This is a genomic window from Jiangella muralis (assembly GCF_001270745.1).
Lineage (GTDB): Bacteria > Actinomycetota > Actinomycetes > Jiangellales > Jiangellaceae > Jiangella > Jiangella muralis.
This window is the reverse complement of sequence record NZ_LFXL01000010.1, coordinates 53240-168582: the sequence shown is the minus strand read 5'-3', so window position 1 is coordinate 168582 and position 115343 is coordinate 53240. Positions and strand designations below refer to the sequence as shown.

Annotated in this window: 100 protein-coding genes and 1 tRNA gene (2 of these 101 running past the window's edge); 64 read left to right on the top strand and 37 right to left on the bottom strand. The window is 70.3% G+C overall.

The genetic code is table 11. The features are described 5' to 3' along the window. On the top strand, nt 1-1865 hold the 3' portion of the coding sequence (locus ACW62_RS18910; RefSeq protein WP_083459924.1) for a BbrUII/HgiDII family restriction enzyme. It extends 142 nt beyond the left edge of the window; 1865 of the gene's 2007 nt are visible here — the last part of the coding sequence; the start codon falls outside the window, past its left edge; the stop codon is at nt 1863-1865. A gap of 14 nt (nt 1866-1879) precedes the next feature. On the opposite strand, the gene ACW62_RS18905 is transcribed toward ACW62_RS18910, so the two are convergent. Further along, nucleotides 1880-2305: an NUDIX hydrolase gene (locus ACW62_RS18905; RefSeq protein ID WP_053205662.1), complete on the bottom strand. Its 426-nt coding sequence runs from the start codon at nt 2303-2305 to the stop codon at nt 1880-1882. Beyond that, a complete protein-coding gene (locus ACW62_RS18900; RefSeq protein ID WP_053205905.1) occupies nt 2302-3066 on the bottom strand; it encodes a GntR family transcriptional regulator in 765 nt (254 codons plus the stop codon). The genes ACW62_RS18905 and ACW62_RS18900 overlap by 4 nt, the downstream gene beginning before the upstream one ends. 170 nt (nt 3067-3236) lie before the next feature. Here ACW62_RS18900 and ACW62_RS18895 point away from each other — a divergent pair, with 170 nt between their 5' ends. The 11 genes from ACW62_RS18895 to ACW62_RS18860 all read left to right on the top strand — a co-directional run bounded on the left by ACW62_RS18895 (nt 3237) and on the right by ACW62_RS18860 (nt 10240). After that, nucleotides 3237-3662, top strand: a complete 426-nt coding sequence (locus ACW62_RS18895; RefSeq protein ID WP_053205661.1) for a hypothetical protein — start codon at nt 3237-3239, stop codon at nt 3660-3662. Then, on the top strand, nt 3662-3898 hold the full coding sequence (locus ACW62_RS18890; RefSeq protein WP_053205660.1) for a hypothetical protein: 237 nt from the start codon (nt 3662-3664) through the stop codon (nt 3896-3898). The genes ACW62_RS18895 and ACW62_RS18890 overlap by 1 nt, the downstream gene beginning before the upstream one ends. 310 nt (nt 3899-4208) lie before the next feature. Beyond that, entirely contained in the window at nt 4209-4439 is a 231-nt protein-coding gene (locus ACW62_RS34150) for a hypothetical protein (protein WP_157574845.1), read from the top strand. A 6-nt stretch (nt 4440-4445) separates the two neighbouring features. After that, a complete protein-coding gene (locus ACW62_RS34145) occupies nt 4446-4619 on the top strand; it encodes a hypothetical protein (RefSeq protein ID WP_157574844.1) in 174 nt (57 codons plus the stop codon). A 15-nt stretch (nt 4620-4634) separates the two neighbouring features. Further along, nucleotides 4635-4784 carry a hypothetical protein gene (locus tag ACW62_RS34140; protein ID WP_157574843.1) on the top strand — a complete coding sequence of 50 codons (150 nt, stop codon included), beginning with the start codon at nt 4635-4637 and terminating at the stop codon, nt 4782-4784. Nucleotides 4785-4787: 3 nt separating this feature from the next. Continuing rightward, nucleotides 4788-5000, top strand: coding sequence for a hypothetical protein (locus ACW62_RS18880; RefSeq protein WP_053205658.1), 213 nt, complete (start codon nt 4788-4790; stop codon nt 4998-5000). Continuing rightward, the gene (locus ACW62_RS18875) at nt 4997-6499 is read left to right on the top strand and encodes a hypothetical protein (protein WP_053205657.1); all 1503 of its coding nucleotides are present in this window, start codon (nt 4997-4999) and stop codon (nt 6497-6499) included. Before ACW62_RS18880 ends, ACW62_RS18875 begins: the two co-directional genes overlap by 4 nt. Next, nucleotides 6496-7260 (top strand): DNA cytosine methyltransferase, encoded by a 765-nt coding sequence (locus ACW62_RS33290; RefSeq protein ID WP_083459923.1) that lies wholly within the window; start codon nt 6496-6498, stop codon nt 7258-7260. The genes ACW62_RS18875 and ACW62_RS33290 overlap by 4 nt, the downstream gene beginning before the upstream one ends. A gap of 137 nt (nt 7261-7397) precedes the next feature. Further along, the gene (locus ACW62_RS18870) at nt 7398-8828 is read left to right on the top strand and encodes a replication initiator (protein WP_053205656.1); all 1431 of its coding nucleotides are present in this window, start codon (nt 7398-7400) and stop codon (nt 8826-8828) included. A 36-nt stretch (nt 8829-8864) separates the two neighbouring features. After that, nucleotides 8865-9053: a helix-turn-helix transcriptional regulator gene (locus ACW62_RS18865; RefSeq protein ID WP_053205655.1), complete on the top strand. Its 189-nt coding sequence runs from the start codon at nt 8865-8867 to the stop codon at nt 9051-9053. Continuing rightward, the gene (locus tag ACW62_RS18860) at nt 9053-10240 is read left to right on the top strand and encodes a site-specific integrase (RefSeq protein WP_053205654.1); all 1188 of its coding nucleotides are present in this window, start codon (nt 9053-9055) and stop codon (nt 10238-10240) included. Before ACW62_RS18865 ends, ACW62_RS18860 begins: the two co-directional genes overlap by 1 nt. Nucleotides 10241-10294: 54 nt before the next feature. Here the strand turns inward: ACW62_RS18860 and ACW62_RS18855 are convergent. The 5 genes from ACW62_RS18855 to ACW62_RS18835 all read right to left on the bottom strand — a co-directional run bounded on the left by ACW62_RS18855 (nt 10295) and on the right by ACW62_RS18835 (nt 14931). Then, a tRNA-Asn gene (locus ACW62_RS18855) sits at nt 10295-10370 on the bottom strand. A 73-nt stretch (nt 10371-10443) separates the two neighbouring features. Beyond that, nucleotides 10444-11262 (bottom strand): sugar phosphate isomerase/epimerase family protein, encoded by an 819-nt coding sequence (locus ACW62_RS18850; RefSeq protein ID WP_053205653.1) that lies wholly within the window; start codon nt 11260-11262, stop codon nt 10444-10446. Next, a complete protein-coding gene (locus ACW62_RS18845) occupies nt 11262-12353 on the bottom strand; it encodes a dihydrodipicolinate synthase family protein (RefSeq protein WP_053205904.1) in 1092 nt (363 codons plus the stop codon). Before ACW62_RS18845 ends, ACW62_RS18850 begins: the two co-directional genes overlap by 1 nt. A 53-nt stretch (nt 12354-12406) precedes the next feature. Continuing rightward, nucleotides 12407-13558 carry a Gfo/Idh/MocA family protein gene (locus tag ACW62_RS18840; RefSeq protein WP_053205652.1) on the bottom strand — a complete coding sequence of 384 codons (1152 nt, stop codon included), beginning with the start codon at nt 13556-13558 and terminating at the stop codon, nt 12407-12409. Nucleotides 13559-13890: 332 nt separating this feature from the next. Beyond that, on the bottom strand, nt 13891-14931 hold the full coding sequence (locus ACW62_RS18835) for a LacI family DNA-binding transcriptional regulator (protein ID WP_053205651.1): 1041 nt from the start codon (nt 14929-14931) through the stop codon (nt 13891-13893). 126 nt (nt 14932-15057) lie between these two features. On the opposite strand from ACW62_RS18835, the gene ACW62_RS18830 reads away from it, so the two are divergent. Genes ACW62_RS18830 through ACW62_RS18805 form a run of 6 tightly spaced genes read left to right on the top strand, consistent with a single transcriptional unit; the run spans nt 15058 to nt 22146 of the window. Then, nucleotides 15058-16056, top strand: a complete 999-nt coding sequence (locus ACW62_RS18830; RefSeq protein ID WP_053205650.1) for a Gfo/Idh/MocA family protein — start codon at nt 15058-15060, stop codon at nt 16054-16056. Further along, on the top strand, nt 16053-17006 hold the full coding sequence (gene iolC, locus ACW62_RS18825) for a 5-dehydro-2-deoxygluconokinase (RefSeq protein ID WP_053205649.1): 954 nt from the start codon (nt 16053-16055) through the stop codon (nt 17004-17006). Before ACW62_RS18830 ends, iolC begins: the two co-directional genes overlap by 4 nt. Further along, a complete protein-coding gene (locus ACW62_RS18820; RefSeq protein WP_053205648.1) occupies nt 16996-17886 on the top strand; it encodes a Cgl0159 family (beta/alpha)8-fold protein in 891 nt (296 codons plus the stop codon). The genes iolC and ACW62_RS18820 overlap by 11 nt, the downstream gene beginning before the upstream one ends. Further along, complete coding sequence (iolB, locus tag ACW62_RS18815) at nt 17883-18743, top strand: 5-deoxy-glucuronate isomerase (RefSeq protein ID WP_053205647.1); 861 nt, start codon at nt 17883-17885, stop codon at nt 18741-18743. Before ACW62_RS18820 ends, iolB begins: the two co-directional genes overlap by 4 nt. Beyond that, complete coding sequence (gene iolD, locus ACW62_RS18810; protein WP_053205646.1) at nt 18743-20647, top strand: 3D-(3,5/4)-trihydroxycyclohexane-1,2-dione acylhydrolase (decyclizing); 1905 nt, start codon at nt 18743-18745, stop codon at nt 20645-20647. Before iolB ends, iolD begins: the two co-directional genes overlap by 1 nt. Next, entirely contained in the window at nt 20644-22146 is a 1503-nt protein-coding gene (locus tag ACW62_RS18805) for a CoA-acylating methylmalonate-semialdehyde dehydrogenase (RefSeq protein WP_053205645.1), read from the top strand. The genes iolD and ACW62_RS18805 overlap by 4 nt, the downstream gene beginning before the upstream one ends. A 90-nt stretch (nt 22147-22236) precedes the next feature. On the opposite strand, the gene ACW62_RS18800 is transcribed toward ACW62_RS18805, so the two are convergent. Next, nucleotides 22237-24513, bottom strand: coding sequence for an Ig-like domain-containing protein (locus tag ACW62_RS18800; protein WP_053205644.1), 2277 nt, complete (start codon nt 24511-24513; stop codon nt 22237-22239). Between the two features lie 123 nt (nt 24514-24636). On the opposite strand from ACW62_RS18800, the gene ACW62_RS18795 reads away from it, so the two are divergent. From ACW62_RS18795 to ACW62_RS18780, 4 genes are read left to right on the top strand one after another with little or no spacing between them, the layout of a single operon-like run. Then, nucleotides 24637-25419, top strand: coding sequence for a glucosamine-6-phosphate deaminase (locus ACW62_RS18795; protein WP_053205643.1), 783 nt, complete (start codon nt 24637-24639; stop codon nt 25417-25419). A gap of 34 nt (nt 25420-25453) precedes the next feature. Beyond that, complete coding sequence (locus ACW62_RS18790; protein ID WP_053205642.1) at nt 25454-26635, top strand: N-acetylglucosamine-6-phosphate deacetylase; 1182 nt, start codon at nt 25454-25456, stop codon at nt 26633-26635. Beyond that, nucleotides 26632-28140 carry a UxaA family hydrolase gene (locus tag ACW62_RS18785; RefSeq protein WP_053205641.1) on the top strand — a complete coding sequence of 503 codons (1509 nt, stop codon included), beginning with the start codon at nt 26632-26634 and terminating at the stop codon, nt 28138-28140. Before ACW62_RS18790 ends, ACW62_RS18785 begins: the two co-directional genes overlap by 4 nt. Then, nucleotides 28116-29576, top strand: a complete 1461-nt coding sequence (locus tag ACW62_RS18780) for a mannitol dehydrogenase family protein (protein WP_053205640.1) — start codon at nt 28116-28118, stop codon at nt 29574-29576. Before ACW62_RS18785 ends, ACW62_RS18780 begins: the two co-directional genes overlap by 25 nt. Here the strand turns inward: ACW62_RS18780 and ACW62_RS18775 are convergent. After that, complete coding sequence (locus tag ACW62_RS18775; RefSeq protein WP_053205639.1) at nt 29573-30562, bottom strand: LacI family DNA-binding transcriptional regulator; 990 nt, start codon at nt 30560-30562, stop codon at nt 29573-29575. The genes ACW62_RS18780 and ACW62_RS18775 overlap by 4 nt on opposite strands. Before the next feature lie 155 nt (nt 30563-30717). Here ACW62_RS18775 and ACW62_RS18770 point away from each other — a divergent pair, with 155 nt between their 5' ends. The 7 genes from ACW62_RS18770 (at nt 30718) to ACW62_RS18740 (ending at nt 39907) form a co-directional block, all read left to right on the top strand. Further along, the gene (locus ACW62_RS18770; protein WP_053205638.1) at nt 30718-31938 is read left to right on the top strand and encodes a Gfo/Idh/MocA family protein; all 1221 of its coding nucleotides are present in this window, start codon (nt 30718-30720) and stop codon (nt 31936-31938) included. Further along, nucleotides 31935-32666 carry a sugar phosphate isomerase/epimerase family protein gene (locus ACW62_RS18765; RefSeq protein ID WP_053205637.1) on the top strand — a complete coding sequence of 244 codons (732 nt, stop codon included), beginning with the start codon at nt 31935-31937 and terminating at the stop codon, nt 32664-32666. The genes ACW62_RS18770 and ACW62_RS18765 overlap by 4 nt, the downstream gene beginning before the upstream one ends. Beyond that, the gene (locus tag ACW62_RS18760; RefSeq protein WP_053205636.1) at nt 32663-33787 is read left to right on the top strand and encodes a Gfo/Idh/MocA family protein; all 1125 of its coding nucleotides are present in this window, start codon (nt 32663-32665) and stop codon (nt 33785-33787) included. The genes ACW62_RS18765 and ACW62_RS18760 overlap by 4 nt, the downstream gene beginning before the upstream one ends. Before the next feature lie 178 nt (nt 33788-33965). Next, nucleotides 33966-35936, top strand: a complete 1971-nt coding sequence (locus ACW62_RS18755) for an ABC transporter substrate-binding protein (RefSeq protein WP_053205635.1) — start codon at nt 33966-33968, stop codon at nt 35934-35936. A 19-nt stretch (nt 35937-35955) separates the two neighbouring features. Further along, complete coding sequence (locus ACW62_RS18750) at nt 35956-36948, top strand: ABC transporter permease (RefSeq protein WP_053205634.1); 993 nt, start codon at nt 35956-35958, stop codon at nt 36946-36948. A gap of 5 nt (nt 36949-36953) precedes the next feature. Beyond that, the gene (locus tag ACW62_RS18745) at nt 36954-38111 is read left to right on the top strand and encodes an ABC transporter permease (RefSeq protein WP_053205633.1); all 1158 of its coding nucleotides are present in this window, start codon (nt 36954-36956) and stop codon (nt 38109-38111) included. Between the two features lie 74 nt (nt 38112-38185). Continuing rightward, entirely contained in the window at nt 38186-39907 is a 1722-nt protein-coding gene (locus ACW62_RS18740; protein WP_053205903.1) for an ABC transporter ATP-binding protein, read from the top strand. Nucleotides 39908-39979: 72 nt separating this feature from the next. Here the strand turns inward: ACW62_RS18740 and ACW62_RS18735 are convergent, their stop codons facing one another. Beyond that, complete coding sequence (locus ACW62_RS18735) at nt 39980-40600, bottom strand: SGNH/GDSL hydrolase family protein (RefSeq protein ID WP_053205632.1); 621 nt, start codon at nt 40598-40600, stop codon at nt 39980-39982. Then, nucleotides 40597-42681, bottom strand: a complete 2085-nt coding sequence (locus tag ACW62_RS18730; protein ID WP_053205631.1) for an acetylxylan esterase — start codon at nt 42679-42681, stop codon at nt 40597-40599. Before ACW62_RS18730 ends, ACW62_RS18735 begins: the two co-directional genes overlap by 4 nt. Before the next feature lie 108 nt (nt 42682-42789). On the opposite strand from ACW62_RS18730, the gene ACW62_RS18725 reads away from it, so the two are divergent. Further along, nucleotides 42790-44130 carry a Gfo/Idh/MocA family oxidoreductase gene (locus tag ACW62_RS18725; RefSeq protein ID WP_053205630.1) on the top strand — a complete coding sequence of 447 codons (1341 nt, stop codon included), beginning with the start codon at nt 42790-42792 and terminating at the stop codon, nt 44128-44130. 84 nt (nt 44131-44214) lie between these two features. Here ACW62_RS18725 and ACW62_RS18720 read toward each other — a convergent pair whose 3' ends face one another. Next, nucleotides 44215-45195: a sigma-70 family RNA polymerase sigma factor gene (locus ACW62_RS18720; protein WP_053205629.1), complete on the bottom strand. Its 981-nt coding sequence runs from the start codon at nt 45193-45195 to the stop codon at nt 44215-44217. Between the two features lie 229 nt (nt 45196-45424). On the opposite strand from ACW62_RS18720, the gene ACW62_RS18715 reads away from it, so the two are divergent. The 3 genes from ACW62_RS18715 to ACW62_RS18705 are packed head-to-tail and all read left to right on the top strand — an operon-like array spanning nt 45425 to nt 50198. Beyond that, nucleotides 45425-46336, top strand: coding sequence for a sugar phosphate isomerase/epimerase family protein (locus tag ACW62_RS18715; RefSeq protein WP_205629459.1), 912 nt, complete (start codon nt 45425-45427; stop codon nt 46334-46336). Continuing rightward, nucleotides 46333-47493, top strand: coding sequence for a Gfo/Idh/MocA family protein (locus ACW62_RS18710; RefSeq protein WP_169792090.1), 1161 nt, complete (start codon nt 46333-46335; stop codon nt 47491-47493). The genes ACW62_RS18715 and ACW62_RS18710 overlap by 4 nt, the downstream gene beginning before the upstream one ends. Next, the gene (locus ACW62_RS18705; RefSeq protein WP_205629458.1) at nt 47490-50198 is read left to right on the top strand and encodes a glycoside hydrolase family 38 N-terminal domain-containing protein; all 2709 of its coding nucleotides are present in this window, start codon (nt 47490-47492) and stop codon (nt 50196-50198) included. The genes ACW62_RS18710 and ACW62_RS18705 overlap by 4 nt, the downstream gene beginning before the upstream one ends. Here the strand turns inward: ACW62_RS18705 and ACW62_RS18700 are convergent. Further along, on the bottom strand, nt 50185-51966 hold the full coding sequence (locus tag ACW62_RS18700; RefSeq protein ID WP_053205627.1) for an ABC transporter ATP-binding protein: 1782 nt from the start codon (nt 51964-51966) through the stop codon (nt 50185-50187). The genes ACW62_RS18705 and ACW62_RS18700 overlap by 14 nt on opposite strands. A 79-nt stretch (nt 51967-52045) precedes the next feature. Between ACW62_RS18700 and ACW62_RS18695 the strand changes: the two genes are divergently transcribed. Then, the gene (locus tag ACW62_RS18695) at nt 52046-52609 is read left to right on the top strand and encodes a TetR/AcrR family transcriptional regulator (RefSeq protein ID WP_053205626.1); all 564 of its coding nucleotides are present in this window, start codon (nt 52046-52048) and stop codon (nt 52607-52609) included. A 102-nt stretch (nt 52610-52711) separates the two neighbouring features. Beyond that, the gene (locus ACW62_RS18690; RefSeq protein WP_157574842.1) at nt 52712-53767 is read left to right on the top strand and encodes a PDDEXK family nuclease; all 1056 of its coding nucleotides are present in this window, start codon (nt 52712-52714) and stop codon (nt 53765-53767) included. On the opposite strand, the gene ACW62_RS18685 is transcribed toward ACW62_RS18690, so the two are convergent. From ACW62_RS18685 to ACW62_RS18665, 5 genes are read right to left on the bottom strand one after another with little or no spacing between them, the layout of a single operon-like run. After that, the gene (locus ACW62_RS18685; protein WP_053205624.1) at nt 53764-54975 is read right to left on the bottom strand and encodes a PHP domain-containing protein; all 1212 of its coding nucleotides are present in this window, start codon (nt 54973-54975) and stop codon (nt 53764-53766) included. The two genes, ACW62_RS18690 and ACW62_RS18685, sit on opposite strands and share 4 nt — an antisense overlap. Next, nucleotides 54972-56063: an ABC transporter ATP-binding protein gene (locus ACW62_RS18680; RefSeq protein ID WP_053205623.1), complete on the bottom strand. Its 1092-nt coding sequence runs from the start codon at nt 56061-56063 to the stop codon at nt 54972-54974. The genes ACW62_RS18685 and ACW62_RS18680 overlap by 4 nt, the downstream gene beginning before the upstream one ends. Next, nucleotides 56063-56884: a carbohydrate ABC transporter permease gene (locus ACW62_RS18675; RefSeq protein ID WP_053205622.1), complete on the bottom strand. Its 822-nt coding sequence runs from the start codon at nt 56882-56884 to the stop codon at nt 56063-56065. The genes ACW62_RS18680 and ACW62_RS18675 overlap by 1 nt, the downstream gene beginning before the upstream one ends. Next, nucleotides 56881-57840, bottom strand: a complete 960-nt coding sequence (locus ACW62_RS18670; RefSeq protein WP_083459917.1) for a carbohydrate ABC transporter permease — start codon at nt 57838-57840, stop codon at nt 56881-56883. Before ACW62_RS18670 ends, ACW62_RS18675 begins: the two co-directional genes overlap by 4 nt. Next, on the bottom strand, nt 57815-59242 hold the full coding sequence (locus tag ACW62_RS18665) for an extracellular solute-binding protein (protein ID WP_053205621.1): 1428 nt from the start codon (nt 59240-59242) through the stop codon (nt 57815-57817). Before ACW62_RS18665 ends, ACW62_RS18670 begins: the two co-directional genes overlap by 26 nt. Before the next feature lie 181 nt (nt 59243-59423). Here ACW62_RS18665 and ACW62_RS18660 point away from each other — a divergent pair, with 181 nt between their 5' ends. Continuing rightward, entirely contained in the window at nt 59424-60167 is a 744-nt protein-coding gene (locus ACW62_RS18660; protein WP_053205620.1) for a GntR family transcriptional regulator, read from the top strand. Between the two features lie 100 nt (nt 60168-60267). On the opposite strand, the gene ACW62_RS18655 is transcribed toward ACW62_RS18660, so the two are convergent. From ACW62_RS18655 to ACW62_RS18640, 4 genes are all read right to left on the bottom strand, one after another. Next, the gene (locus ACW62_RS18655) at nt 60268-61452 is read right to left on the bottom strand and encodes an integrase core domain-containing protein (protein ID WP_205629457.1); all 1185 of its coding nucleotides are present in this window, start codon (nt 61450-61452) and stop codon (nt 60268-60270) included. Between the two features lie 132 nt (nt 61453-61584). Then, the gene (locus ACW62_RS18650; protein WP_157574841.1) at nt 61585-62721 is read right to left on the bottom strand and encodes a hypothetical protein; all 1137 of its coding nucleotides are present in this window, start codon (nt 62719-62721) and stop codon (nt 61585-61587) included. Continuing rightward, on the bottom strand, nt 62718-63362 hold the full coding sequence (locus ACW62_RS18645) for a hypothetical protein (RefSeq protein ID WP_053205618.1): 645 nt from the start codon (nt 63360-63362) through the stop codon (nt 62718-62720). The genes ACW62_RS18650 and ACW62_RS18645 overlap by 4 nt, the downstream gene beginning before the upstream one ends. Next, nucleotides 63359-64714 carry a hypothetical protein gene (locus ACW62_RS18640; RefSeq protein ID WP_053205617.1) on the bottom strand — a complete coding sequence of 452 codons (1356 nt, stop codon included), beginning with the start codon at nt 64712-64714 and terminating at the stop codon, nt 63359-63361. Before ACW62_RS18640 ends, ACW62_RS18645 begins: the two co-directional genes overlap by 4 nt. A 218-nt stretch (nt 64715-64932) precedes the next feature. Between ACW62_RS18640 and ACW62_RS18635 the strand changes: the two genes are divergently transcribed. Continuing rightward, nucleotides 64933-65886: an ATP-binding cassette domain-containing protein gene (locus tag ACW62_RS18635; protein ID WP_053205616.1), complete on the top strand. Its 954-nt coding sequence runs from the start codon at nt 64933-64935 to the stop codon at nt 65884-65886. After that, nucleotides 65883-66677, top strand: coding sequence for an ABC transporter permease (locus ACW62_RS18630; protein ID WP_053205615.1), 795 nt, complete (start codon nt 65883-65885; stop codon nt 66675-66677). The genes ACW62_RS18635 and ACW62_RS18630 overlap by 4 nt, the downstream gene beginning before the upstream one ends. On the opposite strand, the gene ACW62_RS18625 is transcribed toward ACW62_RS18630, so the two are convergent. The 4 genes from ACW62_RS18625 to ACW62_RS18610 all read right to left on the bottom strand — a co-directional run bounded on the left by ACW62_RS18625 (nt 66646) and on the right by ACW62_RS18610 (nt 73677). After that, the gene (locus ACW62_RS18625; protein WP_083459967.1) at nt 66646-69873 is read right to left on the bottom strand and encodes a BTAD domain-containing putative transcriptional regulator; all 3228 of its coding nucleotides are present in this window, start codon (nt 69871-69873) and stop codon (nt 66646-66648) included. The two genes, ACW62_RS18630 and ACW62_RS18625, sit on opposite strands and share 32 nt — an antisense overlap. Nucleotides 69874-69895: 22 nt before the next feature. Beyond that, a complete protein-coding gene (locus ACW62_RS18620) occupies nt 69896-70711 on the bottom strand; it encodes a serine hydrolase domain-containing protein (RefSeq protein ID WP_053205614.1) in 816 nt (271 codons plus the stop codon). Nucleotides 70712-70741: 30 nt separating this feature from the next. Beyond that, entirely contained in the window at nt 70742-72784 is a 2043-nt protein-coding gene (locus ACW62_RS18615) for a M3 family metallopeptidase (RefSeq protein ID WP_053205613.1), read from the bottom strand. A gap of 74 nt (nt 72785-72858) precedes the next feature. Next, nucleotides 72859-73677 carry an amidohydrolase family protein gene (locus ACW62_RS18610; RefSeq protein WP_053205612.1) on the bottom strand — a complete coding sequence of 273 codons (819 nt, stop codon included), beginning with the start codon at nt 73675-73677 and terminating at the stop codon, nt 72859-72861. Between the two features lie 97 nt (nt 73678-73774). On the opposite strand from ACW62_RS18610, the gene ACW62_RS18605 reads away from it, so the two are divergent. The 3 genes from ACW62_RS18605 (at nt 73775) to ACW62_RS18595 (ending at nt 75902) form a co-directional block, all read left to right on the top strand. Next, nucleotides 73775-74674, top strand: coding sequence for an aldose epimerase family protein (locus ACW62_RS18605; protein WP_053205611.1), 900 nt, complete (start codon nt 73775-73777; stop codon nt 74672-74674). 9 nt (nt 74675-74683) lie between these two features. Beyond that, entirely contained in the window at nt 74684-75631 is a 948-nt protein-coding gene (locus ACW62_RS18600; RefSeq protein ID WP_053205610.1) for a DNA polymerase domain-containing protein, read from the top strand. A gap of 67 nt (nt 75632-75698) precedes the next feature. Then, nucleotides 75699-75902: a cold-shock protein gene (locus tag ACW62_RS18595; protein ID WP_053205609.1), complete on the top strand. Its 204-nt coding sequence runs from the start codon at nt 75699-75701 to the stop codon at nt 75900-75902. A gap of 12 nt (nt 75903-75914) precedes the next feature. Here the strand turns inward: ACW62_RS18595 and ACW62_RS18590 are convergent, their stop codons facing one another. Together ACW62_RS18590 and tsrT are read right to left on the bottom strand one after the other, a co-directional pair. Beyond that, the gene (locus tag ACW62_RS18590) at nt 75915-77408 is read right to left on the bottom strand and encodes an MFS transporter (protein WP_053205608.1); all 1494 of its coding nucleotides are present in this window, start codon (nt 77406-77408) and stop codon (nt 75915-75917) included. A gap of 122 nt (nt 77409-77530) precedes the next feature. Continuing rightward, on the bottom strand, nt 77531-79189 hold the full coding sequence (gene tsrT / locus ACW62_RS18585; RefSeq protein ID WP_053205898.1) for a tryptophan 2-C-methyltransferase: 1659 nt from the start codon (nt 79187-79189) through the stop codon (nt 77531-77533). A 185-nt stretch (nt 79190-79374) separates the two neighbouring features. Between tsrT and ACW62_RS33285 the strand changes: the two genes are divergently transcribed. Next, nucleotides 79375-79677 (top strand): helix-turn-helix domain-containing protein, encoded by a 303-nt coding sequence (locus ACW62_RS33285; protein ID WP_083459966.1) that lies wholly within the window; start codon nt 79375-79377, stop codon nt 79675-79677. Here ACW62_RS33285 and ACW62_RS18580 read toward each other — a convergent pair. Further along, complete coding sequence (locus ACW62_RS18580; RefSeq protein WP_205629455.1) at nt 79580-81013, bottom strand: tryptophanase; 1434 nt, start codon at nt 81011-81013, stop codon at nt 79580-79582. The genes ACW62_RS33285 and ACW62_RS18580 overlap by 98 nt on opposite strands. Before the next feature lie 241 nt (nt 81014-81254). On the opposite strand from ACW62_RS18580, the gene ACW62_RS18575 reads away from it, so the two are divergent. Both ACW62_RS18575 and ACW62_RS18570 read left to right on the top strand, forming a co-directional pair. Further along, nucleotides 81255-82235 (top strand): AraC family transcriptional regulator, encoded by a 981-nt coding sequence (locus tag ACW62_RS18575; protein WP_053205607.1) that lies wholly within the window; start codon nt 81255-81257, stop codon nt 82233-82235. Between the two features lie 5 nt (nt 82236-82240). Then, nucleotides 82241-82900: a cupin domain-containing protein gene (locus ACW62_RS18570; RefSeq protein ID WP_240477352.1), complete on the top strand. Its 660-nt coding sequence runs from the start codon at nt 82241-82243 to the stop codon at nt 82898-82900. Nucleotides 82901-82902: 2 nt separating this feature from the next. Here the strand turns inward: ACW62_RS18570 and ACW62_RS18565 are convergent, their stop codons facing one another. After that, nucleotides 82903-84306 (bottom strand): helix-turn-helix domain-containing protein, encoded by a 1404-nt coding sequence (locus ACW62_RS18565; protein ID WP_205629454.1) that lies wholly within the window; start codon nt 84304-84306, stop codon nt 82903-82905. A gap of 570 nt (nt 84307-84876) precedes the next feature. Between ACW62_RS18565 and ACW62_RS18560 the strand changes: the two genes are divergently transcribed. Beyond that, nucleotides 84877-85869, top strand: a complete 993-nt coding sequence (locus tag ACW62_RS18560; protein ID WP_083459915.1) for a glycosyltransferase — start codon at nt 84877-84879, stop codon at nt 85867-85869. A gap of 18 nt (nt 85870-85887) precedes the next feature. Here ACW62_RS18560 and ACW62_RS18555 read toward each other — a convergent pair whose 3' ends face one another. Further along, the gene (locus tag ACW62_RS18555) at nt 85888-87216 is read right to left on the bottom strand and encodes a trehalase family glycosidase (RefSeq protein ID WP_169792089.1); all 1329 of its coding nucleotides are present in this window, start codon (nt 87214-87216) and stop codon (nt 85888-85890) included. 319 nt (nt 87217-87535) lie between these two features. Between ACW62_RS18555 and ACW62_RS18550 the strand changes: the two genes are divergently transcribed. From ACW62_RS18550 to ACW62_RS18510, 9 genes are all read left to right on the top strand, one after another. Then, entirely contained in the window at nt 87536-89056 is a 1521-nt protein-coding gene (locus ACW62_RS18550) for an ABC transporter substrate-binding protein (protein WP_083459913.1), read from the top strand. Between the two features lie 38 nt (nt 89057-89094). Continuing rightward, complete coding sequence (locus tag ACW62_RS18545; RefSeq protein ID WP_083459912.1) at nt 89095-90066, top strand: ABC transporter permease; 972 nt, start codon at nt 89095-89097, stop codon at nt 90064-90066. A gap of 76 nt (nt 90067-90142) precedes the next feature. Continuing rightward, nucleotides 90143-90892: an ABC transporter permease gene (locus ACW62_RS18540; protein WP_240477351.1), complete on the top strand. Its 750-nt coding sequence runs from the start codon at nt 90143-90145 to the stop codon at nt 90890-90892. Next, nucleotides 90892-91881, top strand: a complete 990-nt coding sequence (locus ACW62_RS18535; RefSeq protein WP_053205600.1) for an ABC transporter ATP-binding protein — start codon at nt 90892-90894, stop codon at nt 91879-91881. The genes ACW62_RS18540 and ACW62_RS18535 overlap by 1 nt, the downstream gene beginning before the upstream one ends. Then, nucleotides 91868-92650: an ABC transporter ATP-binding protein gene (locus tag ACW62_RS18530; protein WP_053205599.1), complete on the top strand. Its 783-nt coding sequence runs from the start codon at nt 91868-91870 to the stop codon at nt 92648-92650. Before ACW62_RS18535 ends, ACW62_RS18530 begins: the two co-directional genes overlap by 14 nt. Nucleotides 92651-92806: 156 nt before the next feature. Then, the gene (locus tag ACW62_RS18525; RefSeq protein ID WP_205629452.1) at nt 92807-93733 is read left to right on the top strand and encodes an aldo/keto reductase family protein; all 927 of its coding nucleotides are present in this window, start codon (nt 92807-92809) and stop codon (nt 93731-93733) included. A gap of 203 nt (nt 93734-93936) precedes the next feature. Next, a complete protein-coding gene (locus tag ACW62_RS18520) occupies nt 93937-95028 on the top strand; it encodes an NAD-dependent epimerase/dehydratase family protein (protein WP_157574839.1) in 1092 nt (363 codons plus the stop codon). Between the two features lie 66 nt (nt 95029-95094). Then, nucleotides 95095-96201 (top strand): pyridoxal-phosphate dependent enzyme, encoded by a 1107-nt coding sequence (locus ACW62_RS18515; RefSeq protein ID WP_169792088.1) that lies wholly within the window; start codon nt 95095-95097, stop codon nt 96199-96201. 61 nt (nt 96202-96262) lie between these two features. After that, a complete protein-coding gene (locus ACW62_RS18510) occupies nt 96263-97078 on the top strand; it encodes an aminotransferase class IV (RefSeq protein WP_169792087.1) in 816 nt (271 codons plus the stop codon). Here ACW62_RS18510 and ACW62_RS18505 read toward each other — a convergent pair. Beyond that, entirely contained in the window at nt 97019-97966 is a 948-nt protein-coding gene (locus ACW62_RS18505) for a Gfo/Idh/MocA family oxidoreductase (protein WP_053205595.1), read from the bottom strand. The two genes, ACW62_RS18510 and ACW62_RS18505, sit on opposite strands and share 60 nt — an antisense overlap. Nucleotides 97967-98014: 48 nt before the next feature. After that, nucleotides 98015-98842 carry an LLM class F420-dependent oxidoreductase gene (locus ACW62_RS18500; RefSeq protein WP_053205594.1) on the bottom strand — a complete coding sequence of 276 codons (828 nt, stop codon included), beginning with the start codon at nt 98840-98842 and terminating at the stop codon, nt 98015-98017. A 119-nt stretch (nt 98843-98961) separates the two neighbouring features. Between ACW62_RS18500 and ACW62_RS18495 the strand changes: the two genes are divergently transcribed. Continuing rightward, nucleotides 98962-100233 (top strand): glycosyltransferase, encoded by a 1272-nt coding sequence (locus ACW62_RS18495; protein WP_053205593.1) that lies wholly within the window; start codon nt 98962-98964, stop codon nt 100231-100233. Nucleotides 100234-100241: 8 nt separating this feature from the next. On the opposite strand, the gene ACW62_RS18490 is transcribed toward ACW62_RS18495, so the two are convergent. Beyond that, a complete protein-coding gene (locus tag ACW62_RS18490) occupies nt 100242-102917 on the bottom strand; it encodes an alpha-L-rhamnosidase (RefSeq protein ID WP_083459907.1) in 2676 nt (891 codons plus the stop codon). A gap of 212 nt (nt 102918-103129) precedes the next feature. On the opposite strand from ACW62_RS18490, the gene ACW62_RS18485 reads away from it, so the two are divergent. Genes ACW62_RS18485 through neuC form a run of 5 tightly spaced genes read left to right on the top strand, consistent with a single transcriptional unit; the run spans nt 103130 to nt 108373 of the window. After that, the gene (locus ACW62_RS18485; RefSeq protein ID WP_053205894.1) at nt 103130-104122 is read left to right on the top strand and encodes an SDR family NAD(P)-dependent oxidoreductase; all 993 of its coding nucleotides are present in this window, start codon (nt 103130-103132) and stop codon (nt 104120-104122) included. Between the two features lie 20 nt (nt 104123-104142). Further along, nucleotides 104143-105240, top strand: coding sequence for a DegT/DnrJ/EryC1/StrS family aminotransferase (locus ACW62_RS18480; RefSeq protein ID WP_205629451.1), 1098 nt, complete (start codon nt 104143-104145; stop codon nt 105238-105240). Continuing rightward, complete coding sequence (locus tag ACW62_RS18475; RefSeq protein ID WP_083459906.1) at nt 105233-106057, top strand: SDR family NAD(P)-dependent oxidoreductase; 825 nt, start codon at nt 105233-105235, stop codon at nt 106055-106057. The genes ACW62_RS18480 and ACW62_RS18475 overlap by 8 nt, the downstream gene beginning before the upstream one ends. Nucleotides 106058-106115: 58 nt before the next feature. Next, nucleotides 106116-107159, top strand: coding sequence for an NAD-dependent epimerase/dehydratase family protein (locus tag ACW62_RS18470; protein ID WP_083459905.1), 1044 nt, complete (start codon nt 106116-106118; stop codon nt 107157-107159). 20 nt (nt 107160-107179) lie between these two features. Continuing rightward, on the top strand, nt 107180-108373 hold the full coding sequence (gene neuC / locus ACW62_RS18465; RefSeq protein ID WP_169792085.1) for a UDP-N-acetylglucosamine 2-epimerase: 1194 nt from the start codon (nt 107180-107182) through the stop codon (nt 108371-108373). On the opposite strand, the gene ACW62_RS18460 is transcribed toward neuC, so the two are convergent. After that, nucleotides 108346-108984 carry a metallophosphoesterase family protein gene (locus ACW62_RS18460; protein WP_053205588.1) on the bottom strand — a complete coding sequence of 213 codons (639 nt, stop codon included), beginning with the start codon at nt 108982-108984 and terminating at the stop codon, nt 108346-108348. The genes neuC and ACW62_RS18460 overlap by 28 nt on opposite strands. A gap of 3 nt (nt 108985-108987) precedes the next feature. Further along, nucleotides 108988-110004 (bottom strand): ATP-grasp domain-containing protein, encoded by a 1017-nt coding sequence (locus tag ACW62_RS18455; protein ID WP_053205587.1) that lies wholly within the window; start codon nt 110002-110004, stop codon nt 108988-108990. A 233-nt stretch (nt 110005-110237) separates the two neighbouring features. Here ACW62_RS18455 and ACW62_RS18450 point away from each other — a divergent pair, with 233 nt between their 5' ends. Then, nucleotides 110238-111296 carry a sugar phosphate nucleotidyltransferase gene (locus ACW62_RS18450; RefSeq protein WP_053205586.1) on the top strand — a complete coding sequence of 353 codons (1059 nt, stop codon included), beginning with the start codon at nt 110238-110240 and terminating at the stop codon, nt 111294-111296. A gap of 378 nt (nt 111297-111674) precedes the next feature. On the opposite strand, the gene ACW62_RS18445 is transcribed toward ACW62_RS18450, so the two are convergent. After that, entirely contained in the window at nt 111675-112757 is a 1083-nt protein-coding gene (locus ACW62_RS18445) for an NAD-dependent epimerase/dehydratase family protein (protein WP_083459902.1), read from the bottom strand. Between the two features lie 176 nt (nt 112758-112933). On the opposite strand from ACW62_RS18445, the gene ACW62_RS18440 reads away from it, so the two are divergent. The 3 genes in view from ACW62_RS18440 to ACW62_RS18430 are tightly spaced (each overlapping or abutting the next) and all read left to right on the top strand, a layout consistent with a single transcriptional unit that may run on beyond the window. Then, nucleotides 112934-113818 (top strand): succinylglutamate desuccinylase/aspartoacylase family protein, encoded by an 885-nt coding sequence (locus ACW62_RS18440; protein ID WP_240477350.1) that lies wholly within the window; start codon nt 112934-112936, stop codon nt 113816-113818. Further along, nucleotides 113815-114924, top strand: coding sequence for a pyridoxal-phosphate dependent enzyme (locus tag ACW62_RS18435; RefSeq protein WP_053205583.1), 1110 nt, complete (start codon nt 113815-113817; stop codon nt 114922-114924). The genes ACW62_RS18440 and ACW62_RS18435 overlap by 4 nt, the downstream gene beginning before the upstream one ends. Further along, nucleotides 114921-115343 carry the 5' portion of an SDR family NAD(P)-dependent oxidoreductase gene (locus tag ACW62_RS18430; RefSeq protein ID WP_083459900.1) on the top strand. 360 nt of this gene lie beyond the right edge of the window, so only the first 423 of its 783 coding nucleotides appear in the window; it begins with the start codon at nt 114921-114923; its stop codon lies beyond the right edge, outside the window. The genes ACW62_RS18435 and ACW62_RS18430 overlap by 4 nt, the downstream gene beginning before the upstream one ends.

Genomic DNA, 115343 nt, shown 5'->3' with positions numbered 1-115343 from the left:
CAATTCGATGGAACGCCGCAGGCGATGAAATCACCATCGAAGATGACGGTGCCGGTATGACCCGCGAGGAGCTAAACAGACGGTACCTCACTGTTGCGTACAAGAAGCGCGATGAAGAAGGTGACAGGTCGCCGAAGTTCGAGCGCCCATTTATGGGCCGGAAGGGGATAGGTAAGCTGTCGGTATTCTCGCTCGCCGGAGAGGTGTCGCTCTATTCAGTAAAGGACGGCGAAGCCAACGCGTTCCGCGTTCGGGTCTCAGAGCTTCGTGAGCACATTGCGAAGAAGAAGACCTATCACCCTGTGGTTATCCCTGTGCCGGACAGCTTGCCGCCCACGGGGACTCGAATCGTCCTCAGGGATCTGAATCGCAAGCGAACAGGAGTCTCCGTCACCGCATTACGGCGGCGGCTAGCGAGACGCTTCGATACCCTCGGTTTCGAGGATACGGATCCTGACCGTTTCATAATCGAGATCGACGGTGTTCCTGTGACGTACGAGGACCGCGAAGATCTCAAAAGGCTTGAATATGTCTGGTATCTCGGCATGCCGGATCTCAAGGATTTCCCCAAGCCGAATGTCAAGCGGGTCTGGTTGATTAAGGACAATGTTGTCGACGCCGCTCGGGGTTGGAAGCTTGAAGGTTGGTTCGGTACGGTCAGAACCCCGGATGAACTTAATGATCCTGAGGACACGCAAGAGTCCCTGCGAAATATTATCATTATCGCTCGAAAGCGCCCCATTCAAGAAGGGATTCTCGACCAACTCGACTTCAATAAGCTGTTCGGGAGTTATGTAACCGGCCAAATCCGAGCTGAGTTTCTTGATATCGATGGCGCCGACGACATCGCTACGAGCGATCGTCAGAGATTGATCGAAGACGATGAGCGGGTCAATCTCTTGATCAGTAAGCTTCGCGACGCCTTCAACACTGCCGCAGAGGACTGGTCGGCTGAACGGCCAAAGCAGCGGTTCAAAGATCTTACCGTCAAGTATCCGATCGTAGGTGATTGGGTCGAGAACAGGCCCGAGAGCCAACGTGACGCTGCGCGCAAGGTGATTGGGACCGTCGCAGCGCTGCGGCTCGATAACGAGGCGCACAGGCCAGCACTTTACAAGGCGAGCATTCTTGCCTTTGAGCGCATCGCTATTGAGTCCACAACCAAGGAGCTTCAAAAGTTCGCCGACGGACTCTTTGCGACAGATGTGCTGCCGTTGCTGGCGAACGCGAGGTCCTACGAGGATGCGCTCTATGTCCAGATCTTGCGGTCACGGTTGGAGGCGATCGAACGCCTTGAGAATATGATCAACCGCGATGAACTGGAAAAGGTGTTGCAGAAACACCTCTTCGAGAACATGTGGTTGCTCGATCCCTCCTGGGAGGGGGCCACCGGCGATGCGGACATGGAGATCAGTTTGACGCGTGTCCGTAGGGGGACCTTATTCAACAAGAGCGAGGCGGAGAATCAGAAGCAGGGTCGCATCGATATTCAGTACCGAACGGCTGCTGGCGTTCACATGATCGTGGAACTCAAGAAGTACGGTCGGGTAACTACGATTGACGAGCTACGTAAGCAAGGCGAGAAGTACCATGAGGCGCTCTCGGAAGTGCTGCGCAAGCGGAACGAACGCGTGCAGGACATTTCGGTTGTGTACGTGCTTGGTCAGGATCCCAAGGTCGAATATCTGGGCGAAGCCGACCTTGAGGATCTTGTAAGGCGGCAGCTTTCACACATTGACGGTCGCATCCTTTACTATGACAAGCTGCTGGATACGGCGCAGAAACGATACAAGGATTATCGTGACCGGAAGATCGACGTGACTGCGCTGGATAAGGTCCTAGCGGCGCTGGACGGTGAGGGTTGAGGAGCGAACCTCAGTCACAGGAGGTCGGAACCGTCGTGCTCACGTACAAACGGACCGTGCGAGCGCATGGCGTCGGCGACGCGTATGAACCGTGCCTCAGGCATTCTCTCCCGAGCGGCGTCGACACTTAGCCACTCGACGCGGCGTGCCTCGGGAGTCGTGTGCTCGTGGCCGGCGATCACGTGGCACCGGAAAGCTAGCGAGACCACCCCGAGCCGCATGTTCTTGTAGACACCAACCAGAACCTCGGGCTTGACGAGCATTCCCGTCTCTTCAAGCACCTCGCGTATCACGCCTTGTTCTGGGGTCTCGTCCAGCTCCAGTACGCCGCCGGGTGGGACCCATCGGTCGTCGTCGCGGCGCTGGATGGCGAGGACCCGGTCGTTGTCGTCGAAGACGACTCCGGTGACGCTGACGGAGTGGCGGGGGAGCTTGGTCATGCCTGCTCGTCTCCCGGCGCGGGCCACTCATATGCGAGGCGCCATTGCTGGCTGGGGAAGACATTGATGACTGTCTCCACGGCGCGATCTCCCGCATAGGCCACTCGCGCAACTTCCAAGACCTGTTGCGCTTCGGTGAGGTTCAGGAACGCAGCTTCGTCGTCGTCGGGTCGACGTGCTTCGATCTCTTCCAGGAACCGGGTGACCTTGAAGCCGCGCGCCGCGAGCCGCTTGTAGAGGCCGGTTGGGCCGACGTCAGGGTGGGCGATGTCTTCGCCGCCGGCGACGGCGATGGGGATGTAGGACGTGGCGAGTTGGACCGGTCGCTCGGAGGCGAACATGTGTCGAGTCCTCGTGACAACCGGGTCGTCTTCCCCGATGCTGAGTCGTTCCGCTACGGCCGGGGGAGCGGGCCGCGTGTCAACAGACACAAGCTGTGTGCGGGGGGTGAGTCCGGCATTGCGCATCTCCTCGGCGAAGCTGCTCCCGCCACCGCCGGGCCGAGGCACGCGACGAGTGCGCTTGACGGTTGGCACGACCTGGACGAACGCGCCGACGCCGTGTTCTACGCGCACGAGGCCTTCCGCGCGGAGAAGTGCGATCGACCGGTTGATCGACGTCTGGTTGAGGCCGTAGCGGCGCGCGAGGTCAGGCTGGCTCGGCAGCATGTCGCCCGGCCGGTACTCACCTCGTCTGATCGCCTCTCGTAGCTCATCGGCGACCTGGCGGTACCGTGCGCGTGGGGCATCGACCACGGTCATCACGGCTTTCACCTCGGCTTATGACGTCACCTAGGACGTTACCCCATACGCCATGGTTGACAATCATCCGACAGGCGGAGCCTGCCTATTGCAGGTTATGACATATGTGTTAACCTCTGATCATGAGCCCGCACCAGCCTGGGCGGGCGACGAGCACAGGAGGTGCAGTGATGGCACTGCAGGGACGTATCCCGGTCACCCACGAAATGGTGTTCCCGCACGGCGCGATGGTCCGTGGTGAGGCCACCCAGGTCGACAACTTCGACCAGTCGACCAAGGACAACCGGGTTCAGGAGATCGACAAGGTCACCGGCCTGCGGGTGTGGCAGGTCCGGGTGGAGGACATGGATCCGGAGGTGCGGAAGGGTCAGGAGACGATCACGGTCAAAATCCTGGCCGATGTGTGCCCGACGCTGCCGGACACCATCCACGGTCTGCCGTTCCGGCCGGTCGAGTTCACCGGCATGACGGTGACCCCGTACGTGGAGGAGGGTCGCGGTCGGCCCCGGATGGCCTACAGCTACCGCGCCACCGGCGTCCAGGCCCCGACCAAGGCCCGCCGTCAGTCCGGTGAGCAGCAGGACAAGGCCGCGTGATGGCCGGGTCGCTCGCTCCGTCCGGCGGCGTGCTGTACGTCGATGAGTCGGTGACGGTCGACCCGCTGGACTGTGGCGTGTTCCTCGACGGCCTGAACACCGGCCCGGTTCAGCTCGTCACGCTCGATCCGGGCGTGCTGTACCGGCTGGCCGCGTGCGCGATGGTCGCAGCCGACGCGCTGACGACGAAGCTCGCCACTCAGGCGGGCACCCCGGGGGCTGCTGCCCCTCGATGAGCACCGCCGGGGACCGGACTGGCTCCTACACCTTCGGTCCCCGGCGGCTTCCATCTCCAACCCCCTGATGAGGAGGGGAGAGGCATGTTCAACCGTACCGCCCGCGCTACGTCGTGGGCGCTCCCGCTCGTGGTCCTGGCGCTGCTGTTCCTGAGCGGTGTCGTCGGCACGACCGCTACTGCTCTTGGGCTGTGGTCCCGGTGAACGGCGACCCGGTCCTGTTCGCCGCTCAGCAGGTCGCTGCTGGCCCGGTCTACGGGTTCGCCTGCACCGACTGTGGCCGGCACCAGGCCGACCAACCGGACATCGCGTGCGCTTCGTGTGCGAAGGCCGGCAAGCCCGCGAAGTCGCCTCGCCGGCGGGCCGTCAAGGGTGGTGGTCGTCGGTGAAGCGCTGTGCGCTCTGGAACGAGTGCGGTGCCGCCGCGTTCGTGGTGATCGCCGATGCCTCCGGTGACGAGTTGGAGGTCTGCCGCGATCACTGGCAAGAAGCGCTGCGGCGCTCCGGCGGCCTGATCCGCGCGACCCGGTTCGCCAGGTGACCCGCCATGTACCGGATCTTGTGCTGCGACTCCTGCCGCGCGACCACGCTCGACTCCGGCGAGTCCGGCGGCTGGTTCGTCTTCAACGACGCCGGGTCCGTGGCGGGTAACGCCCGCTGCCCGGAGTGTCTGCCCGACCCCGACGCCGAGTGGCGTCTGCCCGACCCGTCCCGGCTCTGACCCCGGAGGCACCTGATGCCGACTCCCAACGCTCGCCGTGACGGTGGCTGCTCGTTCTGCCGCCAGGTCACGGACCCGATGTGGATCTCCAAGGTCACGGCGTTCCTGTACTGCGACACCTGCCGCCGCATGATCCCGCGCCAGACCATCGACCGGGTGGTGTGACCCATGCCCACCCTGCTTCGCAGGACGCGCCGCCCGCGTCTGCACACCCGGCACTGCAACCGCTGCGGTACCCGCCTCAACGGCGCGGGGATGCCGCTGTACCGGGCCGGGACGCTCTGCCCGGACTGCTGGTGCACCACCCGCGTGGAGCGCTTCGAGGCCAACATGCGCGCCGCTGTGGCCGCCCAGCTCGACGACGAAGGACTGCCCCGATGAACCCCAACACCGCTCTCACCCTCGCCAAGACGATCCCGCTCGCCTGGATCGGCCGCCGCGTCCGTGGTGCCTGGCACCGTGGCTGGGCCACTTTCCGGTGGCCGTTCCGGCACCTGATCCTGACCCTCACCGTGGTCCTGGTCGCCGTCCTCGTGACGGTCGCTGACGGGCCGCTCCTGCTCGCCGCCGCCGTCGCTCCGGTCGCCCTCGGTGTCGTGTGGCACCACGTGCACCCGCGCTCGTTCGCGCCGATCCGGTCCCGGCTGCTCGGCTCGATCCGTGGGCCGCTGCTCTACCGGTGGCGCTGGCGGCGGCTCTGCCAGGCGTGCGGGCTGACCAAGAAACCCAACCCGAAGGGCGACGACGAGGCACCGATCCTGGTCCGGGTGCGTGCCGTCCCGGCCGGTGACCAACTCCACGTCCGGCTGCGGGCCGGGCAGATCCCCGACGACTTCACCCGCCGCGCCGAAGACCTCGCCCACGCCCTGTCCGCCCGGGAAGTCCGCGTCACCTCCCCGAAACCGGGGTGGGTGCGGCTGCTCGTCTCCCGCCGCGACGTGCTCGCAGACGGCCTCACCCTGACGAACGTTGCGCCGTCGCTGGACCTCGCGCGTGTGCCGTTCGCGGTCGGGGAGGACGGCATGTGGCGGCACCGCTCGTATGCCAACGTGTCCGGCGAGGTCGGCGGGGGACTTCCCGGTTCCGGCAAGACGGCCGGCGAAACCTCGCTCGTGGCGGGGCTGATGCAGAACCCCGCCGTGCAGTTCGTCGTCATCGACGGCAAGGGCGGTCAGGACTGGGCCTGGATCGAACCCCGCGCCTCGATCTACATCGCCGATGACGAGGACTTCACCGTCGTCCGTGACGCCCTCGCCACCGTGGTGCGGGTCGCTCAACACCGGGTCAGGACGCAGCGCGAACGGCGGGGGAACTCCAACTACTGGAACCTGCCCATCGTGCCCGAACACCCGTGGCTGGTCGTCATCGTCGATGAGGTCCAGACCTGGACCGAGGCCCGCGCCATCACCGACAAGGCACAACGCGAGCTGGCCAACGAGATCACCGCACTCATGGGCCGCCTGGTCAAGAAGTACCGATCCGCCGGGGTCGTGACCCGGCTGCTCACGCAGAAGCCGACCGGCGACACCCTCCCGACCCACATCCGCGACAACACCTCGATCCGTACCGCGTGGCGGGTCAAATCCCGCGCCGCCGCCGTCTCCATCCTCGGAGACGACGCCCTCGACGGCACCACCATCACCCCCACCGGCATCAGCGAACTCACACCCGGCGTGGCCGTGGTCGCCGACGACAAAGGCAACCTCGAACGCGTCCGCTTCCCCTACGTCCCCGAAGACCTCGCCGAACGCATCGCCACCGACACCGCCCACCACCGCCGCGACCTCCGGACCCTGCTGCCGCTCGTCACACCCGGCCTCACCCCGGCCGACAGCGACCACCAGGAAGACCGGGACGAGGACGGGGAGGCGGCGGCATGAGTGCCCTGACCGTGCTGTCGCTGTTCTCCGGGATCGGCGGCATCGACCTCGGCCTCCAACGCGCCGGCATGCGCATCGTGGGTCAGGTCGAGATCGACACCTACTGCCGGCGCGTGCTGGCCCGACACTGGCCGGAGGTACCCCGCCATGACGACGTCCGCACCGCCGCGAACTGGTGGCACTCGGTCCCGGACAGGCCGCGGGTCGATGTCGTCGCCGGCGGATTCCCCTGCCAACCGTCCTCGAACGCCGGACGACGCCTCGGACCGAAAGACGAACGCTGGTTGTGGCCCGCGATGGCCGACGTCATCGCCGCCGTCCGACCTACCTGGGTGCTGTGGGAGAACGTGCCCGGTCTGCGCACCCGAGGACTGGACCTCGTCCACGCCGACCTTGTTCGACTTGGATACCGCCACCGCGTGGGGTGGGCCTCCGCTTGTGCAGTGGGTGCCCCACACGCACGCCGCCGGCTGCTCGGTCTGGCCCACACCGATGGCCTCCGACGGAGCTCGCGGCTGCATCAGCCCCGCCACCCTGGTGAAGAGGGCCGGCAAACACGGCGGACCCCGGCTGGTCGACGTCCTGCGTGGCCCGCTGAACCCGACCTGGATCGAGTGGCTTATGGGGTTCCCCGCGGGATGGACCGACGCACCGCCCTCGGCAACGCCGTCGTCCCCGCCGTCATCGAACACCTCGGCCACCTGATCACCGCTACCGCGTTCCCGAGGACCACCGTCACGGACGTGAGGGCCGCCGCATGACCACCGTCTACCGCTGCAATGTCTGTGCCGACAGGCGATGTGAGGAGTGCCCGAACCCGCACGGCACTCGCCTGAGCGCTGATGACCGCCGTCTGCCGACCTGCTGCTGCGGTCGCTGGTTCTTGGAGCCCTGACCCGTGACGTCGACCGCCGCCCTGGCCACGCTCGACGTGGACCAGCTCGCCGCCCGGCTCTCGGTGTCGGACGCCGAGCGGTCCACGCGGGGGTGTACCAACCCGATCCGACTGCAGGGCAGCTCCGTGCACGTCGACGCGGCCACGGGTGAGGTCGTCGGCAACTACTCGTCTGATGATGAGCACGACGGCTACACCTACGTGCGCTGCGGCAACCGCCGGGAAGCGGTCTGCCCGTCCTGCTCGCGGGAGTACAAGGGCGACGCGTGGCATGTGCTGGCCTGCGGGCTGATGGGCGGCAAGGACGTCCCCGACACCGTCCGGGATCACCCGGCCACGTTCGTCACGCTGACCGCGCCGTCGTTCGGGGCCGTGCACCGCGCCACCGACCCGGCCAAGAACGGTCGCCGCCCGCCGTGTCGTCCCCGCCGGGACAAGCCGGTCTGCCCACATGGCCGCCCGCTGTACTGCTTCGCCCGCCACGACCGTGACGACACTGTCGCCGGGCAAGCGCTCTGCTTCGAGTGTTACGACTACACAGGGCACGCCATCTGGCAGTGGCACGCCCCGGAGCTGTGGCGCTACTTCACCCAGTCGTTGCGCCGCCACCTGGCCAAGGCCGCGGGCCTGACGCAGAAGGATTTCGCCCAGCGGTGCCGGATCGCCTACGGCAAGGTCACCGAGCTGCAAGCCCGCGGGCTGGCGCACATGCACGCCGCGTTCCGCCTCGACGGACCCGCAGGCCCGGCCACCCCGCCGGACCTGGCCATCACCGTCGCTCAGCTCGAACAGGCCGTCCATGACGCCGCCGCCCACATCTGGGTTGATGCGCCCGCACCCGGTGGCGACACGTTGCGGTTGCGGTGGGGCACCGAACTCGACACCCGCACCATCACCGCCGGCGCAGGCCGCGACAACAGTTCTGGGCCGGCGCACCCGGAACAGGTCGCCGCGTACCTGTCCAAGTACCTGACCAAGGGCGTGGAGGCGTTCGGGCTGCCCGTCGACACCCGCATCCGCTCCGCGATGGACGCCCGCCACGCCGGGGCCACCGAACACGCGATCCGGATCATCGCCGCCGCGCACGCCCTGTCCGCTGTGCATGAGGACTACCGGCTCATCGGCCGCCACCTCGGCACACTCGGCTACCGGGGCCACCCCATCACCAAGTCGCGCCGCTACTCGGTCACGTTCGGGGAGCTGCGCTCGGCCCGCCGCACCTGGCGCCGCCGCCGCGCCCGCCTCAACCCCGACGCCACCGTCCGTGACGTCCTCGACACCGACCCCGACCAGGCGGACACCGACGACACGATCGTCACGCTCGGGTCCTGGACGTATGCCGGGCGCGGCTACCTCACCGACCACGACGCCGCCCAGGCCGTCCGCACCCACACCCTCACTCGCATTCGACGAGCGGACGCTGCTCGCACCTGAACCCCGGAACCAGGAAGACCTACTTGGAGGAACACGATGACTGTGCAGGCAGAACCGTTGTGGACCCCGCGGGACGTGTCCGACTACCTCGGTGTCCCCGTGGCCACGCTGTATCAGTGGCGGTGGAAGAAGTACGGCCCGCCCGCAGCTCGCGTCGGCCGCAACCTGCGGTACCGGCCCGCTGCTGTCGAAGCGTGGCTGGACTCGGTGACCGAGGCCGCGTGATGGCCCGCGCACCCATGCCCCTCGGCACCTGGGGCAAGATCCGCGTCTACGTCGCGAAGGTCGACGACGCCGGCAAGCCGATCCGTCACATGGCCAGGACGCTCTATCGGGACTTCGACGGTCGGACTCGGCCGGTTGAGGCGCACGGCAAGACCAAGACAGCCGCGACGAACGCGCTGCGGACGAAGCTGACCGAGCGTGCCAGGGGAGGCCGCGGGGGAGAGCTGACGGCCACGCATCGCTTCTCCGAGGCGGCGGATCTGTGGTTGGAACGGTTCCGCAAGCAGGTGGAGGCCGACAAGCGCTCGCCGGGCTCGCTCGACACCTACCGCAAGCACTTGAGGAACCATGTCCTCCCGGCGCTGGCTGAGGTCCGCCTCGGAGAGGTCACGACGCCGCTGCTGGACCGTGTCATCGGCAAGATCGCGACGGATGCGGGCGGACCGACAGCCAAGACCTGCCGGAGCGTCATCTCCGGGATCATGGGCCTGGCCGTGCGGCGCGGTGCGGTCTTCGCGAATCCGGTCCGCGAGGTCGAGCAGATCGAGACGCGGTCGAAGCAGGCGCGGGCGCTGAACGATGGCGAGGCTGCCGCCTGGCTGGCTGCGCTGCGAGCTGACGAGCTGGCGGTTCGGCGTGATCTCCCCGACCTGACGGTGTTCATGCTGTCGACCGGCTGCCGGATCGGTGAAGCGCTGGCGCTTCTGTGGAGTCAGGTCGACCTGGTGTCGGGGACGGTCGAGATCACGCACACGATCATCCGCGTGAACGGTGAGGGTCTGCTGCGCAAGTGGACGAAGAATCGCAACGAGCGGCTATTGCTGCTCCCGCCGCTCGGTGTCGCCATGCTGCGCCGTCGCTTCGTGCCCGGAACTCAGCTCGACAGACCGGTGTTCCCGGACAGCATCGGCGGGTTCCGCGATCCGTCCAACGCGAGCCGGGCGATCCGCGACGCCAGGGGAGAGGAGGCCATGTCGTGGATCACATCGCACGCCTACCGCAAGACGACGGCGACCGTCCTGGACGACGCGGGGCACTCGGCGCGTCAGGTCGCGGATCAGCTCGGGCACGCTCGGCCGTCGATGACTCAGGACGTCTACATGGGCCGGCGGGTGCTCAACCCTGCCGCCGCCGAGGCGTTGGAGCGTGCGCTCGGCGAGGCCGCCCAGGGGGAAAACTGTGGGTAAGGTGTGGCCTCGCGGGTGGAGCCAAACAGCCCTCTGGCCTGTGACCTTGGTGTTTGGCTCCCGCACCTGGACTCGAACCAGGAACCCTCTGATTAACAGTCAGATGCTCTGCCAATTGAGCTATGCGGGATCGGCGAACCGAACGTTCCGGCCGACGCTGAACTTTAGCAGGCGAGGGGGCCCGGTTCCCAATCGGTTCAGGGTCAGCCGAGGACGTGTTCCTCGTAGCGCTTGCGCATGAGGGCGACCACCTCGTCGGGGTCGGCGGCCCAGAGGTCGGCGTTGAAGATCTCGACCTCGATCGGGCCGTCGTACCCGGCCGCTTCGACCAGTCGGCGGAGGTGCCGGAAGTCGATGTGGCCGTCGCCCATCATGCCGCGCGACAGCAGGGCGTCGGCGGGGAAGGGGGTGATCCAGTCGCACACCTGGAAGCTCGAGATGCGCCCCGCCGACCGGGCGATGGCCGCCTCGATCACCGGGTCCCACCAGACGTGGAAGGTGTCGACGACCACGCCGACGGACGACGGGGTGAAGGGGGCGGCCAGGTCCAGGGCCTGGTCGAGCGTCGACAGCACGCCGCGGTCGGCGCAGTAGAGCGGGTGCATGGGTTCCAGTGCCAGCTGGACGCCCGCGGCCTCGGCGTCGGGGATCAGTGCGGCGATGCCGTCGGCGACGCGGGCCCGCGCCCCGGCCAGGTCCCGCGACCCGGACGGCAGCCCGCCGACCACCATGATGAGGCAGTCCGCGCCCAGCATGGCGGCCTCCTCGATCGCCCGCCGATTGTCGTCCAGCGCGGCGTCGCGGCCGGGCCCGGGGAACGCGGTGATGAATCCGCCCCGGCACAGCGACGACACCCGCAGGCCGGCGTCCGCGACCATGCGGGCCGCCGCCGCGACGCCGCACGACTGGACCGGCTCGCGCCACAGCCCTATCGACCCGATGCCGGCCCGGACGCATCCGTCGACGGCTTCGGCGACCGACCACCGCTCGGTGGTCCGCTGGTTCAGCGACAGCCGGTCCATCACACCACCCCGTAGGCCGACAGCAGCGACGTGAACCGGGCGGCCGCCAGCGGTGGATCCGGGAACAGCCGGGCCGCGTCGGCAAGCTCGAACGTGCGCACCAGGTGGGGGAGCGACCGCGCGCTCTGCAGCCCGCCGACCATGACGAACCCCGGCTGCAGGCCGGACAGCCAGGCGAGGAACGCGATGCCGGCCTTGTAGTAATAGGTCGGCTCGCCGAACACCTGCCGGGCCAGCGGGACGGTCGGGGCGAACGCGTCGTCGTACGCGGAGAGGTCGCCGCGGTCGAGTGCCTGCAGCGCCGCCGACGCCGCCGGCGCGATGGCCGCGAAGATCCCGAGCAGCGCGTCGGACGAGCCGCGGATCAGGGCCGGGTAGTTGTAGTCGTCGCCGGTGTACAGCCGGACCCCGGCGGGCAGCCGCGACCGCAGCGCCTCCTCGAACGCGGCGTCCAGCAGCGACACCTTGATGCCGTCGACCTTCGCCGCGTGGTCCTCGATCAGCGCGACCACCTGGTCCGAAGCGGCGGCGACGTCCGACGCGCCCCAGTAGCCGGCCAGCGTGGGGTCGAACATCGGCCCCAGCCAGTGCAGGATCACCGGCGCCGACGCCTGCGCGAGCAGCCGGTCGTAGACCTTGCGGTAGTCGTCCGGGCCGGTCGCGACGGCGGCCAGCTGGCGGCTGGCCATGAGGATGACCTGCGCGCCGGCGTCCTCGACGACGGCGAGCTGCTCTTCGTAGGCGGCCACCACGGCATCGAGGGACGCGGGACCGGTCAGCTGGTCGGTCCCCGCCCCGGCCGCGATGCGCCCGCCCACGGCCCGCGCCTCGGCCGCGCCGCGCCGGATCAGCTCCTGCGTCGCCGCCCAGTCCAGGCCCATGCCGCGCTGCGCGGTGTCCATCGCCTCGGCGACGCCCAGCCCGTACGACCACAGGTGCCGCCGGAACGCCAGCGTGTGCTCCCAGTCGATGACGGCGGGCGCGCCGGGCCGGTTCTCGCCCAGCGGGTCGGCGACGACGTGCGCGGCGGCGAACGCGACCCGCGACGTGAACGGTGCCGCCGGCCGCTCCCACGAGCCCGGCGTGTTCATGGTGTACGCGCGCAGCGCGCCGTCCGCCCCCGGCAGCCGCAGCTCGAGGCCGGTCACAGCGTCAACTCCGGCAACTCCACCCGGCAGCCGCCGTCGGACGACTGCAGCCCGGCCTGCGCGAGCCGCACCCCGCGGGCCCCAGCGAGGAAGTCGTACGGGTGCGGGCCGTCCTCCACGACGTGCCGCACGAACTGCTCCCACTGCGCCTTGAAGCCGTTCTGCGGCGGCGCGTTGTCGGGCACGTCCTGCCACTGCTCGCGGTAACGCTGCTCGTCGGCGAGGTCGGGGTTCCACGTGGGCCGCGGCGTCGCGGTGCGTGGCTGGATGACGCAGTGGTGCAGCCCGGCGACGGCGCTGCCGAGCGTGCCGTCGACCTGCAACTCCAGCAGTTCGTCGCGGTGCACGCGGACCGCCCACGACGAGTTGAACTGGGCGACCACGCCGCCCGTGAGCTCGAAGATCCCGTACGCGGCGTCGTCGGCGGTGACGTCGTAGCGCCGGCCGCGCTCGTCCCACCGCTCCGGGATGTGCGTGACGGCGCGCGCGGTGACCGCCTCGACCCGGCCGAACAGGTTCGTCAGCACGTAGTCCCAGTGGCAGAACATGTCGACGACGATGCCGCCGCCGTCCTCGCTGCGGTAGTTCCAGCTGGGCCGCTGCGCCTGCTGCCAGTCGCCCTCGAACACCCAGTAGCCGAACTCGCCGCGCACCGACAGGATGCGGCCGAAGAACCCGCTGTCGATCAGCCGGCGCAGCTTGAGCAGCCCGGGCAGGAACAGCTTGTCGTGGACGACGCCGTTCTTCACTCCGGCCGTCTTGGCCCGCTTGGCCAGCGTCAGCGCGCCCTCGACGGTCTCGGACACCGGCTTCTCGGTGTAGACGTGCTTGCCGGCGTCGATCGCCTTGACGATCGCCTCCTCGCGCACGGAGGTCAGCTGGGCGTCGAAGTAGACGACGTTCGCGGCGTCGCCGAGTGCGGTGTCGAGGTCGGTGGTCCAGCGTTCCAGGCCGTGCCGTGTCGCGAGGTCGCGCAGCTTCTCCTCGTTGCGGCCCACCAGGACCGGGTCGAGCGTGACGCGGGAGCCGTCGGACAGCTCGACCCCGCCCTGCTCGTTGATCGCGAGGATCGACCGGACCAGATGCTGCCGGTATCCCATGCGGCCGGTGACGCCGTTCATCACGACACCGAGCGACTTGACTGCCATGCCACCTCCTGTGGAAAGCGCTTGCCCACACACCGTACGGCGTCGCGGCGCGGGCGCGCAACCTCTGGTGCGGCGGGGATGTCTCCTGGTGGCGGGCGGTTCGGGGCGAATTAGTCGTGCCACCTGCCCAAATAGGGAAGGCGCTTACCCGCGGACGCAACACGCCGGAGGCCGACGATCAGGTGACGTATCGCTCAGATTTGCCGCGTCTTCGTCACCTGATCGTTTTGTGTCCGCATCGTGGAGATGATCAGGTGACACAACGCGCGAACGCCGGGCGTTTCCGTCACCTGATCATCTTCGGCGAAACGATCAGGTGACGAAGTCGCGGGTCAGGGTGCGGTGGTGCGGGTGCTCTGGCGGAGGACGACCTCGCCCTTGATGCGCCGGGTACGTGGCTTGGTGCGGTCGGCGGCGCTCATCACCAGCTCGAACGCCGACGCGCCGACCTTCTCCAACGGTAGCCGGACCGTCGTCAGGGCCGGGTTGACGTCGCGCAGGGTGCTGATGTCGTCGAAGCCGGCGAGGCCGAGGTCGCGGGGGATCTCCAGGCCGTGCTCGCGCGCGGCCACCATGGCGCCGACGGCCATGACGTCGTTGACGGCGAAGACGCAGTCGAGCTCGCCGATGCGGCCGAGCAGGGCGCTCATGGCCTGGTGGCCGCCGTCGCGGGTGAACGCGCCGTGCACGACGAACGCGGGGTCGAGGTCGATGCCGGAGCGGCCGAGACCCTCGCGGAATCCGTGGACGCGGTCGCGCGCCGTCAGAACGGCGTCGGGCCCGGCCAGCACGCCGAAGCGGCGGTAGCCCAGCCCGACCAGCGACGTGGCGAGGTCGCGGGCGCCGAGGCGGTTCTCGATGACGACGGTGTCGACGGGCAGCTGCTTCTGCGAGATCGCGACGACGTTGCCGCCGTCGTTCTCGAAGATGTCGATCTCGCGGCGCAGCGCGTCGGCGACCGGGCTGTCGTCCATGCGGCTGCCGGCGAGGATGACGGCGCGGCTGCGCTGCCCGCGCAGGGCGACGAGGTAGTCGACCTCGCGCTCGGGGCGGCGCAGCGTGCTGCCGAGCGTGACGAGGACGCGCTGCCCCTCGGCGGCCTCCATGACACCGGCGGCGATGGAGGAGAAGTAGGGGTCGGCGATGTCGTGCACCACCAGGCCGACGACGTTGGTGCGCCCCCGCGCCATGGCCTGGGCCTGCGCGTTCGCGGCATAATTGAGGCTGCGGGCGGCGGCGAGGACGCGCTCGCGCAGGTCGTCGCCGACCTTGCGGGTGCTGCCGTTCAACGCGCGCGACGCGGTGGCCAGCGAGACGCCGGCCCGGGCCGCGACGTCCATCAGCGTGACCGAACCGCGCGGTTGCTCGGCCATGAGTCTCCCGTCGTCCGAAGGAATGCGCTTCCACGATAGACCTCGGGGCCTGGCGCGGTTCGCAGGACGGCACGAGCAGAGTTCGTCAGCATGTTAGTTTGTCTAGACAAAGTCGAAGGAGTGCGCATGCGTGTGGGGTTCGTCGGAGTCGGCCGCATCGGGGCGGCGCATGCCCAGGTGGTGCGCGACCACCCGGCGGTGACGGCGGTCCGGGTGGCCGACGCCGATCCGGTCCGGGCCGGCAAGGTCGCCGCCGAACTGGGCGTCGAGGCCGTGGCGACACCGGCGGACGCCTTCACGGACGTCGACGCGGTCGTCATCGCGGCCGCCACGTCGGCGCACGCCGAGCTGATGATCGCCGCCGCCGCGGCCGGGCTGCCGGTGTTCTGCGAGAAGCCGGTCGCCTCCCACGTCGCCGGGACGCGCGCCGTCCTGGCCGCGGTCGAGGCGGCGGGCGTCGCGACGCAGATCGGCTTCCAGCGCCGGTTCGACGCCGGCTACGTCGCCGCCCGCGAGGCGGTCCGCGCGGGCACGCTCGGCGAGGTCCGCCGGCTGCACCTGATCACCGCCGACGCCGAGCCGCCGCACCCGTCGTACGTTCCGACCTCCGGCGGCATCTACCGCGACTGCCACATCCACGACTTCGACATCCTGCGCTGGGTCACCGGCCGCGAGGTCGCGACGGTGTACGCCACGGGCGCGAACCGCGGCGCCGAGGTCTTCGCCGCCAGCGGCGACGTCGACGAGTCGGCGGCCGTGCTGACGCTCGACGACGGCACGCTGGCGACGCTGCAGGGGTCGCGCTACAACGGCGCCGGCTACGACGTGCGCATGGAGGTCGCGGGCACCGCCGGCACGTACGTCGTCGGGCTGGACGAGCACGCCGCGCTGACCTCCGCCGAACCCGGCGTCACGTTCCCCGGCGGCACGCCGTTCCGCGAGTTCTGGTCCCGGTTCCGGCCCGCCTACGAGGCCGAGATCGCCGCGTTCGTCGACGTCGCCCGGGGCGAGCGGGATAGCCCGTGCACCGTCGCCGACGCGCTGGAGAGCTTCTACGTCGCCGAGGCCGCCACGCTGTCCCGCAACGAAGGCCGCATGGTCACCATCGAGGAGATCAGGGCATGAGCCACGACGTCCTGACCATCGGCCGCGTCGGCGTCGACATCTATCCGAATCAGGCAGGGGTGGGCCTGGAAGACGTCACGACGTTCACCAAGTACTTGGGCGGCTCGGCCACCAACGTCGCCGTGGCCGCCGCCCGGCACGGCCGCCGGTCCGCCGTCATCACCCGCACCGGCGCCGACCCGCTCGGCCGCTTCGTGCACAAGGCGCTGACGGGGTACGGCGTCGACGACCGGTTCGTGACGGCCGTCGACGACCTCGCGACGCCGGTGACGCTGTGCGAGATCTTCCCGCCGGACGACTTCCCGATCTACTTCTACGGCCGCACGCCGACCGCGCCGGACCTGCAGATCCACACCGATGAGCTGGACCTCGACGCGGTCCGGGACGCCGGCATCTTCTGGGCGACGGTCACCGGGCTGTGCCAGGAGCCGAGCCGGTCGGCGACGATGGCCGCGCTGGAGGCGCGCGGCCGGAACGGCATCACCGTCCTCGACCTCGACTGGCGGCCGATGTTCTGGGAGTCGCGCGAGGCCGCCCGGCCGATCATCCAGCAGGCCCTCCAACACGTCACGCACGCCGTCGGCAACGTCGACGAGGCCGAGACCGCCGTCGGCACCCGCGATCCCCACGCGGCGGCGAGAGCCCTGCGCGAGGAGCACGGCGTCGCCGTCGCCGTCGTCAAGCAGGGCCCGAAGGGCGTCCTCGCCGTCGACGACACCGGCGAGTACGAGGTCGCGCCGATCCTCGTCGACGTGCTCAACGGGCTGGGCGCCGGCGACGCGTTCGGCGGCGCGCTGTGCCATCAGCTGCTGGACGGACGCCCCCTCGGCGATGCCGTGCGATTCGCCAACGCCGCCGGCGCGATCGTCGCGACCCGGCTGGCCTGCTCTGACGCCATGCCGACGACGGCCGAGGTGGCCGCGTTCCTGGAGGGGCCAGATGTCCGCTGATCACGTGCGCACCATCGTCGAGACGCGCATCCACCGGCCCGAGGCGATCGCCGCGGCCGCCGCCGCCCGCAAGCGGCCCGGCTCGCTGCTCGGCCCGACCGGCAAGCTCATGGTCATCGCGGCCGACCACCCGGCGCGCGGCGCGCTGCGGGCCGGTCGCGACGCGCTGGCGATGGCCGACCGCGGCGAGCTGCTGGACCGCCTGGTGGTCGCGCTGAGCCGGCCCGGCGTCAACGGCGTGCTGGCCACGGCGGACGTGCTCGAGGACCTGCTGCTGCTCGGCGCGCTGGACGACAAGGTCGTGGTCGGCTCGATGAACCGCGGCGGCCTGGCCGGCACGGTCTTCGAGGTCGACGACCGGTTCACCGGCTACGACGCCGGCGGCATCGAGGCCATGGGCTTCGAGATGGGCAAGATGCTGCTGCGCATCGACCCCGGCGACCCGGCGACGGCGCCGACGCTGCAGGCCTGCGGGCAGGCCGTCGACGACCTCGCCGAACGCCGGAAGATCGCGCTGGTCGAGCCGTTCATCTCCTACCGCGACGACGACGGCCGGCTGCGCAACGACCTGTCCACCGAGGCGGTCATCCGGTCGGTGACGGTCGCGGCCGGGCTGGGCAACACGTCCGCCTACACCTGGCTGAAGCTGCCCGTCGTCGACGACGACCCGGCCGGCATGGAGCGGGTGCTGGCGGCGTCGACGCTGCCGGCGGTGCTGCTCGGCGGCGAGGTGCCGGACGACCCGGACGCCGCGTTCCGGCAGTGGGAGAAGGTGCTGCGGCTGCCGACGGCGCTCGGCCTGGTGGTCGGCCGGACGCTGCTGTACCCGCCGGACGGTGACGTCGCGGCGGCGGTCGACACGGCGGTGAGCCTGCTATGAGCTGGTACCGCCCGGCCGGGTCCGCCGCGCGCGGCCCGTACGCCGTCGAACTGACCCCGTCGACCGTCGAGGGCTGGCGGTGGACGTCGCTGCGGGTGCTGGAGCTGGGGCCGGGGGAGTCGCACGCGTTCGGGTCCGGTGCCGAGGAGCTGTTCGTGCTGCCGCTCAACGGCGGCGGCACGGTCGAGGTCGACAGCGAGCGGTTCGAGCTGATCGGCCGTCCCGATGTGTTCAGCGGCCCGTCCGACACCGTCTATGTGCCGCGGGACGCGACGGTGACTGTCACCGCCGCCGACGGCGCCCGGTTCGCGCTGCCGGCCGCGCCCTGCGCGAACCGGCTGGCCGCCCGCTACCTGCCCGCGAGCGACGTCGCCGTCGAGCTCCGTGGCGCCGGCAGCTCCACCCGCCAGGTGCACAACTTCGGGTCGGCCGGCACGTTCGACGCGGACCGGCTGATCGCCGTCGAGGTCATCACGCCGGCCGGCAACTGGTCGTCGTACCCGCCGCACAAGCACGACGTGGACCAGCCCGGCGTCGAGTCGGAGCTGGAGGAGATCTACTACTTCGAGGTCAGCGACCCGGCCGGGTTCGGCTTCCACCGGGTCTACGGCACCGACGACCGGCCGATCGACCTGCTGGCCGAGGTGCGCGGCGGTGACGTCGTGCTGGTGCCGCACGGCTGGCACGGCCCGTCCGTCGCCGCGCCCGGGTACCACCTGTACTACCTGAACGTCATGGCCGGGCCGGGCGCTACCCGCGAGTGGCTGATCAGCGACGACCCGGCGCACGCCTGGGTCCGCGACGAGTGGGCGGCGCAGGCGCCCGACCCGCGTCTGCCCATGGGGAAGGAACGATGATGAGGCTGACGGTCGCGCAGGCCACGGTCCGGTTCCTGGCCGCGCAGTTCACCGAGCGCGACGGCGTCGAACACCGGCTGATCGAGGGCTGCTTCGGCATCTTCGGGCACGGCAACGTGGCCGGCCTCGGCCAAGCGCTGCTGGAGGCCGAGCTGGCCGACCCGGACGCGCTGCCGTACCACCAGGCCCGCAACGAGCAGGGCATGGTGCACGCGGCGGTCGGCTACGCCCGCATGCGCAACCGGCTGTCGACGCTGGCCTGCACGTCGTCGATCGGGCCGGGCGCGACGAACATGGTCACCGGCGCCGCGCTGGCGACGATCAACCGGCTGCCGGTGCTGCTGCTGCCCGGCGACGTGTTCGCCACCCGGGTCGCCGACCCCGTCCTGCAACAGCTGGAGCAGCCGCACGCGCCGGACGTCACCGTCAACGACACGTTCCGGCCGGTGTCGCGGTACTTCGACCGGGTCTGGCGGCCCGAGCAGCTGCCGGGCGCCCTCCTCGGCGCGATGCGGGTGCTCACCGACCCGGCCGAGACCGGCGCCGTCACGGTGGCGATGCCGCAGGACGTGCAGGCCGAGGCGTTCGACTGGCCGTCCCCGCTGTTCGCGAAGCGCGTGTGGCACGTGCCGCGGCCCGTCCCCGAGCCGGCCGCGCTGGCCCGCGCCGTCGCGCTGCTGCGCACCGCCCAGCGCCCGCTGATCGTCGCCGGCGGCGGCGTGATCTACAGCGAGGCGACGGACGCGCTGCGGGTGTTCGCCGATGCCACCGGCATCCCGGTCGCGGAGACCCAGGCCGGCAAGGGCAGCCTGCCGTACGACCACCCGCTCGCGCTCGGCGCGGTCGGCGCGACGGGCACGCCGGGCGCGAACCGGTTCGCCCGCGAGGCAGACGTCGTGATCGGCATCGGCACTCGGTACGGCGACTTCACGACGGCGTCGCGGACGGCGTTCCAGCACCCCGGCGTGCGGTTCGTCAACGTCAACGTCGCCGCGTTCGACGGCGCCAAGCACGCCGGCCTGCCGCTGGTGGCCGACGCCCGGGCCGCGCTCGAGGCGCTGACGTCCGAGCTGGCCGGCTGGATGGCGCCGCCGTCGCACCGGGCCGCGGCGACCGGCGCGAACCGCGAGTGGGACGCCGTCGTCACCGCCGCCTACACCGCCGGGCACCAGCCGCTGCCCGCGCAGACCGAGGTCATCGGCGCCGTCAACGAGATCAGCGGGCCGCGCGACGTCGTCGTCAACGCGGCCGGGTCGATGCCCGGCGAGCTGCACAAGCTGTGGCGCACCCGCGACCCGAAGGGCTACCACGTCGAGTACGGCTACTCGACCATGGGCTACGAGATCGCCGCGGGCGTCGGCGTCCGCATGGCCGCGCCCGACCGCGACGTGTTCGTCATGGTCGGCGACGGCTCCTACCTGATGATGGCGCAGGAGCTGGTGACCGCCGTCCAGGAGCGCGTCAAGGTCGTCGTGGTGCTGGTGCAGAACCACGGGTTCGCCTCGATCGGCTCGCTGTCCGAGTCACTCGGGTCGCAGCGGTTCGGCACCGCCTACCGGTACCGGTCCGGCGAGACCGGCCGGCTGGACGGCGGCACACTCCCGGTCGACCTCGCCGCCAACGCCGCCAGCCTGGGCGTCACCGTCGTCCGGGTGGGGACGGTGGACGAGCTGCACGCGGCGCTGCGCGACGCGAAGGCCGCACCGGCCGACGGCGGCCCGATCCTGATCCACGTCGAGACCGACCCGCTGGCCGGCGCGCCGGACAGCGACTCCTGGTGGGACGTCCCCGTCAGCGAGACGGCGGCACTCGACACCACCCGCGCCGCGCGCGCGGAGTACGAGCGGCAGAAGAAGGCGCAACGGCCGCTACTGGGGCCGGACACGGAGGAGAACGACGCATGAGGACCATCGAGCACTGGATCGGCGGCGGCGCCACGCGGGCCGGGTCGACCCGCACCGCGCCGGTGTGGAACCCGGCCACCGGGCAGCAGCAGGCCGAGGTGCTGCTGGCCGAGCCGTCCGACGTCGACCTGGCCGTCTCCGCCGCCGCGAAGGCGTTCGAGAGCTGGTCGCAGACGTCGCTCACCAAGCGCACCAAGGTGCTGTTCGCGTTCCGCGAGTTGGTGACCCGGCACGCACGGGAGCTGGCCGAGATCATCGCCGACGAGCACGGCAAGGTCGTCTCCGACGCGCTCGGCGAGGTGCATCGCGGCATCGAGGTCATCGAGTTCGCCTGCGGCATCCCGCACCTGCTCAAGGGCGACTACTCCGACCAGGTCTCCACCGGCGTGGACGTGTACGGCTTCCGCGAGCCGCTCGGCGTCGTCGCCGGCATCACCCCGTTCAACTTCCCGGTGATGGTGCCGATGTGGATGCACCCGGTCGCCATCGCCTGCGGCAACGCGTTCGTGCTCAAGCCGAGCGAGCGCGACCCGTCGGCGTCGCAGCTGGTGGCTCGCCTGTGGGCCGAAGCCGGGCTGCCGGACGGCGTGTTCAGCGTCGTCAACGGCGACAAGGCCGCCGTCGACGCGCTGCTGGACCACCCCGACGTCGCCGCCGTCTCGTTCGTCGGCTCCACCCCGATCGCGAAGTACATCCACGAGCGGGCCGGCGCGAACGGCAAGCGCGTGCAGGCCCTCGGCGGCGCCAAGAACCACGCGGTCGTGCTGCCCGACGCCGACCTCGACTTCGCCTCGGACCACCTGATCGCGGCGGCCATGGGCTCGGCGGGGGAGCGGTGCATGGCCATCTCGGCGGCGGTCGCGGTCGGCGCGAGCGCCGACGCGGACCGGCTCGTCGAGGCGGTGGCGGCGAAGGCGGCCGCGGTCCGGGTCGGCCCCGGGCGCGACGAGGCCAGCGAGATGGGCCCCGTCGTCACCGCCGCCGCCCGCGACCGGATCACCGGCTACATCGACGGCGGCGAGCGCCAGGGCGCGACGCTGGCCGTCGACGGCCGCGGGTTGGTCGTGCCCGGCCACGAGGACGGCTTCTTCGTCGGCCCGACCGTGCTCGACCACGTCACCCCGTCGATGGACGTCTACCGCGACGAGATCTTCGGCCCGGTGCTGTCCGTCGTCCGCGCCGCCGACGTGGACGAGGCGATCGCGCTGATCAACGCCAACCCGTACGGCAACGGCACCGCCATCTTCACCGGCTCCGGCGAGGCGGCGCGGCGGTTCCAGCGCGGCGTGCGCGTGGGGATGATCGGGATCAACGTGCCGATCCCGGTGCCGATGGCCTACTACTCCTTCGGCGGCTGGAAGGACTCGCTGTTCGGCCAGTCGCACATGCACGGCCCGGAAGGGATCGCCTTCTACACCCGCGCCAAGGTCGTGACGTCGCGCTGGCCGCGGGTCGACCACCCCATCGCGGCCAGCTACTCCTTCCCGACGACCACCTGACGGCTCGTTGCGCCCGGCTGGGAGCGACGAGGTGGCGGATTGTGGTCGCCGGGACGACCACAATCCGCCACCGCGTGCCGGGGTAGCGCCTCAGCTAAGGGTGACCGCGCCGAACGTGGCCGTCGTGTAGCGGGCGTTGGACGTGTTCTCCTGGTGGCCGTCGACGGCGAGCCCGAGGAAGGCGGACGGCGGCAGGGCGAGGTCAGCGGCGCCGACCTCGTGCCACGTCACGCCGTCGGGGGAGACGGCGCCGGCGACGGTGCCGCCGCGGCGGGTGAGGCGGACCCAGTAGGGGGTGTCGATCGGCACCTCCTCGGGCACCTCCGGGTACTGGGTGACGGCGGCCTCGGCGCCGCGCGCGGACCGGATCGAGAAGCGCGACACCTTGCCGCTGCCCAGGTAGGTCAGCTCCATCATCGCGAACGGGGCCGACGGCGCGAGGTCGGCGCGGATCATCACCGCGGCGGCCACCTCCGGGTACACCTTGCTGATCGCGTCGACCCGGGCGACGATCTCGCAGTCGCCGCCGCGGCGCTGGAACGCGAACCGGAAGCTGTCCGCCGTCCCGCCGATCGAGCCCGATCCCTTCACCGTGACCGCGTCGCCGGCCACGGAGGTGGCGCCGCGCACCGGCACCGAGCCGATGTCGGCGCCGACCCAGGGCGCGGTGCGGGTGATCCGATTGACGTGCACCGGGGTCGACGTCGTGGAGGTGGCGTTGCCGGACGTGTCGACGGCGCGGGCGGTGACGAAGTAGCTGCCGTCGGCGACACCGGTCCACTCGACCCGGTAGGGGGCGCTGGTGGCGGTGCCGATCAGCTCGTCGCCGGCGTAGAACTCGACCCGGTCGATGTCGGCGCCGTGGCCGGTCGCGTTCGCGTTCAGCACCACCCGCGCGTCCGTCCGCGCGGCCGCCACCAGCGCGTTCGTCCCCGGCTGCAGCAGCGTGACGGACGGGTTGGCCGCCGCCGGGCCGGCGATCGAGTTCAGGTAGCGCTCCAGGTTCGTGTAGCCGTCGGCGCCGACGGTGTTGCGGTCCGCCGGGTCGTTCGGGTTCAGGCCGTTGGCCTGCTCCCACGCGTCCGGGATGCCGTCGTGGTCGCTGTCGACCGGCGCCGGGGCCGACGCCAGCGACGGCCAGCCGCCCACCTCGGTCTGCGAGTTGATCAGCCGGCCCGTGCGCCGCCGCACGTCCTCGACCAGCCGGGCGTCGACGGAGTCGCGGCGCGGCAGGATCGCACCGACCTCGTTCAGCACCCGCTCGAACGCGACGGTCGCCGCCTCGGCCGGCAGCGGCTGCGGGAACGGCACCGGGGCGGTGCGCAGCGTGATCGGCACGGTGCCGTCGATGCCGAGCGTGTTGTCGGCGGTGACCTCGGGCGACCCGTCGACGTAGTTGTCCGCGACGTACCAGGTGCCCGGCCCGCCGAGCGTGCTCACTGTCGGCTCGACGATGCGGTCGCGGACCTCGGCCAGCGTGTCCGGCCCGGGCCGGTAGTAGTTGCCGATCATGTTGATGCCGGCGGAGTCCTCGCCGCCGTACGCGGAGTTGAAGCCCCAGTTGTAGATGACGTTGTTCTGGTGGTCGACGCTCAGCGCGTAGTCCGGCCCGGTGGCGTTGACCGGCGCGAACCGCGGGTTGCGGCTGGAGTTGTGGATGATCAGGTTGTGGTGGAACGACACGTTCTCGCCGCCCCAGATGCCGCCGTAGCCGTGCCGTCCCTCCGGGTTCACCGACATCGTCAGGCTCTCGCCGACGATGCACCACTGCACCGACACCCGGGTGTTCTCGTACGGCGACAGCGCCTCGTCCGTGCTCCACGTCAGCGAGCAGTGGTCCAGCACGACGTCGGCGGTGCGGCGGAACCACATCGCGTCCTCGGTGACGCCGGCGATGTCGCCCATGCGGCAGCGCAGGTACCGGACGACGACGTTCTGCCCGGCGATGCGGGTGGGGTAGCCGGCGATGCAGATGCCGTCGCCGGGCGCGGTCTGGCCGGCGACGGTGAGGTTCGAGCCGGTCAGGTCCAGGCGCGAGTTGAGGTAGATGGTGCCGGAGACGCGGAAGACGACGGTGCGGTTGCTGCCCTTCACGCCCTCCCGCAGCGACCCGGCGCCGGAGTCGTTGAGATTGGTCACCTCGTAGACGTCGCCGCCGCGGCCGCCGGTCGTGTACATGCCGCAGCCCAGCGCGCCGGGGAACGCGGGGACCAGGGCATCGGCGGTGCCGCGGCGGACGGCGGCGAAGGCGGGTGAGCCGGCGACGAACGCGCCGACGCCGGCGAGGGCGCCGGCCGCGGTGAAGGCGCGGCGGGTGAGGGTGTGGTTCTCCGTGCGGTCGGGGCGGGCATCCGGAATGGAGCTCATCGATCCTCCAAGACCTGGGAGCGGGGTAGGTGCGGTCGATACTGCAAGCGGTTGTGCATTTGTGTCAATACTTGCAGTAGGGTTGCAGCGACGTCGTCCAGCGATGCCCACAGGAGGGTTTCTGTGTCCGAACCGATCACCCAGTTCCAGGCCGGCGAGCTCGCGGTCGAGGTGCACTCCGGCACCGCCGAGATGGGCCAGGCGGCAGCGGAACGCGCGGCCGCCGTCCTCCGCGACGCCGTCGCCCGCACCGGCCGCGCCCGCGCCGTCTTCGCCACCGGCAACTCGCAGTTCGCGTTCGTCCAGGCGCTGCGGTCGCAGGACGTCCCGTGGGACCGCGTGACCGCGTTCCACCTGGACGAATACGTCGGCATCGACGCGAACCACCCGGCCAGCTTCCGGCGCTGGATCCGCGAGCGCATCGAGGAGCCGTTCCGGCCCGAGCAGGTGCACTACATCGACGGCGACGCGCCCGACGCCGAGGCCGAGTGCCGCCGCTACGAGGACCTGCTGCGGGCCGCGCCGCTGGACCTCATCTGCATGGGCATCGGCGAGAACGGCCACATCGCGTTCAACGAGCCGAACGAGGCCGACTTCGCCGACCAGCGGCTGGCCCGGGTCATCACGCTGACGCCGGAGTCGCGCGCGCAGCAGGTCGGGGAGGGGCACTTCCCGGACGACGCCACCGTTCCGGCCACCGCGATCTCGCTCACCGTGCCGGCGCTGCTGTCGGGCGCCCGGGTGCTGGTCTGCACGCCGGACCAGCGGAAGGCGGCGGCCGTCGCGGCCGCGCTGCGCGACGAGATCAGCCCGGCCTGCCCCGCGACCATCCTGCGGACGGCCGGGCACGCGACACTGTTCCTCGACCCCGAGTCGGCCGGACAGCTGGAGGTCCCGGTCGGCTGAGCCCGATCCAAACGGTTGCTGAAAGGTGGCAGCGATGCTGGCGCTGACGCACGCGACGGTGGTGAGCGACGGCCGGGTCGAGCCTGACCGGACGGTGCTGGCCGACGGCGGCCGGATCGTCGCCGTCGGCGCCGGCCCTGTGCCGGCGGACGCCCAGGTCGTCGACGTCGGCGGCCGGGTCGTCACGCCGGGGCTGATCGACCTGCACGTGCACGGCGCCGCCGGCCACGCCTTCGACGACGCCGGCGACGCGGGGGTGACGGCGGTGCTGCGCCACCTCGCCGCGGCCGGCGTCACCAGCGTGCAGCTGAGCCTGGTGTCGGCGCCGGTGGACGTGCTGGCGGCGCGCATCGCGGCGCTGTCCGGCCTCGTCGCCGGAACTCCCGCCGACGCCGCCCGGGTGCTCGGCGTCCACCTGGAGGGCCCGTTCCTCGCGGCCGCCCAGTGCGGCGCGCACGATCCCGCCGTCCTGGTCCCGCCGGCACCGCGCGACGTGGACGTGCTGCTGGAGCAGGCCGCGACGCTGCGGATGATCACGCTCGCGCCGGAGCTGCCCGGCGCCGTCGACGCCACCCGGCGGCTGGCCGCCGCGGGCGTCGTTGTCGCGGCCGGGCACAGCGACGCGACGGCGCGGCAGCTGGCCGAAGCGGCCGGCGCCGGGCTGACGCACGTCACCCACCTGTGGAGCGGCCAGTCCACCACCCGCCGCGAGGGGCCCTGGCGCGTCCCCGGCCTGCTCGAGGGCGCGCTGGCCGCGGCGGACCTCACCGCGGAGGTGATCGCCGACGGCCGGCACCTCCCGCCCGAGCTGCTGGAGATCGCCCGGCGCTGCACCGGCGACCGCCTCGTCGTGGTCTCCGACGGCACCCCGGGTACCGGCATGCCCGCCGGGTACCGCTACCGGCTGGCCACCGTCGAGTGCGTCGTCGGCGACGGCGTCGGCATGGTGGCCGGCGCCGACGCGTTCGGCGGCAGCACCAGCACGCTGCCCGGCATGCTCGCCCACCTGCACGACGACCTCGGCTGGCCGCTTGCCGAGGTGGTCGCCCTGGCCACCAGCCGGCCCGCCGCCGTCGCCGGGCTGTCCGCGCGCCGCGGCACCGTCGCCGCCGGCATGGACGCGGACCTGGCGATCTTCGACCCCGGCTTCCGGCCCTGGGCCACCGTGCTGCGTGGCCGCTGGCTGCCGGCACCACCCTCTGGAGGACCCCTGTGACACCCGAACCCACCCGGCTGGTGCGGCTGCGCGCCGACGACTCCGTGGCGGTGACGCTCGACCCGCTGCCGGCCGGCACGCCGGTGCCCGGCACCGGGCTGGTCAGCCGCCAGCTCGTCCCAGCCGGTCACAAGGTCGCGCTGAGCGCCGTCGGCGCCGGGGCCCCGGTGCTCAAGTACGGCCAGGTCATCGGGCACGCGACGACGCCGATCGAGCCCGGCGACCACGTGCATCTGCACAACCTCGGCTACCACGACACCGTCGACCAGGACGTCGCGATCGGCGGCGGCGTCGTCCCCGAGCCGGTGCCCGCCGCGACCTTCCAGGGCATCGTCCGCGCCGACGGACGGGTCGCCACCCGCAACTATGTCGGCATCATCACGTCGGTGAACTGCTCGGCCACCGTCGCCAAGCTGATCGCCGACCAGGTACGGATGTCCGGACGGCTGGCGGCGCACCCGAGCGTCGACGGCATCGTCGCGATCACGCACGGGAGCGGCTGCGGGCTGGCGTCGGACGGCGAGGGCCTGGACCTGCTCAAGCGGACGCTGTCCGGGTACGCCGACCACCCGAACTTCGGCGCGCTGATCGTGCTCGGGCTGGGCTGTGAGGTCAACCAGATCGCCGAGCTGGAGCTGCCGGAGCACACCCCGGTCGTCGGCATGACGATCCAGGAGGCCGGCGGCACCGCGGCCGCCGTCCGGGCCGGGGTCCAGGCCGTCGCCGACGTGCTGGACCGGCTGGACGTCCAGCGGCAGCCGGTGCCGGTGTCCGAGCTGGTGCTGGGCCTGAAGTGCGGCGGCTCCGACGGCTACTCCGGCATCACCGCGAACCCGGCGCTGGGCGTCGCCGCCGACCTGCTGATCGCGCAGGGCGGCACCGCGGTGCTGTGCGAGACGCCGGAGATCTACGGCGCCGAGCACCTGCTGGCCGCCCGGGCCGAGTCGCGCGAGGTGGCCGACGCGCTGCTGGCGCGCATCGCCTGGTGGCGCGAGTACACCGCCAAGCACGGTGGCAGCCTGGACAACAACCCGTCGCCGGGCAACAAGGAGGGCGGCATCACCACCATCCTGGAGAAGTCGCTCGGCGCGGTCGCGAAGTCCGGCTCGACGCCGCTGCGCGCGGTCCGCCGATTCGCCGAGCGCATCGACAGTCGCGGCCTGGTCTTCATGGACACCCCCGGCTACGACCCGGTCTCCGTCACCGGCATGGTGGCCGGCGGCGCGAACGTCGTCTGCTTCACCACCGGCCGCGGCTCGGTGTACGGCTGCAAGCCGGTGCCCAGCCTCAAGCTGGCCACCAACACCGCCGTCTACCAGCGGATGACCGAGGACATGGACCTCAACTGCGGCGTCGTCGCCGACGGCGAGATGAGCCTGGACGAGCTGGGCCGGCGCATCCTCGACATCGTCGTCGCCACCGCGTCCGGACAACAGACCGCCAGCGAGGCGCTCGGCTTCGGCGACGAGGAGTTCGCACCGTGGCAGCTCGGCGCGGTGATGTGACGGTGACCGCGCTGTCGCGGGTGCCGGGCGAGCCGGCGCCGCGGCCCGGCGTCGTCCACCTCGGCGTCGGGGCGTTCCACCGCGCGCACCAGGCCGTCTACACCGACCGCGCGATGGCCGCGACCGGCGACCCGCGCTGGGGCATCGTCGAGGTGGCGCCGCGATCGGCGGACGTCGTCGCGGCGCTGCGCCGGCAGGACGGGCTGTACACGGTGCTGGAGCGCTCCGGCGGCCGGGTGACGGCGAACGTCGTCGGGTCCGTCGCCGAGGCGTGGCACGCGCCGTCGGACTGGGCCGCGGTGGCCGCCCGGTTCGCCGACCCCGCGGTCACGGTCGTCACGCTGACGATCACCGAGAAGGGCTACCTGGCCGACCCCGTCACCGGCGCGCTGCTCGACGACGACGCGGTGCGGGCCGACGTCGCGGCGGTCGCGGCGGGGGAGCGGCCACGGACCGGGCTCGGGCTGCTGGTCGGCGGGCTGCGCCGGCGCATGGCGGCCGGCGCTGGCGCGGTGACGGTCTTGTCCTGCGACAACCTGGTCGGCAACGGCGCTCGGCTGGGCGCGCTGGTGGGGGAGTTCGCGGCCCGGCTGCCCGGCGCCCTGGGCCCGGAGCTGACGGCGTGGCTCGCGGCGTCGGCCCGGTTCCCGTCCGCGATGGTCGACCGCATCGTCCCGGCCAGCACGCCGGCAGACCGCGCCGACGCGCTCCGGCTGACCGGCGCCGCCGACGACGCGGTGGTCGCGGCCGAGCCGTTCACCCAGTGGGTGATCGAGGACGACTTCGCCGGCGAGCGTCCCGCCTGGGAGCTGGCCGGCGCGGAGCTGGTCGCCGACGTCGGGCCGCATGAGACGGCCAAGCTGCGGGTGCTGAACGCCGCGCACTCGATGATCGCCTACCTCGGCGCGCTGGCCGGGCACGAGACGATCGCCGCCGCCGTCGCCGACCCGCCGATCCGGGCCGCGGTGGCGGCGCTGCATCGCGACGTGCTGGCCACCATCGAGGCGCCGCCCGGCTGGGACCTCCCGTCCTACGCGGCGTCGGTGCTGGAGCGGTTCGCCAACCCGGCGCTCGGGCACCGCTGCGACCAGGTGGCGGCGGACGGCTCGCAGAAGCTGCCGGTCCGGGTGCTGCCGACGATCCTCGCCGCCCGCGCCGCCGGCCGTCCGTCCGCCGCCGCGACGCTGGTGGTGGCGGCCTGGCTGCGCTTCGTCCTGGCCGGCCGCTCCGACGACGGCCGGCCGCTGACCGTCAACGACCCGGCCCGCGACGCGCTGCGCGGCGTGCTCCCGTCAGACGTCGCGCGGGTGCTGCGCGCCGCCGCCGTTGCCCCAGAGGAGCTGGCCGCCGACGCCGCCTGGGTGGCCGACGTCGCCCGCTACCTGGACGAACTGGCCCGGCACGGCGCCGCCGCGACGGCGGGGGAGCTCTCCTAACGCTCGCGGACCGGGCTGGTGGAGCTGCGCACGATCAGCCGGGTCTCCAGCTGGACGACGAACGGCTCGGTGTCGCCCGCGGCGTCGGCGAGGTCGAGGACGATGTCGACGGCGCGGGCGCCGGCCTCGGAGCCGGGCACGTGGATCGAGGTGAGCGTCGGGTAGGCCATGCCGGACATCGGGCTGTCGTCGATGCCGATGACGCTGATGTCCGGGCCGACCCGCACGCCGCGCTCGTTCAGCCGCGCCATCAGGCCGAGCGCGATCATGTCGTCGTAGGCGATGACCGCGGTGACGTCGGAGGCGTGGACGAGGTCGGCGGCGCGCACGCCGGCCTGGATCTGCGGTTCGAACGGGCCGAACTCGACCAGCTCGACACCGTGCGCCGCGCACGCCTCGCGCACGGCGTTCTGCCGCTGGGTGTTCGACCACGAGCGGCGCGGGCCGTTGAGGTAGCCGACTCGGCGGTGCCCGAGCGCGGTGAGGTGCTCGACCGCCTCGCGCATGCCCTCCGAGTCCTCGATGATGACGCTCGCCGCGCCCTTGACCTCGCGGTTCACGAACACGATGGGGCTCAGCTCGGCCAGCTGGTCGAGGCGGTCGTCGGGGGTGCGCGGCGACACGACGACCAGGCCGTCGACCCGCTTGCGCATGACCCGGGCCCGCTGGATCTCGTCGGACGGGTGCTCGTCGACGTCGGCGATCAGCACCGTCTTGCCCTTGGCGCTGGCCCGCGCCTGCACCGCCTTGATGATGGGCGGGAAGAACGGGTTCGCGATGTCCGGCACGATCAGCCCGATGAGGTCGTTGCGCCCGGACGTGAGCGAGCGCGCCACCTGGTTCGGCACGTAGCCCATGTCCTGGGCGATCTTGCGCACGCGGTCGCGGGTGCGCGGGTTCACCTTGTCGGGGTCGGACAGCGCACGCGAGACCGTGGAGGCGGACAGGCCGGTGGCCCGCGCGATGTCGGCGAGCGTGACGCTCATCGGTGTCTCCTCCTGCGTGGTCGCGGGTGCATCATGCTGCAAACACGCCGAGCGTAGCGTACCTATGCGAAGTTGCGACACGTTCACACTGCATGTCGCCATGATCGTCGATGGTTCCTTGCGGCAACCGTTTGCGTCACGTAGCGTCCCTGGGCATGGCTGCTCCGTCAACCACTCCGAACCGTCCCGCCCCCGGCCCGGACGCCCCGCTGCGGCTCGGCGTCGTCGGCAACGGCAACCGCGGGATCATCGCGAAGACCGCCGCCGACCTGGACCCGTCGTCGCAGGTCGTCGCCGCCTGCGACCCGCTGCCGCGGGCCCGTGACCGCGCCGCCGAGCGGTTCGGCCCCGGCGTCGTGGCCACCGCGACCGTCGACGAGCTGATCGGCGTCGGCGTCGACGCCGCGTTCGTCACCTCGCCGGACCACCTGCACGCCGAGCACGCGTGCGCGCTGCTCGAGGCCGGGGTCGCGGTGTTCGTCGACAAGCCGCTGGCGATCACCGTCGAGCAGGCCGACCAGATCCTCGCCACCGCGCGGCGCACCGGCAGCCGCCTGTACGTCGGCCACAACATGCGGCACATGCCGGTCATCAAGCTGCTGCGCGAGCTGATCGCGTCCGGCCGGATCGGCGAGGTCAAGGCGATCTGGTGCCGCTACTTCGTCGGCGACGGCGGCGACCGGTTCTTCAAGGACTGGCACGCCGAGCGGTCCAAGGTGAACTCGCTGCTGCTGCAGAAGGGCGCGCACGACATCGACGTCATCCACTGGCTGGCCGGCGGGCACGCCAGCCGGGTCAGCGCGATGGGCGGGCTGACGGTGTACGGCCAGGTCACCGACCGGACGGACCGGACCGGGCAGGTCGTCACCGAGTGGCTGGACCGCGAGCGCAACTGGCCGCCGCTGGCGCAGACCGGGCTGAACCCGGTGATCGACGTCGAGGACCTCTCGATGATGACGATGGCGCTGGACAACGGCGTGTACGCCACCTACTCCGAGTGCCACTACACGCCGGACTACTGGCGCAACTACACGGTCATCGGCACCGAGGGCCGGCTGGAGAACTTCGGCCTCGGCCCGGGCGGCGTCGTGCGGCTGTGGAACCGGCGCACCGAGTTCGCGCCCGACGGCGACGAGACGTTCCCGATCCCGGACGCGCCCGGCGGGCACCACGGCGCCGACCCGGCACTGCTGAGCGAGTTCCTCCGGTTCGTCCGTGAGGGCGGGGCGACGCAGACCTCGCCGGTGGACGCACGGGCCGCGGTCGCCGCGGCGGCGACGGCCACGACGTCGCTGCGCTCGGGCGGCGGCGCGCTGGACGTGCCGCCGCTGGACGCCGAGGTGCGGGCCTGGTTCGACGCCGGGCAGCCGGCATGAGCGCCCAGGTCGGCGCGCAGCTGTACTCGCTGCGCGACGCCGGCGACCGGGCCGGCGCGTTCGCCGCGCTGGCCGCGGCCGGCATCGACGCCGTCGAGCCGTACGACCTGAGCGACGTGCCCGGCCTGCGCGCCGACGCCGACCGGCACGGCCTCGCGATCCCGAGCGTCCACGCCCGCGACACGGATCCCGCCACGCTGGACCGGGTGGCCGCGCTGGGCGCGCACACGCTGGTGATCCCGCGCTCGGAGCCGGAGGACTGGGCCGACGCCGACGGCATCCGCCGCGTCGGGGCCCGGCTGGCCGCGTGGCAGCAGCAGGCCGCCCGCGCCGGGCTCGCGCTGGCCTACCACAACCACTACTGGGAGCTGGCCACGCTGCCGGACGGGCAGCACGGCCTCGACCTGCTGGCCGCGTCGACGCCGCCGGAGGTCGGCTTCCAGGTGGACCTCTACTGGGCGCACGTCGGCGGCGCGGACGTCGCGGCGCTGCTCGGGCGGCTCGGCGACCGCGTCCGCTCCCTGCACGTGAAGGACGGGCCGGGCGACGTCGCCGCCGACCAGGTCGAGCTGGGCCACGGCACGCTGCCGGTGGCCGCCGTCCTGGCCGCCGCCCCACCCGGTGCCGCGCGGATCCTGGAGATCGACCGTTGCGCCGGCCCGGTGCTGGACCTGCTGGCCCGCAACCGGGCGGCGCTGGCCCGGCTCGACGAGGCGGTGGCGGCGTGAGCGCGCGCGTCGGCATCGGCGTCGTCGGCTGCGGCACCATCAGCCGGACCTATCTCGAGAACCTGCCCCGCATTCCCGGCTTCGACGTCGTGGCCTGCGGCGACCTGGACGTCGAGCGGGCACGGGCGGCGGCGGACGCGGCCGGCGTGCCGCACGCGGGTGGCCCGGAGGACGTCATCGGCCGCCCGGACGTCGACATCGTCGTCAACCTGACAGTCCCCGCCGCGCACGCCGAGATCGGCGTCGCGGCGCTCCGGGCCGGGCAGCACGTCTACGGCGAGAAGCCGCTGGCGCGGTCGCGGGCCGAGGCGGACCTCCTGCTCAGCGCCGCGCGGCAGGCCGGGCGGCGCGTCGGCAGCGCGCCCGACACCTTCCTCGGCGCCGGGGTGCAGACCGCGCTGCGGCTGGTGCGCTCCGGCGCGATCGGCCGGCCGGTGTCGGCCATCGCCTGCTTCCAGGACCCCGGGCCGGACCGCTGGCACCCGGCGCCGGAGTTCCTGTTCGCGTCCGGCGCCGGTGCGCTGCTGGACATGGGCCCGTACTACCTGACGGCCCTGACGGTGCTGCTCGGGCCGGTGCGGCGGGTCGCCGCCATGGAGCGCGAGGGCCCGGCCGAACGGGTCGTCGTCAGCGGCCCGCGGGCCGGCACGCGGTTCGCCGCCGAGGTGCCGACGCACACCACGGCCGTGCTGGAGCTGGCCTCCGGCGCCGTCGCTACGACCGTCTTCAGTTTCGACTCGCCGCGCAAACGGCACGGTTTCCTGGAGATCGGCGGCACCGAGGCCACGTTGCGGCTGCCCGACCCCAACCGCTTCGACGGCCCGCTGCGGCTCTGTCCGGCCGGTACCGACGACTGGCGGGAGGTGCCCACCGAAGGCGCCCGCCTGGGCCGCGGGCTGGGTGTCGCGGAGCTGGCCGAGGCCATCGCGGCGGACCGCCCGCACCGGGCGAACGCCGAGGTCGCGGCGCATGTGCTGGACGTCGCGGCGGCCGTGACGGAGTCCGGGGCGCAGCGCCGCTTCGTCGACGTCACGTCGGACTTCGCGACGCAGGAGCCGCTCGATCCGGCCTGGGCGCCGGGGGAGGGTGACGCGGCCCCGAACCGGCCGCTGTTGCAATGAAACAGCAAGCTGTTGCTATTGCGGCAACCGCTTGCGGTCGGTAGGTTCTCCCCAACGCTTCCGCGACCGGCGTTCCTGATCTGAGTGAACGCCCAACTCGCCGCGGCGCCGCGAACGGCGTCAACGCCCTGGTGGGCGACCGACCTGCTGAATGCACCGGACATGTGAGGAGTTGCCGATGTCGGCAGAACAGATCGTGGTCTCGCGCAGGATGTTGCTGAAGGCCGGTGGCGGCTTTGCGGCCGCCTTCGCGGTCTTCGGCACCGCCGCGTGCTCGGGTGGTGACGACGAGTCGCCCAACCCGTTCGGGTCGGCCGGCGGCGACCCGGACGTGCTGGAGTCGCCGATGCTGACCGAGCGGGTCGACGCCGGCGAGCTGCCCGCGCTGGCCGAGCGGCTGCCGTCCACCCCGATGGTGGTGGAGCCGTGGGACAGCGTCGGCCGGTTCGGCGGCAACCTGCGCCGCGCGCAGACCACGCCGACGCACGACGGCGCGCTGCAGTCCTTCGCCAGCGTCGGACTGATCGAGTGGAACAAGGACGCCGACGGCTCGCAGCCCAGCCTGGCGGAGAGCTTCGAGAAGTCGCCTGACAACCGCACCTACACGTTCGTGCTGCGCGAGGGCCTCAAGTGGTCCGACGGCGCGCCGTTCACGTCCGCGGACCTCAAGTTCACCGTCGACCACGTGCTCAACCACGACGTGCTGTTCCCGTCGCCGGCGTTCTGGTTCTCCGACGCCGGCCAGACCCGGCCGACCATCGAGACGCCGGACGAGCTGACCGTGATCATCAACTTCACCCAGCCGTTCGCGCTGTTCGAGAAGTTCCTGTGTCATCCCGGCGTGAGCTTCCAGTTCATCAAGCCCAAGCACTACATGGAGCAGTTCCACGCCGACCTCGCCGACCCCGCCACCGTCGCGGCAGCGGCCAGCGCGGCCGGGTTCGACACCTGGGACCAGTACTTCTTCGACCGGGACAACTGGTGGACCAACGTCGAGCGGCCGGTCATGGGCGCGTTCCTGGTCACCAGCCCGGCCAACGCGCAGAGCGGCACCGCGGCGCTGGAGCGCAACCCGTTCTACTACAAGACCGACCCCGACGGCCGGCAGCTGCCCTACATCGACACCATGCAGATCCAGGTGCTCGACCAGGACGCGCTGGACCTGCGCGCGGCCAACGGCGACCTCGACTTCCAGGGCTTCTACCTCGGCTACAACTCCACCCAGGTGTACCTGCAGAACGCCGAGCAGAAGGCGTTCGAGGTGCTGCGCTGGCAGCCGTCGGCCGGCCTGATGGCGATCTGCCCGAACCTCTCGCACGCCGACCCGGTGCTGCGCGAGCTGTTCGGCGACGTCCGGTTCCGGGCCGCGCTCTCGCACGCCGTCAACCGCGAGGAGATGAACGAGACCCTGCTCGGCGGGCTCGGCGTCATCCGGCACCCGATCGCCACCGAGTCCTCCGACTACTACGTCGAGGGCAGCGGCGAGCGGTTCATCGAGTACGACGTCGACGAGGCGAACCGGCTGCTCGACGAGATCGGGCTGACCCAGCGCAACGGTGACGGCACCCGGCTGCGCGCCGACGGCGTCGCGCTGGAGTTCGTCATCACCTACCTCGACTTCGACGCCGGGCTGGCCCCGACCGACGTGTTCGAGATGGTCCGCAAGCACTGGGCCGAGGTCGGCATCAAGGTCGTCAGCCGGCCGGTCGACCAGACCTTGTACACCGAGATCCGGATGGCCAACGACTTCGACTTCGACGGCGTCGCGCACCCGTCCGACGACTTCGACCTCGAGCCGGTCTGGTTCGTCCCGACCGCCGACAACAGCCACACCGCGCCGGCCTTCGGCAAGTGGTACTCGACCTCCGGCGCCGAGGGCGCCCAGCCGTCCCCGGAGTTCCAGCAGCTGATGGACACCTGGGACGCGATGCGCACCGCCGACTCCGACGACGGCCGGATCGAGGCCGGTCGGGCGATCATGCAGCAGCATGACGAGAACGTCTACGCGATCGGGTTGGTCGGGCTGCCGTTCCAGCCGGTCATCGTGAAGACCGCGCTGAAGAACGTGCGCGGCGACGAGCCGAAGCTGTCCTTCTACTACGGCCGTGAGGGGATCTCCAAGCCGGAGCAGCTCTACTTCGCCGAGTGACGAAAGGACTCTCGCCCTGATGTGGCGCTTCATAGCGATGCGGGTCCTGCATGTGATCCCGACTCTGATCGCGATCTCGATGATCGCGTTCTTCATCATCCAGTTGCCTCCCGGCGACTTCCTCAGCACCCAGGTGGCCCGGCTCGAGGCCGCCGGGCAGAGCGTCGACCCGGCGCAGATGGAGGCGTTGCGGGATCGCTACGGGATCGGTGACCCGTTCTGGGTGCAGTACGTCAAGTGGATCAGCAACATCGTGCTGCACGGCGACTTCGGGTTGTCGTTCCAGTTCCAGCAGCCGGTGTCGACGCTGATCGCGGACCGGCTGCCGCTCACCCTGGCGCTGGGCATCGCCACACTGATGTTCACCTGGGCGATCGCGCTGCCGGCCGGCATCTACTCGGCGATCAAGCAGCACACCTGGGGCGACTACACCATCTCCGGCATCGGGTTCGTGGCGCTGGCGGTGCCGCAGTTCCTCGCGGCGCTGGTGCTGGCGTACCTCGGGTTCGCGCTGTTCGACCAGAGCGTGGGCGGGATGTTCTCACCGGAGTACGTGAACGCGCCGTGGGGCGTCGGGAAGTTCGTCGACCTGCTCGGCCACCTGTGGATCCCGGTGGTGGTGATCGGCCTCGCCGGCACCGCCGGGATCATCCGGGTGACCCGGGCGAACATGCTGGACGAGCTGAACAAGCCGTACGTCATCACGGCGCGGGCGAAGGGGCTGTCCGAGGGCAGGCTGGTGACGAAGTACCCGGTGCGCATCGCGATGAACCCGTTCATCTCCACCGCCGGCTGGCACCTGCCGTCACTGTTCGACGGCGAGATCATCGTGGCGCAGGTGCTGGCCCTGGGCACCATCGGGCCGCTGCTGCTGGAGGCGCTGAAGTCGCAGGACATGTACCTCGCCGGCGGCATCATCCTCATCATCGCGGTGTTGACGGTCATCGGCACGCTGATCTCGGACCTGCTGCTGGCCGCCATCGACCCGCGCGTGCGATTCGGGAAGGCGTGAGGCCGATGAGCACCGACCAACTGCCCAGCCAGGACGTCGAGACGCCCGGCACCCCGGAGGCCGAGACCGGCCGCGACACCGCCGACGTCAGCGTCGCGTCGCAACGCCAGCTGATCTGGTGGCGGTTCCGCCGGCACAAGCTGGCCATGGCCGGCCTGTGGGTGATGATCGCGATGTACGTCGTGACGGTCTTCGCCGGGTTCTTCGCCCCGTTCTCGAAGGACACCACCAGCGCCGACCACGCCTACCAGCCGCCGCAGCTGCCCAGCTTCTCCTTCTCCGAGGGGTTCTACGTCCACCCGACCACCGGGTCGACCGACCCGGAGACGCTGGCCCGGGTGTTCGAGGAGGACACCAGCCGGGTGGTCAACCTCGGCTTCTTCGTCCGCGGCGACGAGTACTCGCTGCTCGGCGTGATCGACACCAACATCCACCTGTTCGGGCCGACCGAGGCGGGGGAGCGGTTCTACCTGCTCGGCGCCGACCGCACCGGCGGCGACCTGCTGTCGAAGATCATCTACGGCGCGCAGATCTCGCTCTCGCTCGGCCTCGCCGGGGTGGCGATATCCCTGGTGCTGGGGTTGGTGCTGGGCGGCATCTCCGGCTACTTCGGCGGCTGGATCGACTCGGTCATCCAGCGCATCATCGAGCTGATCATGTCGATCCCGACACTGCCGCTGTGGCTCGGCCTCGCCGCCGCCATCCCGCCGCAGTGGGGCCCCACCCGCACCTACTTCATGATCACCATCATCCTGTCGCTGCTCGGCTGGACCAGCCTGGCCCGGGTCATCCGCGGCCGGCTGCTGCAGACCCGCACCGAGGACTACGTGCTGGCGGCGAAGCTGGACGGCGTGCACACGCGGCGGATCATCTCGCGGCACATGCTGCCGTCGTTCCTGTCGCACATCATCGCGACGGTCAGCCTCGCGGTGCCGGCGATGATCCTCGCCGAGACGTCGCTGTCGTTCCTCGGCCTCGGGCTGCGGGCGCCGGCGGTCTCGTGGGGCGTGCTGCTGCAGGACGCGCAGAGCGTGCAGGTGGTGGCGACGGCGCCGTGGCTGCTGCTGCCCGGTCTCGCGGTCGTGGTGGCGGTGGTGGCGTTCAACTTCGTCGGCGACGGGTTGCGTGACTCCGCCGATCCGTACGGAAGGAAGACGACGTGAGCTGGCGACGCCGGAACCTGGAGCGGGATGCCGCTCGCGAGATCGCCGCGGCCACCGTCGACGACGACCGGCCGATGGACCCGGGCGCGCTCCTGGAGCTGCAGAACCTGTGCACGACGTTCCACACCGACGAGGGCGCCGTGCACGCCGTCGACGACGTGTCGCTGCGGATCCGCCGCGGCTCCACCACGTGCATCGTCGGCGAGTCCGGCTCGGGCAAGTCGGCCACCGCGCGGTCGATCATCCAGGTGGTCGACCACCCGGGCCGGGTCGACTCCGGCCGGGTGCTGTATCGCCCGTCGCCCGACGGCGCCGTCGTCGACCTCGCCGCACTGGACGCCACCGGCCCGGGCATCCGGTCGATCCGCGGCCGCGACATCGGCCTGGTGTTCCAGGAGCCGATGTCGTCGCTGAGCCCGGTGCACACCATCGGCGACCAGATCGGCGAGCTGCTCGAACTGCACGAGCGGCTGTCGCCGTCGGCCGCCCGCGAGCGGGTGATCGACGACCTGCGCCGGGTCGGCATCCCGCGGCCGGAGGAGCGGTTCGGCGCGTACACGTTCCAGCTCTCCGGCGGCATGCGGCAACGGGCGATGATCGCGATGGCGCTGGTCTGCCGTCCGTCGCTGCTGATCGCGGACGAGCCGACCACCGCGCTCGACGTCACCACCCAGGCGCAGATCCTCGACCTGCTGGCCGAGCTGAAGCAGTCGCTGGGGATGACGCTGATGTTCATCACCCACGACCTCGGTGTGGTCGCCGAGATCGCCGACGACGTCGTCGTCATGCGGCACGGCAAGGTGGTCGAGCAGGGCCCGGTCGACCAGATCTTCCACGACCCGCAGCACGAGTACACCCAGGAGCTGCTGGCCGCGCTGCCGCAGCGCGGCGCCGTCACGGTGACCGAGCCGGAGCCGGCCGCCGCCGAGCCCGAGCGGCCGCTGCTGCGGATCGAGGACCTGGAGATGACGTTCGAGGCCGCGGCCGGCACGCTGTTCGGCCGCCGCCGCACCGAGCGGGTCAACGCCGTCGACAAGGTCACGCTGGACATCCCGGAGGGCAGCACCGTCGGGTTGGTCGGCGAGTCCGGCTGCGGCAAGACGACGCTGGGCCGGTGCGTGCTGCGCGCGTACCGCCCGACGGCGGGCAAGCTGCTGTACTCCGGCGCCGACGGCCGCGTCACCGACCTCGCCCGGCTGAGCGAGAAGGAGCTGCTGCCGTACCGCCGGCAGGTCCGGATGGTCTTCCAGGACCCGTACGGCTCGCTCAACCCGCGCATGACGGTCCGCCAGGTCATCGGCGAGCCGCTGCGCGTCGCGGGGCTGGCGTCCGGGTCGGAGCTGGACGGCCGGGTCGAGGCCATGCTGGAGCGGGTCGGGCTGAAGCGCGCGATGGCCGGCCGGTATCCGCACGCGTTCTCCGGCGGCGAGCGGCAGCGCATCGGCATCGCCCGTGCGCTGATCACCGAGCCGCGGCTGGTCGTCGCCGACGAGGCGGTGTCGGCGCTGGACGTGTCGGTGCGCACGCAGATCCTGGAGCTGCTGGCCGAGCTGCAGGGCGACCTCGGCCTCACCTACCTGTTCATCTCGCACGACCTGTCGGTGGTGGAGCGGATCTGCGATCAGGTCGCGGTGATGTACTTCGGCGTCATGGTCGAACAGGGGCCGGCCGAGCAGGTGTTCGCCGACCCGCAGCACGGGTACACGCGGGCGCTGCTGTCGGCGGTGCCGGTGGCCGACCCGCGGGAGCGCGGCACTCGCTCGCGCGTCGCCTACGAACCAGAACCCGTGGCCTGACCCCCGTTGATCTTGGAGTTATCGCGCCGCCTACCGGACATTTCGCCCGGTGACTGCGCGATAACTCCAAGATCAACTCCAGGAGGGGTGGGCGTCGCCGAGCGCGATGAGCAGGTCGCGGGCCAGCTTCTGGTGCCCCTCGGGGCCCGGGTGCAGCCCGTCCACCAGTAGCGCGAGCGCGTCGTCGCCGTCCGCCGTCCACGTCTTGTGGTGGTCGACGAGGTAGCTGCCGGTCGCGGCGGCCACCTCGCGGACGGCGTCGGCGTAGGCGTCGAGGTGCGGGGCCTGCTCCTGCGTCGGCGCCACCGCCGGCGGCGTCTGCAGGACGACGGCCGCGCCGGCCGCCTGGATGCGCCGCACGACGTCGGTGTACTCGCGGCTGAAGGCCGCCCGCCCGCCCGGCCCGTCGTTGGCGTCGTTGCTGCCCAGCCCGATGATCACGACGTGCGGCGCGTGCCGCAGCACCGACGTCTCCAGCGCGTCGCGCAGCCTCGGCACCCGCCAGCCGCTGACCGCCGTGTTCAGCACGGTGTCGTCGCGGCGGCCTAGCCAGTAGCGGACCCGCTCGGCGAACAGGTCGGCGTAGCCGCGGTGCACGCCGGTCCACTTCGCCGCGGCGACGATGCTGTCGCCGGTGAACAGCCAGTCCACCGGGGTGCCGCCGGCCAGCGCGGTGCGGGCGTCGAGCGTCATGGAACCTCCTTGAGCCGGGTGCCGAGCAGGTCGTGCAGCCGCCGCCCGGGGGCCCGCGCGGCCAGCCCGGGCAGCACCCCCTGCCACGCGCCGCTGCCGTCGTCGTGCAGCCGGGTGGTCAGGATGCGGTCGAGGTCGACCACCGGCCCGGATACCGTCACGTCGGCGATGCGCGGATCGGCGGCCGCGGCCAGCATCGCATGGTGCGCTCCGAGCCCGGCGGCGTGGAGGTGCACCGGCCGGTCCGGGCCGATCCCCGGGAACTCGGCGCGCACCCGCGGGTCGCCCAGCACGACGTCGATGGCCCGCGTGACGTCGAACGCGCGGGCCGCGGCCAGGCTGTCGTCCAGCCAGAGCAGGTCGCTGAGCAGCTTGTACATGGTGCTGTCGTGGCTACGCGGGGACCGGCCGGAGCGGTCGCGAGGGAGCAGTGCGCCCTGCCCGCGCACGTCGAGCACCAGCAGCGGCCCGCCGACGCGGTCGTCGCGGGCCGCTCTGGTCAGCACCGGATGGTCGGTGGTGAGCTCGGTGGTGCCGTCGTGCAACAGGACGAGGCGCAGGCCCGGGCGGGCGTTGGTCGTGCCGGGCAGCAGGACGCCGGCGCCCCACAGGTCGGACTCGGCGCGCCAGAACCCGTGCCAGCTGCCGGCCGGTCCGGGCAGCCAGCGGACGCCGGGAGCGGCAGGCACGTCACGGCCGAGGGTGACGCGCTCGCGCAGCCAGGCCTCCAGATCGTCGTCGCCGCCGGCCCGGTAGTCCGCGGCGGTGAGGTCGTGCAGGTAGGCGGAGTCGCCGCCCAACTGTCCCGTGGGCGTGCAGGCGAGGGCGGACGGCGCCAGCGTGGCGGGTTCCGACTCGTCGTCAGGCTCCGGCAGGCCGAAGGCGGCGCAGAAGAACCGGGTGGCCGCCGCTGCCAGCTCCGGCGCGTATCGATGTGTGGTCGGCGTGGTGACCAGGGTGAGCGCGTCGGGTGCGCCGCTGAGTTCGTAGCTGCGGCGGGCTCGCGCCACGGTTTCCCTGGTGCCCTCGATCGGGAAGAAGTCGTACTCCGCCGCCAGCACCGTCACCGGCCGCGGCGCGGCGGCGGCCAGCAGGTCGGCGTGGTCGACGCCGTGCTCGGTGCCGCCGAGCAGGATCTGCTCCGCGTCCTGGTGCTGCCCGCCGTCGAGGTACCGTCCGCGCGAGGTGACGAACGTGGCCGGCGCGGCCGCGGCGATCCGTCGTTCCACAGCGGTGGCCACGGTGGTCAGCCAGCCGCCGCCGCTGTTGCCGGTCAGGCCGATGCGCTGCCCGTCCACGCCGGGCAGGGTCTCGAGCAGGTCGATCGCCCGGCGCACCTCGTGCACGAACCAGCGCGCGGGGGACTGGCCCAGCCACCACGACTGCAGGCCGGCGTACGTGTGCTCGGCGGTGCCGGCGTTGACGACCGGCCGGCCGTCGGCGTCGAGGTAGCCGAGCCGTTCCCCCTGGCCGAACGGGTCGAGCGCCAGCACGACGAGACCGGCCCGGGCCAGCCGGGCGCACACCGCCTGGTACTGCGGATACGCCTTCGCCTCGTCGGCGTGGCCACACACGAACACGACGGCCGGAGTGTCACCCCGCCCGGCCGGGAGGGCCCCCACCCTACGGGCGGGCGCCGACAACGTCGCGTCGTCGCTGGGTGCTGCCAACGTCGCATCGTCGGGGGTTGCCGGCAGCGTCGCGTCTTCGGGGGTTGCCGGCAGCGTCGCGTCGTGGGCGGGACGGTAGAGGTTGGCGGTCGCGTGGACGCCGGGCGCGGTCTCGATGATCAGCCGCTCGATGCTGTACCCCGCATCGTCCGGCACGCCGGGGACCACGCCGCACCAGCGCACCGGCGGCGCCGTCCGGTCCGACGGCGGCAGGCCGCCGAGGCCACGCAGCACCGCCGCCCGCACCCGCTCGGTCTCGCGCCGCACCTCGTCCACCGAGGCCACCTCGCCGGCCGCCTCCCACTCGGCCAGCCGGCGGCGCGTGCGCCGCTCGACGTGGCGCTGGAGGTCCAGCGCGGCGTCCACGTAGCCGTCCAGGTTGGGTGCGAAGCCGAGTGGTGTGGAAGTCACCGCAGCACACTATCGCAATCGGTTGTCTCGCTGTGAACTGCCCTTTTGCTTCCCAGACTGCAAGATTGCCTTGACACTTGCAGTCGAACCTTGCAAGGCTCGGGGACCATGACCCGCTATGCCATCGCCGGACTGTCCAACCGCGGGGTCGCGAGCTTCGTGCGGCCCATCCTCGGCTCGCTGGGCGGCGCGGACACCGCGCTCGGCTACGGCGAGAACACCGAGAACTACTCCGAGCACGCCGACGTCGTCGCGGTGGTCGACCCGGACGAGGCGCGGGTGACGGCGTTCAACGAGTCGCTGCTGCCGCCGGGGCACGTGCCGCTGGCGTGGTACGCGCCGGATGACTTCGACCGCATGGTCGACGAGGCGCGGCCGGACGTCGTCGTGGTGGCGTCGCCGGACCACACGCACGCCGCCTACGTGCTGGCCGCGCTGCGCCGCGACGTCGACGTCATCGTGGAGAAGCCGATGGTCACGACGGCCGCCGACGCCGCCGCCGTGCTGGCCGCGGAGCAGGCGTCGAAGGCGACGGTGCGGGTCACCCACAACCTGCGCTACACGCTGCGCCACCGCACCATCAAGCGGCTCATCCTCGACGGCGCCATCGGCCGGCCGACGCACGTCAGCCTCGACTACCACGTCGACATCCGGCACGGCGCCAGCTTCTTCTTGCGCTGGAACCGGCGCCGCGAGCTGTCCGGTGGCCTGTCGGTGCACAAGAGCACGCATCACCTGGACCTCGTGTCGTGGTGGCTCGACGACGTGCCGGAGCGGGTGTTCGCGGTCGGCGGCCGGCACTACTACGGCCCGGACAGCCCGCACCGTCCGCGTGACGAGAACGGCCGGCCGCTCACCGGCGCCGCGTTGCGCGACAACGACCCGTACTACCAGGCCCAGCTGGGCAGCAACACCTTCCCCGACGGCGCCGCCGCCGACCGCGTCGGCCTGTTCGGGCTGTCCTACGGCCACCAGTACCCGGCCGGCCAGGACATGTACCTGTACGACGACGAGATCGACGTCGAGGACACCTACAACGCGCTGGTCGCGTACCGCGGCGGCATCGCGCTGTCCTACACGATCGACTTCTCGTCGCCGTGGGAGGGCTACCGGGTCGCGATCAACGGCACCCACGGGCAGATCGAGACCCTGCACAGCCGGCTGCCCGGCGGCGGCGCGCTGCCCGGGTCGGACGACATCACCTACCGGCCGCTGTTCGGCGAGGCGCAGACGATCGAGGTCGCCACCGTCGCCGGCGGCCACGAGGGCGCCGACCCGATGCTGCGGCACGACCTGTTCGCCGGGCCGAGCCGGGAGTCGCTGGAGCTGGCGCTGCCGGCCGACTCCGCCGACGGCGCTCGCGCGGTGGCGACCGGCGAGGCGATCTGGCGCTCCATCGCCACCCGGGACATCGTCGACGTCGACGCGCTGCTCACGCCGCCGGCGTAGCGGACATGGATCAGGTGACCAACTCGCGCCGCTGAGGGCTGGTTGGTCACCTGATCGGGGGACGATCGTCGGTCGCGGCGAAGGTCAGCTGGCCCAGGCCATCAGCGACTCGTTGCGCCGAGGGTCGCGCAGCAGCATGAGCGCGTGCTTCTCCAGCTGGCGCACCCGCTCGCGGGACACGCCGACCTCGTCGGCGACGTCCTGCAGGGTGTGCTCGTGGCCGTCGACCAGGCCGTAGCGCATGCCGATGATCTTGGCCTCGCGCGTGGGCAGCGAGTCGAGGACGCTGCGCAGCTGCTCGCTCAGCGCCCGCCGCTCGACGATGTCGGACGCCTGGACGGCGTCGTCGTCCTCGATCAGCTCGCCGATGCTGGACTCGCCGTCGTCGCCGATGGGGGTGTCGAGGCTGAGCGGGTCGCGGGAGACGCGGCGCAGCTCGACGACCTTCTGGACCGGGATGCCGGCCTCTTCGGCGACCTCGTCGACCGTGGGGTCGCGGCCGAGCAGCCGCTGGAGGTCGCGGTCGATGCGGTGCAGCTTGGCCACCGTCTCGGACACGTGTACCGGCAGCCGCACGGTGCGGGTCTGCTCGGCCAGCCCGCGCTGGATGGCCTGGCGGATCCACCACGTGGCGTAGGTGGAGAACTTGAAGCCCTTGGCGTAGTCGAACTTCTCGACCGCGCGGATGAGGCCGAGGTTGCCCTCCTGGATGACGTCGAGGAAGGGCAGCCCGCGTCCGGACAGCTTGCGCGCGACCGACACGACCAGCCGCAGGTTGGCGCGGATCATGTGGTCGCGGGCGGCCTCGCCGTCGCGGACCAGCACCTCGAGCCGGGTCTTGTAGGACGGGGTCAGCTTGCGCTTGGAGGGCACGGCACCGGCCAGCAACCGCTCGGCGTACACACCGGTCTCGATGCGCTTGGCCAGGTCGACCTCTTCGGCCGCGGTGAGCAGCGGCGTCGAGCCCAGTTGCGCGAGGTAGCGGCCGACGAGGTCGGGCTCGCCCTCGGAACGCGCCTGACGACGCCGCGGCGTCGCGCTGGTGGCCTTCGGTGCAGCTGCCATGGGTCCCCCTCGAGGTCGACTCGTCCGGACCGTACCCGCACGATCAGCGAACATACGTTCAGAACGCACGAGACCGCACAAAGATTCCGGGACCCTCTGGGCAGGAGAGAAATCTCATGATAAGGGCAGGGCGTGTCGCCCGCCGCGCCCGAATCGCGGACCCGGCCGGACATGGCAGGCTGACTGTACGTACTGTTGTCAGGACAAAGCCAGCGCCGACGATAGGGGAATGGTGGCGATGAAGGGCATTGCCGGGGCACCGGTGAGCTTCGGCGTCTTCGAGCTGACGGCGGACCAGCCGCTGCCCGACCCGGCGGAGATCCTCGGCCCGCTGCGCGACCTGGGGTACGACGGCGTCGACCTCGGCCCGGTCGGCTGGCTCGGGCGCGGCGAGGAGCTGCGCCGCCGGCTGCGCGAGTACGAGCTGGTGCTGGTGGGCGGCTGGGTCGACCTGCCGTTCACCGATGACACAGCGTTCCGGGCGGCGCTGCCCGGCCTCGACGACGCGCTGGAGATCTTCGTGGCGGCCGCCGAACTGGACCCGGCCCGCAAGCCGCTGCCGACCTTGGCCGACATGGGCAGCGACCTGCGCCGCGCCAACCCGGGCGGCGCCGCGCCCGGACTCGCGCTCGACGACGCCGGCTGGGGACGGCTCGCGCGCAACGTCGAGACCGCCGCCGCACGGGTGCGCGCCGCCGGCCTGGAGCCCACGTTCCACCACCACGCCTGCACGTACGTCGAAACGCCTGCCGAGATCGACGAGTTCCTGGCCCGCACCGACGTCGGCCTGACCTTCGACAGCGGCCACCTGCTCATCGGCGGCGGCGACCCGGTCGAGGGCTGGCGGCGCTGGGGCTCGCGGATCAACCACCTGCACCTCAAGGACGCCCGCACCGCCGTGCTCGACCAGGTGCTGCGCGAGAAGGGCGGCATGCGCGACGTCTGGGAGCGGCGTGCGTTCGTCGAGCTGGGCGCCGGTGACCTCGACCTCGACGGCTTCATGGACGCGGTGTTCGAGAGCGAGTTCGACGGCTGGCTGGTGGTCGAGCAGGACGTCGTGCCGTCGCCGTCCGACCCGCCGGAGCGGGTCATCGACGACCAGCGCGCCAACCGCGAGGCGCTGCGCCGGTGGCTGCCGTGAGCGACCGCGTCCGGCTGGCCATCGCCGGCCTCGGCGCCGTCGCGCAATCCGTCCACCTGCCGCTGATCACCCGTCGCTGGGATCTGTTCGACCTGGTCGCGGTCTGCGACCTCGCGCCGTCGCTGCGCACCGCCGTCGGCGAGCAGTACGGCGTCCCCGAGGAGCGCCGCTACGCCGACGCCGGCACGATGATCGAGCAGAGCGGCGCCGAGGGCGTCGTCCTGCTGACCTCCGGCTCGCACGGCGACGTCGCGCTGAAGGCGCTGCGGGCCGGCGTCGCCGTCTTCTGCGAGAAGCCGCTGACCTATACCGCCGCCGGGGCCGACGCGCTCGCCGCCGCCGAACGCGACCTGGGCCGGCCGGCGCTGCTGCTGGCCTACATGAAGGAGCACGACGAGGCGGTCTGGCAGCTGAGCGAGCGGCTGGCCGGCATCGACGACGTCCGCGCCGTCGAGGTCGAGGTGCTGCATCCGTCCGGTGAGTCGCAGCTGGCCTTCGCCAACCTGCGCCCGGCGCCGCTCGGCGACGTCGACCCCGACGCCGTCAGCCGGCTGGCCGCGGAGTCCGGGCGGCTGCTGGACGCCGCGATCGGCGCCGGCACGTCCGACCGGCTGCGGCACCTGTACGCCAACGTCGTCCTCGGCAGCCTGGTACACGACACGTCGCTGCTGCGGGCGGTGTTCGGCGGGCTGGTCACCGTCGACGGCGCACGGCAGTGGCCGGCCGGCGCGGAGCCGGGCCGCGGCCCCGGGTCGGTCGAGGTCACCGGCGAGCTGCCGGGCGCCGTCCGGGCCCGGATGAGCTGGCACTACCTGCCCGGGTACCCGGCGTACACCGAGACGCTGACGGTGCACCACGGCCACGGTTCGCTGCGGGTGACGTTCGGGACGCCGTACGTGCTGAACAACCCGACCCGGCTCGAGGTGGTCGAGGCGCCGCCGGCCGGGACGGCGGCCGGCGGCGAGGTCCGCTCCGTGTTCACCTCCACCGGCGAGTCGTTCGAGAACGAGCTGGCAGACTTCCACCGCATGGTGACGGCGGGCGAGCGGCCGCGGGCCGGTGTCGCCGAGGGCCGCGCCGACATCCTGACCAGTCAGCGGATCATCCGGTTGCTGGCCGGCGACGAGCCGGTCGGCGGGGAGGCGGCGCGCGCGTGACCGAGCCCGAGATCGTCCTGGTGCCGCACACCCACTGGGATCGCGAGTGGTACGAGCCGTTCCAGGTGTTCCGGCTGAAGCTGGCCGACGTCCTCGACGACGTCATCGCGCGGGCCGAGGCCGATCCGGACTTCCGGTTCACCCTCGACGGCCAGTTCGCCGCCGTCGACGACTACCTGGAGCTGCGCCCGGAGAACCGGCACCGCGTCGCCGAGCTGGTCCGGCAGGGCCGCCTGTCCGTCGGGCCCTGGTACATCCTGCTGGACGAGTTCCTGTGCTCCGGCGAGACGATCGTGCGCAACCTGGAGCTGGGCTGGCACGGCGCCGAGGCGCTGGGCGGGGCGATGCCGGTGGGCTACCTGCCGGACATGTTCGGCCACACGGCGCAGGTGCCGCAGATCCTGGCCCGGGCCGGCATCGAGCACGCCGCCCTGTGGCGCGGAGCTCCCGGCGCCGTGACGGGTCATGGGTTCCGCTGGGAGGCGCCCGACGGCAGCTCGGTGCGGGTGGAGTACCTGTTCGACGGCTACGGCAACGCGCTGGACCTGTTCGCGATCCCGGCCCGGCTGGGTTCGGCGGTGGACGACTACCGCGCCGAGACCCGGTCCTGGTACGGCGACGAGCCCGTGCTCGGCATGCTCGGCACCGACCACTCCGCGCCGCGGCCGGACCTGATGGAGCTGGTCCGCGGACCCGGCGGTTCCGGGCTGACGGTGGCCTCGCTGGCGGAGTACGTCACCCGGTTCCGGCCCGACGACCCGCGGCTGCCGGTCGTGGTGGGCGAGCTGCGCAGCCACGCGCGCGGCAACATCCTGCCCGGCGTCATCTCGATCCGGGTCGGGCTCAAGCAGGCCATGGCCCGCGCCGAGCGCGTCGTCGGGGAGGCTGAGGCGCTGGCGGCGCAGTTCCAGCCGTCCGCCGACTACCGCGAGGCGTTCCTGCTGGCCTGGCGGAAGATCGTCGAGTCCACGGCGCACGACTCCGTCACCGGCTGCGGTGTCGACGAGACCGCCGCCCAGGTCGCGGCCCGGCTGGCCGAGGCCGAGCAGGCCGGGCGCGCGGTCCGTTCCGCGGTGCTCCGCTCGGTCGCGGCGCGGGTGCCGGCCGACGCGCACGCCGTCGTCAACACCGTCCCGTGGCCGCGCACCGTGCTGGCCGAGCTGGACGTCCCCGCGCCGTCGGCCGATGCTGAGGTGACGGTGCAGCTGCCGGACGGGACGGCGCTGCCGGTGCAGGAGCTGAGCCGCTCCGAGACCCTCCTCGGCGACGAGAAGCTGGCCGCCGCCGACCTCGACAAGGTGATCCGGCGCATCCACGGCCGCGAGCTGTTCGGCCAGCAGATCGAGTCGTACGCTGTCACGCCGGGGGCACTGGACTTCGAGGTCGCGCGGGTGCCGTCGACGCCGGAGTTCGACCTCGCGGCGCTGCGCGCCGAGCTGGCCGCGGCCGCCGTCGAGGCACCGGGGGAGTGGCGGGTCCGGACGGTCGCGCAGCAGCGCCGCCGGGTGCTGGCCGCCGTCCCGCTGGACGCGTCCGGGCAGGTCGCGGTGCGCTCTTCCCAGGGTTCCGGGGTCGACGGCGGGCCGGGTGTTGAGGTCGAGGAGCGGTCGCTGACCTCGGCGGACGTGCGCGTCGTCGTGGCCGGCGACGGCACGCTGACGGTGCGCGGCGCCGACGGGACCGAGCTGAGCGGCGTCGGCCGGCTGGTGTCCGGCGGCGACCGCGGCGACAGCTACAACTACGGCCCGCCGAGCGCTGACGTGCTGGTCGACACGCCGTCCTCGGTGAGCGTCTCCGTCGAGGAGGGTGGCCCGCTGCGCGGCGTGCTGCGGGTGGTCCGCCGCTACGACTGGCCGGTGTCGCTGTCCGCGGACCTCGACGTGCGCGCCGCCGAGACCGTGCCGGTCGAGGTGACGACGTCGGTCGAGCTGCGGGCCGGCGAGCCGTTCGTGCGGCTGGACGTATCGTTCGTCAACCCGGCCCGCGACCACCGGGTCCGGCTGCACGTGCCGCTGCCGGCGCCGGTCACCGAGTCCGCGGCCGACGGGCAGTTCGCGGTGACGGTGCGCGGGCTGACGTCGGAGGGCGGCTGGGGCGAGTACCCGCTGCCGACCTTCCCGGCGTCGGCGTTCGTGTCCGCCGGCCCTGCGACCGTGCTGCTCGACCACGTCACCGAATACGAGCTGGCCTCTGACGGTGCGGAGCTGGCGCTGACGCTGCTGCGCGCGGTCGGCTGGATGAGCGTCAACCTGCATCCGCTGCGCGACGAGCCGGCCGGGTCGGAGTTCCCGGTGCCCGGCGCCCAGTACGCCGGCGTGCCGGTGCGGGCCCGGCTGGCGGTCGTGCCGCGAGCCGGCGGCTGGGGACCGGCGTCGGCGCCCCGGCTGGCCGAGGAGTTCCGGCACGACGCGCAGGTGGTGCCGGGCCTGGCCGCCGCGGGCGCCGAGCTGCCGCCGTCGTCGTCCGGGCTGGGCGTGAGCGGGCCGGGCGTCGTCGCCTCGTCGATCCGGTCCCGCGGCGACGAGACCGAGCTGCGCCTGGTCGCCATGTCCGCCGCGCCGACGACGGCCACCGTCACCGGGGCGTTCGTCACGGCCTGGCGCACCGACCTGCTGGGCCGGGCGCTGGAGCCGCTCCCCGTGGACGGCGACCGCGTCGACGTCGAGCTCGGGCCGTGGGAGATCGCGACGATCAGGGTGTCGTGACCGGCTGCGGCGCCGTGGAGATGCGCAGCGCGGCGACCAGCTCGCCGTAGAGCTCGTCGGCCTGGAGCAGCTCCTGGTGGGTGCCGACGGCGCGGACCCGGCCCGCCTCCAGCAGCACGATCTGGTCGGCGTCGATGACGGTCGACAGCCGGTGCGCGATCGTCACGACGGCGCCGGTGGCGGCCTGGCGGCGGATGCCCTCCGCGACGGCCGCCTCGCTGAGGCCGTCCAGCTGCGCCGTCGCCTCGTCGAGCAGCAGCAGTTCGGCGTCGGTCACCAGGGCCCGGGCCAGCGCGACCCGCTGCCGCTCGCCGCCTGACATCGTCGTCGGCGACAGCACGGTGTCCAGGCCGTGCTCCAGCTCGCGGACCCGCTGGTCCAGCCGGACCGTCGCAAGCGCCGCCCACAGCTCGTCCTCGGTGGCCTCGGGCGCGGCGTACCCCAGGTTCTCGCGCAGCGTGCCGGGGACGAGCGGGGTGTCCTGCTCGACGTAGGCGATGCGGCTGCGCAGGTCGGACAGCCGCCACTCGGGGAACGGACGGCCGTCGAGCACGATCTCGCCGCGCTGCGGCTGCAGGAACTTCAGCAGCAGCGAGAAGACCGTCGTCTTGCCGGCGCCGGACGGCCCGATGATCGCGGTGTGCCCATGCCGCGGGATCGTCAGGCTGACGCCGTCGAGCGCCGGCGCGGACTCGGGGGAGTAGCGGTACTCGACGTCGCGCAGCTCCAGCGCGGCGTCGGCCGCCGCCGTCGTTGTCGCTGCCGGGGCCGCCGCCGGCTCGTCGGACTCCGTCGCCATCGCGTCGATCTCGCCGATGCGGGCGGCCGCCGCGAGGCCGGACTGCACCGACGTCAGGCTCATCGTCAGCAGCATCACCGGCATCATCAGCTGGAACGCGTAGAGCAGGAACGCGACCAAGGTCGTCACCGTTATGTCGCCGGCCGCGACCCGGTAGGCGCCGACGCCGAGGATCAGCATGACGGCGAGGTTGATGCCGCCGCCGGTGATCGTCCACGCCCATGCCTCGAGCCGGACCGCGCGGATGCTCTTCTCCGCCGACCGCTCGGCGTGCAGGGCGATCCGGCCGGTCTCGCGGGCCTCCGCCCGGGCCGCCTTGACGGTGCGCAGCGCGCGCAGGACGCCCTCGAGCCGTCCGCCCAGCGCGCCCATCTCCTCCTGGGCCTCCTGCTGCGCCTTCGCCAGCTTCGGCATCAGCAGCCCGGCCAGGATCGCGACCACGACGATGACACCCAGCGTCGTGCCCAGCAGCACGAGGTCGAGGTAGGCCATCAGCGCCAGCGCGCCGACCAGCCCCACCAGCCCGTTGACCCCGTTCACGATGCTCGACGTCGTCGCCTCGCGGATCAGGATCGTGTCGGACGTGACGCGGGTGACCATCTCGCCCGCGCTGCGCGACCCCAGCTCCGTCACCTTCGTTCTCAGCAGGTGCCGCACCATGCCCGTGCGTGCGGCCAGGATGATCCGCTCGGCCAGCGTGCCCAGCAGGATCGTCTGGATCAGTTCGACCGTCGCGCCGGCGACCAGCAGCACCGCCAGCAGCGTCACCGGCCCTCGCAGCGACTCGTCCATCTCCAGGCCGTCGAGGACGGACTTGGTGACCAGCGGGGTGACCAGCTCGGCGCCGGTGGCGACCAGCCCCAGCAGCAGGCCGATGATCAGGATGCGCTTGTGCGGGCGGGCATAGGCCCAGAGCAGCCGGATCTTGGCGCGGGCCGGCAGGTCTGGGGTCGGTCGTTCCTCCGTCATGAGGGAAGAATGACACATCAGTGTCCCATTTTCAATGTCGCATGTTCTATTATGGCGGAGCTGTGTAATATAAGGGAGCGTGACGACGATCGACTCCGGCGTACGCCAACGCACCCGGCGGGCCATCCTCGAGGCAGCGGCCACCCTGTGGGCGCGCGACTTCTCCGCGTCCCTCGGCGACATCGCCGACCGCGCCGAGGTCAGCCGCAGCACCCTGCACCGCTACTTCCCGGAGCGCCAGGCCCTCGTCGACGCCCTCCTGCTGGACTCGCAGGCCCAGGTCGAGACCGCCTGGGACGCCGCCGTCGCCGCGTCCAGCACCCCCATCGAGACGGTCGAGAACATCATGACCGCCATCGTCGACCTCGCCGATCAGATCCTGTTCCTGTTCAGCGACCCCGCCCGCTTCGCCGGCAATCCGAACTGGCGCGACGACGAGGACGAAGCCCTGCCCGACCTCATCCGCGCCGCCCAACGCGACGGCGACCTCGACCCGGCCATCGACCCCGCCTTCGTCATCGGCGTCATGTACTCCCTCATCTACGTCACGGCCGAGTCCGTGTCCACCGGCGCCCTGCCCCGCCACAAAGCCACCGAGACCCTCGTCCGCGTCTTCCGCCACGGCCTCTCGCCCCGGGCCTGATCCCAGGGGGTGTTCGCTGTTCGGTATTGACCGAACAGCCTGCGAGTTCCGACTCGACCACACGCTGACCGATCTGTCCGGCGGCCTCGATACGGTGGCGCCATGCCGGGTATCTGGGCCCAGAACGATGGCCGGTGGGTGGCACTGGCACCGGCTGGGTTCGCCCTCGAACAGGAGTTGCACGACCTCATCGAGGCCGAGCCCGGCATGCTGCCGCTGGCCGGGGCCCCGCAGTTGACCGTCCTCGGCCGCGAGGTCCGGTGCGGCTCTGGCTACGCCGACCTCGTCGCGGTCGAGACGGCGACCGGACGGCCAGTGGTCGTGGAGATCAAGCTGGCGTCGAACACCGACCGGAGGGCCGTCCTCACGCAGGTGCTCGGCTACGCGGCCCACCTGCGCCGCCTCGACACGGCGGGGTTCGAGGCGCTGCTCGCGTCGCACCTCGCCGAGCGGCGTCTCGACTCGATCGGCGCCGGAGTGGAGGCCGTCACGGCGAACCCCGCGTTCGACAGTGCCGCGTTCCGCGCGGCGCTCTCGGCGGCACTGGACGAGGGCCGGCTGCGCTGCGTCGTCGTCATCGACGAGGCGCCGGCCGACCTGATCGAGCTGGTCGGCTACCTGCAGGACGTCAGCAACGAGCGGCTCGACCTCGACCTCGTCACGGTGACGGCGTACGACGTCGGTGGGCGGCGGGTGCTGGTCCCACAGCTGATCGAGCCGGAGCGGGCGCTCACCCAGCCGCTGCCGGCGCGCGTCCCGGCGCCGGAGCCGACGGTGACCGACGGGCCGGGCGTGTTCGAGGCCGCCATCGACACCGTCGTGCCGGAACGCCGGCCGCTGCTCCACCAGCTGCTGGCCTGGGCGATGGAGCTGGAGACGAGCGGGCTCGCCACCCTCCACACGGCGGCGGGCCGAGATCGCTGGACCCTCCGGGTGCACCTCAGCGGCCAGCGACGGGGACTGGTCACCCTGTGGAACGAGAACGGCGGGCACGTCTCGCCCTTCCGCTCGGTGTTCCTCCAGGAGGCGCCGGACACACTGCGTGAGCTGGACGAGCGGTACCCGGGCGAGATCGGCACCGGCAACTACGTCCGGACCGACGACGTCGCCGGGCTGCTGGCGCTGCTGACCGCCGCGTACCGTGAGGCGGCGAGTTAGGGCGTCACGGCGACGACGGCGGCGGTGTGGGCGGTCTCGAGGCGATGCGGTCCCTCGGCGCCGGGGAAGCGGGCCAGCTCGCCCCGGACCACCTGGCGCCGCCCCCACACGTCCGCGAGCAACAGTCCGTCCCCACCCACCGCGACCAGTTCGCCGTCCACCCGCACCAGGACCGGCTCAGCGACGCCCCATGACAACGCCGTCCGCCCGGCCCGCAGCGCGTCCAGGACGTCCGGAACGGCAGGCGAGGCAGCCGCGACCCAGGTCACCGGACGACCCAGCGGGCGCCCGTCCGCCGGCGAGTGGAAGTCCGACCCGCCGATCGGCACCGTCGACAGTCCCCACGCCGTCCACCACGCCAGCGGACCGGTCCACTCGTGCGCCATCCAGGAGTGGTGGAAGATCTCGGCCAGCGGCGGCCGCACGTCCAGCGGATGGTGCCACGCACAGTCCCCGGACAGCGGATGGTTGATCGACAGCAACCCGCCGGAGGCGGCGACTGCCGAGACCCACGACGACGGCGGCTCGCGGAAGTCGACCCAGGGGATGGGGCCGAACGCGTTCGCGTGGCCGCGGTCGGTCGTCACCTCCTGGCCGGGCAGCAACGTCACCCCGTACCGCGACCCCACCGACGGCAGCGAGGCGTGGTGCGACACGGTGTTGTGGTCGGTGACGGCGAGAACGTCGAGGCCCGCCTCGACGGCCAGTGCCGCCAGCCCAGCGATCGGCAGCGAGCCGTCGGAGTGCAGCGTGTGGGCGTGGAAGTCGCAGGCCAGCCAGGTCAGCCCGGCGTCGGCGGGCAGCGCGCGCCGCGGCGGGCGGGCGGACGGCACCGGCGGCCCCGCAGGCTCCGGGTCCAGCGGCGCCGACGGATCGTCCAGCACCACCGACACGGTGACGGGCACACCGGACGATGGCACCCGGTACAGCCCGAGCACCACCGACCACTCGCCCGGCTCCAGCTCACCGGCCAGATAGCCGGGCGTCGCGGCGTCGGGTGTGACGGTGAACCGCCGCCGCGCGCCGCCGGACCAGCCACGCCAGCCCGCGGCGCCGGAGCAGCCGAGGTCGATCACCGCGCCCTCACCGGAGTACGACAGCTCGACGTGCACCGACGACGTCCCCGCCGGCACCTCGAACGGCACGGACAGGTACGGCGACGCGACCCGGTCGGCCGGGAACAGCCGCCGCGACAGCACCATCGTCATACGGAGGCCGCCACCGGCTCCAGCCGCTGCTCCGTCTCCGCGTCGAACAGCAGCGTCCGGTCCGGCCGGACGGCGACCCAGCCCGGCGTGCCGGGCGTCGGCTCCTCGTCCTCGTCGACGACGACCTGCACCAGCACGCCGTCCGCGGCCTCGACGGTGACCAGCACCGACGCGCCGAGGTTCTCGACGACGGTGACGGTGCCGCCGATGGCGTCCGGCACGGCCGACGCCGACCAGCGCAGGTACTCCGGCCGCCCGCCCCAGATCACGGCGGCGCCGTCGGCCAGCCCGGACACCCCGGGCGGCAGCGGCAGCACGGCGCCGGCCACCCGCACGGAGGAGCCCTCGACGACCCCCGGGTGCAGGTTCATCGGCGTCGACCCGACGAACCCGGCGACGAACGTGTTGGCCGGACGGCGGAACACGTCGCGCGGCGACCCGACCTGCTGGATCTTCCCCGACCGCATGATCGCGATCCGGTCCGCCAGCGCCAGCGCCTCCGCCTGGTCGTGCGTGACGAAGACGGTGGTGACGCCGAGGTCGCTCTGCAGCCGCTTGAGGAACGTCCGCGCCTCCAGCCGTAGCCGCGCGTCGAGGTTGGACAGCGGCTCGTCGAACAGGAACACGTCGGGCTTACTGGCGACGGCGCGCGCGAGGGCCACTCGCTGCTGCTGCCCGCCGGACAGCTGCCCGGGCCGCCGCGCCGTCAGCCCGGCCAGCGACAACCCCTCGGCGACGTCTTCGGCGGTGGCCAGCCGGGACGACCGGTCCACCTTCTGGATCTTCAGCGGGTAGGCGATGTTGTCCGCGACGGTCATGTGCGGGAACAGCGCGTAGTCCTGGAACACCATCGCGACGCGGCGCTCGCCGGGCGGCAGCGTCGTCACGTCCCGCGACCCGATGGACAGGCCGCCGGCCGTCGCCGTCTCCAGGCCGGCGATCGTGCGCAGCAGCGTCGTCTTGCCGCAGCCGGACGGGCCGAGCAGTGCGAAGAACTCGCCGTCCTCGATGGTGAGGTCGAGCCCGTCGACGGCGCGGACGCCGCCCGGGTACTCCTTGACCAACTCGTACGTGGTGATCGCCGCCATCAGCGCTTGATCCCTCCGTGGAAGCGGAAGCCGTACCGGCGGTTCACGAACAGGTACATGAGCACCACCGGTATGGAGAAGAGCAGGGAGAACGTGGAGATCAGGGCGAGGTTGGGCTGCCCGCCCTCGGTGTAGAAGGTGAACATGACGACGGCGGCCGGCTGCCGGTCGGGGGAGCGGAGCAGGATGAACGGCACCAGGAAGTTGCCCCACACCTGCACCACGGCCCAGACGGCGATCGTGGCCAGCCCGGGCCGCGCGATCGGGATGACGACGTGCCGCAGGATCTGCAGCGACGACGCGCCGAACACCCGCGCCGACTCCTCGTAGGAGCGCGGCGTCGAGTCCATGAAGTCCTTCAGGATGAAGATCGCCGTCGGCAGCAGCCCGCCGGTCAGCACCAGTACGACGCCGAGCTGCCGGTCGATCAGCCCCAGCTCCGTCATCAGCAGGAACGTCGGCACCATGGCCGCCGTCCCGGTGACGATCGACGACAGCAGGAGCAGCAGGTAGAGCAGCGTGTCGCGGCCGGGGATGCGGACCCGGGACAGCGCGTACGACGCCAGCGCGGCCAGCACCAGCGTGATCGCCATCGTCCCGGCGGCGATGATCACCGAGTTGCCCAGCGACCGCATCGCGTACGGGTTGTCCCACAGCGTGCGGAAGTTCTGCAGCGTGAAGTCCGGCAGCGACACCTGCACCGACGGAGCGGCGTCGAACGGCGCCGTGAGCAGCCACAGCAGCGGCAGCGCGAAGAACACGAACACGAAGCCGACGAAGACGTAGCGGCCGACGGCGCCCAGGGACTCGCGGACGGTCATGCGCGGCGCTCCCTCAAGAGTCGCAGGTACACCGACGCCACGATCAGGTTGATGATGATCATGATCAGCGAGAGCGCGGCGCCCTGGCCGAGCGCGCCGTCGCGCAGCGCCACCCGGTAGATGTAGATGCCGAGGATCTCGGTGCGCCCCTGCGGCCCGCCGGCGGTGATCAGGTACGGCGCGAACACGTTGAACGTCCACAACGTGATCAGCAGCGTGTTGGTGAGGATGTGGCCGCGGATGTTCGGCAGCACGACGTCGCGCAGGGTGGCGAAGGTGCCGGCACCGGCCATCTTGGCGGTCTCGAACTGCGACGGCGGCACCGACGCCAGCGCCGAGCTGAACAGCAGCATCGAGAACGCGGTGCCGTTCCAGATGTTGAAGACGATGATCGACTGCATCGGGTACTCGAGCAGCCACGCCGTGCCGTCGGTGCCGAGCAGCGCGTTCAGCGTGCCCTCGCGCCGGTCCAGCAGCGCCAGCCACAGGAACGCGACGACCGACGCCGGGATGATCCACGCCAGCAGGACCACCGTCTCCAGCACCGACCGCACGGCGGGCCGCAGGCGGCGCGCCGTCCACGCCAGCGCGAACCCGAGGATCGACTGGCCGATGATCGCGGAGAAGAACACGAACACCAGCGTCAGCATCAGCGAGTTGCGGAACGCGGGGTCGCTCAGCGCGTCGGTGTAGTTCTCGGTGCCGACGAACTCCGGCTCGGCCGCGGCCAACCCGGTCAGCCGCCAGTTGGTCAGCCCCAGATAGAGCGTCCAGATCGCCGGGAAGACCAGGAAGACCGCGACGACCAGCAGCGCGGGCGCGACGAACCCGGTGGCCCGCCAGCGCCCGAGGCCCGCGGCGTCACCGTCGTCGACCGCGCGGGCCCGGCGGGAGCCGCCCTCCGGAGAGGGAGCGCCCGCCGGGTCGACCTCAGTCGGCGATGGAACCGTCGTCACCGACGATGCCCTCCAGTTCGCTCTGGTAGTCCGTCGCCGCGTCGTCGGCCGACGTGCCCGACGACACCGCCGCGGTCGCGTTCTGCAACGCCACCGACACCTGCGGGTAGATCGCCAGCGCCGGCCGGTACGCCGTGATCGGCAGCACCTCGGCGGCGATGAACTCCATCAGCGGGTCGCCGGCCAGGGCCTGGGCGTTGACGTCGTCGCGCGGGGTGATCCGCGCGCCGGCGATCTCGATCTGCGCCTCGAACGCCTCGGGAGAGTTCATGAACATCATCAGCTCCCACGCCTGCTGTGGGAACTCGGTGTTCGGGTTGATGACGCGGCCGGTGCCGCCGGACATGCTGACGAAGTCCTGCCCGTTCAGGCCGGCGCCGGGCTCGCGGGCCGGGATCTTCGCCCAGCCGACGACCTCGTCGCGGTTGGCCATCGGCGCGATGCCGCCGTCGGGGTTGACGACCGAGCGCCACAGGTAGTCGCTCTCGATCAGCATGCCCAGCTGGCCGGACGCGAACAGCTGGAACGAGGTGTCCCGGCCCTGGGCCTCCTGCTGCAGCAGCGGGTCGCCGAGCGCCTCGTCGCCGTACACCTGGCCGTAGAAGTCGAGCACCTCGGTGACGCCCTCGGACGCGCCGGTCCAGGCGTCGTCGGCCCAGATCTGCTCGCCGGTGCCGGCCAGCAGCGGCAGGAAGCCCTGCATCGTCGTCGCCTCGCCCATCGGGACGCCGGCGTTGACCTGCAGTGGCGTGACGCCGTCGAGCTGCTTGAGCGCCCGCGCGGCCTCCAGGATCTCGTCCCAGCTGGTGGGCTGCCAGTCCTCCGGCAACCCGGCCTGCGCGAACAGGTCCTTGTTGAAGTAGATGACGCGGCCGTCGGTGCCGACGGGGATGCCGTAGGCCTGGCCGTCGAACGACATCGCCTGCTGGACGGCCTCGGGGATCTGCTCCCAGCCGTCCCAGTCGTCGACGGCGTCGCCCGCGACGTCCGTGAGCGGGGTGATGTAGCCGGCCTCGGCGAACTCGCCGGTCCAGATGCCGTCGATGCTGATGATGTCGCCGCCACCGCCGGACTGCAGGTCGAGGGCGATCTTGGTCTTGTAGTCCTCGTCGTCGACGCCGTTCTCCTCGAACTCGACGGTGACGTCGACGCCCTTCGCCTCCTGCATGGCGGTGAACTCGGGGATCACGTACTCGGTGATCCACGCCGCGCCCTCGGAGTTCTTGCCGCCGGCGATGGCGTTGTCGGTGATGGTCAGCGTGACCTCGGTGGCCTCGGCGTTCTGCGAGGGGTCGCCGCTCGCGGAGCCTCCGCCGCCGTCGTCGTCGCCACCGCACGCCGCCAGGACGAGCGTCGCTGCGAGCAGGCCGGCCATGCCGCCGAGCCCGGTGTTGATCCTCATCGATCCCTCCAGAGCAGCCGAACCTCGATGTCCGGCTGTCAGATTGTCATGACTTTCTGATGAGGTCTAGACCTTCCGTGCGCTGTGACCTCACTGGGACCTCAGCTGGCCTGTCACACGAGCCGCCGCGCAAATGTCCTAACATACTGACGTACGCAGCAGCCAGGTGAGGGGGTTCGGCGTGACCGAGGGGATCCCGGCGCTCGTGGTCGACCGCACCAGTCCGGTGCCGCTGTACTTCCAGGTGGCGCAGCACCTGGAGCAGCTGATCGAGTCCGGCGCGTATCCGCCCGGCACCCGGCTGGACAACGAGATCCAGCTGGCCGACCAACTCGGCCTGTCCCGCCCGACCATGCGCCGCGCCATCGAGTACCTCGTCGACCGCGGTCTGCTGGTGCGCAAGCGCGGCGTCGGCACCCAGGTCGTGCAGCCCAAGGTGCGCCGCCCGGTCGAGCTGTCCAGCCTGTACGACGACCTCACCGCGGCCGGCAAGCAGCCGCGCACCGAGATCCTGTCGTTCGAGCTGCAGGAGCCGAGCGAGGTGGTGGCCGAGGCGCTCGGCCTGGCCGCGGGCGACACCGTCTACGCCGTCCGGCGGCTCCGCTTCACCGGCGACGAACCGCTGTCGATCATGAGCAACTACGTGCCCGCCGACATCGTCCGGCTGGACGCGGAGTCGCTGCAGCGGACCGGCCTGTACGCCGTCATCCGCGCGGCCGGCGTCAACCTGAAGATCGCCACCCAGACCATCGGCGGACGGGCGGCGCGGGCGGCCGAGGCGCGGCTGCTCGGCGAGCACTCCGGCGCGCCGCTGCTCACCATGACCCGCATCGCCTACGACGAGACCGGCCGCGCCGTCGAGTACGGCTCGCACCTCTACCGGGCGTCGATGTACACCTTCGAGCTGACCCTGACGACGACCTGAGCCGCACCCACCCCCATGATCATGTTCCCTGACGGCGTGTCAGCGACCTGTGGTGTCTCGGGACATCGCTGACGGTGGTGTCTCGGGACATCGCTGACAGTCAGGGTGTCATGGGTCGGGGTTCTCGGTGTCCGCGTAGGTCGTAGCGGGCGGTGGTGGCGGGTTGGTATTTGCGGGTGGGGTCGGCGTTGAGTTCGCGGATGAGGCGGGTGCCGGAGAAGATCGAGATGTGGGTGCCGTCGGTGATGACGGTGGCGTGGTGGCCGGCCCAGCGGCGTCCCACGGCGACGAGGTAGCCGTGGGCGGCGGTGACTCCGTGTTCGGTGATCGTGGTGGTGGTGACGGTGACCGGGGTGGGTAGCGGGAAGGGTGCGGGGCGCGCTTTGACGGTGGCGGCGAACGCCTGTGCGGGGGTCTGGGGTGGGTGCAGCGCTCGATGTGGTCGTTCGGTGTTGTAGTAGTGGCGGAAGGTCTCGGTGAGGGCGGCGAGTTCGTCGAGGCTGGTGGCGGGGTCGCGGGCGTGTAGCCAGCGTTTGAGGGTCTGCCAGAGCCGTTCGATCTTGCCGCAGGTCTGTGGGTGGTAGGGGCTGGAGCAGATCGGCCGGACGCCCAGGGCGCGCAGGTTGGTCTCGAATGCGACGGTCTTCCCGCGCCGGTATCCGGAGTAGACCAGGCCGTTGTCGGTCAACGACATCGCGGGCACGCCGCACTCGGCGATCGCGGCTGTCATGGTGGACCAGACCAACTGCGCGTCGGCCTCGCCGAGTCCCACCCGCAGGGCCGCCAGGTAGCGAGAGTGGTCATCGAGTGTGCCGGCGATCGCCACCGGTGTGCCGTCGGCAAGCGTCCACCCGGTCCAGTCCGATTGCCAGCACTCGTTCGGGCGGGCGTGCACGAACCGGCGCAGCGAGGACTTCGGTCGCTTCGCTGGCTCGGCCACGATCAGCCCGTGACGGGCCAGGATCCGCCAGATCGTGGCCCGGCTGGGCACTACGGCTGGATCATGAACAGTCAACAGCTGCCAGCGGATCGAGTCCGGACCATGGTCGGCGCCGTCCTCCTGCAGCTGCTTGCGCAGCCGGAGGATCTCTTCTTGCACCCACATTGGGATCGCCCCCGGTGAGCTGGCCGGGCGGCGGGACCGTTCGGTCAGCCCGGCCACCCCCTCTGCGGCGAACCGCCGGCGCCACTTATAGAACGTCTGCCGGCTGATCTGCTGCTCGGCGCAGAACGCCGACACGTTGCGCACCGCCCCGGCCAGCGCCGCCGCCATCCGAACATCCATCGCTGTCACCGTTCCGGCCATGAACCCCACGGTCCAAGACCTGCCTCGAGGTGTCAGCGATGTCCCGAGACATCAACTGTCAGCGATGTCCTGAAACAGAACAGGCGTGTCAGCGACCGCAAGGGGACATGATCATGGGAGTGAGCGGAGCCGGTCCAGCAGGTCGGGGGCGAGCGCGCCGAACCCCGTCGACGCCCAGGGCTCGGCGCCGGCGTCCATGTAGTGCACCACGGTGTCGCCGGTGGGGAGGTCGAGGATCTCCGGCTCGCGCCGCTTCCCGAGGTCGCGACGGCACGCGCCGCAGCAGGGCACGTTGCGGGTTCCGGCCGCCGTCTTCCACGGGGCCTTCGTCGTCGCCGGGCCGTGCAGCGGGTTGAAGAAGCAGGCCGCCGTGGGCGTCCAGGACCGGCCGTCGGCGGCGTGGCTGAGCGCGTCGTCGCCGCGGCGGGCCAGCACCAGCGCGCCGATCGAGTCGGCCGCCGCCTCGGAGCGGTCCAGGATCGCCGTCGCCGCCTGGTAGTGGTCCAGCGCGGCCGCCCAGGTGGCGCCGTCGTCGCCGTGCTCGATCTCCAGCGCCTGGATGCGCTCGCCCAGCGCCGCGGTCTCGGTCTCGGCCCGGCGCCGCCAGTCGCTGGTCTGCGCCGACGAGATGCGGCGCAGCGCCCGCCGCTTCAGCGTGACCTCGCCGCGCGGCCGGCGCCGCCGCAGCAGGACGGCGACGACGACGGCCAGCGCGATGCCGGCGCCGATCGCGACCGGCGGGTCCATCCCCAGGACCTGCGACGAGCCGTCGTCGCCGGTGCTGGTGACGGTCTCCTGCCGGTCCGGGAAGTGCTCCTCGTACTGCTGCTCGGCGTTGCCGCTGGCGAAGATGCCGACGGTCTCGTTCACCTGGAGCACGAGGTCGCTCGGGTACTTGTCACCGGCGACGTAGGTGGCCAGCGCGTCCTCGTTGTTCGTCACCGCGTTGTAGGTCGTCGACTGGACCCGCCAGCCATCGCCGGACCGGTTCGTCACGAAATAGACGCCGTCCGCGGGGGCCTCCTTGTGCACCAGCGACACCAGCTGGTTGGCGGACACCTCGGAGTCGTAGCTCAGCGGCACCACCAGCACGAACACCGGCTGGTCGGCGTCGTCGACCGCTGCGGCCAGGGTGGTGACCTGCTCCGCGGCGAACTCCCCGGCGAGGGACGGGTCGACGTGCACGCCGTCGTCGGCGAGGTCGGCCGCGATGGCCGCGGGATCGGGCTGGTAGACGACGTCGCTCATGCCGCCGCCCTCCGCCGCCGGGCCAGCGCCCACACGCCCAGCCCGAGCAGCCCTGCGCCGAAGCCGCTGAAGGCGCCGATGGTCAGGCCGGCGGCGATGGTGCCGCCGGTGCCGCCCCAGTAGTGGCTGCCGGTGTCCTCGCCCACCTCGTACTCCCGCCCGTCGTTCTCGTCGATGGCCTGCAGCACCGCCGCCGCCTCGGTCTGCGTCGCGTCGTCTACCGCGGAGTAGATGGAGTAGTGCTCGCCCTCGATGCCGACGTCGCTGGTGTAGAGGTCCACGCCGGGGTCGACCTGGATGTACAGCCCGGGCCGTCCGGTGAGGTCGCCGATGCTGTGCAGCACGTCGGACGGCGAGCCGTAGCCCGCCTCGCGGCTGGCCGGCCACACGACGACGAAGACCTGCGGGTCGGACGCGGCGGCCGCCGCCTCCAGCCGGGCGAGGTCGGCGTCGGCGTACGTGCCCGCGGCGCTCGGGTCGACGTAGACGTGCGCGTCGCCGAGCACGTCCGCCGCGGCCCGCGCCCGCTCCGGCACCGGCCGCTCCGGCACGACGTCGGGCGTCGCCAGCCACCACGCGAGGGCGCCGCCGCCCGCCGCGACGACCAGCGTGATCAGCAGTCCCGCCAGCCACCGTCTCATCGGCGTGCGCTCCGATCGTCGAGGACCTGGGCGGCGAGGTCGCCGACCAGCGCGCCGAACCCGGTCCGCGCCCAGACGGTGGACGTCTCGACGTACGGCGCCCAGCCGCGCAGCCGCCGCCGGACGGCCAGGAACCGGTCCTGGCTGCGGGCGCAGTCGCGGCACACCGGCGCGTCGATGGACGAGCCGTCGATGCGGACGGTGGCGCCGGCCTCGCCGTGCAGCGGGTTGATGAAGCACGGCCGGTACGGCTCCCGCTTCGGTGACGTGGCCCGCTCGGCCTCCCGGACGGCGACCGCCGCCAGCACCGTCGCCCCGACGGCGTCGAGTGGGTCGCCGGTGCCGAGGACGAGGTCGCCGGCCTCGACGGCGTCCGCCGCGGCCGTGCCGGCGGGGGAGGTCAGCTGCTCCGGCGACAGGCCGGCCAGGCGCCGCCGTGCGTCGTCGAGCCGCCGCGTGGCCGTGTCGGCGATGTCGTCGGGCACCGCTGAGGTGGTAGGCATGACCCGCCCGGCCCGGGTGGGGCCCACCCTATGGGCGGGCGCCGACAAACTCGCGGACTCGGACGACGACGCGGACGACGACGTGGACTCGGACGACTGCCCGGACCCGGACGACTGCCCGGACCGCTGCCCCTCCGCGCCGCGGCCGGTCGCCTTCCCCCGGCCCGCCGCGCCGCGGCCGGTCGCCTTCGCCCGAGCCGCTTTCGCCCGAGCCGCCTTCGCCCGGGCCGCCGCCGTCGCCCCCGCCGCGCCCCGAGCGGTCGCCGGCTTCGCCCGGAGCACCACCGGCGTGATGATCGCCCCGGCGACGAGCAGGCCGAACGTCGTCGCGAGCAACGCCACCCAGCGGCCGGCCGCCTTGTCGGCGCGGTCGTAGTCGGACTCGGCGACGAACGCCCACGGCTGCGCCGCGTACTCGTCGACGACGTCGTCGGGCAGTTCCTCCAGGGGCGCGGCCGCCCAGCGCACCGTCAATACCGCCTCGAACAGCGCCGACGCGCGCGGGTACTCGCCCGCCGCATTCGACTCGGCCCGCTCGATCGCGAACGTGACCGGCGCGGTGTAGGCCTCGTCCAACTCGCCGCCGCCCCACGACCGGGTGTAGGCGATGCCGTCGCGGAACTCGACGTAGTAGAGCCCGTCGCCCAGTTCGGCGCGGAACAGCGCGGCCGCCTGTTCCGACACCGCGCCGGTGCCGGCGAGGTCGGTGGGGGTATCGGCCAACACGACGTACACCGACAGGCCGGCGTCCGCGGCGGCCTCGGCGAGCAGGTCGTGTGCCGCGGCGGAGTCGCCCATGGCCATCGACGGCTGCACCAGGATCGGGTCGTCGCGCAACTGCTCGATCATCGCGTCGATGGTGCCGGCAGGCGGCTCGGCGGGTGCCCCCAGGAGCAAGGCAGCGGCAGCCAGGGAAGGGAGAAGTGGCACCCGCACAGCCTACTGACCTCGGCACACGTCCGTGTCAGCGGCCGTATCAGCGCCGTGTCAGCGCGGTCTCACGCCCGCATCAGGGGCCCGGCGCAGTGTGGTCGCATCAGCACCGTGACATCACGAAACGAGGAGCCATGACTCTCGACCGCCCGACGGCCATCGCCGCGACCGGCCTGCGCAAGTCGTACGGCGAGCTGACCGTCCTCGACGGGATCGACATCACCGTCCCCGAGGCGACGGTCTTCTCGCTGCTCGGCCCGAACGGCGCCGGCAAGACCACCACCGTGCAGATCCTCTCCACGCTGATCCAGGGCGACGGCGGCAGCGTCCGCGTCGCCGGCCACGACCTCGGCACCGACGCCGACGGCGTCCGCGGCGCGATCGGCGTCACCGGCCAGTTCTCCGCCGTCGACAATCTGCTCACCGGCGAGGAGAACCTGCTCCTGATGGCCGACCTGCACCACCTGGACCGGCGCGAGGGCCGCCTCCGCACGGCCGAACTGCTGGAGCGGTTCGACCTGGTGGACGCCGCGAAGAAGCCGCCGTCGCTGTACTCCGGCGGCATGCGCCGCAAGCTGGACCTGGCGATGACGCTGGTCGGCGACCCGAAGGTGATCTTCCTGGACGAGCCGACGACCGGCCTGGACCCGCGCACCCGGCGCACCATGTGGGCGGCGATCCGCGAGCTGGTCGCCGGCGGCGTCACGATCTTCCTCACCACGCAGTACCTGGAGGAGGCCGACGAGCTGGCCGACCGCATCGCGCTGCTCGACCACGGCAAGCTCGTCGCCGAGGGCACGTCCGACGAGCTCAAGCGGCTGATCCCGGGCGGGCACCTGCGGCTGCAGTTCACCGACCCGGCCGAATTGGACCACGCCGCCCGCGCGTTCGCCGGCTCCACCCGCGACGACGCCGCGCTCGCCCTGCAGATCCCCAGCGACGGCGACGTGCACTCGCTGCGCGCCGTCCTCGACCACCTCGACGTCGCCTCGATCGAGGTCGCGTCGCTCACCGTCCACACCCCTGACCTCGATGACGTGTTCCTGGCTCTGACGGGTCGTCCCGCTGAGAAGGAGATTGTCCGATGAGCACGCCACTCACCCTTGCCGCCCGCGACTCCCGCACGATGCTGCGGCGGAACATGCGCCGCTGGGTCCGCTACCCGGCGATGACCGTGCAGCTGATCGGCATCCCGGTGATCTTCCTGCTGATGTTCGCCTACGTGTTCGGCGAGACGCTCGGCGCCGGCCTCGGCGGCCCGGCCGGCGACCGCGACGACTACATCAACTACCTGGTGCCCGGCATCATCCTCATGACGGTGTCGGCGTCGGTGCAGGGGACCGCGATCTCGGTCGCCATGGACATGTACGAGGGCATCATCGCCCGGTTCCGCACCATGGCCATCTCGCGCGGCGCGGTGCTCACCGGGCACGTGATCGGCAGTTTCCTGCAGACGCTGGCCGGCCTGGCCATCGTCATCGGCGTGTCCCTGCTGATCGGGTTCCGGACGAACGGCAACGTGGCCGAGTGGGCCGCCGCCATCGGCCTGATCTGCCTGTTCTCCATCGCGCTGACCTGGCTGGCCGTGGCCTTCGGCCTCAAGGCGAAGAGCGTCGAGACCGCCAGCAACCTGCCCACGCTGCTCGTGCTGTTGCCGTTCCTGGGCAGCGGGTTCGTCCCGACCGACTCGATGCCGGCCGGCCTGCGCTGGTTCGCCGAGTACCAGCCGTTCAGCCCGGTGATCGAGACGGTGCGCGGCCTGCTGCTGGGCACCGCGATCGGCAACGACGCCGTCATCGCGCTGGCCTGGACCGCGGCGATCGGGATCGTCAGCTACTTCTGGGCGCTCAAGCTGTTCCGCCGGCCTCCGGTCCGCTGACCGGCCGGCCCAGAATCGACACGGCCAGCTCGCGCACCCGCGAGATGGCCGTCGTCGCGTCCAGGCCCGCGAGCTCGCGCTCGGCCGCCGCGGTCAGCTCGGCGGCGGTCTCGTCGCCGAGCGCGGCGCGAACGGCCGCCTCGGCGGCGTCGGGCTCGGCGCGAGACCGGTCCAGGCCGCCGGTCAGCACCGCCGTGGCCGCCAGCAGCCAGGCGGCGTCGGTCGGCCGGCCCAGCCGGACCGCGTGGTCGGCGAGGCCGGCCAGCACCCGGCCGAGCACCTCCTCGTCGCCGATGCTCAGCGCCACCTCGATCGCCTGGGCCCGTTCGGCGGCTGCGGCCTCCAGATCACCGCCGGCGGCGGCCAGGTAGCCGCGCGAGTCGTGGATCATCGCCCAGAACAGCGGGTGGATGGAGATCGTCGTCAGCAGCGACTCGGCCTGGGCCATCGCCTCGCGCGCGGCGTCGAGATCGCCGGCCCAGCGGGCCAGGTCGCTCGCGTACAGCGCGAGGCCGGTGACGGAGTCCGGCCAGGCCAGGCCGGCCGCCTCCCGCTGGGCCCGGTCCAGTGCCGCGGCGCTGCCCTCGGTGTCGCCGAGCAGCCAGCGCAGCTGCGCCTCCTTGCCACGCATGAACACGACGTCCTCGGCGGTGCCGACCTCGCCGGCGGCGATGATCGCCTCCTCGTAGTGGCGCAGCGCCGTCGCCAGGTCGCCCTGCCGGGCCAGCAGGTCGCCCAGGGTCGTCAGCCCGAACGAGATGCCCCACCGTTCGCCGGTGTCGCGGAACTCGGCCAGCGCCAGCTCCGACGGCGTGCGTCGGTCGGTGAACGGCAGCAGCCGCGCGTGGTTGAGCCGCCCCAGCGCCCGGACCCACACGTCCTCGTCGTCGAGCAGCTTCGACATGGACGCGGCGAACAGGTCGTCGCCGTACCGCATGAAGTCGCCGAGACCGCCGACCATGCGCAGCAGCACGTTGCTCCGCTCGCCGCCGGAGAGCCGCTCGGCCTCCTCGACCCAGTCTCTGACCTCCTGCTCGTCGCCGAGACCGGCGGTGGCGATCATCGCCAGGCCCGCGTAGGCGGTGGCCCGGACGACGTTGTCGACCTCACCGGGCGCCGAGAGCGCCTCGGTCGTCAGCTCGGCGCCCTCGCTCCGGTGGCCGGACAGCCACCAGTACCACATGGCCGCGGTGGCCAGCCGGAGCGCGCCCGGGCCGTCCCCGGCGGCGACGGCGCCGCGCACGGCGACGGCGAGGTCGTCGTGCAGCACGCGCAGCCGGCGCAGCCACTCCAACTGCTCGGCCCGGCGCAGGTGCGGCTCGGCCCGCTCGACCAGGTCGGTGACGTAGGCCAGGTGCGCCCGGCGGACGGCGTCCAGCTCACCCGCGTCGTCGAGCCGCTCCAGGCCGTACGCCTTGATCGTCTCCAGCAGCCGGTACCGCGGCGTGTCGCCGTCGTCGTCGACCACCAGCAGCGACTTGTCGCTCAGCGCGACGAGGTCGTCCAGCACGTCGGCGCCGTCGCCGCACACGTGGGCCGCCGCCTCCGCCGTCGCGCCGTGCGCGAAGACCGCGAGCCGGCGCAGCACGAGCCGCTCTCGCTCGGGCAGCAGGCCCCAGCTCCAGTCGACGACGGCGCGCAGCGTCTGGTGGCGAGGTAGCGCGGTGCGGCTGCCGCCGGTGAGCAGCCGGAACCGGTCGTCCAGGCGGGCCGCCAGTTGGTCGACCGTCATCGTGCGCAGCCGGGCCGCGGCCAGCTCGATCGCCAGCGGCATGCCGTCGAGTGCGCGGCAGATGCGGGCGACGGTGGGCGCGTCGGCGTCGGTGACGGTGAAGCCGGGACGCGCGGCGCGGGCGCGGTCGGCCAGCAGCCGGACGGCGTCGAAGGCCAGCAGGTCGCCGGCGGCGGCGCCGTGCTCGGGCGGCAGCGCCAGCGGCTCCACCGGCCAGACCGCCTCGCCGATGAGGCCCAGCGGCTCGCGGCTGGTGGCGACGATGCGCAGGCCGGGGCACTCGCCGAGTAGCCGCTCGGCCAGTTCGGCGGCGGCGTCGACGACGTGCTCGCAGTTGTCCAGCACCAGCAGCGCGGTGCGCGAGCGCAGCACCCCGATCAGGCGGCTGATCGGGTTCTCGTCGGGGGCCGCGGCGAACAGCTGGCCGCGCAGGTCGAGGGCGCTGAGCACCGCGACGGGCAGGTCGGCGCCGGACCCGACCGGCGCCAGCTCGACCAGCCACACGCCGTCGGACATCCCCTCGACGAGGCCGCGCGACGCCTCGCCCGCCAGCCGGGTCTTGCCCGACCCGCCCGGCCCCGTCAGCGTCGTCAGGCGGTACTCGTCGACCAGGGCGCGCACCTGCGCGACGTCGGCGTCGCGGCCGACGAAGCTGGTCAGCCCGGCCCGCAGGTTGGTCCGTGGCGCAGGACGTTCGGCGGGTACGGGCGTCGGCGCCGGCTCCGCGGCGGATGCCGGCGGCAGCTCGCCGCGCAGGATGCTGGTGTGCAGCGCGGTCAGCTCGGCCGACGGGTCGGTGCCCAGCTCGTCGGCCAGCGCCTCGCGGGTCCGTTCGTACGCCGCCAGCGCCGCCGCCGGGCGCCCGGCCGCGACCAGCGCCCGCAGCAGTTGGCCCACCAGCCGTTCCCGCAGTGGGTACTCGGCGACCAGCGTCGTCAGCTCGGTGGTCAGCCCGGCGCCGCGACCCAGTCGCAGCGCCGCCTCGACGCGGTCCTCCGTCGCCGTCAGCCGCAGTTCCTCCAGCCGGGTCCGCGCCGCTTCGAAGTACGCCGACCCGGCGACGTCGAGCAGCGCCGGCCCGCGCCACAGCGCCAGCGCCGTCCGCAGCCCGTCCTCCGTGGCCGCGTCGTCGCCCGCCGACCGGGCCGCCGCGGCCGCTCGCTCGAACCGTGCCGCGTCGACGGCGTCCGGGTCCAGCGACAGCCGGTAGCCGGCCGGGTGCGACTCGATCGCCAGCCCCGGCAGCGCCCGCCGCAGCCGCGACACCAGCGCCTGCAGCGCGTTCGCGGCGCCGGCCGGCGGCTCGTCGCTCCAGATGCCGTCGATCAGCTGGGCGATCGGCACCAGCCGGCCCGGCGCGAGCGCCAGCATGATCAGCAGCGTGCGCAGCCGCGCGCCGGCCACGTACACCGGCGCGTCGTCGTCGGCACGGACCTCCAGCGGTCCCAGCATCCCGATGCGCACCGGACGCATTCTGCCGCAGTAACTACCTTCGCAGCTCGGCGATGACGGCGTCGCTGTACGGCGGCCACGCCTCGGCCGCCCAGGTGCCGAAGTCGCGGTCGGCCAGCGCGACGCAGGCGGCGCCGAGGTCGGGGTCGACCCAGAAGAACGTGCCGGCCTGGCCGAAGTGGCCGAACGTGCGCGGCGAGTTCGTGGCGCCGGTCCAGTGCGGCGACTTGCCGTCGCGGATGTCGAAGCCCAGGCCCCAGTCGTTCGGCCGCTGCATGCCGAACCCGGGCAGCACCCCGGCCAGCCCGGGGAAGTGCACCGTCGTGGCCTGCTCGACGGTGGACAGGTCGAGCAGCGCCGGCGCCATGAGTTCGGCGACGAACCACGCGAGGTCGGCCACCGTCGAGCGTGCCCCCGACGCCGGCGACCCCTCGAACACCGTGCCGGTCATGCCGAGCGGCCCCAGCAGGCCGTCGCGGACGTAGTCGGCGAACGGGATGCCGGAGCGCTTGGCGACGTGGTCGGCCAGCTGCTCGAACCCGGCGTTGGAGTAGAGCCGGCGGCGGCCGGGCGCCCAGGCGGCCTTGTGCTCGTCGAAGGCCAGCCCGGACGTGTGCGCCAGCAGGTGGGCGACGGTGGAGCCCTCGGGCCCGGCGGGGTCGTCGAGGTGCACCGCGCCCTCCTCGACGGCGATCAGCGCGGCGTACGCGGTGAGCGGCTTCGTCACCGACGCCAGCCGGTACTGCCGCTGCTGGTCGCCGTGCGCGCCGGCCAGGGTGCCGTCGGCGCGCACGACCGCGGTCGCCGCGTGGTCGACCGGCCACTGCTCCACGATGCGCACGCTGTCCATGTCCCGACCCTACGTGTCGTGGCCGGCCGCCTAGCCGGCCAGGCCGCGGCGGACGAGCAGCGGCTCGATCTGCGGGTCGCGGCCGCGGAAGTCGCGGAAGGCCTGCATGGCGTCGATGCTGCCGCCGCGGGAGAGCAGCGTGCGCCGGAAGTGGTCGCCGTTGTCGCGCAGCAGGCCGCCGTTGTCCTTGAACCACTCGACGGTGTCGGCGTCGAGGACCTCGCTCCAGATGTAGGAGTAGTAGCCCGCGCTGTAGCCGCCGGAGAAGATGTGCGCGAAGTACGACGTGCGGTAGCGCGGCGGCACCGCCGGTAGCGCGACGCCGGCCCGCTCCAGCGCCGCCGCCTCGAACGCCAGCGGGTCGTCGACGACGGTCCCGGCCGGGATCTCGTGCCACGCGAGGTCGAGCAGCGTCGCCGCCAGGTACTCCGTCGTCGCGAAGCCTTCGCCCCAGATCTGCGAGTCGAGCAGCCGCTGCACGAGGTCCTGCGGCAGCGGCGCGCCGGTCTCGTGGTGCACGGCATAGTTGGCCAGCACCTCCGGCCAGACCGCCCACATCTCGTTGACCTGCGACGGGAACTCGACGAAGTCGCGCAGCACGTGAGTGCCGGAGAACGTCGGGTACGCGACGTCGGAGAACAGGCCGTGCAGGGCGTGGCCGAACTCGTGGAACATGGTGATGACCTCGTCGAACGTCAGCAGCGCGGGCTCACCGGCCGGCGGCTTGACGATGTTGAGGTTGTTGACGACGACCGCCTGCGTGCCCTGCAGCGCGGACTGGTCGACGAACGAGTTCATCCAGGCGCCGCCGCGCTTGGAGTCGCGGGTGAAGAAGTCGCCGATGAACAGGCCCAGCCCGCTGCCGTCGGCGTTGGACACCTCGAAGACGCGGGCGTCGGGGTGGTAGGCGACGAGGTCGTCGCGCTCGGTGAACGTCAGCCCGTACAGCTCCCCGGCGGCGAAGAAGACGCCGTCGCGCAGCACCCGGTCCAGCTCGAAGTACGGCCGCAGCTCGGCGGCGTCGATGTCGTACGTCGCGCGCCGCACCTGGTCGGAGTAGTGCGCCCAGTCCCACGCTCGCAGCTCGAACTCGTCGCCGATGGACTCCTGCAGCCGGGCCGCCTCGGCGTGCGCGTTGGCGACGGCGGCCGGGGTCAGCTTGCCGAGCATGTCGTGGACGGCGGCCGGGGTCTTCGCGGTGCGGTCCTCGAGCACGTACGTCGCGTGGTCGGGGTGGCCGAACAAGGCGGCCCGCTCCGCCCGCAGCGTCGCGATGCGCACGGTCGTCTCGCGGGTGTCGTGCTCGTTGCCGTTGGCGCCGCGGCCGACGGACGCGCGATGGATACGCTCGCGCAGCCCGCGGTCGGTGAGCGACGTCAGTACCGGCTGGCCGCTGGGCAGCCCGAGCGTGAGGACGTGCTTGCCGTCCAGGCCGCGCTCGCGGGCGGTCTCGGCGGCGGCCGTGACGGCGTCGGCGGACAGCCCGGCCAGCTCGGCGGCGTCATCGACCACGACGGCGGCCGCGTTGGTGTCGTTGAGCAGCTTGTTCTGGAACGACGTCTGCAGCGCCGACAGCTCTTCGTTGATAGCGCGCAGCCGGTCCTGCTGCTCGTCGCTCAGCCCGGCGCCGGCGCGGACGTAGTCGAGGTGGTAGCGCTCGAGCAGCCGCCGCGACTCGGGGTCGAGCTCCGCGTCGGACGAGAGCAGCGCGTCGATGCGGGCGAACAGCCGCCGGTCGAGGTGGATGGTGTCGGAGTGCGCCGCCAGCTTCGGCGACACCTCGCCCTGGATCTGCTGGATCTCCTCGTCGGCGTCGGACGAGGCCTGGTTGAAGAACACCGCGGCCACCCGCTGCAGCAGCTGCCCGGAGCGTTCGAGCGCCAGGACGGTGTTCTCGAACGTCGGCGGCGCCGGGTCGGTGGCGATGGCCTCGACCTCGGCCCGCTGCTCGGACATGCCGCGCTCGAACGCCGGACGGTAGTGGGCGTTCTCGATGCGGGCGAACGGCGGCAGCCGGTAGGGCAGCTCGCTGATCGTGTCGAACGGATTCTGCTCCTCCGCGGCATTCTGCATGCAGGCAAAACTACCCGAGCAGCGACGAACCGCCGCGGCCCGGCCGGCCCGTCAGCGCGCGCCTCACCTGGCGCCTAGCCGAGCCGGTAGAACCGCCGCGCCGTCACCGACCGCAGCGGCGCCGCGACCTCCGGCCCGTACCCGTCGACGACGTCGACCAGCGCCGACCACACCGGGTCGAACCCGCCGGCCCGCTCGGCGATCGGCCAGTCGCTGCCCAGCATCAGCCGGTCCGGGCCGAACAGCTCGACCGCGGTGTCGATCCACGGCCGCAGGTCGGTGCCGGGCGCCGGGTACAGGCCGGACACCTTCGCGTGCACCCGCGGGTTCGCCGCGACGGCGGCCAGCAGTTCGCGCCACGGCCCGGGGTCGCCGCCGAACGGCGGCGCGGCCAGGTGGTCGACGACGACGCGCAGCTCCGGCAGCCGCTCGCTCAGCTCCAGCAGCACCTCCAGGTGCCGGGGGAGTACCGCGACGAGGTCGAACGGCACGTCGGCCCGCTCCAGCAGCCGCAGCCCGTCGATCACCTCGGGTCGCAGCAGCCAGTCGGGGTCCGGCCGGTCGTGGATGAGGTTGCGGATGCCCGCGAAGCCGGGCCGCGCCGCCAGCTCGGTGAGCCGGTCCGCGGCCCGCGCCGGGTCGTCCAGCGGCACGTACCCGACGACGCCGAGCACGGCCGGGAACCCCGCGGCGACGGCGAACATCGCGTCGGTGTCCTCGTCGCTGTCGGCCGATTGCACCAGCACCGTCCCGGCGATGCCGTGCCGCTCCAGGTGCGGCGCCAGGTGCTCCGGGCCGTAGTGCCGGTGGATGACCGCGTCGGCCGGATCCATCCACGGATACGCGACCGTCGCCGGGTTCCAGAAGTGCTGGTGCGCGTCGATCAGCGGCATGTGGCCCCCTCCGTGCGTCGATGGCGTCGCGGGCAGGCTACCGGGCGCCCGGTTACAGTGACCGCGGCCGGCACCGTCACCTGAGCGAGGAGAGCCCGTGGACTGCACCCATGCGATCCAGCTCGGCGACACCCGGGCGGTCGTGTCCGAATTCGCGGCGGCGCTGCGCTCGCTGACGGTCGGCGGCACCGAGCTGATCGAGCCGCACACCGCCTTCGGCCCGCCGCCACTGGCCGCCGGCGCCGTCCTCGTGCCCTGGCCCAACCGGGTCGACGGCGGCCGCTGGAACCACGCCGGGGTCGAGCAGCAACTCAACATCACCGAGGCCGCCGGGCACGCCGTCCACGGCCTGCTGCTGACCACCCGCTACGCCCACGCCGGCGGCGGCGCCGCGGCCGTCACGCTGGCCGCCCCCATCACGCCGCAGGCGGGCTACCCGTTCACGCTGGACACCTCCGTCGAGTACGAGCTGACGCCCGACGGCGTCGTCGTCCGGCACCGCATCCGCAACGCCGGCGCCGGGCCCGCCCCCGTCGCCGTCGGCGCCCACCCGTACCTGCGCATCGGCGACGTGCCCGCGCGCGACCTCACCCTCACGCTGCCCGCCGGCCGGGCCTTCCACCTGGACGAGCGGAGCATCCCGACCGGCACCTTCGACGTCACCGGCACCGGCCACGACCTGCGCGGCGGGGTCCCGACCGGTGCGGGGACGGCGCACGGCTGCTTCACCGACCTCGACGTCGACGGCGGCGTCGTCACCACGTCGCTGCGGGCGCCCGACGGCCGCACGCTCGAGCTGTGGCAGGAGCCCGCATTCGGCTACGTCCAGCTGTGGGTCACCGACTACTTCCCCGGCCCCGACGGCCCCGTCGACGCCGTCGCCGTCGAGCCGATGACGGCGCCGCCGAACGCGCTGCGCACCGGTGAGGCGCTGCGCTGGCTGCTGCCCGACGAGACGTGGACGCTGACCTGGGGCCTGCGCCTCAGCGGGGGATAGGTTGGCTTCATGAGCGCCGACGAGGAACGCGACGGTGTCCCGCTGACCCACCTCGACCAGGCGCTGTCCGACGACGGCGACGCCACCAAGCGCGACCTCGTCGACTACCTCGACGCCGTGCACGAGCGCATGCTGCCGGGGCTGGCCGGCCGGCCGCTGTCGGTGGTCCGGGTCCGGCCCGGACAGCCCGGCTTCATGCAGAAGAACGTGCCCAAGTACGCGCCGTCCTGGATCCCCACCGTCAAGCTGTGGGCGCAGGCGTCCAAGCGTGAGGTGTCGTATGCCCTGTGCAACGACCGCCGCACGCTGCTGTGGTTCGCCAACCAGCGCGCCGTCGAGTACCACCCGACGCTGGTGCTGGCCGAGCGGTGGGACGTCCCGACGCACCTCATCATGGACATCGACCCGCCCGAGGGCGAGTCGTTCGCCGTCGCCGCGGCCGCCGCCCACCTCGTCCGCCGGGCCCTCGAGAACGACGGCCTGGCCGGCGCGGTGAAGACCAGCGGTTCGAAGGGCGTGCACATCTTCGTGCCGCTGGAGCCGCACTCGCACGAGGACGTCGCCGCCGCCACCCGGGCGCTGGCCGCCCGCGCCGAGCGGCTCGACCCGGCGCTGGCCACCACGGCGTACATCAAGGACGACCGTGACGGGAAGGTGTTCCTCGACTCCACCCGGGCCGGCGGCGCCACCGTCGTCGCGGCGTACAGCCCGCGGCTGCGGCCGGGCCTGCCGGTGTCGTTCCCCGTGGAGTGGGACCGCCTCGACTCCGTCACCCCGCTCGACTTCACCGTCCACACGGCTCCCGCCCTCCTCGGGGGCGCCGATCCCTGGGCTGAGGCCATGCCTGCGCCGCAGCGTCTGCCCCCCGACCTCGTCGACGAAGGCCACACCATTCCGGTCGCGCGGGTCGCCGCCATGCACGAAGGCAAGCGACGCGCCAGGGAGCGCCAGCAATAGCCCCCGGTCAGCTACGTGCTAAGGTCTGCGGCGGTTGATACCAACCCACGAAGAGGAGCAACACAGCATGGCGCAGGGCACTGTCAAATGGTTCAACGGTGAGAAGGGCTTCGGCTTCATCGAGCAGGACGGTGGCGGCGCGGACGTCTTCGTGCACTACAGCGCGATCGCTTCCAGCGGCTTCCGCACGCTCGAGGACAACGCCCGGGTCGAGTTCGACATCACCCAGGGCCAGAAGGGCCCGCAGGCGGAGAACGTCCGCACCATCTGAAGCGTGGTCACGTCAGGCCCCGCCGGTCCCGGCGGGGCCTTGTCGTCGTACCGACTCGGCGTCCACCTCCGGACCGTCCACGGTCGTCCGGAGAGGCGTGTCGCGCAGCAGGAGGACCGCTGCGAGGGCGACCAGCGCGCTGACCGCCGCAATCCGGAAGATCAACGCGGTGGCATCGCCGTAGGCTGCTGCGGCATCCTGGACGGGCACTTCGGCGACTCGCGACGCGAGGATGGAGCCGAGGATCGCGAGGCCGATGGCCCCGCCCAGCGACTGGAACGAGAGCACGACGGACGTGCCTGCCCCGAGTTCGTGGTAGGCGAGCTCGTTCTGCACGGCGATGACGAGGTTCTGCAGGCTGGAACCGACGCCCAGGCCGAGGATGACCATGTACCCGGCGATGACCTCGAGGGGAGTCGTCCGGTCGATCGTGCCCAGCAGGGCGAGGCCGGTGGAGGCCAGGGCCGCTCCGATCACGAGGTAGCGCTTGCAACGCCCCAGGCGGCTCACGAGCTGGCCCGACAGGATCGTCCCCGACACGATGCCGGCCACCATGGGCAGTAGCAGGAGGCCGGACGCGGTGGGGCTCTGGCCCCTGGAGACCTGGAAGTACTGGGCGAGGTACACCGACGTCGCCATCGAGATACCGCCTATGACCACGCTCGCGACCAGCGCCAGCAGCATCGTGCGCTGGCGGAGCAGCCACGGGGGCAGGAACGGGTTCGGCGCGCGCTGTTCCACGGTGACCCCCACGATGATCAGCAGACCGGTCGTGACAACGAACGCGGCGCTCGCCCAGGACAGCCAGCCGAACTCCCGGCCGGCCAGTGTCACCCAGGCCAGGAAGACACCGATCGTGGAGGGTATGACGAGGGCGCCGATCCAGTCGACCCGCGCCCTGTCAGACGATGCTGGCAACCGCAACGTTCGCTGCAGCAGAACCACGGCGGCGATGGCCAGCGGCACTGGTGCCCAGAAGCACCAACGCCAGCCGAGCATCGGCGCTTCGATGATGACTCCGCCCAGAAGGGGCCCGCAGACGGTCCCGGTCGCGGCGACCGCCGTAACGAAGCTCGCATACCGTCCTCGTTCACGAGGACTGATCAGCGCGGCCAGGACGACATAGACCAGCGCCCCCAAACCACCCATTCCGATCCCTTCGATCGCCCTGAAGACGAGGAGGATCTCTGTGGTCGGCGCGACGCCGCACAGAACAGAACCGAAGGCGAAGAATGCCAACGCGGCCTGGAAGAGCAACCGCTTGCTCGTCCGGTCGGCCAGCCGGCTCCAGATCGGCGCGGTCGCGGTGGCCGTGAGCAATGACGAGGTCACCACCCACGGGTACTGGCTCTGGCTGCCGCCGAGGTCGGCGAGGATGCGGGGCAGCGCGTTGGACACGATCGTCCCGGACAGTGTGACGATGAAGGACGCAAGGCACAGTCCCGACATCGCGCGCAGGATCTGACCGCGCGAGCCGCCCGGCGCTGGCGCTACGGACAGCTCCACGGCCGAGGCGCTGGGAGCACGGGTCATCGGATGGGCTCGGTCAGGATCCCGACTCGCATGAGGCGACGCTAGGCGGGACGTCATCGCCGACCCCAGGGGCCGGGTTTCGCCCTCGGGACGGTTCAGGCCGGGACGGTGCCACCCATGATCTCCGCGCGCAGCGGCCAGTGTGACCAGAAGGCGCCCTTGTAGCCCAACGCGGTGAGCCGCAGCAGGAACGGGTTGTCGGCGTAGTTGTTGTCCTCCGGCGTCAGTCCCGGCGCCGTCGGCAGCATGACCCGCGGGCGGTCATGCAGCGGCACCCACTCCCACAGCAGCTCCAGGCTGGTCAGCCAGCGGTCGCCGGGCCGGGTGTTTCGTGCACCCTCGGGCAGCGCGGGGGAGAAGTAGTAGACCGGCCGGAACCCGCCCATCGGGTCGAACATGAACTGCCGCTCGTATTCCACCCGGCTGTGGCACTGGTCCAGCGTCGACAGCAGGATCGGCGCCGTCGCCGTGTTGGACTGCAGGCCGGGGACGGCACGGGTGCCGCCGCTGCGGGCGGCGAGGTCGCGGCCCAGCGGCGAGTACGGGAACGCGCGGAGGCCCAGCGTGAAACCGACCACCGTCGCGTCCAGCGCGAGCAGGCCGTCGACACAGTCGTGCATGGTCTCGGCGGTCTCGCCCGGCATGCCGAGCAGCGCCTCCACCATCGTCAGCATCTCGTACTGCGTCGCCAGGTCGCACAGCCGCTGCACGTCGGCGTAGCCGTAGAACCGGGTGCCGCGGCCGGTCACCTTCCAGCCGTTCAGGACGTCGTCGCGGACGTGGTCCGGCGCCACGTTGATGCCCGCGCAGCCGGCCTCGGCCAGCAGCGCCGCGTACTCCTCGTCGAACGGCGCCGGCTGCACGTAGATCCACAGCCGCAGCTCGTGCAGCGGCGAGTACCGGTCGATGCGCTTGCGCCGGACGATCTCGCGCAGCACCGCCTTGCTGTGCGCGATGTTGAGGTTGAACTCGCTGTCCGTCGTGTGCAGGTCGTGCACGCCCTGCGCCGTCAGCAGCTCCATCTCGTCGACGACGGCGGATTCGGCGCGGCGGGCGAACCGGTTGCCCTTGGCATCCGGCTCGACGCAGTGCGCGCAGGCGAACGTGCAGCCGTTCTTCGTCAGGATGTTGCCTAGCCCGCCGCGCTCGTAGTACGCGAGGTTGTCGACCTTGTCCGGCACGCCGGAACGCCGCGTGTACGGGGTCACCCGGTTCACCAGCTCGACTCGGCCGTCCGCGATCAGCTGCGTGCGGTGCGGGATCTGCCGGACGTCGCCCCGGCCGAGGTTGATGATCAGACCCGGCACCTTCGCCGGCGAGTCGTCGTTCGCCAGCATCGTCGCCAGCTCGACCATCGTCACCTCGCCCGGTCCCTTGACGCCGTAGTCGAGGCCGAACCAGTCCACCAGCGCGAACGGCATGGACGAGAACCCCACCCCGCCGCCCACGATCGGCGCCGTCGTCCACCGCCGCACCTCACGCACGATGTCGCGGTGCGAGTCGAGGAAGACGCGCTGCTCCTGGGGGTAGATCGTGTCCGTGTTCCGGAACGTCATGCCCACCAGAACCGGCCGGTGCTCGCCGAAATACGTCGCGACGGTGTGCCGCCACCGGTCGCGCACCAGCGTCAGGTCGACCACGTCCACCTCGAAACCGGCGGCTTCCAACGACGTGGCGAGGATGTCCAGCGCATACGGCGTGATGGGTGGGTGCACCAGGTTCGGGTTCACCAGCGTGACGAGCGGGCGGTTCACGTACGCCTCCCCGGGGATGGAGTCGATCGTCCAGCGTGGCACCCGGGCGGTGCCCTGGGGAGGGGGCCGGTTTCCGTTGTTCGCGAGACAGGCCGCTGACCTGCGGCTTTTCGCGAACTGGCCAGGACTCTTCGTGTTCTGTCCTGGCGTGCCCGTGCACGATTGATCAGGCTCGATGTGTGAAGATGATCGTCCGCACCGCAGGCGTGACGTCCCCCGATGAGGCCGTCGGCACCGTGATCCGCCAGGCCCGGTCCCGGCTCGGCTACAGCCAGTACGGCGTCGCCGACGAACTCGTTCGCATCTCCGGCAACGGCTCGCTCACCCGCGACGAGGTTGCCCGCTGGGAGCGCGGCAAACGCATCCCCGGTCCGTACTGGCGGCAGTGGATCAGCCAGGTTCTGGACGTGGGCTCGTCGGACCTGGAGCGGGCTGCCCGGGCCGCCCGGGTGGCCCGGCGGACTCGCCGGGCGCGAGCACGGCCGTGAAGTGCCGCAGCGGCCCGGTCTGTTCGACGATCCGGTAGCCCGGGATCTCCGCCACCTTTGCCACGACGGTCGCCGCGCTCTCGGCGACGTACTCGAGGTGGCTCCTGGTGTAGACCCGCCGGGGCAGCGCGAACCGGACCAGCTCGCGTGGCGCCGGAAGGTCGTTGCCGCCGTCCGGTGCGGGCCGGCCGAACACCAGCGTCCCCAGCTCGGAGACCCGCACCGCGCCGGCCAGGTACAGCTCGTTGGCCAGCGCCGTCGCCGGGAGCCGATGCGGCGGCACCTGCGGCAACAGGGCCGCGGCGTCGACGTACACGGCGTGGCAGCCGGTGGGCTGCAGCACGGGCAGGCCGGCCTCGGCCAGCTGCTCGCCGAACCACCGGGCCGTCTGCGCGCGATACCGCAGGTAGTCCGGGTCGGTCACCTCGAGCAGGCCCTGGGCCAGCGCCTCCAGGTCGCGTCCGGCCAGCCCGCCGTACGTCGGGAAGCCCTCGACGGCGATCAGCTGGTCGCGGCAGCGGCGGGCCAGCTCGGCGTCGCGCAGCGCGATCAGCCCGCCGATGTTCGCCACGCCGTCCTTCTTCAGGCTTGCCCAGCAGCCGTCGGCGAGCGCGAACACCTCGCGGGCAACGTCGCGGGGCGCGCGGCCGGCGTGTGCCGGGTCGCGCTCGGTGATGAGGTATGCGTTCTCCGCGAACCGCGACGCGTCCAGCAGCAGCGTCACACCGTGCCGGTCGCACAGCTCGCGGACCGCGGCGACGTTGGCCAGCGACACCGGCTGCCCGCCGCCGGCGTTGTTCGTCACCGTCAGCACCACACACCGCACCCGGGAGCCGCCGGGGCCGGACAGCAGGTCGCGCAGCGCGGGAACGGATATGTCGCCGCCGAACGGCGCTGGGCCGGTCTGCTCGGACGGGAGGTCGACGGCCTCGGCGCCGGCCGCCTCCACGCTGGCCCGTGTCGTGTCGAAGTGGGTGTTCGCCACCGAGACGTCGCCCGGCCGCAACAACCGGCCGAGCAGGATGCGCTCCGCCGCACGGCCCTGGTGCGCCGGGATCACTTCGGGATAGCCGGTCAATTCGCGCACCACTGTCTCGAACCGCTCGTACGACCGCGCGCCGGCATACGACTCGTCGCCGACCATGAGGGCCGCCCACTGTGCGGCTGACATCGCGCTGGTCCCCGAGTCGGTGAGTAAGTCGATGGTGATGGCGCGAGCCGGCACCCGGAACAGGTTGAACCCGGCCTCGTGCAGCGCGCGACGACGTTCCGGCAGGCTGGGGAAGGGAATCGGCTCGACGGCCTTGATGCGGAACGGCTCCATGAACGCGGGCACGGATAGTCCCTTCGCGCGGCGCGACTCGACGTCATCAAGTCTGTGCGACGTGAGCCGTCGCCGGTAGGGGCCAATCCGAGGACACCGACGATCTTGTGACAATTGGCCTGCATCTGTGACACGCTGCAGTCGTGACGACTCGCTCCGAACGGGGCTATCGTGACGGAGTCTCGCCCGACTAGGGCTGTTTTCGGAAGCGCCGAACGCCACAAGGCCGGGAAGATCCGTAGAGGGACCCGCCATGAGCGCACCGCCACTGCAGCTGTTCGAGTTGTTCTACACCGAGGACCTGGACGACGCCCGTGACCTCGTGGGTCAGGTGTTCGTGCCGCATCGGCTGGATCTGGTCGGTGGGTCCACGCAGGTACGCGCCCGCATGCACACGAAGCGCATCGATCGCCTCGCAGCGAACTACGTCGCCTACGGCGGCGAAGTACTGATCGAACCCGGTGAGCTGGGCTCGTTCTTCGTGGTCCAGGTGCCGTTGACAGGCAGGAGCACGGTCCACTGCGGAGGCGACGAACTACTGTCGACGCCGGAGACGGCGTCGGTGGTGTCGCCTACGATCCCGCTCACTCAACGTTGGTCGGCGGATTGCGCTCAGCTCATTCTCCGGCTGGAACGACCCGCGCTCGAGGCGCACCTGCGGGACCTGGTCGATGTGCCGCTTCCGATGCCGGTCCGGTTCGACCTCGGTATGGACATCAGCACCGGATTCGGCCGGACCTGGGCGGCGTACTTCCGCATCCTGGTCGACGAACTGGATCACGCCGAAGGCAGCATGGTGACCAACCGCCTGGTGGTCTCGGAGCTCGAGGACATGCTCATGACGTCGCTCCTCGTCGCGCAGCCGAGCAACTATTCGCACCTGCTCCACGAGTCCAAGCATTCGGTGATTCCGAACCGTGCCGTCTCACAGGTCCGCGAAATGATCGAGAACCATCCCGAGTGGGAGCACACGGTAGCGAGCCTCGCCAAGATGGCCCAGGTCAGTGTGCGGGCGCTACAGGTGGCCTTCAAGCAGCACGTGGGAGTCACACCGCGCGAGTACCTGGTGTCGGTACGCATGCGGCGGGCGCGTGAGGAGTTGCGGGCCGCTGATCGCGATACGACCACCGTCGCACGGGTGGCTGCCAGGTGGGGTTTCGGCCACTCCGGCCGATTCGCCGTCAGATACCGCCGACGGTTCGGGGAATCGCCGTCGGAGACGCTGACGCGGTGAACCGCATGGGCACGTTGCCGCTCGATCGGTTCCCCGTCCTTCGCACGAAGGAACCAGCCGAGTTCCGCGCGGCCGTCAGTACGTACATGGGGGAGCACCCGATAGAGGTTGTCGAGGTGACGCCCGGACTTGACGTGACGATCAACGGCCGCCTGATCGATCGAGCGGCCGTCAGCTACGTGGCACTCGGTGCCGAGGCTCGGACCGAGCCGTACGAACTCGGCTGCTACCTCGTCCAGACCGTGGTCACGGGTGCATGTCTGGTCCAGCAGGATGACCAGCAGACGGCTGCGAGGGCCGGCGACACGGTGGTGTTGTCACCCCAACGGTCGGTGCGTTCGCAATGGACGGCCGATTGCGGGGTTGTCGCCTATGTCCTGCGCGAGTCGCAGGTCACGAGCCACCTGAGCAGGCTGCTCGGTCGCCCGGTGACTCGGCCATTGCGCTTCGACCTGGTCACGGACCGAGGTAGCGCGATCGTCCGTGCGTTCGTCCAAGGACTGTTGCGCCCGCTGACACGGCAGCTGAACCGCGACCGGAGCCTGTTCGATCAGCCCGTTGTCGCGCGCCGGGTCGAGGACACGCTTATCACCGGACTGCTGCGTGCGCAGCCGAACTCCTACTCGGACGCGCTCGAGCAGGAGCTCGGCCGCCTGCGCACGTGACCTCAACCGAACAGATCCAGCTCCAGTGACAGGTCCCGCGCGGTCTTCAACAGCGCCTCCAGTGCCGGAATAGCGGCGGCGACGTCGTCGGCGATGATCCTGTTGTCACGCCCGACGGGGTGGTTCAAGGTGAGCTGCCGCTGGCGGAGTAGCTCGACGTGTCCGAACTGTGCTCCGAACTGCGCGACGACACAGGTGCTGACGACGTCGCCGTTGCTTCCTGCTGCCGGTCGCAGGCCCTGCGCCGCGAGAAGGCTGCAGCCGATCATGTGTGCGGCGTGGCTGAGCAAGACGAACGCCGACCCGGCCGCCTGCGACGCAACATCGCGAGCCGACGCGAGGTGGTGGTTTGCCGCGTCGAGGTATGGCCGGCTGTCCGCTGTGGGGCCATTGAACAGCTCGAGCTGGCCACTGGCGACCAGACGTGTGACGACGTCGGCGCCGGGTCGCCACGGCGTGCCGATGGGCGCGGTCGGTTCCTCGAGCGGCGTGATGCGTACGACGGGCCGGCCATTGCGTTGATGGGGGATGTCCACCCGTGTGCCGTCAATCCGAGGATGCGGATCATCTGGAGCCGCGGCGACCGTGACGTGTACCGGGCGGTGCAGCCGACGTCGTGCCCGTGCCGTGGCTGCGGACAGAGCGTCCTGATCGGGCTGTGCGTTCGCAGGCGGGGTGACCCGCACATGGATGGCTTCGGGCTCCGGGCCGATCACTCCGGCGAACCGTTCGGCCCAGGTGCCCATCAGCGCAATGCGCGCGACATGGGCGACGCGGCTGAATTCCTCGCCGATGATCTGAGGCACGCCGTAGGTGACTCGGATGAGCTCGGTGAGTGGCCCCAGCGTGGGCTTGTCGGTGGCCGCCCGCATCAGGCGGATTGCACCTTCGCTCCGTGTGACCAGAAATCCGGCGTCCTCGAGCAGCTTGGCCTCCTTGGAGACCGAAGCCAGAGACCCGCCTGCGTGGTCGGCGAGCTCGGTAAGGCTGAACGCGCGGTGGGGGTTCAACAACGTGGCCGCGAGAATCCCGGCCTGTATCCGGGAACGAAATACTGGCAGGAGAGCTGGAGTGCCCTGTTGCCGGCGAGACGCTTCGGGCCTGCCGCCGCGCGCGGTGCTGACAGCGCGGCCGAGACGGTTCTGTTGGCGGGCCGCGATGGCGCCCGCATCCAGCCGCTCGGACGGTACCTCGAGGACAACGGACAGCCATTGCCGCCACTCACGGCGAGGGACTTGGCGGCCACGCTCCCATCGAGCGACCCTGTCGCGACCCATCGTGCGCTTTCCGGAGATCGTTGCCAGACGGCCCGCTAGCGTGTACTGGCTCATGTGCAGTTGCTGGCGGGCGGTGCGGATGATCTGTCCGATGGGCAGGTCGATGTTGTCGTGAAATTCACGATTCACCTTTTGACACCTCGTTTCGAGCACGCCGCTGCCGGGGTTATTTGCGGCGTACAGTCCGACCGTACGGCGGAATGAGTCACGCTGTTGGTGCACTTTGCGACGGGATCTGTCCACTTCGCGAACCCTTCCGCTCGTGTTGCTGGTGTCGTCGATGGATGGACGGTAATCCAACTCGATGACGTGCCGTCGACCCGCCTATCGCCGACGCGTTGGAAGGGCTTGGAAAGGCCGATTCGCTCAGCGAAATAGACGACGAGTTGGCGAATGTCCGGTGGATGGAACGACCACGCATCTGCCGCTCCCCGTCGATCCGGTGCGGCCACGACGCCGTGCGGCCGGCCCGCCTGACGCGAGGCTTTCAGTACGGCCGCAAGGACGGGACGTCCGCGTGACCTGGAGCTTCTGTGCCTGAGGCTGCTGCGCCGGACTCCAGAGGCGCGGTGCGGTCGGCCGCTGCCAGATGGAGGGCGTAACGCGCCTCCTTTCGCGCCCACTCGAATCGCTCTTGAATTTACTTGTGTCCTCGTGCGGGGCTCAGGCTTGAGCTACAAGTGGCCGAATGGGGTGGCAATGGCAGGTCGAATCATTTATGTTGCGCCGGACGTCATCGTTCCAGCGGGCGGTATTCGTGTTCTCTATCGTCACGTGGAGCTACTGATCGAGTCTGGCTATGACGCCTGTATCTGGCACTATTCGAATGGTACGCAGGTGGAGTGGTTCACTAGTTCTGCGCCGGTGGTGTTCGGGTCGACGATGGAACTCGATAAAGCTGATCTGCTGGTCGTGCCGGAGCCACTGGTGTTCGCGGGAGCCGATCCGGCTCCTGGCTGCCGGAAGGTCATCTACAACCAGAACCACTTCACCACCTTCGAGAACACGTCGTGGGCGGATTACCCGGTCTGGAGCCCACGTCCGCTGATGTGGGTGTCGTCGAGGGCAAGCTATGACATCGCAGCAAGGCTGACGTCGGTGATCCCGATCGACGGAGTCATGCACATCCCGTTGGCGGTCGACACGGATCTGTTCCGCCCCTCCAAGGAGCGCGAGGACATGGTGGCCTGGATGCCGCGGAAACGGCCGTACGAGGCGGAGTTGTTGCATGCGCTGCTCGCCGGGGACGAACGGGTACCCAAGGTCCGCCTACGAGCGATCCAGGGCATGCGCGAAGAGCAGGCTGCTGAGGCGCTGGGCCGTGCTTCGGTCTTCATCGCGCTAGGGCGGGACGAGGGCTTCGGCCTCCCCGTCGCAGAGGCACTTGCCGCTGGATGCGCGGTCGTGGGCTACCCGGCGGGGGGCGGCGCCGAGCTGTTCGAGGCTCCGGGGAGTCATGCCGTCGTCGATTCGGACGTCCTGGGAATCGTGGAGAAGGTCGTGACCCTCCTGCTGAGCGACAGCATGGACCACACACGACTGGCCTCTCGCGCATGGGTCGAACGAATGTACCCGCAGAGAGCCCAGGTGGAGGCGCTGACCCGGGCGGCCGGCGCCACACTGGAAGCGCCGGCTTCGGGTGGCAAGGCGAGGCACCCATGGGCGCAGGCGGTGGCCGGTCAGTCGATCTGACGAGCGACAGGGGCGGCACTAGGGGTGATCGTTCGCGCCGGTCGTGAACAGGCGCCTCCCGAGAATCACCGCTGCAGCGGCGCTCCACCCGTGCATCGGCAGGTTCCCATAGCGGGAGTTCGGTACGACGAGGCCACCGTCGAGGACGTTGTACTTCTCCCACAGCTCGCCCGTCTCGTGGTACTGCTCGACGAGCACGGTCAGAAAGGCCCTGGCGACCTGCTCTGCTTGATCGCCGTAGCCGTATGAGTCGAGCCCTTCGACCGCGATGATCTGCTCAGGCGCCCATCCGGCGGGGTACATCCATTGGAGGTTGCCACCGCCTCCGGAGTGGTGGGGAACCTCGGCGCTGGTCTCGGGGTCGGGTGCATACGACGAGTCGGGGCGCGCGTCGGCGTACTCCTGGTCGGTGCTGGCCAGGCCATAGCGCTGGACCAGCGAAGGAAGGTTGCGTGCCAAGCGTTTCGCCTGGTCCTCTGTCGCTACGCCCGCCCAGAGCGCCCAGTAGGCGCACGCTGACACATACGGCAGCATTCGCTGCGCTTGGTAGTCGTACTCGTGGAAGAAACCGGTCTCTTCGCTCCAGCAGTACTTCCGGATGAGCGATGCACGAGTGTCGGCTTGGCGGGCGAAATCGGCAGCCTCACCGCGGCGTCCTAGGCGCGCGCCGATCATGGCGATCAACCGCGCGTAGCGCACCAGCGCGCAGTTGGTGATCAGCGGCACGCATCGGCGAACGTCGCCGGCGAAGATCGGCGTCCAGTCGAGGCCAGTCTCCGCCTCGGCGGCCAGCTCGGCGGTGAGGTACTCGTCGCCGACGTCCCGGTTGGTGGCGAGCCCGGTTGGCGTTCGATGGTGCGGAGCATTCCAGTAATCCTCGTACTCGCGTTTCAAGAGCGGGTACGCGCGATGTAGGAGGTCGTCGTCGCCGGTGGCGAGGTAGTACTTCCAAATGCTGATGGGCAGGACAGGGGTCTGAGATCGCGTTTGTGTGGCGCGGTCATTGGAGTTCGGCATGTAGCCGAAACGTTCGATCATGAAAAGGTAGTTGAGGATGTGATTCCTCACCAGATCCAGCCGCCCGTGCGCCAGGAGCGCCTCGTTGATGAAGAACGTGTCCCAGCAGTACATCGCCGCAAAGGCACCCTGTGCGCCTCCGGGCCTCACATACGGAAAGGGAAGGAACAGCAGGGGCTCGCTGCCCTGTGGCGTCGCGCGGATGTCGGCCTCTGCCGCCGAGGCGATGTCCAGATCCCACCACGAGCGGATCTGCGTATCCAAGGGGCGCCACCCTTGCTCCAGTGACTCCCGCAGGTCTTTGCTGCGCTCGATGGATGTGTGCTTCATGGATCCCCTCGTGGCGATGCGTTTCATTAAACGATCTAAGGGTTTCGTTCGATCACCCTGTTCCATCGCCCTAGCGGGTGTCAAGGCGGGCCTGTCACCTAGAACGATCGGCTGATGAGTACGCCGCGCTGGGCGTCTGGCGTGCGACGCCCGGCGCGGAGGCTGGGTGTTTGGCGGGTCCGGCCGAGGTGGCGGCGACCGGATGTTTGACAGCCTTGATCCCGCGCCCTAAGTTTGAAACAAAGGTTGCGCTCAATGAACCGCTCGCTCGCGGACTGATGTCGGAGACTCAGATCCGACGGTGAAGGAGCGTGGCAACATGAGACGTCGAATCCGTATGTCCGCGGTGCTGGTCGTCAGCCTGGGTCTTGGGCTGGCTGGATGCAGCGGAAACGGTGATGGCAACAGCGGCTCTGGCGAACAGGCCCAGTCCGTCCCGGACCGATCCACCAGTCTGGTGGTCGGCCCGATTGACACCGAACCGCCCACTTACGACTACACGCAAGCGAACCAGCTCGCGCCCCTGATCCTGCTGACCTACAACGTCGTCGAGCCGCTGCTCGAGCGGATGGAGGACGGAACACTCGAACCGCTGCTTGCTGAGTCGTACGAGGTCAGTGAGGACGGGCTTGAGTATGTCTTCAAGCTCCGCGAGGCCACCTTCCACGACGGGACCGATCTCACAGCGGACGACGTGATCTACTCGCTGGAGCTGAACCGCGCAGCGTTGAACGCGTCGGTCTCTGGTCCGTTGCAGTCGGTGGAATCGATCGAGAAGGTCGACGACCGGACTGTTCGAGTCACGCTCTCGGTGGCCAGCCAGCGATTCATTCAGGCCATGGCACGCGAGAGCGGGATGATCATTCCGGATGGAGACGCCGAGCAGCTGGCAGAGGCGCCGGTGGGCACCGGTCCGTTCATGTTCGAGGCCTGGGAACACGGCGTCAACGTCACACTGGCCAGGTTCGAGGAGTACTGGGGGGAACTCCCGTACTTCGAGGACATCACCTGGCGCTTCATCCCCGACCCGACGGCCGGCGTGAACGCGCTCCTGGCCGGCGAGGTCTCGCTGATCGAAACCACTCGGTCGACCGTTGAGGGCATGGGGATCGACCCTGACGCCGCGGAGGGCCTCGAGCCGCTCGAACAGCCGGCACAGGCGATCTTCTTCGCCTTCCTGAACGCCAAGGATCCGGCCTTCGCCGACGAACGCGTGAGGCAGGCGATCGCGCATGCGATCAACCGGGACGACCTCGGTACCCAGGCCGGAGGTACGGGGCAGGGGACGTGCATGTTCGTCAACCCGCCGACGGAGCCTTGGAACAGTGATGAGTGCCCGTATCCGTACGATCCGGACCGGTCGAAGGAATTGCTGGCCGAGGCGGGCGCCGAGGACCTGAGCATCGGCCTCAAGTATCCCGCCGGCTGGACCGACGCGGAGATCCTCGCCGCCCAGCTCACGGACGCGGGTATCACCGTCGAGCAGCAGGGGATCAGCGACTTCCCGAGGTTCATCGAGGAGACCGAGTCGGGCGACTACCAGATGGGACTCATCGGGGGCTCGCAGCAGGCCGACGCCTTCATGTGCCCGGCGGCGTGGCTCACTGCCGACTGCATGCCGGAGGTCGACGAGTTGCTGGCGCAGGCGGATCGTTCGACGGACCTCGATGAATGGGCCGATCTGCGTCGGCAGGCCGTCGAGGCGCAGGCCGAGCGCGCCTACGTGATCCCGCTGTTCAACGTGCAGATCTTCCACATGATGAGCGACGAGCTCGAAGGAGTGAAGCCCTATCGGTCGTACGTCGAGTTCGATCTCCGGGGACTCCATTGGGCGAGCTGAACCCGGCCAGCCGACCGACCTTGCGGAGGTGAGCGTCGATGGGACGACTGATTCTCCGTAAGGCGGTCGTGCTCGTCGTTTCGGCACTGGCGGGATCGATTGTCGTGTTCTTGCTGCTGAGGCTTCTCGGCGGCGACGTCGCGACCGTCATCCTCGGGCCTGGCGCGTCGCCAGAGGCGCGGGCCGAGCTACGAAGCGAACTGGGCCTGGACCGCTCGTTGATCGAACAGTACCTGTCGTGGATGGGCGGCTTGGTGCGCGGTGATCTCGGACGCTCGTACGCCGCGGGCTATGACATCTTCTCCGAGATCGTGGCTCGCCTCAGCCTCACAGTGAGCCTTGCCGCGACGGCGCTGATCCTGTCCTGGATCGTGGGCCTCGCCCTGGGGACGTATTCCGCTCTCCATCTCGAAGAGAAGCGAGGAGGCGCGATCGACCTGATCGCGCAGCTCGGCATCTCGATCCCGACCTTCTGGGCGGGGCTGTTGCTGATCACGTTCGTGTCGGTGCAGCTGGGATGGCTGCCGACCGGGGGATACGTCCCATGGAGCGAGAGCGTGACCGGAGCGATCCGGAGCTTGATCCTTCCGGTGCTGGCCATCTCGGTGACCGTTCTCGCTCCGGTATTCAGCCGGTATGTCCGATCGTCGATGGTCGAGGTCCTGCGGGAGGACTACATCCGCACGGCGATGGCGAAGGGCCGGACGCTACGCCAGGCCGCAGTCACGCACGGGATTCGCAACGCCTCGATCGCGCTCGTGACGGTTGCGACGCTGCAGCTCGGAAGCATCGTGACTGGTGTCGTCGTGGTGGAGATGGTGTTCACGCTGCCCGGGCTGGGTCGGATGATGATCACAGCCGTGACCAGCCGAGAGGTTGTCGTGGTCCAGTCGCTCGCGTTCCTGACGATCCTCTTCGTCCTGGTCCTGCACTTCCTGATGGACATCGCGTACGGCCTTCTCGACCCGAGGGTCCGTGACGCGGAGAAGGCGGGCTCGCATGGCCGCTAGACGAAGCAGGTCGCCGCAGCTGATCGTCGGGGCAGCGCTCGTCGCGCTCCTCGTCCTTGCGGGGTTGCTCTCATTGGTGTGGACGCCCTATGACCCGGCTGCACTGGACGTGACGAACAAGATGGCGCCGCCTTGGACCGACGGACACCTGCTCGGCACCGATCAGCTGGGCAGGGACGTCGTGGCGCAGTTGATGGCCGGGGCCCTGAACTCGCTCCTGGTTGCGGTCCTCTCCACGGCTGGAGCAGTCGTCCTCGGCGTTGCGCTCGGACTCACCGCGGCAGGCGGTGGGCGGTTCTGGTCCGACACACTCACCCGAGCCACGGACGTCGCCATCGCGTTGCCCGGCATCCTCGTCGCTCTCGTCCTGGCGACGTTCTTCGGGCCGAGCAACACGACCGCGATCGTGGCGATCGTCGTCTGGTTCGTGCCCGGAGCCGCGCGGATCGTGATCGGGCCCGCGCGTCAGGTGCTCGCTCGCGAGTTCGTCGAGGCTGCGATGGCGTACGGGCGTAGTCGGTCGTTCGTGTTGTTCCGGCACGTCCTTCCGAATCTCGGCCCCCTCATCATTGTCATGGCTTCGATGATGTTCGCCGGCGCGATCCTCACCGAGGCGGCTCTGTCGTACCTCGGACTCGGTGCGCAGCGGCCGACGCCGTCATGGGGACGCCTGTTGTTCGAGTCACAGTCCGTCATCGGGCAGGCTCCGTCGCTGGTCGTGTTCCCGGGCGTGTGCATCATGCTCGCCGTGCTGGGATTCAATCTCCTCGGTGACGGGCTTCGGTCGAGGCTCGACCCGCGGCACGCTCGCGAGGTGGTGGTCTGATGCTGACGATTCGTGACCTGACAATCCACGTGGGCAACAACCAGATCGTCGGGATCGACGAACTCGACATCGAGCGGGGCGCCAGGTTGGGCCTGGTCGGCGAATCCGGGTCAGGTAAGACGATGACGGCCATGAGCCTCGTGGGGCTGCAGCATCGTGACTGCCGAGTGACCGGGTCGGTGCAGTTCGACGGCCGCGAGCTGATCGGATGCGGTGAGAAGGATCTCGCCAGGATCCGTGGCTCCGATGTGGGCATGATCTTCCAGGACCCGCTGCGTGCGCTCAACCCGACCATGCGCGTGGGCCGGCAGATCGGCGAAGCGATCCGGCTGCATGCCCGAACGTCTCGCGCACAGTTGCGTGCGCGGGTGCATGACCTGATGACACAGGTTCGGCTCCCAGACCCCGACCGGCTCGCACGTTGCTACCCCCATCAACTGTCTGGTGGTCAGCAACAGCGAGTGTTGATCGCGATGGCGATCGCATGCGACCCGAAGCTGCTCATCGCCGACGAACCGACCACGGCTCTGGACGTCACCGTCCAGAAGGAGATCCTGGACCTCCTGGTCCGGCTGAGCAGCGAGAAGCAGATGGCGATGCTCTTCGTCAGCCACGATCTGGGTGTCGTCAGGGCTGTGAGCGAGCAGGTCGCCGTGTTGTACAGCGGGCGGCTGGTCGAGGTCGGCCCGAGCGACGCGGTCATCGGCGATCCGCGCCATCGGTATACAGAGGCCCTGGTGGCGGCCAACCCGGGGCTGATCTCCTCCGACGAGACCGATGTGTTGATCGGCCAGCCATTGCCGACCATCACGGGATCCGTGCCGGCACCGGGCGCGGCGCCCAGCGGATGCGCCTTTCGTAACCGTTGCGCATACGCCACCGATGCTTGCGAAGCCGTCCCCCCGATGAAGAACGTGGATTCCGAACGTCGTTTCACCTGCTGGAATCCCTCAGTGGACGTGAAGGCGGGCTCACATGGCACTCGTTGAGATCAACGCGCTCTCGTTCAGCTACGGGCGTGCTCCCGTACTGAAGGACCTCAGCTTCTCGATCGAGCAGGACTCGACACTGGGAATCGTCGGCGAGTCAGGCTCAGGCAAGTCGACCCTGATCCGCGTGCTGTGCGGCCTCATGCCGGTGCAGTCGGGGATCGCGCGTTATGACGGGCGGGACATCTCCGAATGGCTCGATCGTGAGCCACGCGGTTTCCGGCGACGGAACCAGATCGTGTTCCAGAGCCCTGCCAGCTCCCTCGATCCGCGTATGCGGGTCGGGCAGTCCTTGGCGGAGCCGACGAAGTCACTGGAACGGCGCACGCCGTCCGATGAGGAGCTCGGGCAGTGGCTGACAGTCGTCGGGCTCGGTCCGGAGGCGTTGCAGCGTTACCCCCACCAGCTCTCCGGCGGCCAGCTCCAACGTGTGGCCATTGCGCGGGCGCTCACCGTGAATCCCACGATGCTCTACGCCGACGAGCCGACCAGCGCTTTGGACGTGTCGATCCAGGCGCAGGTACTCAACCTGCTTATCGAGATACGTCGCCGGCTGGGTCTGACCATGGTCATCGTGTCCCATGACCTTGCCGTCGTGGGCCGGGTCTGTGAACAGGTCATCGTCATGCGAAACGGTGAGATCGTCGAGTCTGGACCAACGGCCAGCGTTCTGAGGTACCCCGAGCACGAATACACGAAGAGCCTGGTCAATGCGGCGCGGGCGGTCAGTCTCGGCGCGTCGCATGATGCCGCCGACGCCATCATCTGATCGCCTTCGGGGTCACGCGTTGATCCACTAGGCGGAGGCCGACTCCTGTCATCGCCACCAGCGTCGCTGATATCACGACGCGGGGGCGACATGACGAAGGAGGACGACGACGTGAGGTATCGACGACTGGGTCGGTGCGGGCTCGAGGTGTCCGAGGTGGCGCTGGGCACCTGGCTGACTCATGGTGGAGACGCTCCAGCGGACGTGGCGATCGATGTGACGCGCCGAGCGCATGAGCTCGGCGTCAACCTGTTCGACACAGCCAATGTGTATCCCCACGGCGACGAAGGCGATGCGGAACGGGTGCTCGGGCGCGCGCTGGCGCCTCTGGCTCGCGAGACGTACATCGTGGCGACGAAGGTGTGCGCGCCGATGGGACCGACACCGCTGGAGCGTGGCCTGTCACGTAAGCACATCGTCGGCCAAGTGGATGGATCGCTGCGACGCCTGGGCATGGACTACATCGACCTCTACCAGTGTCATCGCTTCGACCCGGACACGCCTGTGGAGGAGACGGCGAGCACCATGACCGATCTTGTCCGGAGCGGGAAGATTCTCTACTGGGGTGTGTCCGAATGGGACCCTGCGCAGCTTCACCACCTCGTCAAGCTGTGCCGTGAGGTGGGCTTGGCGATTCCCGTCAGTAACCAATTGCGGTACTCGGCACTGTGGCGCGCTCCCGAACAGCGGGCATTGGCCTCGTGCGCGGACCTGGGAGTCGGGGTGCTCGCGTACTCGCCGCTGGCGGACGGCGTGCTCACCGGGAAGTATCGTCCGGCCACGGAGCCACAGCCGGGCACCCGTGCCGCTGGCCCCAATTGGCAATGGATGGCGAAGCAGTACTTCAAGTCCGGGGTTCTCGAGGCCGCACAGGACTTCCGGGACGTCGCGGAGACGGCGGGTGTGTCGCCGGCCAGACTGGCCCTGGCGTGGTGCCTGCGCAGGCAGGCGGTGTCGGGTGTCGTGGTCGGCGCCTCGAGGCTGACGCAGCTCGAGGACAACGTGCTGGCGTCGGGCACTCGCCTTGACTCCGATGTCATCGGCAAGATCGACGACGCCCTTCGGCCGGTGCAGATGGCCTGACGACCTTCTCTCAGCACCTGGGGCTTCGCCATGCTGCCCAGATCGGGTTGACATGCGCATGCTGACGCACAAGACTGAAACAGCCGTTCCGTTGCATAGAATGTCTGGTGATCGTCGCGCCGATCGAAGATCGGACTAGCCGTGATCGCTGGCGTTCTGGCCGGCATTTGTTGCGAGGCGTTCCATGGTGTGGCCGAGTCGGCGTGGGTGAGATCGATCTTAGGGCGGCTGAAATGAAGGTTCTCGTTACTGGAGCGACGGGTCGAGTCGGCGCCAACATGGTGAAGCGGCTGGTCAACACCCAGATCCCGGTCAGGGCGATGGTCGCGCCCGGCGATCCGCAACGGAAGAAGCTGGATGGGTTCGCCGACATCGAGATCGTCGAGGCCGATCTGAAGGATCAGGCTCGAATCGTCGATGCGTGCAGGGGTGTCAGTCATGTCGTACACCTCGCGGCGCAACTGGTGCGCGGGGACACCCCCGTGGACGAGTTCTATGACACGAACGCCTTCGGGACGTTGCGGCTCCTGGAAGGAGTCCTCCGTTCGGGCGCAGACATCGAGCGGTTCGTGCTGGCGAGCACGGAGGGAACGTATCGGCCGGGTGCACCGCCGGCGACCCCGCTGACCGAGGATGTCGTGCAGGAACCTGCTGACTACTACGGCACGAGCAAGTTGCTGGGTGAGATCATTCTCCGAAATCATGCAGCCCAGTTCGACATCCCGTTCTCGATCGCGCGGCTCGTCACAGTTGTCAGTCCGGAAGAAGCGCCGAAGCTGTTCCAGCTGCCCTTCATGCGGGCGTTTCTCTCCTGGCAGGCGCAGGGTAAGAACAATCACCTGTGGCCGCTCTTCCACGGACAGCCGAACCTGCGCGACATCCTCGACGCCGCCGCGGTCGGGTGCCCCGACGCCACGGCAGTTGGCCTGGTCGGTCCAGGCGGTGTTCCCTGGGCGATGCATCTGCTCGATGTGCGCGACGCGGTCGACGGTATCTACCTGGCTCTGACGGAGCCTGCCGCCGTTGGACGGGCGTTCAATGTCGCTGCGGCTGCCTCGACAACGCACGACGAGGGTGCAACCGTCGTGTCGGAGCTGTTGGAACTGCCGAAACTCGTCGTGGAGATGCCCCTCACCTGGCGCCTCGAAGACAGCATCGAGGCGGCCCGGACCACGCTCGGCTACCGGCCGCGCCATGACTACCGCAGCATGGTCCAGACCGCCGTTGACGTGGAGCCGCCAGCGCAGACATACGTGCCGGCCGATTCGAAGACCGGGGTCGGGTCCCTCGCCTAGGCCGTGTCACCGGGACCCACCGATGGCCACGGCGTACCCATTCGAGTCGAGGCCGGGAGGCGTACATTGACCGAGAACGGTGCCGGGCTCAGCCGATTCGCCAGGGATCTGCCGCCTGTCGATCGATTCGTCAGCCTGGGCGAGGGAAGCACTCCGCTGGTGTCCCTCGAGCGGCTGGCTGCGAGGCTTGGCCTACGGCGGCTGGCAGCGAAGATGGAGACACTGAACCCCACGGGCTCGTACAAGGACCGGGTGGCAGCGATGTCGGTGTCGCTCGCCTTGCAGCGAGGGAATCCTGGCTGGATCACGACGTCGTCAGGAAATGCCGGATTGGCAATGGCGGCGTACGGAACGCGGGCGGGGCTGCCTGGGCAGATCTTCATAGGCGGCTCGGCTCCCAGAGAGAAGCGACTTGCTCTCGCGCCTTATGACGTCGAGGTCGTCCCGGTCGACGGCATCGATCGGGAGTCGACCAGCACGGCGCTCAGCGAGCTCTTGCAGGAGGTGTCTCTTGCGGCTGCGAGGCACGACCTTTTCGTGGGCGTCACGCTGCACGCCTTCAATCCGGATGGCATGAGGGGAGTGGATACGCTCGGTTTCGAGCTGGCCGAGCAGGATCCCGAGGCGACCCACGTCTACCTTCCGGCCGGCGGCGGCGGTCTGCTGACGGCCACGGCAAGAGGCCTGCGGATCCGAAGCGTGCCCTCCAGGGTCATCGCGTCCCAGCCCGTCGGCTGTGCGCCGATCGTCCGCTTCCTGGCGGGGGAGATCCCGGTCCCCGAGATCCGGCGCGGCGAGAGCAGCATTCTGTCCTTGCAGTTGCCGAACCCACCTGACGGACTGCTCGCAGCCAAGGCTGTCGTCGAATCCGGGGGCTGGGGAACTGTGGTCACCGATGACGCTGTCGGCCAGGCACAACGGCTCCTGGCCACGACCGAGGGGGTGCTCGTCGAGCCGGCCGCCGCTGTGGCGCTGGCGGCATTGATCAGCGATGCCGCGTCTGGCCGGCTGACAGCAGCGGACAACCCTGTGGTCGTTCTCTCCGGCGCCGGCTGGAAGGACCTGTCGGCTTTTGCGAACGACGCCGACGCCGACCGTCCCATCGAGGTCGGACAGCTGCCCGGGCGCGTGGACGCGTGGGCCAGAACGATCAGGAGGCCCCATGAGCGGTGATACATCTGGGCCCCAGCGGGGCCATGAGCTGGCAGCCATGGTCAATGGAGTGTGTCTCACGGTGGCGGATGTCACCGTTCCCGTGCTGGACGAGGGATTCACTCGCGGAGATGGCGTGTTCGAGGTCGTGCGCCTTTACGGCGATGCCCCCTTCGCTCTCGAGGCGCACCTCAACCGACTCGCTGCGTCGGCTGACGCGCTCCATCTCACCTACGATGCGCCGTCGTTGTTCGACGAGTGCGCTCGGATGTGTGCTCTGATCGCGCCAGGGCACCTCATACGGATCATCGTCACTCGCGCCGGTACACGGATAGTGCTCGAGGAGGAGCGCCTTCTCTTCCCAGCGGCCTTCTCGCTTCTCATGGTGCCCCATCTGGTGACGCCCCTGCTCGCCGGGGTCAAGTCGCTCTCGTATGCCGCGAACATGCACGCGAATCGCTTGGCACGGGAGGCAGGTCTCGACGCGGCGCTCTTCTTCGACCAGCGCACCAGTCGCGTCCTCGAGGGCCCGGTGCTGTCGTTCGCTTGGGCCTCCGGAGGTCGGATATTCACGCCCCCGCTGTCGGAGGGCATCCTCGACGGCATCACCCGCCGAGTGCTGATGGAACTCGGCGAATGCGAGGAACGGGCATGCACGTTCCAGGACTTGGAGCAGTGCGACGGCGCGGCGGTGTTGGGCACAGGTTTCGAGATGCGTCCAGCCAGCCGAATCCGCGGCCCTGTGAACCGAGATCTCCCTGTCGACTGTGCAGCCATCACCTCGGCCGCTCTCGGTGTCTCCGAAGCGATTTGTGCTGCGGTGGCCGGTGGCGGTCGATCAGGCCATCGATCGAGTTTGGCGCCTGTTGGCGGCGAGTTCGTCGAGGATTCGAGCTGACGTCGTAAAGGAGGCGAGACATTCGTCCACGTCGACAGGTGCTCTTCCGGTTCGCGTGAAGTCCGCGAACGATCGGAGAAAGCGTGCGTTCATCAAGCCGAAGTCTTGGGCCTTCCAGAGGTGATCGCTCATCCGGGTCTGAATGACGGCGACGTAGCTCATTCTGTCCACCAGGCCATTGTTCGCCAGCGTCACGGTTCTGTTGCCATCGAGCTCGAGTATGACGACCTCGGTCAGCTCCGTTGACAGTGCGTGGATGTTCTGCACCGACGCGTCCTTCACCAAGGTCCGGAAGAGTTCGACGCCATGGATGCCGTAGAGCTGTGCGCGCAGCGGGCACTGGATGTAGAGGCTTCGGACACCGCCGTGGTCTACGTGCAGCGCTTCTCGGAGCGCGTCGATGCCTGGCTGGAACCGCAAGGTCGAGCAGCTGTACCACGGGGTCCCACTGGCCTCAGCACGTGTGGCGATCGCGGTCGCCTGCTCGATGTCACGAGCAAGTGGCTTGTCCACGAATGTGGGTAGGCGGGCGTCGAGGCTATAGGCACTATGTGGTACGTGGAGGTGCGGATCCTCGGTGAGGACCATGACCGCATCGACGTCCTGGGTGGCGTCGGCGGGTTCATCGACGATCTGCACCCCGCACGCCGCCGCTATCAGCTCGCCTTCGCCTGCGTTTTCGGGCCACAGCCGGGTGACGGTGACATCGTCGAAGGAGATGCTCTCCGGCCACAGTCGAGCGGCATCGCGCAGGTAAGTGCCGAAGGCCTCATGCATGATGCCGGTAGGCAGTCCCGTACTGAGCCGTTCCGGCAGAGGCACTCCGTCGCGCCAGCCGTTGATGATGCCGATGAACTCGTACGCATGAGTGTTCGCGGTGCCGATCACGCCGATCCGTCGGGGTCTCATGGTGTTCGCTGCTCCTTCACGATCGGGTCAGAGTGCGGCGTCGATCAGCTCGGCGAGTTGATCGAGGCGGTTGAACGTCGCTCCTTCAGGAGCGGGGTCGAGGTGGAGAAGGATGCGCTCGACCTTGGCATCGACGTATCCGGCGACCACGTCGACGTCGTCGTCCAGCACACAGACAGTCACCGGTACGTCTGATCCAGTGCCGTCTCGGACCAGGTCGAGCTGACTGGTGATCTTGGCCGGTTCGTCAACGGCTATCGGCATCCATCCGCAGTCAAGTCGCCGGGCGCGGTCCGCCGCTGCCCGGCTGCTTCCGCCGACATATATCGGGGGGTGCGGGTGCTGTATCGGCTTTGGCCAGGTGAGCACGGGATCGAAGTCGACGTACTCACCGTGGTATTCGCCCCGATCTTGCGTCCAGAGCGCACGCAAGGCCGGGATCTGCTCGTCCAGTAGCGCACCGCGTGTGTGCGGGTCGATGCCATGGTTGCGCATCTCGTCTAAATTCCATCCCACCCCGACTCCGAGGATCAGCCGCCCGTTCGACAGATAGTCCAGGGTTGCGGCCTCCTTCGCTGTGTACAGAAGGTCGCGTTGGACGAGGATGGCTACGCCGGTACCCACGAGCAACGTCGATGTTGCCTCTGTGGCGACTGTCATCGCGATGAACGGATCGAGTGATCGGCAATACGAGCGCGGAAGTTCTTGTCCGGGCAGCGGGTATTTCGTCGATACCGGGATGTGGGAGTGCTCGGAGAAGAAGAGAGACTCGAATCCGCGCCGCTCGGCTTCCTCGGCGATCTTGTCCGGTCTGACTCCCTCATCGGTTGCCAGCGTTGAGATGCCGAATCGCATGAATACGGTGATATCAGTCTCTCTGTCGCGGTTCCTCGGGGGCGGCTTCCGTCTGCGGCGGGGCCCCGCGTGTAATCCGTCCCCTCCCTGGAGGGCTGCTCAGCGGAGAGCATCCCCTCATGAAGGTCCTGGTCATGACGCTCGGTACACGTGGCGACGTTCAACCCTTCGTGGCCCTGTCTCGTGCGCTGCGAGATGCTGGCCACCAGGTGGCGTTGGGGGCGCCATCGAGGTCAGCGGTGCTTGCGTCGCCGTTCAGTGTGCCGTTTCTCGGCGTCCATGATCGATGGGATGAGGTCATGAGCGATGCTGTCGTTAGCGCGGCGTTCGAGACCAATTTCGGCGGTCTCGGCGGTCTAGCACGTGGTGGGCGGGCGATGCGGCGGTTCAGGCCGATGATGAGGCGATCCTTGGACGACCTCGGCGCTGCTGCCCTCGAGTACCGCCCGGACCTGGTGGTGTTCCACGCGCTCACCTTGGGCCACGAGATCGCCGAACGGTTGTCGGTGCCGGGTGTCCCTGTGTGCGTCGAGCCGGTGTCCGTGTCGACGAGGTCGTTCGCCAATCCGATGGTGCCGTTCCGCATCCCGAGTGTGCTCAACCGCCTGTCCTATCGGGCGACCAACGTGTGGATCCGAGGCATCGTCGGCGACCGAAACAGCGCCCGGTGGCGCCGTGAGGTCCTACGCCTACCTCGTCGTCGCGGTCACCGGAACGTTCTACGGCGCCCTGGCGGCGACGCGGCCACCGTCCTGCAAGCCTTCAGCCCGATGCTCCTGCCTCAGCCGATGGACTATCCATCGTGGTCGCACACCACAGGCTTCTGGTTCCTGCCGCCCGCGGCGGACTGGTCGCCGCCGCGGGAGCTGCTGGACTTCCTGGATTGCGGGGCACCGCCCGTCTACGTCGGGTTCGGCAGCTTGGTCGGAACCGACCCCGTGCGAACGGGACGAGTGGTGGGAGAGGCGATCAGGCTCTCCGGCGCACGCGCCATTGTCGATGCCGCTCGTGGCGGCATCGTGCCCGGCACGCGTGATGATCAAGTTCTGCACATCAGCCAGGTGCCGTTCGACTGGTTGTTCCCGAGGATGGCCGCGATCGTTCACCATGGTGGTATCGGTACGACGGCCGTAGCCATGGCATCCGGTCGTCCACAGGTCGTGTGTCCCTTCATGACCGGGCAGCACTTCTACGCCGCCCGTATGCACGCCAGCGGCGTGTCGCCGTCCCCACAACCCCAAGCAGATTTGAGTCCGGAACGGCTTGCCGAGGCGATTCGCCTCGCCGCCACAGATCAGGGCATGGCCAGCCGTGCGCGCTCGCTTGGCCAGTCGATCCGCACCGAGGATGGAGTGGGCAGCGCGGTGAAGATTCTCGAGACCTTGGCATGAGGGATCGCTCAACAACGGACGAGGCACGTGTAGCTCGATCTCCCGGGCTCGGTTTCGACATTCCGGCCGTCCGGAAGGCGAACCAGCGCGCTGGTGCCCGGCGGCACATCGAGGTCGAGCCTGAACCTGTGTGCGTCCGTCTGCCAGGACGCTTCTATGCGGCCGTAGGGGGATTCGTGTACGGCTCGTGCCCAGGTGAGGTTACCGCCAGGCATGGGCGCGATCTCGAACCGCTGGTACGCCGGACCGGTATCGAGCAGGCGGATGCCCGCGACGTGGCGGTGCAGGAACGAGATGACCGCACCCTTGCTGTAATGGTTGAGTGACGCCCGGGCCGTGCCGTTCTCGTCGAGCCCTCCCCAGAGTTCCCAGACGGTCGTCGCGCCTCGGTCGATCATCGTCAACCACGACGGCGGGGTGTCCTGGAGCAGGAGGTCGTAGGCGACCTCCAGATGCCCGTTGTCGGCCAGGACGGGCAGCAGGTGCGGCGTAGCTAGGAATCCGGTGCCCAGGTGCGTCCCGGCGGCACGGACCAGGCCCACGAGCTGCCGCGTCAGCGATGCACGGAGGTCGGACGGAGCCAGGCCGAAAGCGAGCGTTCGGACATGCGTGGCCTGAGTGGCGTGCGTCAGGGTCCTGTCAGGTTTGATGAACTCGCGCTGCCAGGCATCCCGGGCAGCAGCCGCAAGTCCTCGGTAGTGCCTCTCGTCGTCGTCGCGGCCCAGTACTGCGGCGATCTTGGCCACGAGCTGCGCCGAACGGTGGAGATAGGAAGTCGCGACGTCGCCGTGGTCGCTGGCCGCGAGTCCCGCGATGTGCGCCCCGATGTCGTCGATCCCAGGCTCGAGCCATTCCCCCCAGTGAAAACCGGCGTCCCAGAGGAATGTCTCGTGCGGGGCGGCACCGGGCCGCGATGCCACTCGGTCCGGATGGCGCTGCGCCCGGGCGATGCCGGCGGCGTACTCGACCCATGCGGTCATGGACGGCCACTGCTCGGCCAGGAGATCTCGGTCGCCATAAGCGCGGTAGATCTCCCATGGCACGACGACCGCGGCGTCGCCCCAGCCCGCGGCGCCGTTCTCGAAACCCAGCAGCTTCGCCAGGTCCATGGGCACGGTGTTGGGGATCTGGTCCACCACGCGGCCGCTCGGCTCCTGCTCGGCGGCAAGGTCGCGCAGCCACTTCGCGGAGAAGCCGGCGACGTCGTAGACCAACGCCGCCGTCGAGACGAAGATCTGCCAATCGCCGGTCCAGCCGGCCCGTTCGCGCGTAGGACAGTCGGTCGGGATATCGCAGGCGTTGTCTCGGAAGCTCCACACCGCCGCCTCGTGCAGCCGGTTGATCCGGTCGTCGCTACATTCGAACCACCCAGTGCGACGGGCATCGGTATGGACGACTATGCCGGTCAGGTCGTCCTCCGTCAGGCCGTCCGGGTGACCTTCGACTCGGACGTACTGGAATCCATGGATCGTGTGCCGGGGTTCGAACCGGTCGTCCGAAGTCCCCGCCGACTTGACGTGGTCTTCCTGGAGCGGGAGGTCGAGGTTCGCGCACTTCGGCTCTCGTTGCACTAGCTCCTCACTCGGCTGCACCACAAGGTGGTCGAGCGTCACGTCTCCGTACTCGTCGAGCGCCTCGCCGTGGGTCAGGCGCAACTCGGTTCCGTCGCGGCCCAGGTTGGTGAGCATGATCCAGCCGTTGATGTTCTGCCCGAGATCGAACACTTGCCGGTCGGGGCGCGGCCGGGTGACGGCGACCGGTCGAAGTGCCTGGGTGCGCCGCACCGGGGGCGCGGGCGAGGATCGGAGCCGAGTCAGGTCGTGGTCGCGGACGGCTACCGCAGACCAGCCCGTGTCCCGTGGGTCAGGCCGGCACCACTCGCCGATCGTCGTGCGGAAATCGACGCCTTGTCCCTGAATCAGGTCCGCAGCGTGGATCGGCCCGATCCGCGAGGACCAGTTCGGACCCGTCCCAGCTGACGTCTGTGACCCGTCGACGCCATACAGCTGGAGCTGGGCGAGCAGCGCAACGCTGTCGCCGTAGATGTCAGTGAGGCGCAGTCCTCCGTTCTGACCGCGGAACCAACCGTCGGACAGAACCGCGCCCAGCGTGTTCTCGCCAGGAACCAGCAGGTCGGTGACGTCGTACGTCTGCACCTGCAACGTGGATTCGTAGCTGGTGAATCCCGGCGTCAACTCCAGGTCACCGATCCGGCGCCCGTTGAGAAAGCATTCGTAGATCCCGTGTGCGGTGGCGTGCAGTCGTGCCCTGGCCACGGGACGGTCGACGTCGAAGGACCCGCGCAGGAGATGGGCAGGGCGGGGCGTCGTGGCGCGCGTCTCGTCGGACTCGGTGGGCTCGATCCATTCAGCTATCCAGTCGTCTGGGCGGAGCAATCCCATCTCCCACCAGGAGGCGGCTGCCCATGAACTCTCTCCGGCGTCGGTCCAGACCCGGACGCTCCACTCGACACGATCGCCCGAGTGGAGCGACGGTCCGGCGTACGACACCAGCAGTGACCGGCTCGAATCCACTCGGCCGGAGTCCCATGCGCCGGCCCGGATCTGGTAGGCGAGCTGCCGGCGGGTACCTGCCGGAATCCGCCACGACAGCCGCGGATTCTGCATGGTGATCCCCAGCGCCTCGTCGAGGTGCTCGACTCGCAGGTGCGTCGGTGCGGTCACACGCGTCTCCTCGAATTCACGCCAGGCGCCTGCCACGGCGAAGCGGGCACTCAAAGTGGGCTGCTGCGCTGGACAACGAGACGAGCGTTTCACTAACCAAGATACCGCACGCGCGGAGTCCGGATCCGAGCGCTGTGCCTGGCGCCAGAAAGCGCCTCCTCCTGCCGGGCGTCTCCGCGGACCAGAGTGAGCTGGGTCGAGAGGAGCGCGGCGTGAGCGACCTGAGCGGCGCCAGGGTGCTGGTGACCGGGGCCGACGGATTCATTGGTAGTCATCTGGTGGAGCGTCTTCTGTCCGAGGCGGCGAGCGTGCGCGCCTTCTGCGTGTACAACTCGAACGGCTCGTATGGTTGGCTGGACGAGCTGGCCCGGACACAGCGAGCCGATCTGGAGTTCCGGCTGGGCGACGTCCGTGACGCGCGTTCGGTCGAGGATGCAGTGCGTGGTGTCGACGTCGTCTTCCACTTGGCGGCCCTCATCGCGATTCCGTACAGCTATCAGGCGCCGCGGTCGTTCATCGACACCAACATCATCGGCCTGCTCAATGTGCTCGAGGCCGTCCGGGATTCGGGTGTCAGGGTGGTGCACACCTCGACGAGTGAGGTGTACGGGACTCCCACGTCAGTGCCGATCACCGAGGATCATCCATTGCGCGGGCAGTCCCCGTACGCGGCCACCAAGATCGCCGCGGATCAGCTCTGCGAGGCATACGTCCGTTCGTTCGGCGCGGACGTCCTGACGCTGCGGCCGTTCAACACCTACGGGCCGCGGCAGTCGGCCCGGGCCGTGGTGCCTACGATCCTGGGCCAGTTGCTTTCCGGCGCCGGGGCCGTGCGGCTGGGCAGCCTCACACCGCGGCGAGATCTGACCTACGTAGCTGACACGGTGGACGGGTTCGTTCGGATGGGCGCGTCCACCCTGCCAGCGGGGTCGGTCGTTCAGCTCGGGACAGGGACCACGGTGTCGATCGGTGACCTGTTCACGCTGTGCTGCGAGGTCGTCGGTACCGAGGCCGAGGCGATCAGCGAGGCAGAACGGGTCCGGCCGGAGGCGAGTGAGGTGCAGGTGCTGTTGTCCGATGCGAGCCGGGCGAAGCGCGAGTTGCGCTGGCAAGCGTCGACGCCGCTGACCGAAGGGCTGGCCGCCACCGCGCGATGGCTGGAGCCGAGAGTCCACGCCGAGCTGACGGCGAGGTATCAGCGGTGATTCCCCTCGCAGTACCGACCTTGGACGGGAACGAGGGCCGGTACCTGCAGGAGTGCATCGACTCCGGCTTCATCGCGGCAGGGCCCTTCGTGGAGCGTTTCGAGGCCGCGTTCGCCGACGCCGTCGGGTCCGGGAACGCGGTGGCGTGCGCCACCGGCACGGCTGCGCTGCACGTGGCGCTCAGACTGGCCGGCGCTCAGCCGGGTGCGCTGGTGGCTGTCTCGGATTTCACGTTCATCGCGTCGGCCAACGCGATCCGCTATACCGGCGCCGACCTCCTGCTGGTAGACAGCGAGCGCGACACATGGAACATGAACACCGAACTGCTCCACGACGACGTCGTGCGGCGGGCTCGGACGGGTGCACCGATGCCGGATGTGGTCGAAGTCGTGCACGTACTAGGCCACCCGGCGCGACTCGAGCCGTTGGTCGAGTTGCGGGACCGATTCGGCATCGTCATCGTCGAGGACGCGGCGGAGTCGCTGGGCGCGGTGTGCGATACCCAGGGGCGGCAGGCCGGGACCGTCGGCGCCTTCGGTTGCTTCTCGTTCAACGGCAACAAGATCATCACCAGTGGCGGTGGAGGCATGATCGTCACCAACGATGGCGGACTGGCCGCGACCGCGAGGCATCTGTGCGCCCAGGCGAAGGCTTCGGGCGGCAGATATGTCCATGACACCGTTGGGTACAACTACCGCCTCAGCAATCTGGCGGCAGCGCTGGGCGTCGCACAGCTCGAACGGCTGGCGGATCGGCTACGCGCGAAGCGGGCCATCGCCAGTCGATACGACCGGCTGCTGCATGATCTGCCGGTGTCGGCGCCGCCGCGCGCCGCTTGGGCCGAACCGACCCACTGGCTCTACTCCGTGTTGCTCAGCGACGGCGCAGCAGATCCTGACGCGGTACTCGCGGTGATGGCCGAGGAGCGGATCCAGGCCCGCCGACTGTGGCCACCGTTGCACCGGCAGCGACCGTACCGCTCGGTCGAACGGCTGGCCGGTGAGGTCGCGGACAATGTCTATCGGCGCGGCCTGTCGTTGCCGAGTTCGGCGCATCTCACCGCGGACGACCAGATCGCGGTGATCGCCGCCTTGACCAAAGGGCTTGGCAATGCGTGAACGAGCGACCGACGGTTCTGGCGGGCGTTCCTCTGGCCCAGTTGCCATCGTCACGGGTGGTGGACGGGGGATCGGCCGGGCCGTCGTGCTGCGCCTGGTGCAGCACGGGTGGCGATGCGTGATCGCCGGTCTGGACGACGACGATCTGCGCAGCACGGCGGATGAGGCCGCGACCCTGGGCTGGCCGATCGCGACCGTGACGTGCGATATCGCGACAGACCACGGGCGTTCGGCCGTTGCCGAGACCTGGGCAGTGGTCTCGGGTGGGCGGTTGGACATGCTGGTCAACTGCGCCGCCCGATGCACGGCGATGCCGCTGTTCAGCCAGTCGACGGAGGACTGGTCTGGCGAGTTGAACACCAATCTGGTGGCGGTCGCGGTGCTCTCGGCCTGGGCGATCGAGCGGATGAAGCCACATCGAACCGGTTGCGTGGTGAACGTCGGGTCGGTGTACGGCTCGCTCGGCTTGAACACGGAGTACTACGCCGGGGTGTACTCGACCGACGGGCCGTCCGGACCCGTGCGCGCACCCGCCTATCACGCTTCCAAGGGTGGGGTGGCGGCTCTGACCCGTGAGCTGGCCGTAGCGGCTGGTCCGTGGAACATCCGGGCGAATACGGTGTCGCCCGGCATGATCGACACTCCCGAGCGGTCGTTTGCCGCCGATCGGATCGCCGGATTCGCTCGGGCGACACCGCTGCAGCGCATGGGCGAGCCCGACGAGGTCGCCGCCGTGGTGGAGTTCTTGGCCTCCGATGTGGCGGCGTTCATCACCGGTACGGAGATCGTCGTCGACGGCGGCTGGTCGGTTTGGTGAGTCCTGCTGCCGGCCGCGATGCCGGCGACAACGAGTGATGAAGGAGTGAACATCGGCGATGAGGATCCTTGTCACAGGCGTGGCCGGCCGGGTGGGGACGAGCCTGGCTCTAAGGCTCCTGCGCTCCGGTCACCAGGTTCGGGGCACCGTACGACCAGGGGGGCGGTCGCCACATCGGTCGATTGCGGATGACATCGAGGTGGTCGAAGCATCCCTCGCCGATACCGCGGCGCTGACTCGTGCCGTCAGCCAGGTGGACGTCGTCGTCCACCTGGCGGCACGGATGACCATCGGTGATACGCCTGCCGACGAATTCGTGGACGTCAACGCCGGGGGAACACTGCGACTCCTCGAGGCCGCCGTATCGCAGGCGAAGCCGGTGCGTCGGTTCGTCCTGGCCAGCACGGACAACGTCTACCGTCCCGGTGTCCCCACGACGGTGCCGATCACCGAGCTGCAGCCCGCCGTCCCCGGGGACTACTACGGCATGTCAAAAGTCCTCGCGGAGCAGGTGGTGGTCAACTATCACGTGCTCCATGGGATCGAGTACACGATCCTGCGCCTGGGGTCGGTGATCGCACCCGACGAGTCCATCGGGCTCTTCCGCAGAGACTGGGTGCGAACGTTCCTCGTGGCGCACGCTCAGGCCGGCCGGCGGAGCAACCTCTGGCCGCTCTTCGCGGCCTGCGGCGACCTCGCGCACCTGGTCGACGCGGCCACCGCCGGCCGTGACGGCAACCCAGCCGTGGACCTCGCCGGACCGCGAGGTGAGCCATGGGCGATCCACTTGACCGACGTCCGCGACGCGGTCGCCGGCACCGAGCTGGCCATCGATCACCCCCACGCGGCGAACGAGGTCTTCAACATCCTGGGCCCGCGCACGACGACGACAGCCGAGGCCGCCGCGGTCATGCGGAAGCTCGCCGGCGTCGACGCCGTGACCGTCCGGCTGCCGGTGACGTTGGCTTTCGAAGTGGCCACCGCCAAGGCTCGGCGCCTCCTGGGATACCGGCCCAGGTGGGACTACGAGGCGACCCTGCGAACGGCACTGGCGTCCTCCGGGGCGCCTCCGACGGGCGACGTCCCCGTTGGTGAAGCGTGACGGCGATGCGGCGAGTGTGCGTGTTCACGGGCTCCAGGGCCGACTACGGGCCGTTGCTCGCGCTGATCCACGCATTGGAGGACGACCCGGAGATCGAGCTCAGCCTCATCGTGTCCGGCGGCCACCTGGTCGCGGACCAGGGCATGACCGTGCGCCAGATCGAAGCCGACGGCTTTCGCATCGACGAACGGGTGGAAATGGTACTGGCGAGCGACACCGCGACGGGTGCGGCGAAATCGTTCGCGCTCGGCGTGATCGGCTGCGCCGAGGCACTCGATCGCGTCGGGCCAGACCTGCTGATCTTGCTCGGGGATCGCTATGAGGCGCTCGCAGCGGCGGTGACAGCCAGCATGCGCCTGCTCCCGATCGCGCACATCAGCGGCGGTGAGCTGTCCTATGGCTCGACCGACGATTCCGCTCGCCACGCGATCACCAAGCTGGCCCACCTTCACTTCACCGCGAACGAGGAATTTCGCCAGCGGGTCATCCAGATGGGGGAGCGCCCCGAGACCGTCCACTCGACTGGCGTTCCCAGTTTGGACACCATCAGGTCGGCACCCCTCCTCGGGCGTCCGGAACTGGAACGTCGGATCGGCATGGAACTTCGGGATCCCGTGATCGTCGTGACCTATCACCCGGCGACGGCCGATCCGGACGGAAGCCGTGACGGTCTCGTCGGTCTCCTGACGGCTCTCGATCGCGTGCCCGACGCAAGCGTGGTCTTCACTGCCACGAACGTCGACCGGGACGGATCGAGTGTCGCGGCCGCGATCCGCGCCTACGGGCTTCGCCACGCCTCCCGCGTCAGTGTCGTGTCCTCGCTCGGTCAGACCGGCTACCTGAGCCTGGTCAAGCAGGCCGCCATGGTCGTGGGGAACTCCTCCAGCGGTCTGGTGGAGGCACCAGCACTGCAGACACCCACGGTCAACATCGGCACCCGCCAGGACGGCCGGCCGAGGGCGACCTCGGTGATCGACTGTGGTGAGCAGGCGGAGGAGATCGAGTCCGCGATCCGCCTCGCGTTGACGCCCGGGCACCAGGCACTCGCCCGAAGCGCCGTGTCGCCGTTCGGCGACGGGCGAGCCGCCGCCCGCATCGTCGCGATCGTGAAGAACGTCGAGCTGGGGTCCCTGCAGCCGAAGACGTTCGCCGATCGGGGGTGCGAGTCCGTGAACCGCCCTGGCGGTCAGCCGCGGCGCGGCTTGCCGGCGTAGTAGCCCACGCATGACGCGGGGTAGTCCCGAGACCGCATCTCGTTGACGACCAGGTCGACGTCATAGGTGAACGAGCGGGGGCTGAATGTCATCGTCTCGGCCTCCAGGGTCATGTAGTCGACGACGTCGATGTAGCGACGGTTCTGGCCGACACTGCCTGGGTTGTGCAGCCAGAACGGCGGCCGGCGCACGCTGAACTGACGATGCGTGTGACCGAGCACGTAGTTGCCGTCCAGGCCGATGGGTGTGTCGGGAAAGATGTAGCGGCCGTCGATCGTATGAGCGAAGGTGAACCCGTTCCGGTGGTGACTGGTGTCAAGCGTCGAGATCTCCTCGAACCGGGTGAACCGAGGGTGGCAGACGTCGAAGAACTGCTGGGCGACCGGATTCCGGCCCGCGTAGCGCCCACGGACGAAGTCAGCCTCATGATTGCCCTCGAGGTAGACGAGATTCGGCAGCGCGGTGACGAGGTCGACGCACTCATTGCTCCACGGCCCATAGCCGACGACATCGCCCAGGCATACGTACCCGTCGGCATGACCGGCGTGCTCGAGCATGAGCTCGAGGGCGGGAAGATTGCCGTGAACATCGCTGAAGACGACCAGTGCCATGCGCTACAAGGGCTCGGGGCTGGACCGTGTGAGGACGCGATCACGTGTCAGGTCCTCGACGGCGGAGTTCGGCACGACACGCTCTCGCCAGTACCGCAGGATCGTCTGCTCCGTGACGGCGTACGACGGTGCGATCCCGCGACACAGATAGTCGGCGATCATTCTCGGCTCGTTGAATCCGCTCATCGCTCGTGCCGCCGTGGTGCCGGAGCAACGAGCGTTGATCTCGAAGATGAAGGGCCGGCCGTCCCGCATTCGAAGCTGGACGTTGCACGCACCGAACGGCTTGACGGCGTCCATCGCCTTGTACACCTCGGCCTCGACGGTGTCATCGCTGACGACGAAGCACCTGTAGGTGTCACCGTCGCGGAGCAATCGGCGCATCACGATGACGCCATGACACGTGCCGTCGAGATTGACCGAACCGCAGGTGAACTCCTCCCCATCGATGTGTTCCTGGGCGACGAACAGCGACAGGTCGACGCCGCTTGCCTTCAGGGCGGTCAGGTCGCCGGCGTTGCGTACGACGTGCACATCGCGGGAGCGGGACCCGCCTTCCCGTTTCTTGACCACGTACGGGTACGGAAGAGGAATACCGGCGGTGGCGTTCCCGCTCAGGTTCATCGTCACTGGAACGCCGATCCCATGCCGGGAGAGGGCCTGGTAGGTGGCCAGCTTGTTGTCGCAGAGCTCGACGACGTCCGGTGAGGAGACGATCGGGATGGTTCCGACTTCGACGAACCTGCGCGCCTCCTGCGCGAGCACGGGCAGCTCGGTGTCGAGGCCGGGAAAGAGCAGCCGGCAGCTCTCCTTCTGGCAGATCGTCAGGACCTCGTCGACGAAGTCGGGGTCGTCTGGACGAGGGATCAGATAGGACTTCCGCGCCGCATAGAGCCCGGTGGCCAGAGCATGGGCGTCGAGTGCCACCACGTCGTACGCGCTGCCCTGCAGCGCCTTGAGGATGCTCTGCCCGACACCGCCTCCTGCTCCGGTGACGGCGACCCGGATTCTGGTCTCCACACGAACTCCTAGGTCGCGTATTGGGTGAGACCGGGTCCTCGTCCGGTCCCGTGTCGATGCTGTCGCCCGGGGTGGCTCAACGGCCAGGGGGCCACTTCAGACGCGGTTCCGCGGACGCCGCCGGGGAGATCAAGAGAAGTCGCCCCCTGCCGACGCGCCCCTTGCGGGCGTGAGTGTGGATGCACGTCAGGGCCGCCGCGGTGAGCTCACGGCTGAAGGGAGGTCGCCGGCGAATGAACCGATACGAGACCAAGCTGGCCGACGTGGTTGCCAGTGCCGAGGCATCCTTGCGGGATTGCCTCGTCGTCATCGAGAAGCATGGTGTGGAGACGGTGCACGTCGTCGATGAGCGGGACAGGCTCGTCGGCGTGCTCGACGCAACGGCGATCCATCAAGCGCTCATTGCCGGCGCGGGCATGGCCGACCCGGCTCGAGAGCACGTTCACCCTCCGGTGGCGACGGTCCCGCCCGATCACAGCCGCGCGCACGTCCTCGACGTCATGCGCGCCCTCAGAATCGCCGAGCTACCGGTGGTCGATGCGTCTGGCCGTGTCGTGGGAGTACACGCGGGCCAACGGGTGATCGGCGGCGATCGGCGGGACAACTGGGCCGTGCTGATGGCCGGCGGCCGGGGAACCCGGCTGGCGCCGCTCACCGATACGGTGCCGAAGCCGATGCTGCCGGTGGCGGGTCGGCCCATCCTCGAGCGCCTCGTACTCCATCTGGTCGGCATGGGCATCGACCAGATCTTCATCTCCGTAAATCACCTACGCGACGTCATCGAGGCGCACTTCGGCGACGGCGCGCGCTTCGGCTGTTCCATCACGTATCTCCGCGAGGAGCCCAACCAGCCGTTGGGCACCGGCGGCCCGTTGGGGTTGCTCCGCTCGCATGCGCCAGCCGCGCCCGTGCTCGTCATGAACGGCGACCTCGTCACCGAATTCGCCGTGGGTGACCTGCTCGATACCCACGCGGAGGCAGGCGTGGTCGCGACGGTCGCCACCAGTGCGCATCAGCACCAGGTGCCTTTCGGGGTTCTGGAGGCCGACCGCGGCCGCCGTCTGCGGCGGATCGTCGAGAAGCCAACGGTCTCGTGGTCGGTCAACGCCGGCATATATGTTATCGAGCCGAGGCTGCTCGACCGAATCCCACCAGGAGAGTTGTTTCCTATCACCTCTTTGCTCGACGATTGTCTGCACCGAGGTGAGCCGGTGGGACTCTGGCGGCTGCACGAGGGCTGGCAGGACATCGGCAGGCCCGAGGAGCTGGCGAGGGCCCGAGGCGATCGATGATGATGCGAGGTTTCGCCTGTCGGACGTGCTCGAACGGGACCGCCGACATTGCAGAGTCGGCGGCCCCGCACTCATCGGGAGCCCTCCGCCCTTCGCCGACGGCGAGTTGCCGACCGCTGCGGAGTGGTTGGAAGGAACCCACCCGACGGCGCAGGCCACACAGATCTGTTGGCACCGATGAGCTCGAGTCGGACTCACCCCCAATGGCCCGAGGTTTGCTCAATGAAATAGATAGTTCTTAGTGAGAAGCTAAGTACCGTGTCGTTGTGCTGTCAACGCCCGCCCGGTGTACACATAGTAGGCGAATGCTATGAGTAGCATTCACTGGACATTAAATCAACTCGGACCTGTCCGATATTCGTTCCTGCGCCGTCCGGGTCATGTCGCTGCCGCGCTGCCAGTGTTCCGATCCCAAATCGATGCGACGCCCGAGGTGGATTGCGCGCATACGTAGTCGGCGTCGGCTCGAAGGCCGTCCCGCACCATGCCGCGGAAATCGCGCTCCGGCCAGAATCCGATGCGGCCGATGGCGGAGTCGATGCTCAACTCCAGGCGGTGCCGGATCGGCATCGTCACCATGAGCTTGGGTACGCCGTACATCTCGGAAATCACCGTCGCGGCCTGGTCGTGTCGCGACGGCGTCCGCTCCGCCAGGTTGAACGCGTGTCCGACAGCGCCGGGTTCCGTGAGGGCGCGGTAGACGCCCTCGACGGCGTCCCGCACGTCGAGCAAGGACATGGTCCAGGGCTGCAGGTCGGGATCACGCAGGCCCACCGCGGTGTCCGGTGCGGCATGGCCGGCCTGTTCGTCGAACAGCTTCACTAGGTTCGGCTGGCCGTCGAACAGCGGCCACAGATGTGAGTTGCGCCCCAGTGCCTGCCAGCCGAGCACCGCTCGCCAGAAGCTCAGCCGGAACATGGTCCCGGCCTCCTCCGGGCTGACCACAGTCGCGAAACGCACGATCGAGTAGGGGATGTCGAACTGGGCGGCGTGGTTGCGCAGGATCACCTCGCCGAGGAGTTTGCTGGTGCCGTAGTGGTCGGCCGGCTCCTGCCGCGAACGCTCCCGCAGCGGCCATTCCGGTGGCCGGCCCGGCCGGTAGGTGCCGTCCGAGCTCGCCAGCACGAACCTCTCGGGCTTCGCGCTGGAGCGCAAGACGCCTTCGAGCAGGCGGAGAGTGCCGAGCGCATTGACGTCGTAGAAGCGATCTACCGGCGTGTCGCCGCGGATCAACTGGGCCGCCAGGTGTACGACGTGCGTGACGTCGCGGCACGCGTGGTCGATCGCGCGCTGATCACCGAGGTCCGCCTCTACGACGTCGACGGCGGGGAACGCGTCCAGCTTGGGCCGGTGTGGATCACCGGGAAGGATCATCGCCCTGACGTCCGCGCCGGAGGTCACCAGCCGTTTGACCATGTTCGCGCCGACCCGGCCGGCAGCACCTGTCACCAGAACTCGCATGCCGTCTCCACTCTCGATCTGGGCCGAGCAGTAGCATTGAAATGGAACCTGTGTTTCAGTATTGCCGAGATCTGGATGTTAGGACAGGGGCGCGGGCAGTGTGGCGCCGACGACGTTCTAGGCAGGGGCGGATGCAGACATCACTTGACCACACCATGCTCGCCAGCGGCGTGACCATGACGACGGCACGCGGCCAGCGGCCCGGGCCGACACTCGCGCTGCTCGGCGGCGTCCACGGCGACGAGGACGAGGGCGTCCTTGCGGTACTGCAGGTGCTCCATGAGCTTCGGGACGCTGAACTCGCTGGCACCGTGCGGGCCGTGGCGCCGGCCCACCCGGCGGCCTGGGCCGCGGCGAGCCGGACCAGCCCGCTGGACGGTGCTGATCTGGCACGCTCCTTCCCTGGTGATGGCGGATCTCAGACCGCTGCCATCGCCGCGGGCCTCACCGATGGCGTGATCGCCGACGCCGATCTGCTGGTGGATCTCCACTCGGCAGGACGCCGCTACCGGATGCCGCTGTTCTGCGGTTTCGTCCAATGGAGGAGTGGTGCGGAGCAGTCGGAACGGGCGGCGCTGGCGTTCGGAGCGCCACTGGTCTGGGCACATTCAGCCGTGGCCCCCGGGCGGAGCGTCAGCGTGGCGATCGAGCGCGGCATCCCGGCCATATACGCCGAGAGCTCCGGCGGGGGGAGCATCCGCTCCGATCAGCTGGAGGTGTACGTCCGCGGCGTGCTCTCGGTTCTGGCGGAGTTCGGCATGCTGCCGGCGCCGTTTCGTCGACGGCCGGTGTCAGGGCCGCGGTGGGTCTACGACGGGGGTGATCTCGACGCGGGCGTCGCCGCTCGACACGACGGTCTCTTCGTCAGCACAGTGAATGCGGGTGCCGTCGTCGGGTCCGGCGAGGAGGTGGGTCGTCTCTACTCCTACGCCGGCGAACTGCTGGAAACCATCACGACGCCGTCCGACGGCATGGTGATGTTCCTGCGCCGGCAGGCGAGGACCCGCGCGGGCGAGGTGCTCTTCGCATTGGGTCGCGTCGAGAGCGGAGCGGTGGGATGACGATCAGCCGTTTCGCCGCCGATCTGCCAAGGGTCGACCAGTTCGTGACGCTTGGGGAGGGCGACACGCCCGTGGTGGAGCTGCCCGCGATTGCCGGACGGCTCGGCCTCCGGCGACTGTCTGCGAAGCTGGAGACCCAGAACCCCACCGGCTCCTACAAAGACCGGGTGGCAGCCATGTCCCTGTCACTGGCCCGCCAGCAGCGCAAGCGGGGATGGATCGCGTCCTCGTCGGGCAACGCTGGGCTGGCGATGGCGGCGTACGGCACACGTTCCGGACTGCCGGGCTTCCTCTGCCTGGTCGCAACGGCTCCGTTGGAGAAGAGCATCCCGTTGCAGCCGTACGCGGTCGCCGTCATCGGCGTGGACGGCGTCGGCGATGGTGCGACGAGTCGTGAGCTCACCGGGCTGATGGACGAGATCCGTGACGCGGCCGAGCGGCACGGCCTGTACCTCGGCATCACCGCGCACGCGATGAACCACGACGGTATGCGAGGAGTCGACACGATCGGCTACGAACTCACCGAGCAGGTCCCCACCGCCAGTCACGTCTTCGTCCCCGCTGGGGGCGGAGGTCTGCTGGTCGCGTTGGCTCGTGGTTTGCGCCAGCGCGAACACGACGCCCACGTCGTCGCCTGCCAGCCGAGTGGATGTGCGCCGGTCGTTCGTTTTCTCGACGGCGGCGTCCCCATCCCGGTGATCGCGCACTGCGACAGCCTCGTTTCGGGGCTCCAGGTGCCCAGCCCGCCAGACGGGCCGATGGCCGTTGAAGCCGTCGAGCGATCCCAAGGCTGGGGAACGATGACGTCTGACGACGAGATTCTCGCGGCCCAGCGTCTACTCGCCACGGTGGAGGGCATCTTCGTCGAGCCGGCGGCGGCAACGACGCTTGCCGCGCTGGTCCGCGACGTCGAGTCCGGGCGCGTGGACCGCCACGCCCATCCAGTCCTGATTCTGTCCGGGGCGGGTTGGAAGGATCTCGGCCGCTTCGGCGCAGCTGCCGGCAAGCTTCCGATCGTGACGTTCTCCGATGTGGCACCGCAGGTAGACATGTGGGCCACGGGGCTGGACTCCTCTGACCGTCACCTCGCCGGGAGGCACCAGTGAACAACGGCCGGCTCGCTGTGGTCACGGGGGCAGGAACCGGAATCGGCCGGTCAACCGCGGTGCGGCTGGCTGACGCGGGATTCGTGTGCGTTCTGGTCGGACGCCGGAAAGCTTTGCTGGACGAGACCGCGGACCTGCTGGGCGCCGAACCCGCCGTCATCGTTCCTGCGGACGTGACCACGGAAGCCGGTCGGAGTGCCATCTGTGATGCCGTCGACGCCAGGACGGAGACCGTCGGCGCGCTGGTGAACAACGCCGGAGACTCGAACCTCGCCCCGTTGTTCGCCCAGGATCTCGGAAGGTGGCGAGACAACTTCGCACTCAACGTCGAGGCGGCTGCGTTCCTGTCGTTCGCTGCAATGCGCCGGATGAAGGACGCCGGTGGCGGTGCCGTTGTCAACGTCGCCTCCGTCTACGGA

Bases quoted from the DNA above. Each gene is read 5' to 3' on its own strand.
- ACW62_RS18905 (WP_053205662.1), bottom strand. From the start codon at position 2,305: ATGACCAAGCTCCCCCGCCACTCCGTCAGCGTCACCGGAGTCGTCTTC.
- ACW62_RS18900 (WP_053205905.1), bottom strand. From the start codon at position 3,066: ATGACCGTGGTCGATGCCCCACGCGCACGGTACCGCCAGGTCGCCGAT.
- ACW62_RS18895 (WP_053205661.1), top strand. From the start codon at position 3,237: ATGGCACTGCAGGGACGTATCCCGGTCACCCACGAAATGGTGTTCCCG.
- ACW62_RS18890 (WP_053205660.1), top strand. From the start codon at position 3,662: ATGGCCGGGTCGCTCGCTCCGTCCGGCGGCGTGCTGTACGTCGATGAG.
- ACW62_RS34145 (WP_157574844.1), top strand. From the start codon at position 4,446: ATGTACCGGATCTTGTGCTGCGACTCCTGCCGCGCGACCACGCTCGAC.
- ACW62_RS34140 (WP_157574843.1), top strand. From the start codon at position 4,635: ATGCCGACTCCCAACGCTCGCCGTGACGGTGGCTGCTCGTTCTGCCGC.
- ACW62_RS18880 (WP_053205658.1), top strand. From the start codon at position 4,788: ATGCCCACCCTGCTTCGCAGGACGCGCCGCCCGCGTCTGCACACCCGG.
- ACW62_RS18875 (WP_053205657.1), top strand. From the start codon at position 4,997: ATGAACCCCAACACCGCTCTCACCCTCGCCAAGACGATCCCGCTCGCC.
- ACW62_RS33290 (WP_083459923.1), top strand. From the start codon at position 6,496: ATGAGTGCCCTGACCGTGCTGTCGCTGTTCTCCGGGATCGGCGGCATC.
- ACW62_RS18865 (WP_053205655.1), top strand. From the start codon at position 8,865: ATGACTGTGCAGGCAGAACCGTTGTGGACCCCGCGGGACGTGTCCGAC.
- ACW62_RS18860 (WP_053205654.1), top strand. From the start codon at position 9,053: ATGGCCCGCGCACCCATGCCCCTCGGCACCTGGGGCAAGATCCGCGTC.
- ACW62_RS18850 (WP_053205653.1), bottom strand. From the start codon at position 11,262: ATGGACCGGCTGTCGCTGAACCAGCGGACCACCGAGCGGTGGTCGGTC.
- ACW62_RS18845 (WP_053205904.1), bottom strand. From the start codon at position 12,353: ATGAACACGCCGGGCTCGTGGGAGCGGCCGGCGGCACCGTTCACGTCG.
- ACW62_RS18840 (WP_053205652.1), bottom strand. From the start codon at position 13,558: ATGGCAGTCAAGTCGCTCGGTGTCGTGATGAACGGCGTCACCGGCCGC.
- ACW62_RS18835 (WP_053205651.1), bottom strand. From the start codon at position 14,931: ATGGCCGAGCAACCGCGCGGTTCGGTCACGCTGATGGACGTCGCGGCC.
- ACW62_RS18830 (WP_053205650.1), top strand. From the start codon at position 15,058: ATGCGTGTGGGGTTCGTCGGAGTCGGCCGCATCGGGGCGGCGCATGCC.
- iolC (WP_053205649.1), top strand. From the start codon at position 16,053: ATGAGCCACGACGTCCTGACCATCGGCCGCGTCGGCGTCGACATCTAT.
- ACW62_RS18820 (WP_053205648.1), top strand. From the start codon at position 16,996: ATGTCCGCTGATCACGTGCGCACCATCGTCGAGACGCGCATCCACCGG.
- iolB (WP_053205647.1), top strand. From the start codon at position 17,883: ATGAGCTGGTACCGCCCGGCCGGGTCCGCCGCGCGCGGCCCGTACGCC.
- iolD (WP_053205646.1), top strand. From the start codon at position 18,743: ATGAGGCTGACGGTCGCGCAGGCCACGGTCCGGTTCCTGGCCGCGCAG.
- ACW62_RS18805 (WP_053205645.1), top strand. From the start codon at position 20,644: ATGAGGACCATCGAGCACTGGATCGGCGGCGGCGCCACGCGGGCCGGG.
- ACW62_RS18800 (WP_053205644.1), bottom strand. From the start codon at position 24,513: ATGAGCTCCATTCCGGATGCCCGCCCCGACCGCACGGAGAACCACACC.
- ACW62_RS18790 (WP_053205642.1), top strand. From the start codon at position 25,454: ATGCTGGCGCTGACGCACGCGACGGTGGTGAGCGACGGCCGGGTCGAG.
- ACW62_RS18775 (WP_053205639.1), bottom strand. From the start codon at position 30,562: ATGAGCGTCACGCTCGCCGACATCGCGCGGGCCACCGGCCTGTCCGCC.
- ACW62_RS18770 (WP_053205638.1), top strand. From the start codon at position 30,718: ATGGCTGCTCCGTCAACCACTCCGAACCGTCCCGCCCCCGGCCCGGAC.
- ACW62_RS18765 (WP_053205637.1), top strand. From the start codon at position 31,935: ATGAGCGCCCAGGTCGGCGCGCAGCTGTACTCGCTGCGCGACGCCGGC.
- ACW62_RS18755 (WP_053205635.1), top strand. From the start codon at position 33,966: ATGTCGGCAGAACAGATCGTGGTCTCGCGCAGGATGTTGCTGAAGGCC.
- ACW62_RS18750 (WP_053205634.1), top strand. From the start codon at position 35,956: ATGTGGCGCTTCATAGCGATGCGGGTCCTGCATGTGATCCCGACTCTG.
- ACW62_RS18745 (WP_053205633.1), top strand. From the start codon at position 36,954: ATGAGCACCGACCAACTGCCCAGCCAGGACGTCGAGACGCCCGGCACC.
- ACW62_RS18740 (WP_053205903.1), top strand. From the start codon at position 38,186: ATGGACCCGGGCGCGCTCCTGGAGCTGCAGAACCTGTGCACGACGTTC.
- ACW62_RS18735 (WP_053205632.1), bottom strand. From the start codon at position 40,600: ATGACGCTCGACGCCCGCACCGCGCTGGCCGGCGGCACCCCGGTGGAC.
- ACW62_RS18725 (WP_053205630.1), top strand. From the start codon at position 42,790: ATGACCCGCTATGCCATCGCCGGACTGTCCAACCGCGGGGTCGCGAGC.
- ACW62_RS18720 (WP_053205629.1), bottom strand. From the start codon at position 45,195: ATGGCAGCTGCACCGAAGGCCACCAGCGCGACGCCGCGGCGTCGTCAG.
- ACW62_RS18715 (WP_205629459.1), top strand. From the start codon at position 45,425: ATGGTGGCGATGAAGGGCATTGCCGGGGCACCGGTGAGCTTCGGCGTC.
- ACW62_RS18700 (WP_053205627.1), bottom strand. From the start codon at position 51,966: ATGACGGAGGAACGACCGACCCCAGACCTGCCGGCCCGCGCCAAGATC.
- ACW62_RS18690 (WP_157574842.1), top strand. From the start codon at position 52,712: ATGCCGGGTATCTGGGCCCAGAACGATGGCCGGTGGGTGGCACTGGCA.
- ACW62_RS18685 (WP_053205624.1), bottom strand. From the start codon at position 54,975: ATGACGATGGTGCTGTCGCGGCGGCTGTTCCCGGCCGACCGGGTCGCG.
- ACW62_RS18680 (WP_053205623.1), bottom strand. From the start codon at position 56,063: ATGGCGGCGATCACCACGTACGAGTTGGTCAAGGAGTACCCGGGCGGC.
- ACW62_RS18675 (WP_053205622.1), bottom strand. From the start codon at position 56,884: ATGACCGTCCGCGAGTCCCTGGGCGCCGTCGGCCGCTACGTCTTCGTC.
- ACW62_RS18665 (WP_053205621.1), bottom strand. From the start codon at position 59,242: ATGAGGATCAACACCGGGCTCGGCGGCATGGCCGGCCTGCTCGCAGCG.
- ACW62_RS18655 (WP_205629457.1), bottom strand. From the start codon at position 61,452: ATGGATGTTCGGATGGCGGCGGCGCTGGCCGGGGCGGTGCGCAACGTG.
- ACW62_RS18650 (WP_157574841.1), bottom strand. From the start codon at position 62,721: ATGAGCGACGTCGTCTACCAGCCCGATCCCGCGGCCATCGCGGCCGAC.
- ACW62_RS18645 (WP_053205618.1), bottom strand. From the start codon at position 63,362: ATGAGACGGTGGCTGGCGGGACTGCTGATCACGCTGGTCGTCGCGGCG.
- ACW62_RS18640 (WP_053205617.1), bottom strand. From the start codon at position 64,714: ATGATCGAGCAGTTGCGCGACGACCCGATCCTGGTGCAGCCGTCGATG.
- ACW62_RS18635 (WP_053205616.1), top strand. From the start codon at position 64,933: ATGACTCTCGACCGCCCGACGGCCATCGCCGCGACCGGCCTGCGCAAG.
- ACW62_RS18630 (WP_053205615.1), top strand. From the start codon at position 65,883: ATGAGCACGCCACTCACCCTTGCCGCCCGCGACTCCCGCACGATGCTG.
- ACW62_RS18620 (WP_053205614.1), bottom strand. From the start codon at position 70,711: ATGGACAGCGTGCGCATCGTGGAGCAGTGGCCGGTCGACCACGCGGCG.
- ACW62_RS18615 (WP_053205613.1), bottom strand. From the start codon at position 72,784: ATGCAGAATGCCGCGGAGGAGCAGAATCCGTTCGACACGATCAGCGAG.
- ACW62_RS18610 (WP_053205612.1), bottom strand. From the start codon at position 73,677: ATGCCGCTGATCGACGCGCACCAGCACTTCTGGAACCCGGCGACGGTC.
- ACW62_RS18600 (WP_053205610.1), top strand. From the start codon at position 74,684: ATGAGCGCCGACGAGGAACGCGACGGTGTCCCGCTGACCCACCTCGAC.
- ACW62_RS18595 (WP_053205609.1), top strand. From the start codon at position 75,699: ATGGCGCAGGGCACTGTCAAATGGTTCAACGGTGAGAAGGGCTTCGGC.
- ACW62_RS33285 (WP_083459966.1), top strand. From the start codon at position 79,375: ATGATCGTCCGCACCGCAGGCGTGACGTCCCCCGATGAGGCCGTCGGC.
- ACW62_RS18575 (WP_053205607.1), top strand. From the start codon at position 81,255: ATGAGCGCACCGCCACTGCAGCTGTTCGAGTTGTTCTACACCGAGGAC.
- ACW62_RS18570 (WP_240477352.1), top strand. From the start codon at position 82,241: ATGGGCACGTTGCCGCTCGATCGGTTCCCCGTCCTTCGCACGAAGGAA.
- ACW62_RS18560 (WP_083459915.1), top strand. From the start codon at position 84,877: ATGGCAGGTCGAATCATTTATGTTGCGCCGGACGTCATCGTTCCAGCG.
- ACW62_RS18555 (WP_169792089.1), bottom strand. From the start codon at position 87,216: ATGAAGCACACATCCATCGAGCGCAGCAAAGACCTGCGGGAGTCACTG.
- ACW62_RS18550 (WP_083459913.1), top strand. From the start codon at position 87,536: ATGAGACGTCGAATCCGTATGTCCGCGGTGCTGGTCGTCAGCCTGGGT.
- ACW62_RS18545 (WP_083459912.1), top strand. From the start codon at position 89,095: ATGGGACGACTGATTCTCCGTAAGGCGGTCGTGCTCGTCGTTTCGGCA.
- ACW62_RS18535 (WP_053205600.1), top strand. From the start codon at position 90,892: ATGCTGACGATTCGTGACCTGACAATCCACGTGGGCAACAACCAGATC.
- ACW62_RS18530 (WP_053205599.1), top strand. From the start codon at position 91,868: ATGGCACTCGTTGAGATCAACGCGCTCTCGTTCAGCTACGGGCGTGCT.
- ACW62_RS18500 (WP_053205594.1), bottom strand. From the start codon at position 98,842: ATGCGATTCGGCATCTCAACGCTGGCAACCGATGAGGGAGTCAGACCG.
- ACW62_RS18495 (WP_053205593.1), top strand. From the start codon at position 98,962: ATGAAGGTCCTGGTCATGACGCTCGGTACACGTGGCGACGTTCAACCC.
- ACW62_RS18475 (WP_083459906.1), top strand. From the start codon at position 105,233: ATGCGTGAACGAGCGACCGACGGTTCTGGCGGGCGTTCCTCTGGCCCA.
- ACW62_RS18470 (WP_083459905.1), top strand. From the start codon at position 106,116: ATGAGGATCCTTGTCACAGGCGTGGCCGGCCGGGTGGGGACGAGCCTG.
- ACW62_RS18460 (WP_053205588.1), bottom strand. From the start codon at position 108,984: ATGGCACTGGTCGTCTTCAGCGATGTTCACGGCAATCTTCCCGCCCTC.
- ACW62_RS18450 (WP_053205586.1), top strand. From the start codon at position 110,238: ATGAACCGATACGAGACCAAGCTGGCCGACGTGGTTGCCAGTGCCGAG.
- ACW62_RS18445 (WP_083459902.1), bottom strand. From the start codon at position 112,757: ATGCGAGTTCTGGTGACAGGTGCTGCCGGCCGGGTCGGCGCGAACATG.
- ACW62_RS18440 (WP_240477350.1), top strand. From the start codon at position 112,934: ATGACGACGGCACGCGGCCAGCGGCCCGGGCCGACACTCGCGCTGCTC.
- ACW62_RS18435 (WP_053205583.1), top strand. From the start codon at position 113,815: ATGACGATCAGCCGTTTCGCCGCCGATCTGCCAAGGGTCGACCAGTTC.